Origin of the sequence: Curtobacterium citri (genome assembly GCF_030362955.1) — a bacterium.
GTDB lineage: Bacteria > Actinomycetota > Actinomycetes > Actinomycetales > Microbacteriaceae > Curtobacterium > Curtobacterium citri.
Genome location: NZ_JAUCML010000013.1, coordinates 1 through 86,242, shown reverse-complemented (window position 1 = coordinate 86,242; position 86,242 = coordinate 1). Strand labels below are relative to the sequence as shown.

Annotated in this window: 87 protein-coding genes; 39 read left to right on the top strand and 48 right to left on the bottom strand. The window is 66.4% G+C overall.

Annotated elements, in window-relative coordinates; translation table 11 throughout:
• The coding region (locus QUG92_RS15970; RefSeq protein WP_289459954.1) for an aldo/keto reductase at window positions 1-147 on the top strand (147 nt) is incomplete at its 5' end.
• 99 nt (window positions 148-246) lie between these two features.
• On the opposite strand, the gene QUG92_RS15965 is transcribed toward QUG92_RS15970, so the two are convergent.
• On the bottom strand, window positions 247-654 hold the full coding sequence (locus QUG92_RS15965) for a hypothetical protein (RefSeq protein ID WP_289459952.1): 408 nt from the start codon (window positions 652-654) through the stop codon (window positions 247-249).
• Window positions 655-790: 136 nt separating this feature from the next.
• Here QUG92_RS15965 and QUG92_RS15960 point away from each other — a divergent pair, with 136 nt between their 5' ends.
• From QUG92_RS15960 to QUG92_RS15950, 3 genes are all read left to right on the top strand, one after another.
• The gene (locus QUG92_RS15960; protein ID WP_289459951.1) at window positions 791-1,000 is read left to right on the top strand and encodes a hypothetical protein; all 210 of its coding nucleotides are present in this window, start codon (window positions 791-793) and stop codon (window positions 998-1,000) included.
• 37 nt (window positions 1,001-1,037) lie between these two features.
• Entirely contained in the window at window positions 1,038-1,463 is a 426-nt protein-coding gene (locus QUG92_RS15955; RefSeq protein ID WP_289459950.1) for a hypothetical protein, read from the top strand.
• A gap of 216 nt (window positions 1,464-1,679) precedes the next feature.
• Window positions 1,680-2,309, top strand: a complete 630-nt coding sequence (locus QUG92_RS15950; protein ID WP_289459949.1) for a hypothetical protein — start codon at window positions 1,680-1,682, stop codon at window positions 2,307-2,309.
• 26 nt (window positions 2,310-2,335) lie between these two features.
• Here QUG92_RS15950 and QUG92_RS15945 read toward each other — a convergent pair whose 3' ends face one another.
• From QUG92_RS15945 to QUG92_RS15935, 3 genes are all read right to left on the bottom strand, one after another.
• A complete protein-coding gene (locus QUG92_RS15945) occupies window positions 2,336-3,085 on the bottom strand; it encodes a COG4705 family protein (RefSeq protein WP_289459948.1) in 750 nt (249 codons plus the stop codon).
• 17 nt (window positions 3,086-3,102) lie between these two features.
• The gene (locus QUG92_RS15940) at window positions 3,103-3,777 is read right to left on the bottom strand and encodes a DedA family protein (RefSeq protein WP_289459947.1); all 675 of its coding nucleotides are present in this window, start codon (window positions 3,775-3,777) and stop codon (window positions 3,103-3,105) included.
• Between the two features lie 69 nt (window positions 3,778-3,846).
• On the bottom strand, window positions 3,847-4,647 hold the full coding sequence (locus QUG92_RS15935; protein ID WP_289459946.1) for a COG4705 family protein: 801 nt from the start codon (window positions 4,645-4,647) through the stop codon (window positions 3,847-3,849).
• Between the two features lie 357 nt (window positions 4,648-5,004).
• Between QUG92_RS15935 and QUG92_RS15930 the strand changes: the two genes are divergently transcribed.
• The 3 genes from QUG92_RS15930 to QUG92_RS15920 all read left to right on the top strand — a co-directional run bounded on the left by QUG92_RS15930 (window position 5,005) and on the right by QUG92_RS15920 (window position 7,676).
• Window positions 5,005-5,976, top strand: a complete 972-nt coding sequence (locus tag QUG92_RS15930; protein WP_289459945.1) for a sensor histidine kinase — start codon at window positions 5,005-5,007, stop codon at window positions 5,974-5,976.
• Complete coding sequence (locus QUG92_RS15925; RefSeq protein WP_289459944.1) at window positions 5,973-6,632, top strand: response regulator transcription factor; 660 nt, start codon at window positions 5,973-5,975, stop codon at window positions 6,630-6,632. Before QUG92_RS15930 ends, QUG92_RS15925 begins: the two co-directional genes overlap by 4 nt.
• A 423-nt stretch (window positions 6,633-7,055) precedes the next feature.
• On the top strand, window positions 7,056-7,676 hold the full coding sequence (locus QUG92_RS15920; protein ID WP_289459943.1) for a recombinase family protein: 621 nt from the start codon (window positions 7,056-7,058) through the stop codon (window positions 7,674-7,676).
• 25 nt (window positions 7,677-7,701) lie between these two features.
• Here the strand turns inward: QUG92_RS15920 and QUG92_RS17170 are convergent, their stop codons facing one another.
• The 8 genes from QUG92_RS17170 to QUG92_RS15885 all read right to left on the bottom strand — a co-directional run bounded on the left by QUG92_RS17170 (window position 7,702) and on the right by QUG92_RS15885 (window position 16,612).
• On the bottom strand, window positions 7,702-8,127 hold the full coding sequence (locus QUG92_RS17170; protein WP_491700636.1) for a ParB family protein: 426 nt from the start codon (window positions 8,125-8,127) through the stop codon (window positions 7,702-7,704).
• Window positions 8,124-8,993, bottom strand: coding sequence for a ParA family protein (locus QUG92_RS15915; protein ID WP_289459942.1), 870 nt, complete (start codon window positions 8,991-8,993; stop codon window positions 8,124-8,126). Before QUG92_RS15915 ends, QUG92_RS17170 begins: the two co-directional genes overlap by 4 nt.
• Before the next feature lie 589 nt (window positions 8,994-9,582).
• Window positions 9,583-11,487: a bifunctional DNA primase/polymerase gene (locus QUG92_RS15910; protein WP_289459941.1), complete on the bottom strand. Its 1,905-nt coding sequence runs from the start codon at window positions 11,485-11,487 to the stop codon at window positions 9,583-9,585.
• A 518-nt stretch (window positions 11,488-12,005) separates the two neighbouring features.
• The gene (locus QUG92_RS15905; RefSeq protein ID WP_289459940.1) at window positions 12,006-12,467 is read right to left on the bottom strand and encodes a helix-turn-helix domain-containing protein; all 462 of its coding nucleotides are present in this window, start codon (window positions 12,465-12,467) and stop codon (window positions 12,006-12,008) included.
• Window positions 12,468-12,622: 155 nt separating this feature from the next.
• Window positions 12,623-13,537 carry an FHA domain-containing protein gene (locus QUG92_RS15900; protein ID WP_289459939.1) on the bottom strand — a complete coding sequence of 305 codons (915 nt, stop codon included), beginning with the start codon at window positions 13,535-13,537 and terminating at the stop codon, window positions 12,623-12,625.
• Window positions 13,538-14,728, bottom strand: coding sequence for a M23 family metallopeptidase (locus tag QUG92_RS15895; protein WP_289459938.1), 1,191 nt, complete (start codon window positions 14,726-14,728; stop codon window positions 13,538-13,540).
• Window positions 14,729-14,741: 13 nt separating this feature from the next.
• A complete protein-coding gene (locus QUG92_RS15890) occupies window positions 14,742-15,263 on the bottom strand; it encodes a hypothetical protein (RefSeq protein WP_289459937.1) in 522 nt (173 codons plus the stop codon).
• Window positions 15,260-16,612: a MinD/ParA family ATP-binding protein gene (locus QUG92_RS15885; RefSeq protein WP_289459936.1), complete on the bottom strand. Its 1,353-nt coding sequence runs from the start codon at window positions 16,610-16,612 to the stop codon at window positions 15,260-15,262. Before QUG92_RS15885 ends, QUG92_RS15890 begins: the two co-directional genes overlap by 4 nt.
• A gap of 323 nt (window positions 16,613-16,935) precedes the next feature.
• Here QUG92_RS15885 and QUG92_RS15880 point away from each other — a divergent pair, with 323 nt between their 5' ends.
• The 11 genes from QUG92_RS15880 (at window position 16,936) to QUG92_RS15830 (ending at window position 34,842) form a co-directional block, all read left to right on the top strand.
• A complete protein-coding gene (locus tag QUG92_RS15880; protein ID WP_289459935.1) occupies window positions 16,936-17,481 on the top strand; it encodes a DUF6668 family protein in 546 nt (181 codons plus the stop codon).
• A gap of 23 nt (window positions 17,482-17,504) precedes the next feature.
• The gene (locus QUG92_RS15875) at window positions 17,505-17,819 is read left to right on the top strand and encodes a hypothetical protein (protein WP_289459934.1); all 315 of its coding nucleotides are present in this window, start codon (window positions 17,505-17,507) and stop codon (window positions 17,817-17,819) included.
• Between the two features lie 40 nt (window positions 17,820-17,859).
• A complete protein-coding gene (locus QUG92_RS15870) occupies window positions 17,860-18,597 on the top strand; it encodes a DUF8175 domain-containg protein (RefSeq protein ID WP_289459933.1) in 738 nt (245 codons plus the stop codon).
• A complete protein-coding gene (locus QUG92_RS15865; protein WP_289459932.1) occupies window positions 18,569-20,269 on the top strand; it encodes a TrbL/VirB6 family protein in 1,701 nt (566 codons plus the stop codon). The genes QUG92_RS15870 and QUG92_RS15865 overlap by 29 nt, the downstream gene beginning before the upstream one ends.
• Before the next feature lie 11 nt (window positions 20,270-20,280).
• Window positions 20,281-21,789 carry an SCO6880 family protein gene (locus tag QUG92_RS15860; RefSeq protein ID WP_289459931.1) on the top strand — a complete coding sequence of 503 codons (1,509 nt, stop codon included), beginning with the start codon at window positions 20,281-20,283 and terminating at the stop codon, window positions 21,787-21,789.
• Window positions 21,790-21,816: 27 nt separating this feature from the next.
• Window positions 21,817-23,484, top strand: coding sequence for a putative type IV secretion/conjugal transfer ATPase (locus tag QUG92_RS15855; RefSeq protein WP_289459930.1), 1,668 nt, complete (start codon window positions 21,817-21,819; stop codon window positions 23,482-23,484).
• Complete coding sequence (locus tag QUG92_RS15850) at window positions 23,481-25,322, top strand: type IV secretory system conjugative DNA transfer family protein (RefSeq protein WP_289459929.1); 1,842 nt, start codon at window positions 23,481-23,483, stop codon at window positions 25,320-25,322. Before QUG92_RS15855 ends, QUG92_RS15850 begins: the two co-directional genes overlap by 4 nt.
• Window positions 25,323-25,348: 26 nt before the next feature.
• Entirely contained in the window at window positions 25,349-25,759 is a 411-nt protein-coding gene (locus QUG92_RS15845) for a DUF4913 domain-containing protein (protein WP_289459928.1), read from the top strand.
• Between the two features lie 67 nt (window positions 25,760-25,826).
• Window positions 25,827-26,873 carry a hypothetical protein gene (locus tag QUG92_RS15840; protein ID WP_289459927.1) on the top strand — a complete coding sequence of 349 codons (1,047 nt, stop codon included), beginning with the start codon at window positions 25,827-25,829 and terminating at the stop codon, window positions 26,871-26,873.
• Window positions 26,874-27,244: 371 nt separating this feature from the next.
• Window positions 27,245-34,021, top strand: coding sequence for a PA14 domain-containing protein (locus tag QUG92_RS15835; RefSeq protein ID WP_289459926.1), 6,777 nt, complete (start codon window positions 27,245-27,247; stop codon window positions 34,019-34,021).
• A 422-nt stretch (window positions 34,022-34,443) separates the two neighbouring features.
• Entirely contained in the window at window positions 34,444-34,842 is a 399-nt protein-coding gene (locus tag QUG92_RS15830; RefSeq protein WP_289459925.1) for a hypothetical protein, read from the top strand.
• Window positions 34,843-35,579: 737 nt separating this feature from the next.
• Here QUG92_RS15830 and QUG92_RS15825 read toward each other — a convergent pair.
• The 7 genes from QUG92_RS15825 to QUG92_RS15795 form a co-directional block, all read right to left on the bottom strand.
• Window positions 35,580-35,810: a hypothetical protein gene (locus QUG92_RS15825; RefSeq protein WP_289459924.1), complete on the bottom strand. Its 231-nt coding sequence runs from the start codon at window positions 35,808-35,810 to the stop codon at window positions 35,580-35,582.
• A 9-nt stretch (window positions 35,811-35,819) separates the two neighbouring features.
• The gene (locus QUG92_RS15820; RefSeq protein WP_289459923.1) at window positions 35,820-39,251 is read right to left on the bottom strand and encodes an RHS repeat domain-containing protein; all 3,432 of its coding nucleotides are present in this window, start codon (window positions 39,249-39,251) and stop codon (window positions 35,820-35,822) included.
• Window positions 39,252-39,389: 138 nt separating this feature from the next.
• Window positions 39,390-39,755 carry a hypothetical protein gene (locus QUG92_RS15815; RefSeq protein ID WP_289459922.1) on the bottom strand — a complete coding sequence of 122 codons (366 nt, stop codon included), beginning with the start codon at window positions 39,753-39,755 and terminating at the stop codon, window positions 39,390-39,392.
• 76 nt (window positions 39,756-39,831) lie between these two features.
• The gene (locus QUG92_RS15810) at window positions 39,832-40,245 is read right to left on the bottom strand and encodes a hypothetical protein (protein WP_289459921.1); all 414 of its coding nucleotides are present in this window, start codon (window positions 40,243-40,245) and stop codon (window positions 39,832-39,834) included.
• A 66-nt stretch (window positions 40,246-40,311) separates the two neighbouring features.
• A complete protein-coding gene (locus QUG92_RS15805; RefSeq protein WP_289459920.1) occupies window positions 40,312-40,752 on the bottom strand; it encodes a hypothetical protein in 441 nt (146 codons plus the stop codon).
• Window positions 40,753-40,796: 44 nt separating this feature from the next.
• On the bottom strand, window positions 40,797-41,201 hold the full coding sequence (locus QUG92_RS15800) for a hypothetical protein (RefSeq protein ID WP_289459919.1): 405 nt from the start codon (window positions 41,199-41,201) through the stop codon (window positions 40,797-40,799).
• Window positions 41,198-41,434, bottom strand: a complete 237-nt coding sequence (locus QUG92_RS15795) for a hypothetical protein (protein ID WP_289459918.1) — start codon at window positions 41,432-41,434, stop codon at window positions 41,198-41,200. Before QUG92_RS15795 ends, QUG92_RS15800 begins: the two co-directional genes overlap by 4 nt.
• A 380-nt stretch (window positions 41,435-41,814) precedes the next feature.
• Here QUG92_RS15795 and QUG92_RS15790 point away from each other — a divergent pair, with 380 nt between their 5' ends.
• Window positions 41,815-42,087 (top strand): ribbon-helix-helix protein, CopG family, encoded by a 273-nt coding sequence (locus QUG92_RS15790; protein ID WP_289459917.1) that lies wholly within the window; start codon window positions 41,815-41,817, stop codon window positions 42,085-42,087.
• Window positions 42,088-42,203: 116 nt separating this feature from the next.
• Here QUG92_RS15790 and QUG92_RS15785 read toward each other — a convergent pair whose 3' ends face one another.
• From QUG92_RS15785 to QUG92_RS15765, 5 genes are all read right to left on the bottom strand, one after another.
• Window positions 42,204-42,956, bottom strand: a complete 753-nt coding sequence (locus tag QUG92_RS15785; protein ID WP_289459916.1) for a YfbU family protein — start codon at window positions 42,954-42,956, stop codon at window positions 42,204-42,206.
• Window positions 42,957-43,574: 618 nt separating this feature from the next.
• A complete protein-coding gene (locus QUG92_RS15780) occupies window positions 43,575-44,108 on the bottom strand; it encodes a hypothetical protein (protein ID WP_289459915.1) in 534 nt (177 codons plus the stop codon).
• The gene (locus QUG92_RS15775; RefSeq protein WP_289459914.1) at window positions 44,108-45,199 is read right to left on the bottom strand and encodes a hypothetical protein; all 1,092 of its coding nucleotides are present in this window, start codon (window positions 45,197-45,199) and stop codon (window positions 44,108-44,110) included. The genes QUG92_RS15780 and QUG92_RS15775 overlap by 1 nt, the downstream gene beginning before the upstream one ends.
• An 82-nt stretch (window positions 45,200-45,281) precedes the next feature.
• The gene (locus QUG92_RS15770) at window positions 45,282-46,901 is read right to left on the bottom strand and encodes a relaxase/mobilization nuclease domain-containing protein (protein ID WP_289459913.1); all 1,620 of its coding nucleotides are present in this window, start codon (window positions 46,899-46,901) and stop codon (window positions 45,282-45,284) included.
• 38 nt (window positions 46,902-46,939) lie between these two features.
• Window positions 46,940-47,335: a plasmid mobilization protein gene (locus QUG92_RS15765; RefSeq protein ID WP_289459912.1), complete on the bottom strand. Its 396-nt coding sequence runs from the start codon at window positions 47,333-47,335 to the stop codon at window positions 46,940-46,942.
• A gap of 237 nt (window positions 47,336-47,572) precedes the next feature.
• On the opposite strand from QUG92_RS15765, the gene QUG92_RS15760 reads away from it, so the two are divergent.
• The 4 genes from QUG92_RS15760 (at window position 47,573) to QUG92_RS15745 (ending at window position 49,017) form a co-directional block, all read left to right on the top strand.
• The gene (locus QUG92_RS15760) at window positions 47,573-47,884 is read left to right on the top strand and encodes a hypothetical protein (protein WP_289459911.1); all 312 of its coding nucleotides are present in this window, start codon (window positions 47,573-47,575) and stop codon (window positions 47,882-47,884) included.
• Window positions 47,885-48,284: 400 nt separating this feature from the next.
• Window positions 48,285-48,530, top strand: coding sequence for a glutaredoxin family protein (locus tag QUG92_RS15755; protein ID WP_289459910.1), 246 nt, complete (start codon window positions 48,285-48,287; stop codon window positions 48,528-48,530).
• A complete protein-coding gene (locus QUG92_RS15750) occupies window positions 48,527-48,757 on the top strand; it encodes a helix-turn-helix transcriptional regulator (protein WP_289459909.1) in 231 nt (76 codons plus the stop codon). Before QUG92_RS15755 ends, QUG92_RS15750 begins: the two co-directional genes overlap by 4 nt.
• Complete coding sequence (locus QUG92_RS15745; protein WP_289459908.1) at window positions 48,754-49,017, top strand: hypothetical protein; 264 nt, start codon at window positions 48,754-48,756, stop codon at window positions 49,015-49,017. The genes QUG92_RS15750 and QUG92_RS15745 overlap by 4 nt, the downstream gene beginning before the upstream one ends.
• Window positions 49,018-49,104: 87 nt before the next feature.
• On the opposite strand, the gene QUG92_RS15740 is transcribed toward QUG92_RS15745, so the two are convergent.
• From QUG92_RS15740 to QUG92_RS15705, 8 genes are all read right to left on the bottom strand, one after another.
• Window positions 49,105-49,710: a hypothetical protein gene (locus QUG92_RS15740; protein WP_289459907.1), complete on the bottom strand. Its 606-nt coding sequence runs from the start codon at window positions 49,708-49,710 to the stop codon at window positions 49,105-49,107.
• Window positions 49,707-50,279, bottom strand: coding sequence for a recombinase family protein (locus QUG92_RS15735; protein ID WP_289459906.1), 573 nt, complete (start codon window positions 50,277-50,279; stop codon window positions 49,707-49,709). Before QUG92_RS15735 ends, QUG92_RS15740 begins: the two co-directional genes overlap by 4 nt.
• Window positions 50,279-51,112, bottom strand: a complete 834-nt coding sequence (locus QUG92_RS15730) for a Fic/DOC family protein (RefSeq protein ID WP_289459905.1) — start codon at window positions 51,110-51,112, stop codon at window positions 50,279-50,281. Before QUG92_RS15730 ends, QUG92_RS15735 begins: the two co-directional genes overlap by 1 nt.
• Window positions 51,113-51,118: 6 nt before the next feature.
• Window positions 51,119-51,334, bottom strand: a complete 216-nt coding sequence (locus tag QUG92_RS15725) for an antitoxin VbhA family protein (RefSeq protein ID WP_289459904.1) — start codon at window positions 51,332-51,334, stop codon at window positions 51,119-51,121.
• A gap of 1,333 nt (window positions 51,335-52,667) precedes the next feature.
• Entirely contained in the window at window positions 52,668-53,093 is a 426-nt protein-coding gene (locus QUG92_RS15720) for a hypothetical protein (protein WP_289459903.1), read from the bottom strand.
• Between the two features lie 105 nt (window positions 53,094-53,198).
• Window positions 53,199-54,143 (bottom strand): ArdC-like ssDNA-binding domain-containing protein, encoded by a 945-nt coding sequence (locus tag QUG92_RS15715; protein WP_289459902.1) that lies wholly within the window; start codon window positions 54,141-54,143, stop codon window positions 53,199-53,201.
• A gap of 79 nt (window positions 54,144-54,222) precedes the next feature.
• Entirely contained in the window at window positions 54,223-54,426 is a 204-nt protein-coding gene (locus QUG92_RS15710; protein WP_289459901.1) for a hypothetical protein, read from the bottom strand.
• 829 nt (window positions 54,427-55,255) lie between these two features.
• Window positions 55,256-56,014, bottom strand: a complete 759-nt coding sequence (locus QUG92_RS15705) for a hypothetical protein (protein ID WP_289459900.1) — start codon at window positions 56,012-56,014, stop codon at window positions 55,256-55,258.
• 594 nt (window positions 56,015-56,608) lie between these two features.
• Between QUG92_RS15705 and QUG92_RS15700 the strand changes: the two genes are divergently transcribed.
• The 7 genes from QUG92_RS15700 to QUG92_RS15670 all read left to right on the top strand — a co-directional run bounded on the left by QUG92_RS15700 (window position 56,609) and on the right by QUG92_RS15670 (window position 65,078).
• Window positions 56,609-57,313, top strand: a complete 705-nt coding sequence (locus QUG92_RS15700) for a hypothetical protein (RefSeq protein WP_289459899.1) — start codon at window positions 56,609-56,611, stop codon at window positions 57,311-57,313.
• 117 nt (window positions 57,314-57,430) lie between these two features.
• Complete coding sequence (locus QUG92_RS15695) at window positions 57,431-59,089, top strand: HsdM family class I SAM-dependent methyltransferase (protein WP_289459898.1); 1,659 nt, start codon at window positions 57,431-57,433, stop codon at window positions 59,087-59,089.
• Window positions 59,079-60,110 carry a hypothetical protein gene (locus tag QUG92_RS15690; protein ID WP_289459897.1) on the top strand — a complete coding sequence of 344 codons (1,032 nt, stop codon included), beginning with the start codon at window positions 59,079-59,081 and terminating at the stop codon, window positions 60,108-60,110. The genes QUG92_RS15695 and QUG92_RS15690 overlap by 11 nt, the downstream gene beginning before the upstream one ends.
• 55 nt (window positions 60,111-60,165) lie before the next feature.
• On the top strand, window positions 60,166-60,351 hold the full coding sequence (locus tag QUG92_RS15685) for a hypothetical protein (RefSeq protein WP_289459896.1): 186 nt from the start codon (window positions 60,166-60,168) through the stop codon (window positions 60,349-60,351).
• A gap of 151 nt (window positions 60,352-60,502) precedes the next feature.
• Window positions 60,503-60,796, top strand: a complete 294-nt coding sequence (locus tag QUG92_RS15680) for a hypothetical protein (protein WP_289459895.1) — start codon at window positions 60,503-60,505, stop codon at window positions 60,794-60,796.
• Window positions 60,797-61,322: 526 nt separating this feature from the next.
• Window positions 61,323-63,869, top strand: coding sequence for a hypothetical protein (locus QUG92_RS15675; RefSeq protein WP_289459894.1), 2,547 nt, complete (start codon window positions 61,323-61,325; stop codon window positions 63,867-63,869).
• A 594-nt stretch (window positions 63,870-64,463) separates the two neighbouring features.
• Window positions 64,464-65,078: a recombinase family protein gene (locus QUG92_RS15670; protein WP_289459953.1), complete on the top strand. Its 615-nt coding sequence runs from the start codon at window positions 64,464-64,466 to the stop codon at window positions 65,076-65,078.
• A gap of 979 nt (window positions 65,079-66,057) precedes the next feature.
• Here QUG92_RS15670 and QUG92_RS15665 read toward each other — a convergent pair.
• The 8 genes from QUG92_RS15665 to QUG92_RS15630 form a co-directional block, all read right to left on the bottom strand.
• Entirely contained in the window at window positions 66,058-67,110 is a 1,053-nt protein-coding gene (locus QUG92_RS15665) for a BLUF domain-containing protein (RefSeq protein ID WP_289459893.1), read from the bottom strand.
• Between the two features lie 351 nt (window positions 67,111-67,461).
• Window positions 67,462-67,701, bottom strand: a complete 240-nt coding sequence (locus tag QUG92_RS15660) for a hypothetical protein (protein WP_289459892.1) — start codon at window positions 67,699-67,701, stop codon at window positions 67,462-67,464.
• Window positions 67,702-67,935: 234 nt separating this feature from the next.
• Window positions 67,936-68,403 (bottom strand): hypothetical protein, encoded by a 468-nt coding sequence (locus QUG92_RS15655; protein ID WP_289459891.1) that lies wholly within the window; start codon window positions 68,401-68,403, stop codon window positions 67,936-67,938.
• 52 nt (window positions 68,404-68,455) lie between these two features.
• A complete protein-coding gene (locus QUG92_RS15650; protein WP_289459890.1) occupies window positions 68,456-69,271 on the bottom strand; it encodes a hypothetical protein in 816 nt (271 codons plus the stop codon).
• Window positions 69,268-69,735, bottom strand: coding sequence for a sigma-70 family RNA polymerase sigma factor (locus QUG92_RS15645; protein ID WP_289459889.1), 468 nt, complete (start codon window positions 69,733-69,735; stop codon window positions 69,268-69,270). The genes QUG92_RS15650 and QUG92_RS15645 overlap by 4 nt, the downstream gene beginning before the upstream one ends.
• A 342-nt stretch (window positions 69,736-70,077) precedes the next feature.
• Window positions 70,078-70,674 carry a TetR/AcrR family transcriptional regulator gene (locus QUG92_RS15640; protein ID WP_289459888.1) on the bottom strand — a complete coding sequence of 199 codons (597 nt, stop codon included), beginning with the start codon at window positions 70,672-70,674 and terminating at the stop codon, window positions 70,078-70,080.
• Between the two features lie 73 nt (window positions 70,675-70,747).
• The gene (locus QUG92_RS15635) at window positions 70,748-70,927 is read right to left on the bottom strand and encodes a hypothetical protein (RefSeq protein WP_289459887.1); all 180 of its coding nucleotides are present in this window, start codon (window positions 70,925-70,927) and stop codon (window positions 70,748-70,750) included.
• An 81-nt stretch (window positions 70,928-71,008) separates the two neighbouring features.
• Window positions 71,009-71,224 carry a hypothetical protein gene (locus QUG92_RS15630; RefSeq protein ID WP_208745329.1) on the bottom strand — a complete coding sequence of 72 codons (216 nt, stop codon included), beginning with the start codon at window positions 71,222-71,224 and terminating at the stop codon, window positions 71,009-71,011.
• Window positions 71,225-71,501: 277 nt separating this feature from the next.
• Between QUG92_RS15630 and QUG92_RS15625 the strand changes: the two genes are divergently transcribed.
• The 6 genes from QUG92_RS15625 to QUG92_RS15600 all read left to right on the top strand — a co-directional run bounded on the left by QUG92_RS15625 (window position 71,502) and on the right by QUG92_RS15600 (window position 77,101).
• Window positions 71,502-72,455, top strand: coding sequence for an AraC family transcriptional regulator (locus QUG92_RS15625; RefSeq protein ID WP_289459886.1), 954 nt, complete (start codon window positions 71,502-71,504; stop codon window positions 72,453-72,455).
• Window positions 72,456-72,469: 14 nt separating this feature from the next.
• A complete protein-coding gene (locus QUG92_RS15620) occupies window positions 72,470-73,450 on the top strand; it encodes a helix-turn-helix transcriptional regulator (RefSeq protein WP_289459885.1) in 981 nt (326 codons plus the stop codon).
• A gap of 390 nt (window positions 73,451-73,840) precedes the next feature.
• The gene (locus tag QUG92_RS15615; protein WP_289459884.1) at window positions 73,841-75,154 is read left to right on the top strand and encodes a PP2C family protein-serine/threonine phosphatase; all 1,314 of its coding nucleotides are present in this window, start codon (window positions 73,841-73,843) and stop codon (window positions 75,152-75,154) included.
• 398 nt (window positions 75,155-75,552) lie between these two features.
• On the top strand, window positions 75,553-76,233 hold the full coding sequence (locus QUG92_RS15610) for a hypothetical protein (RefSeq protein ID WP_289459883.1): 681 nt from the start codon (window positions 75,553-75,555) through the stop codon (window positions 76,231-76,233).
• A 137-nt stretch (window positions 76,234-76,370) separates the two neighbouring features.
• Window positions 76,371-76,922: a sigma-70 family RNA polymerase sigma factor gene (locus QUG92_RS15605; protein ID WP_289459882.1), complete on the top strand. Its 552-nt coding sequence runs from the start codon at window positions 76,371-76,373 to the stop codon at window positions 76,920-76,922.
• Entirely contained in the window at window positions 76,919-77,101 is a 183-nt protein-coding gene (locus tag QUG92_RS15600; protein WP_289459881.1) for a helix-turn-helix domain-containing protein, read from the top strand. Before QUG92_RS15605 ends, QUG92_RS15600 begins: the two co-directional genes overlap by 4 nt.
• Before the next feature lie 115 nt (window positions 77,102-77,216).
• On the opposite strand, the gene QUG92_RS15595 is transcribed toward QUG92_RS15600, so the two are convergent.
• Both QUG92_RS15595 and QUG92_RS15590 read right to left on the bottom strand, forming a co-directional pair.
• Window positions 77,217-77,492, bottom strand: coding sequence for a hypothetical protein (locus tag QUG92_RS15595; RefSeq protein WP_289459880.1), 276 nt, complete (start codon window positions 77,490-77,492; stop codon window positions 77,217-77,219).
• A complete protein-coding gene (locus QUG92_RS15590; RefSeq protein WP_289459879.1) occupies window positions 77,476-78,510 on the bottom strand; it encodes a PDDEXK nuclease domain-containing protein in 1,035 nt (344 codons plus the stop codon). The genes QUG92_RS15595 and QUG92_RS15590 overlap by 17 nt, the downstream gene beginning before the upstream one ends.
• A gap of 108 nt (window positions 78,511-78,618) precedes the next feature.
• Between QUG92_RS15590 and QUG92_RS15585 the strand changes: the two genes are divergently transcribed.
• The 3 genes from QUG92_RS15585 to QUG92_RS17145 all read left to right on the top strand — a co-directional run bounded on the left by QUG92_RS15585 (window position 78,619) and on the right by QUG92_RS17145 (window position 80,688).
• Complete coding sequence (locus QUG92_RS15585; protein ID WP_289459878.1) at window positions 78,619-78,963, top strand: histone-like nucleoid-structuring protein Lsr2; 345 nt, start codon at window positions 78,619-78,621, stop codon at window positions 78,961-78,963.
• A 140-nt stretch (window positions 78,964-79,103) separates the two neighbouring features.
• Window positions 79,104-80,165, top strand: a complete 1,062-nt coding sequence (locus QUG92_RS15580) for a TIR domain-containing protein (RefSeq protein WP_289459877.1) — start codon at window positions 79,104-79,106, stop codon at window positions 80,163-80,165.
• A 70-nt stretch (window positions 80,166-80,235) separates the two neighbouring features.
• Complete coding sequence (locus QUG92_RS17145) at window positions 80,236-80,688, top strand: HIT family protein (RefSeq protein WP_353063337.1); 453 nt, start codon at window positions 80,236-80,238, stop codon at window positions 80,686-80,688.
• On the opposite strand, the gene QUG92_RS15575 is transcribed toward QUG92_RS17145, so the two are convergent.
• The 6 genes from QUG92_RS15575 to QUG92_RS15550 all read right to left on the bottom strand — a co-directional run bounded on the left by QUG92_RS15575 (window position 80,668) and on the right by QUG92_RS15550 (window position 85,920).
• Entirely contained in the window at window positions 80,668-81,135 is a 468-nt protein-coding gene (locus tag QUG92_RS15575) for a hypothetical protein (protein WP_289459876.1), read from the bottom strand. The two genes, QUG92_RS17145 and QUG92_RS15575, sit on opposite strands and share 21 nt — an antisense overlap.
• A 107-nt stretch (window positions 81,136-81,242) precedes the next feature.
• Window positions 81,243-81,674 (bottom strand): TIR domain-containing protein, encoded by a 432-nt coding sequence (locus tag QUG92_RS15570; protein WP_289459875.1) that lies wholly within the window; start codon window positions 81,672-81,674, stop codon window positions 81,243-81,245.
• A 218-nt stretch (window positions 81,675-81,892) separates the two neighbouring features.
• Window positions 81,893-82,633: a hypothetical protein gene (locus QUG92_RS15565; RefSeq protein ID WP_289459874.1), complete on the bottom strand. Its 741-nt coding sequence runs from the start codon at window positions 82,631-82,633 to the stop codon at window positions 81,893-81,895.
• Between the two features lie 233 nt (window positions 82,634-82,866).
• On the bottom strand, window positions 82,867-83,964 hold the full coding sequence (locus QUG92_RS15560) for a site-specific integrase (RefSeq protein WP_289459873.1): 1,098 nt from the start codon (window positions 83,962-83,964) through the stop codon (window positions 82,867-82,869).
• 359 nt (window positions 83,965-84,323) lie between these two features.
• Entirely contained in the window at window positions 84,324-85,382 is a 1,059-nt protein-coding gene (locus QUG92_RS15555; RefSeq protein ID WP_289459872.1) for a CU044_5270 family protein, read from the bottom strand.
• Window positions 85,375-85,920 (bottom strand): RNA polymerase sigma factor, encoded by a 546-nt coding sequence (locus QUG92_RS15550; protein WP_289459871.1) that lies wholly within the window; start codon window positions 85,918-85,920, stop codon window positions 85,375-85,377. The genes QUG92_RS15555 and QUG92_RS15550 overlap by 8 nt, the downstream gene beginning before the upstream one ends.
• Window positions 85,921-86,242: the final 322 nt, after the last annotated feature.

Below are 86,242 nucleotides of genomic sequence, written 5' to 3'. Positions count from 1 at the left end.
GCGCTCGCGTGGCTGCTGCAACGGTCACCCAACGTTCTCCTCATCCCCGGCACCTCGTCGACACAGCACCTCCACGACAACATCGCAGGTGCCGGAATTGAGCTATCCGAGGACGACCTGCGGGACCTCGACAGCGTCGCTAGCTGACTTTCAGTCGGATTCGTGCGGGGATCGGATCCCATAGTGGTGTCCCAAGAGACGATCGCCTATCGGAATGGGGTTGCTGTGACAGCGATGCAGAAGGGGTCAGCCCTCCACCCATACGTCTGCACGACCGCCAGTCCGGCACTGCAGGTCTGCTCCGAAACGAACATCAGTCCATTGCAGGTCAATGGGTTCTTCGTGCAGGCGGACTCCGGCTGCGTTGAACAGCGCGATCCGTCCGGGACCATCAGGTGTGCTGTCGAATGTCACCACCCACGCTTCGCCGTTCCGCGTGTTCGTCGATTCGTCGATCGTCGGAGTGCATCCAGAGCCCGCGCACAGTGCGACGGCGTGCACCTCGCCCGACGACTCCGGGACGTGGATCCAGACGGGATTTGGCTGGTCGTAGTCAGGGCAGATCGAATCCGGAGTGATCGAGCAGCCTGCGAGAGCTGATGCGCCGGTACCGAGCGCCAGGGTGATCAGGAAGTTCCTGCCGCTGCTGAGCATGTGTCAACCATAGTGAGGTAGTGGCACAGCGTCCGGGTGACGATGGGGTCCCGGACACTTCTGCGGCGTCGCGGTCGGCTGGCCAGTCAGCACAGATCCAGCCCGCCAACGGGCGGGTGATGTCTACAGTCGAGCCATGAACGGAGCTGACCTGTTCCTGCCGATCCTGATCGCGGGCGTGGCGATCGGAACGGCCCTTCTCGTGGTTGCCGTGGTCAAGACCGTGCGGCACCACGGGTGGGGGCAGCAGCGGTGGGCTCCCCCCGCCATCCCGTGGTTCGTGGCTGGGTTCATCGTCCTGGTGGCTGGGCTCGTGGCCGCGTTCACCGTCGCGAACGGTGCGTGAGGCGGTGCGACCACGGCGGGACGTTCCGGTGCCCGTCGTGACACGCGTCACACTCGGAGCAGGCGCAGCCGTGCTCACGGTGCTCGCGGTCGTCGTCCTGGTTGAGGACGTCCGTGATTGGCTCTTCGCTCTCCTGCTCGTGGGCGTCGCCGCTCTCATCGCGGTCCGCGGGGTCCCGGCCGGCATCGACCTCCACGAGGACGAGCTGGTGCTCCGCGACTACCTGCTCACCACTCGAATCCGACGAGTGCAGGTCGTTAGTGTCGAGCGATTCCCGGCGATCGACTGGCGCAGCGTCGGAGGAGTACCGCGAGAGACGCTGATGTGGGCGTTCGTCCGCCGCGCCGCCATGATCACCGCCCCCACAGACAGTGACCGAGCCCACGCCCGATCGATCATCGAGGACTGGCTCCACGACGGTGAAGAGCGCCAGCACCGATCGAGCGACGAAGCAACGTCGTAGAAGCACAGCTTCGGCAAGCCGTCGAAGAAGCGTCCGATAGCCGGTCCGTCAGCGGGCTCGGCGTCGGTCAATCAACTTCTGCAACCAGTTGCGCTCACCCTTCGGTCGCGTGATGCCGATGTAGTCGAGGAAGCCGCGCAGGGTCATGACCAGAGCGTACGGAGGCGTCTCGTTAGCCGATCGGCTATCGGGACGGTGTTCTCGTAGTGTGCGGGGATGCAGTGGCAGCGGGCGCTTCTCGATCAGATCGGTGTCGCGAGTCCGGCCGTGGATGCGGTGCGGCCGTACGGTTCCGTGCTCACACCCTCGGAACTCGATCGGTGGAGCGACCTTGACGCAGAGGTCGATCTCTCCGCAGACGTCGAGGGCGGAAAGCTCCTCGGAGCTGAACTCTGGGCATGGCAAAGCAGTCTCGACGACGATATACAGCGGGTTCGCGCGGTGCTGCGGGACGGTCGCCGCTGCGACTTGGCGCTGCGTGGTGCGATCCTCACGCTTCCGCAGCCGCCTGTCGACAACGCTGTGCGGTTCGACCTGGCCCTCGCTGCGACACGCTTCGGCCGGGGCGCGAACGCCATCGGACTGCACCTCACCCTCGGGGTGGTCCGTGAAGCACTCGTGCACAGCATGGTCCTTGCGGATCGGCAAAGCGGCAGCGCGCACCACCGGTCGGGAACGCCCACCGACGTCGTTGCCGCGGAGGCGCTGGCGCTGTTGTCCACTGCCCCAATGCCAGCTCTGACGCTGCGAGTAGCGGAGTTCTATGCCGAGAGTCGGGCACGGATCGAGGCGGACTACGAGCCCGATTGGAGTGGGCTCACAGCGATCGTCACGCCATCGAGCTAGGGGCCCGCCGCCCGATAGCCCATGGGTCAGCGGACGCTCGAGGCTGCTTCTGTGGAAGGGATTCGCCGTACCTTCTCCTGCACGGCCACGGCGAAAGCGATGGCGATGACGAGGACCGCGCTGACGAGGCCGGTGCCGACGTCGAGGCCGCCTCGGGCGTGCGGGACCGCGACGAAGTCGGCGAAGGATGCGCCGACCGGGCGGGTGAGGACGTAGGCGGTCCAGAACGCCGTGACCGGTCCGAGCAGCGCCGTCAGGCGTGCGAGGACGACGATGATCATCGCGGCGACGAAGACGAGGCCGCCACCGAGGTAGCCGAGGTGGAACGTGCTGGCGGCGAGGTCGCCGGCCGCGGTGCCCATCGCGAACGTGGCGATCACGGCGGCCCAGTAGAACAGCTGCCGCCGGGTGCTGGTGATCGTGTGCACGTCGACGGTGCCCTCGACCCGTCGCCACAGGACGAAGACGGCGACCAGGGCGGCGAGGAAGACCGGGGTGGACACCGCGTACGGAACGCCGAGTGCGACGTGGGTGACGTCGGCGACCATCGTGCCGAACACCCCGACCATCGACACAGCACCCCAGTACAGCCAGGGACGGTACCGGTCGGCGCGGAGCTGCGCCACGAGCACGACGGCGAACACGGCCGCAGTGACCAGGACCGTGGGGACGGGGTCGAGGCGGGTGACCAGGAAGTCGGAGAGCGCCTCACCCATCCCGGTCGTGAGCACCTTGATCAGCCAGAACGACGCGGTCGGTCCCGGGACACGGTTCACCGTTCCGGTCCCACCCGTCACCGGTCCCCCACCGTCCGCTCCGCGGGTCGTGCCGCCGGTGACGTGCGCTTCCGGGCGACGTGACGGCGGCGCAGGGCGCCGATGACGATCGGCAGGACCGACACGACGACGATCACGATCATGAGTGCGTCGATGTTGTGGGCGACGAGCGGGATACCTCCGAGCAGGACCCCCACTGCTGTCAGGCCGCAGGCCCAGGAGATGGCGCCGATGAGGTTGAACAGCAGGAACCGCCGGTAGTGCATCTGCGCGGTCCCGGCCGCGAGCGGCACGTAGGTCCGGACGATCGGGACGAACCTTCCGAGGATCAGGCTCAGTCCGCCCCACTTCGTGAAGAACGCCTCTGCTTCGTCGAGTCTGGCGGTGGTGAGGATGCGGGCGTCGTCCTTGAACAGGCGACGTCCGTAGCGTTTCCCGATCCAGTACCCGACCTGGTCGCCGGCGACGGCGGCGATGAATGCGACGAGGGCGACCTGCCACGGCGTCACGCCCAGGGTGCTGCTGATGATCGCGGCGGTGACCAGGAGGGAGTCGCCGGGCAGGAACGGGAAAAGGACCCCGGACTCGATGAAGATCAGCAGCGCGATTCCGGCGAGGACGTACGGGCCGAATGCGTGCAGCACGGATGCTGCGTCGAACAGGCTCACGGCGAGCGGAACGGTGTGGAGCACGAGGGCCTTTCACGAGCGGAGGGCCTGGTGCCACCGGCGTTCAAGTCGGCGGTGGGACCAGTGGACGGGTCAGACGGTGAGTCGGCTGCGCTGCGCGGGTTCGTCACGGCGGATGCGGATCACGAGGTAGCTGATGATCGCGGCGATGATGACGAAGAACACGATGCTCGTCGTGATCGTCCCGACACCCAGGCCGCCGTCCTTCGTTGACGCGGACAGCAGGTCGCCGGTGGACGCGCCGAGGGGGCGGGTGAGGATGTACGCGATCCAGAAGCAGAGCACCGGGCCGCGTCGGCCGATGAACCAGACGGCGGCGGTCACCGCGATTGCACCGGCGAAGAGGAGCAGTGACGGGAAGTACCCCAGGCCGGTCTGTTCCGCGATGAGGTCGCCGGCGGCGGTGCCGAGGGCGAAGGTGAACAGGATCGCCAGCCAGTAGAACCCTTCCCGGCGGAGCGTGTCGATGCTGTGGATCGAGAGGGTCCCCTCGGTCCGGTACCAGATCGCGAACACCGCCAGGAGCGCGACGCCGAACACGGTGGTGCTGACGGCGAGGGGGACGCCCAGTCCGTCGGTGAGGTTGTCGGTGACGCAGGTCCCGACGATGCTGATCAGGACCACGGTGATCCAGTACACCGGCGGCCGGTAGCTGCGGGACCGGAACTGCAGGACCAGGAACACCGCCAACGCGACCGCCATGATCAGCGTCGTCAGCGGCAGTCCGAGTCCGACGGTGTCACTGAGGAGGTCAGCGGCGGTCTCACCGACCGTGGTCGCGAGGACCTTGATGATCCAGAACGACGCGGTCGGGTCGGGCACCTTGTTCGAGCGGCTCCGGGTCGGCACAGGCGCTGCGGGCGAGTGGGACATGGCGTTCTCCTCGTCAGGATGGGCCGTACCGCGATGTGCGGGGTCGGCGATGCTCCGACGGTAGAAAACGGCGCGCAAGACTCCACCAAGAATTGGACCGGCCGCCCGTGCGACGTTTCTTGGCTGTTCCTTGGCTGGTGTCGCTGAGGCTTGGGGGCCGGTGCTGCTCTGAGTGAGGCAGGATCGAGCCGACGCGGTGACGCCGGAACGCTTCCCCCCTTCGCGTTCCGGCGTCACCAGCACGGAAGGGGCCACATGTCTGCTGGATGGCGGTCAGCGATCGCGGACGGACTGGCACGCTGGTCGTTCCGGTCTGGTGTGGAGACCGATCCGGACCGGTTGGCGTACCGCCGGTCCGTGATCGGGATCGCACTGCGTGTTGCGGTCGTCTCGGCGGCGCTGGTGATCGCGATCATTGTCCTCGTCGTCGCCTACGTGCTGTGGCAGCTGACCCCGAACCAGCTCCACGAACAACCCGGCCCGACCGACATCCACATCTACCTCGACACCATCGACCTCAGCGTCGCGGTCATCGGCGTCGGTGGTCTTGCGATCATCCTCGCCGGCATCGCCGCGTGGCTCATCGCCCGCCGCGCAGTCCGGCCGATCGCCGAAGCAGCACGCATGCAACGCACCTTCGTCGCCGACGCCAGCCACGAACTCCGCACCCCGCTGACGGTGCTCAACGCCCGCGTGCAACGGCTGCAACGGATGACCCCGGACGACGACCGACGGCGTCCCGTCGTCGACGATCTGCGCGAAGACACCCAGATCCTGATCAACATCGTCAACGACCTCCTCGAAGCCGCCGCCGGCACCGCCGACCCCGACGGGAGCGCCGACCTCCGGGCCGCGATGGACTCGGTGCACCGCGACATGAACGTCCTCGCCGCGGAGCGAGGTGTGACGCTCGACGTTGAACCGATCGACGCCCGTGCGGGGGTGTCGGAGACGCAGCTGCGCCGATGCCTGGTCGCGCTGACCGACAACGCGATCGGTCACACCCCACAGGGTGGGCACGTCCGGATCACCGCGACGACCACCGCGACCCGGGTGACGATCCGCGTTGCGGACGACGGTCCCGGTGTTGTCGGCATCGAACCAACTCGAGTCTTCGACCGCTTCGCCCACGGCGCGCCCGCCGACGCGATAGCAACGAGCACCCGCACCGGGTACGGCATCGGCCTGGCTCTGGTCCGCGACATCGCCGTCCGAGCTGGCGGCGACGCAGTCATCGAACAAACGAACAGTAGCGGAACGATCTTCGCGCTCTACCTACCGACCGCTCCGGACAGCAGTTCAGAACACGACCGGAAGGACCGCGCATGATGCCCCGACTCCTCCTCGTCGAGGACGACCCCAGGCTCGGTCCACTCGTCGCCGACGAGCTCGGCGAGCAGTGGACCGTCACGCTCTGCGTGGACGGAGAATCCGCGCTCGAAACGGCTGCGAAGGAGTACTTCGACGTCATGGTGATCGATCGCCGGCTGCCCGGGATCGATGGCACCGCGGTGGTTGCGACCCTCCGGCAGCGGCGCGTCAGCACCCCTGTGCTCATGCTCACCGCGCTCGGTGAAGTCCACGACCGCGTCTCCGGGCTCGACGCCGGCGCGAACGACTACCTGGTCAAACCCTTCGACTTCGACGAGCTCACCGCACGGCTCCGCGCCCTCACCCGGGACTACACCGGCACTGGCGCCACTATCGAGATCGGCGGGTGGGCATTCCACCCCGACGATCACAGCATCACCTCCCCCTACACCGGCCGGGTCATGCTGACCGAGAAGGAGACCGCCCTGCTCCGGCTCCTCGCGGGCGAACCATCCCGCGCCTTCACCCGACAACACCTGCTCTCCGCAGTGTTCGACAACGGCGAGCAGCTCGGCACCGTCGACACCTACGTCCACTACATCCGCCGGAAAACCGACCGCGACCTCATCAGCACCATCCGCGGCATCGGCTACCGCCTCGGCACACCCGCGTGAACGCGGATCACGAACCCTCAAGCAAGGGAGAAGGACCTAGTCGTCCAAGAGACCTTCCTTCTCGGCTTCGGACGCGACCGCCAGCAGCGCAGCCCCGGCGGCCCCGACGACCACCAGGAGCAGCACGACGGCCACAGCAACCACGATCAGCACCACAGGATCACCTCCACGCACACCATGGCGGCAACCCACCAAGGAATCCCCCAGCCGCGTCGCTTCGCCAGCAGGCTGGTCGCCTCATGCGTCCCAGCACGACCCCGGATCGAGAGACTGCACGAGCGCTGCTGTCCGTGTCGGATAGCCGGTCGTCAACCGGACGCTCGAGCCCTCGGTCGCGAGGCGCGGCGTTCTGCGTCGGCGGACTGTCCGGATAGGTAGTCCGAAATAGGTTCCGGTGAGGGTTCCCTATGTGAGACTGTCAGAATGGAAACCGGATGGGTGCTCGGCTACGCCCGCGTCTCTACGGCAGGGCAGGATCTCACCGCACAGACCGACGCGCTTATGGCGCTCGGGGTGCCGGCGGATCGTGTGTTCACCGACAAGGGGATGACGGGCACTCGACGGGACCGGCCGGGGCTGACCTCGGTCCTAGCGGCGTGCCGTCCGGGCGACACGTTGGTGGTGACCAAGCTGGATCGGCTCGCCCGATCCTTGCGGGATGCAACGGACATCGCGGAAGAGCTGACGCGCCGCCAGGTGCGGTTGAACATCGGCGGCGCCATCTACGATCCGACCGACCCCGTCGGCCGGCTGCTGTTCAACGTGCTGGGTATGGTCGCCGAGTTCGAGGCCGATCTCATTCGGGCACGCACGCGTGAGGGCATGGCGGTGGCGAAGGCACGGGGCAAGCTCAAGGGCCGGAAGCCAAAGCTCTCCCCCGCGCAGGAGCGGCACCTCGTGGCACTCCACCGTGCAGGGGATCACTCGATCGCGGAGCTCGTCGAACTGTTCGGGATCGGCCGCGCGACGGTGTATCGCGCGCTGGATCGGCATCCGGCCGCGGTAGCTGGAGAGCTGGCGCTACCCCGCGTGGACGGGCAGTAAGGCGTGGCTCGGGCCGGACGCGAATCTATCCGCCGAACGGCCTACCTGTGCGGAATGGCCCAGGGTTCTGCTCGAAGGGCGCTCCGCCGTTGTACTCGTTGGCCAGCCGGTCGAGTTCTCGCTCGATGGCTCCGTTCACAAGCGCAGCGAATGAGCGGTAGCCCGTCGGCTCTTGCTGCGTCCGCAGCACCGCAGTTTGGGCCTGCAGCTTCAACGATCGTCGCAACAGTGTCGTGGTAGCGACGGTGCTGTCATCCGTAGGGGACAGTGGGGTTGAGCCTGAGCGCTCGGGCGTAGTGCGACGCTCTTGATCCTGTTCGTGAACAGACACAGGAGCGGGCTGCTCGTTCCCCTCCCGAGCGGGAGGCGCTCCCGTGTTCACGGGTTCCACTTTCGGGGTCAGGGAAATCGGGCTGTTCGCGCCCGGACGCCGTCGCTGCGGCGCGCTCATGCCGCAGCCTCCGATGTCAGGAGAGCAGCGGTGAACCGGCTTGCCAGTGCGTCGTACAGGGCGAGGGTTTTTCGGCTGTTGCGGTCGCTCCACGCGCTCAACGAAGTCGCAGCTGCGTCGGCTTCGGCGAATCGGGACCATTCGGGGATGTAGTTCGGGTTCAACAGGTCTGTCCCGTCAGGTAGCTTCACCACTCCCCCGAGCTTCCAGACGAGATCTCCGAATTCTCCTACGAGCCCTTCGAGCTGGAAGTCGTGTTCTGCGGTCAACCGACGTCGCGTAACGACCACGCCCGCGATCGAGAGGTTGGGGTTTGCGAGGTCTGCGGAGTGGCGGGTAACGAAGTCGCGGACACGGATGGCCGCCTCGATGGAGTCGTAGTTGGGGTCGCACGGTATGAGGACCGAATGAGAGGCGGCGAAGGCCATCTGGACGAGGTGCCCCAGGTCGGGTCGCGTGTCGATGAGGACCACGTCGTACCGGTGAGTCCATCCGTCCAACGCCTTCGTCAGCCGTCGTACTGCTCCGACGACGCCGGCCTCGGACTCTCGGTTGATGAGATCGAATCGTGAGGGGAGAACGTCGATCAGTTCGCCCTCAGGAGCTACGTTGGTGTCCCAGCCGCAAGCGAGGACTGCTGCTTCCCCGGCGCCTTCTCGGCCCGCGGCGATCACCTCTGACATGGTCGGGATCGGCGAAGCCGGGTCCCACTCAATCCCTAGTCGTCGAGTGGCGTTTGCTTGGGGATCCATGTCTACAACGAGTACGCGTTGCCCCTTGCGCGCGAGGGCCGCCGCAAGCTGACAGGTGACCTCGGTTTTGGCCACGCCACCCTTGTTGTTGGCGATGGACGTGATGTGCGGCATCGGCTGCCCTCCTAACGCAATAGTTCCAAGTCTTGCAAGTGTTGCCGCCAAGCGAAGCGCACCACGCCACAAGTAGCCGCGACCAGATTAACACAAGCCTTGCAACACTTGCTTGCCATGCTTGGGTTGTAAGACATGCATGCACAACAAGTCATGCAAGCCATACTTTTGTTCCTTACGACGAGCTCCGAAACGGTCGGACCCGGTGAGGCGCTGAGCTTGGCGCCTCTGGCACCAATGCCCCAGAAGTCTTCGCCGCGTGATCGCGTCGTACGCGGTCGACGATCGCCGCGTCGCAGTACCGCTAACGGAACAACCGGTCGAACTGGGGGACGAGATCGCGTCAGCGGGCGCCGAGCTCGTCGACGGCGCCATAGTGCATGCCAGTGGCTGTAGCTGGGGCGGCTGGGGGAGGGCTCCCGGGCCCCCGCGCGGACCTGTGGGCTCCGAGGGGATCGGGTCACGTCTGCGGATCGGTAGTTAGTGGCGGGGTGGCCGGGAACTGGCCTGGCGACCAGGATTCGTCGATGTTGTGCCGTTCGCGCAGCGACGGGCGTGGCGCTGGCGTCGCTTCGTCGTCGCCATACGACTAGGCAGCGAGCTCGACGTCGCGGAGGGCCTGCAGGACACCTCGGCGCACGTAGTGCATGGCTTCCTGGTGGTTGCCGCGGCCGTCGCTGTCGCGTGGGTATGCGGGCCACGAGTCGGCGCCGCCGCGGTCGTCCTCGATGCGGAACATGACGGGCTGCGGGGTCGCGGGTCGTCGGGGTCTGCTGCCCTTGCCGGCGCGGTGGGCGGTGTCAGCGTTCCACCACGCCCACTGTTCGCGCTCGCGGTCGTACTGCAGCTCGCGGCGGCGGAGGGTCCCTGCGACGTCTAGGCGGTGGGCGACGTAGTTGCGGAAGTCGTGCATGCGGCGTCGCCAGCCGGTGCGGGTGGCGATCGCGAGCTTGTACCGGCGGAGTCGTGCGAGGGCTGCGCGTGCGCGGCCGAGGGGAAGGCCGGCGCGGTCGCTGACAGCGTCGGGATCTGCGGTGACGGTGGTGAGAGCTTCGTACGCGCGTCGAGCGGTGGGTCCGAGTCCCTTACGGGTGAAGACGTCGTGGCGGCCGGCGTCGAGTCGGTCGTCGAGTTCGGCGAGGAGGGCGGCCCTGACGTCGAAGACCTCGGCCGGGGGGCGGGCGTTCACATCTTGAAGTGGCCCGATGTGTTCGGCTGCTGTGGAGAACCGTTCCGACACCCGCCAGACGGCCGCGTTGGGGCCGTCTGCGGAGCGGCGTCGGATGATCCACCCGGCGTCGCGGAGGCGGCGGAGGGACCGGTCGACGGTGCTCGAGGGGATGCCGGTGATGACGGCGACAGAGCGCAGCGGTGCGGCGACGTCGCGCTGGCCCGAGCGGAGCGAGAGCCAGGCGATCGCGGCGAGCACGGTGCTGTCGTGTAGGTCGGCCTCGGCGTGCGCCCAGCGGCCGGGGGAGACGCGGAACGCGGTGAGCATCGCTTCGGTGGATGCGATGATGCTGCGCAGCTCCGTCAGGTCGCGCTGTGCGCGTTCCTGCGGGGCGTACCGGTACCGGGTGGCGCGGTCCTGCGCCTTGGCGAACTGGCGTGCCAGGCGGGCGGCGGTGTCCGCGGGCGTGCGGGGTTCGCGGCCACCGGCGGGGGAGTTGCGGGTGCGGTAGTGCTCCATGCCGGGCGCGGTGCGCGCGGCATGGGCGACGTCGGCGAGGGTCCAGCCGGACGCTGCTGCGGCGAGGAGGCAGAGGTAGCCGGTGCGCGACGGGTCGCGACCGCCGGCGACGGTCGCCATGTGCGCGGCTCCCCAGGCGGGGAGCGTGCGGTGCGCCTGGTGGCCGGCGTCGACGGGCCCGGAGGGCTGCTCGTCGGCGGGGTCGATGGCGGGCCGGAGCTCGCGGAGCGCCGCGGTGACGCGGAGCAAGTCGCCGGCGGTGACGGAGCCGGTGCGGAGCACGGCGACGTCGCCTTCCATGACGCTCGACGCGCCGCCTCGGGCGTGCGGGGTGAGCGGGGGGCGTGCGGCGCCGGTGCGGTCGTTGCAGAGCAGACCGTGGTCCAGGGACGGCAGCACGGCGCGTGCGGCGGCGGCGAGCTGGACGAGGACGGCCTTCTCGACGCCGGCGAGGGGCACCCACACGTGGTAGCCGCCGGTCGGGCTCGACCGGCACACCACGTGGTCCACGTTCGTGTTGCGGAGGATCCGGACGAGGACCCCCAGGTCTTCGGCGGCTTGGTCGTGGTCCTCGGGGCGCTTGGCGTCGAGGTCGAACGCGGCGAACCGGAACCGTCCGAGTTCGTCGGTGAGGTCGACCGTCCACGGCGTCGACGGCGGCATGTGCCCGATGATTGGGAACTTCCGCGGGTACCGGTTCGACCGGATCGCGCCGTCCGCCTCGGCGATCATCGTGTTCACGTACCGGCGGGGCGCGATCGCGCGGGTCAGCGCCCACGCGGCGGTGATGCCGTCGGCGGACACGCTAGACGGCAAACGGGTGCTATTTGCAGTAACTCGGGTTACGATGGCGACACCTCCTAGGGCAACCTCGTTGGTACGACGAAGGCTCCCGGCTCCAACCGGGCTTCTTCATCGGGACCCTCACGACCTGGAACGTTTGGCGACAGAGCAGGTAGTGAGTCACATGACTTGGGGCTTCGGCCCCGGACCCCCGCTACGGCGGGGGTTCTGTCGTTTAGGCGGCCGGGATAGGCAGCTCCTCGGTTTGCGGGACAGGGCGATCGACGAGGGGAAGGGCCCCGTTCTCGTCGACGAGCTGAGCGATGAGTGTGTCCAGGTAGTAGGCGATCGACACGCCGCTTCGGCGAGCCGCGTCCTGGACCTCAGCGCGAGCATCAGGAGAGACCCGTCCTTGGAGGAGGACGGTTGGCGCGTTAGCCGCGCGTCGCGATCGTGCCTTGATTGCACTCATGCCGCCATCTTGGCGGCTTGAATGCATTCCATCGCCGACACCAGCGGCGTGTCGGCCAGCTCCCTCCTCAGAGCTCATCTGAGTCCTCTGCTGCGCGCCGTTTCCGGGCGACGAAACCGGGTCGTTGGTTGCTCGTCTCATCGAAGAGTCGGCGCAGCGCCCCTTTCTCAACACGCCATCTCCCGCCAGGGCGGACGGCGGGGATGGTGCCGTCGTTCAGCCAGCCGAAGATCGCGGGACGGCTCTTGCCGAGTAGCGCCATGAGGTCGCGGTAGTTCAGAAACTCGTCGTACGCGTCGAGCGGGTGTGGGTAGGGCTCGTGCTCGGGGACCGGGATGGTCGACGTGGATTCGAGCCACTGCCGGACCTCGTTGCGGAACACGATCCAAGAGTGGGCGATCTGGTGGCCGGGGATGGTGCCCCGGTTGAGCCAGAGGCTCACCGTGGTTTGCCCGATCTGCAGGAGCCGCTCGAGGTCCTTGGACTTGAGCGTGACGGGCAGGGTGTCCCAGTAGTCGTCTTCTGCCATGCGAGGGGATGCTGCTCCGGTTGAGGGCGGGCTGTCGGGCGTGGTCTGTTTGGGTAGACGGCCGTCGGGTAGCTCACCTTGGGTGGGATGGTCGTTTGCGCTTCCCCCGGGTTCGAGTATTCCGTGTTGCTTCCAGTAGACCGGCTGGTCGTGCCTCATTTGGGGGCCTCCGGTCGTTCAACGGACAACGTCACATCGGCGCTCAGGTCGCCGAATCGGAGGCGGTCGCCGTCCTGCAGGGGCAGTGCGACCCCGGGCGTGGCGACGAGCTCGACGTCGCCTCGCTCGATCACGGTGCCGTTGCCGGAGTGCTGGTCGACGATCGCCGGGACGTCGTCGGCCCACGCGATGGCGAAGTGGGTGCGCGAGAGGTTGCGGCTGGGATCCTCGACGCGGACAACGTCGAGGTCGACGCCGGTGTTGTTCACGGGTCGGCGGCCGACGAGGGCAGTGCCGGTGATGCGGACGACGTCACCGCCGGCGAAGGACACGGTCAGCACCGGCACGCTTGGAGCGGGCTGGTGGCGCTCGATGAACACGGTGACCTCGGCCTCCGTGGGGAAGTCGGCGGGTACCCACACGGGCGCGTCCGCGGCCGGGGTGAACGCCCCGGGCATTGGCGGGACCGGTACGGACTCCGCGGGTTCGGTGACCGACGAGACGCTGGTCGGCGTCGGGTCGGGGCGCACTGGCTCAGTGCGGGCTGCTGACGGTGCGGGAGCGGTCGGCTGTGCCGGAGCCGTAGGGGCCGGCTGTGGGGCTGCGGGAGCCGGACGGCGTCGCCGGGACCGCTTGGCGGGGCGGGCGGCGGGTGCGAGGTCGGTGACCCGGCCGTCGGGGTGCGCGGCGAGGGTCCACGTGCCGTCGGGGTCGACGGTGGTAAGCCGGACGGGGCGGTGCAGCACGTCGCGGGCAACCGCAACGGCGTACGACGTGATCTGCGCGCGGGCCTCGTTGAGGTTCGCGGGTGTCAGGGGAACGTCGTGCCCGGCGAAGTTGATGTGCGCGGACCCGTCCGGGTAGATGTTGCCGTGGACGACGGGGAAGTGGGGGATCGGTGCGTCGGTCATTCAGAAGTTCTCCCGTCGACAGTCGTCGCCGCAGAGGGTGACGCCGAAGACGTTGAAGAACGCCTCGGGGTCGACGTAGCCCTGCGGGCCACCGATGGTCTGCGACTGGGGCAGGGCGCTGACCTGGTCGTTCGTGGAGCCGTCGGTGTTCACGCGAATGTCCAGGTGGCAGCCGGTGGAGGGTCCGTTGGAGCCGACCTCCCCGATTTCCTGCCCGGACGAGACGGCGTCGCCGACGCCGACCTCCATGTCCTGCGGGTACAGGTGCAGGTAGCTGATCGTGTAGCCCTCGGCGGACTTCACCGACAGGGTGTAGCCGCTGGCGACGGTGACGGTGCCGGCCTGGGAGGCGACGATCGGGGACCCGCACGAGTAGCCGGACTTCCCGGCGGCGTTGCCGCTGATGCGGGTCTGGTAGTCGTTCGCGGGGTGCCAGGACGACGCTCCGGCGGTCGGGGACTCGCGGGGGCCGTACCCGGAGGTCTGGTCGAACGGGGCGGTCAGCGGCAGGACGGTGCCGCCGGCGGAGCAGCCGTTCGTCGGCGCGGCAGCGCCGGGCGTTGCGGAGCCCGACGGTGCCGGGGCCCTGCTCGAGGTGGAGGCGGCGGAGGTGGTGGAACCGCCGGAGCCGCCGGAGAGCTGCGTGACGACGTTCTGCGCGGGGGACTGCCACTTGCGGTAGTGGAACGGGTCTTGGTTGATCTGCACGCGGTGGATCGCGATGGTGGGCTCCAACGTCTCCCACCCGTTGACCTTCTGCAGCGCCTTGAAGAAGTTCGTGGCGCTGATGGTCGGGTCCATGCGGTCTTCGTAGGAGCCCCAGGCGCCGTTGCCGCGCTGCTGGAACAGACCGCGGCTGTCCGGGCCCGCGGTGTCGCCGCGGTCGAGGACCTGCAGGCTGGACTCACCAATCGCCGTCATCACGCCGATGACCTGCGCCTGCTGGGTCAGGCCGAGGGATTCGGCGGCGTTCATGATGTACGCGGCGTTCTTCAACTGCTCGCCGGAGTACCCGTCAATTGGGGCGTGCTGCGCGGCCTGGTCGACGTCGACGCTGCCGCCGGTCATCGAGTTGCAAGCGGCGGCAGCGCTCCCGCCGCCGAACGAGAACACGACGAGAAAGACCACCATCGCGATGATCGCGGCTGGTGTGCCGATGAGGATCAACAGACCCTTGCCGCCGCCGTTCATTCGCCGCCGCTGCTCACTGGTTTCCAGTGGGCCGGATCTCGTTCGCGAGCCACGAAGCGCTGTCACCACTGCGCGACAGGGCGACGTTGTAGTCGCCGGCGTCGGTGGGGACGAGCACGTTCAGGGCGACGTCGGTTGCTCCGGGAAGGACCTTCCCGGAGCCGGTGACCTTCGTCGCGGGGATGGTCGTGGGGTCCTGGCCCTCGTAGGCGATCGCGCCGGACTGCGACAGCAGCGGCGTCATCTGCTGCGCCCACTCGTCCGGGGAGAGCGTCGGCTGCGCGTAGGTGCGGACGACCTTCTCGGCGGCGTCGACGGCGGACTGCTGCGCGCCCTCGGAGGCGTCCGGGGCGGGCTGCGCGGTGGCGTCGTCGTACACCGACGGCGTGCTCGACGCGGACGGGTTCGGGGCGGTCGACATGTCCGGTGCCGCGGTCGGGGCGGTCACGTTTGGGTCCGCGCCCGTGGTGCAGGCGGTCAGCGTGAGCGCGGCGGCGAGGGCCAACGGCACGAGGGCCGCGGCGCGGCGGCTCACAGGCCACCCGCCACAGCTGCACCGGCAGCGAGCCAAGCACGCTGCGTGACCGGGCGCAGGGCGCCGTAGTTGAGCACGTCCGCGCCGAGGGCGGGGTCGTACGGGATCGTGACTACCTGGCGGGCCAGCCCCTCGAACCCGGAGGCCATCTTGTTCAGCTCGGCATCGGGCAGGTCGTGCTTGTGCTTGCTAACCACGACGACGGCCTTGTCCGCGAGCTGGGCGAAGTGGCCGCCACGGTCGTGCAGGCCCTCGAGGAGGAGCGCTGCGGATTCGGCGGCCTTGGCCTCGCCGATCGTCGGGACAACGATCTGGTCTGCGCGCTCGAGGGCGCGGACCCACATCGAGTCGGTTTCGTCGTTGCCGGAGTCGATGAACACGAGCCGGTAAAACTTCGACGCGACAGCGTGGATCGAGTCCACGGTGCCGGCGTCGAACCGCTGCTCGGTCGCGAGGACCTCGGGCTTGGAGCGGAGGACGTCGTACCGGTCGCGGGTCTGGTGGTGGACGTAGTGCGCCAGGTCCGCGGACTGCGCGCCCGTGCCGAGAAGCCGATCGACCTGGGGGAGCAGGTCGAGGATGCTCGAATCGTGGGCACCCTGCTCGGTGGACCAGCCGAGGGTGCCGCGGGTCTGGTTGTTGTCCCAGGCGAGCACGCCGGCACCGCCGTAGCGGGCGAACACGCTCGACAGCTCGATGGTGGTCATGGTCTTGCCGACGCCACCCTTGCCGTTGACGACGACGATGGTGCGGGGGCCGGGCCAGTGCTGGCTTACGGAGCGCACCCAGGACCGCTCCTGACGCTCGGCTTCGGACGGGGAGACGCGGATCCCGATACGGGCGAGCATGCCGCGGACACCCTGCGTCGCGGGCTCTTCGATTTCCTCGCGGGTGAGGAACGACTGCCGGGCTGCGCGACGGGTTGCCGGAGCCTCAGCTTCGGTGTCCGCGGGGGCCGCAGGTCCTGCTGCAGTCGGGGTAGGAGCGGACGCGTCGACGACCGGGGTCGCGACAACGTCGGGGGAGACGGGGACCGTCTCGACGGGCGCAGCCGGGACGGCGTCGCTCTGGTCGAGGTCGGTCAGCGGCTCGGTGACACCGTTGGGGTTCACGGCGAGCGTCTGCGTGCCGTAGCGGTCGTGTGTTGTGAGCCGCACGGCGCGATTCATCTGCTCGGCGGTCCCGCGGACGCTGCTGAGGATGCTGCTGCGAATTGAGTCCTCGGCGGCTTCCTCGAACGGCATCGGCACCCCGTTGACGACGAGCACGCCCGTGGCGCGGCCGTCGGTCGTGGGGGTGATGGTGGCTTCGATGCGGGGGAACGCGGGGATGGTCGGCGCGTCTGTCATCTGCACCTCTCCTGCTCAGGCTGGCGATTGGACGAGCGAGCTCCTCGCGAGGCAGGCCAAGCGTTCTCCCCCCGAAGTGGTCACTTATGGTGCATGATCGTAGTTGGAAATCGGAGCACTTGCTACCCAAATCAGCATGTAGTTATATTGCAAGCAGCAGGTGACGTCTGATCGCTACTGCGGTCCTCCGATGTGGGGACGCCGTGGGGGACGGGTCAGCGAAGGAGCCCGAGAGGGCGGATGGGGGTCGCATGGGCGACAACGTGAATCCGTGGGTGACAGGGGGACCGGCCTCAGAAGAGGTCCAAGAGGTCGCTCCGGTCGTGCAGCCCACGACGCGTCGCGAGGCGCTGCGAGGACCGTCGGCACCGCAGCCGACGGCCGTGCAGGTGCCAGAGAGCGCCGACCGTCTGCCGACCCGCCAGGTCTACGGCGGCGCGGCGATGTGGTGGATCGGGGCGCACGGTGGTGCCGGCGAGAACACCCTCGCCGCGCTGACCCTCGGCTCCCAGCCCGCCGCGCACGCTTGGCCGCTGCCGAGCGATCGCGGAGCGGTGAGCCGCGCCATGGTCGTGGCACGCACGAACTACGCCGGCCTCATGGCGGCGCAGCGCGTCGCCCGCGAGTGGGCGGCGGGTACGACGTCCGGCCTGGTCGAACTGACCGGGCTGGTCCTGATCGCGGATGCCCCCGGCCGTCGGCCAAAAGAACTCCGTCAGCTCGAGCAGCACGTCGCGGGTGGCTACCCGCGGCTGTGGACGCTCCCGTGGGTCGAGGCGTGGCGGATGGGTCCGCCCTCGGCGGCCACGATGCCGCGCGAGTACCGCGCACTCCTGGCAGACCTCAACCTCACCGCCGCAACCAACTAGCCCTGCTCGAAAGGATCACCTTCATGTCCAACACCCTCATGGTGCTCGACGCCCTGAACACCGCAGCCACCCACGTGCAGCACGTCGTCGCGCTCACCGTCCCGGACGGTGACCCGCAGGCTCCCGACGGCTGGACGGGCAAGTTCGGCCGGATCATTGGTATCGCCAAGTGGATCCTGCTGCCCCTCGCGGTGCTGGCGCTGATCGCAACCGGCGCGATGCTCTTCCGCAACAACCGCCACGAGGGCGGTGAGATCCAGGAGCGACTGATCAAGATCGGCTTCGGTCTGTTCCTCGGACTCGGCGCCGCATCCGTCGTCAGCTTCATCGTCTCCTAGCCCGGCCCCACCAGGGATCGCCTCAACAGAAAGCACCTACATGAGCAACGCAGAGCAGCCGTTCTACCGCCGCCCACTGTGGATCGTTGTGGCGATCTTCCTCGCCGTCGCCCTCGTGGGCGGCGGCATCGCCATTGCCACGAGCATCTTCAACGGACGTGCCGACAACACGGCCGCGGGACCAACCCCCGCCCCGTCCTCAACCGGGTCCTCGCGGCCTGCCAGCTCGGAGTCCATCTGTGGCCTCAAGGGCTACGAGACAACGAATGACCTCACCGCAGCGCCGCCGGCTACGTGGAAGATCATCGGCAGCACCGCTACGCCGCAGTCCGCAAGTGCCGGCCCTGGAAAGACTGAGGACGATGGCCGGTTCAACACGTGCTTCGCCCACACCCCGACCGGCGCTCTCTTCGCGAGTGTCAACTACCTTGCCGCGTCGACCGACTCTCGGAACTCGACCCGGCTGTATGAGCTTCTGGCTGACGGCGATCTGAAGGACCAGCTGAAGGCAACGCCGCAGCCTGGTTCGGATGGTTCGGCTGGGACACGCGCGCAGGTCGCTGGCTTCAAGATCGACTCGTACTCACTGCAGGAGACCACGGTCGACGTCGCGCTGTCGTACACAGGGGAAACCACGGATGGTCAGCTTGTAAGCCTTCCGATGGTCATGCGTTGGGAGCAGGGGGACTGGAAGGTAGTCGTCGACGGCAACGGTTCGCCTGTCGCGCCGGCTGCCCTATCGAGCCTTGGTGGGTACATCCCGTTCTCGGGGGTATGAAATGGCCGCTTCCGATTGCGAGAGCAAGCTCTACTACGTCTCGCACCTTCAGGAGTGCACTGCAAACTCGATCGGCGACGTCGTCTCGAAGGCAGCGAACGACACCGTTCAGCAGCTCATGAACAACGCGCTTGAGACGTTCGGCAAGATCGTCGGTTCGCTGGGCACGCTGTGGGTGAACGTGCCGAGCCCGCAGCTCACCAAGGGTGACGCGGACGCCTCCGGATACACCCCGACTGAGACAGTCACGTCGAACTTCGACACGATCCTCGGCTACGTGGCCTGGATCGGTCTGTTCGTCGCGGTGCTGTCGATCATCGGGTTCGCGATCATGTTCATGCGCGCCCGGTCGGAGGAGACGGGGCTGGACAGCCTGGGTCGCCTGGGCCTGGTGTTCGGTGGCGTGTTCCTCGTTACGAGCGCGTCGTCGCTGGTGGCGTGGCTGATCCCGACGACGGCCCCTGCGGGGTCGTCGACGACGGTCGGCTTCCTGCAGAGCTCGACCTGGTACATCGTCCTGACGATGGCGGTCGCGTCGGTGATCATCGCGGGCATCCGCATGGCGTGGACGCAGCGCGGCGAGCCGGTCCGGGACCTGCTCAAGTCGTTGCTGACGCTGGTGATGGTGTCGACGATCGGCCTGACGGTGATCCAGCTCGCCGTGTCTGCGGGCGACGCCTTCTCGGTCGGGGTCCTCAACGCGGCCACCGACTGCAACGTGGCCGCCGACACGGGCACGTCGTCCTGCTTCGGCACGAACGTCGCCAGCATGATCGCACTGACCGCGCAGTCGCCGATCGGCACGATCGGGATCCTGATCCTGGCGCTGATCGCGATCCTGATGACGTTCGTGCAGGTCGCGCTCATGGTGGTCCGCTCCGCGATGCTGGTGCTGCTGGCCGGGGTGCTGCCGCTGACGGCGAGCTTCACGAACACCCCGACCGGTAATCAGTGGTTCCGGAAGTCGCTGGGCTGGTTGATCGCGTTCATTCTCTACAAGCCCGCTGCGGCGCTGATCTACGCGGCCGCGTTCAAGCTCGTGGGAACGGACCTGTTCTCGAAGGATGACGGCGGGATCTGGTCGATCATGACCGGCATGGCGCTGATGATCATGGCGCTGATTGCCCTGCCGGCGCTCATGCGCTTCATCGCTCCGATGGTGTCGGCGGCGGGCGGCGGTGCCGCTGGCGCGGCGATCGTCGGCGGCATGGCCGCGATGGGCGGTCAGGCGGCGTCGGGTGCGATGCAGAAGATCAGCCAGAGCACGAGCCGTACCGCTACCGCTGGCGGCGGCGGCGGTAGCGGGTCGGACTCGCCCTCGGGCTCCTCGTCGGCTTCGACCGGTGCACGCAGCGCCGGCGGGTCTGGAACGTCGAAGGGTGCTTCGACAGGCGCGAAGTCCGGTCACTCGGGCGCGCAAAGCGGCGCGCAGGCGGCTGGTGCGGGCGGTCAGGCCGTTGGCGCTGGTGCTGGCGCTGCATCGGGCGCTGGCGGCAGTGCCGCAGCGGGCGGAGCGGGCGCAGCCGCGGGTGGTGCGGCTGCCGCTGCGGGTCCCGCCGCAGTCGCTGTGATCGGCGCACAGGCGATCGCGAAGGGCGCGAAAAAGGCGTCCGATGCCACGAAGTCCGCGGTCGAGGACTCGGCCGGAGAGGGCCCTTCGGGGTCCCAGTGAGGGGTTAGGTCATGAGCAACTTGGAGGGCCGCGCGAACGCGCGGACGTACGGCAACTGGCGCAAGCCCCGCACCCGTGGTGTGGGCGCGCTGGGCCTGTTCCCCACGATGTTCGGGTTCGTCGGTGCGGTGATGGTCATCGTCGTCGCGACGAACAAGGGCCTGATCGCGGGCCTCATCACCGCGGCGGTGTTCGCCGCGATCCTCGCCACGGTGGCGGTGAAGGACAAGCACGGAGAGTCGGGGATGATCCGCATGATGAACCGCTTCGGGTGGATGTTCGCGAAGAACCGCGGCTCGCACCTGTACCGCTCGGGCCCGCTCGGGTTCGCTGAGTGGGGCACGGCGCAGCTTCCCGGCCTCGCTGCCGGGTCGCGGCTCACCGAGCACCAGGACTCCTACGGACGTCCGTTCGCGCTGATCGAGGTGCCGTCGAAGAACGACTTCACGATCGTGCTCGGCGCGGAGCCGGACGGCTCGGCACTGGTCGACCAGGAGCAGGTCGATATCTGGGTGGCGGAGTGGGGTGCCTGGCTCGAGGCGCTGGCCGATGAGCCGGGCCTGGTCGCAGCGTCGGTGACGCTCGAGACGGCTCCGGACACGGGCACCCGGCTCGAGTCCGAGGTCCTCGGCCGCATCGACGAACGTGGGTCGGAGTTCTCCAAGAAAGTGCTGCGGAAGATCGTGGCGACGTACCCGGCGGGTGCGGCCACGATCAAGGCGTACGTCGCGGTCACGTTCAACGGCGCGACCCGCACGGGCGGCAACAAGCGCAGCTCGGAGGATATGGGCCGTGAGCTCGCGTACCGTCTCCCCGGCCTGACCCAGGGGCTGTCGTCGACCGGTGCCGGCTCGGCTCGCCCCCTGACGGCGCAGGAGCTGTGTGAGGTCGTCCGAGTCGCCTACGACCCGGCGGCCGCGATCCTGATCGACCAGGCCAACGCTGCCGGTCAGCCGCCCGAGCTGTACTGGCCGGAGGTCGGCCCGACCGCGCACCAGGCGTCGTGGGACTCGTACCGGCACGACTCGGCCCTGTCGGTGTCGTGGATGATGTCGCAGGCTCCCCGCGGCAACGTCGGCGAGTCGATCCTCGCTCGCCTCCTGGCACCGCACCGCGACATCGCTCGCAAGCGCGTGACGATGCTGTACCGCCCGATCGACCCGGCTCGCGCCGCGGCGATCGTTGAGGCGGACAAGCGGGATGCGGAGTTCATTGTCGGGTCCTCGAAGCGTCCAACGGGCCGGTCCCGGAAGGACGTCATTGCGGCGTTCTCGAACGAGACCGAGGAGTCCAGCGGTGCGGGACTTGTGAACTTCGGCATGGTCGTCACCGCGACCGTCGAGGACCCCGCCACGATCGACGACGCCCGCGCCGCGATCGACAGCCTCTCCGCGCAGGCGCGCATCCGCCTGCGCCCGGTGTACGGCTCGCAGGACTCCGCGTTCGCCGCGGGCCTGCCGCTCGGACTGGTGCTCCCGCGGCACCTGTCCATCCCGCACGACATTCGCGACCAGCTCTAACGAGCACGACGACGAGGGGACGCGCACATGCCCGCGCTTGATCAGGGGACCCGTCGGGTCACGAAGAAGCGAGCGAAGACGCTCGCAGCCGCTCCGGCGCAGACGCAGCCGGAACGGAAGAAGAAGCCCACCAAGGCGGAGCGCAAGGCAGCCAAGGCTGCCGGTCCCGCGTTCCGCCGGCCGACGCCCCGTGGCTGGCTCGGCCGCGGTCGTGGCGAGTCGGTCGTCGTGCAGCCCGCCCCGGAGTGGCGTGGCACGACGGTGCAGGTGTGCGGCCTCTGGCCGTACGCCGTCGGCTCCGGCAGCCCGATCAGCGGTGTCCCGCTCGGGCTGCACCTCGACACCGGCGCGACGGTGTGCGCGGACCCGATTTCGTGGTTCCAGGGCGGCATCATCAGCAACCCGTCGATCTTCGCCCTGGGCCTGCCGGGCCTCGGGAAGTCGACGCTGATCCGCCGGATGGGTGTTGGAGGCGACGGCATGGGCTACCTGCCGTTGGTGCTCGGTGACCTCAAGCCGGACTACGTCGACATGGTCCGTGCGCTCGGCGGGCAGGTCATCACCCTCGGCCGCGGCCGCGGGCACCTGAACATCCTGGACCCGGGCGGGGCGATCGAGGCTGCGGAGCAGCTTCGCGTCGCCGGGTTCGAACAGCAGCGGCAGCAGCTCATCGCGGACGCCCACGGGCGCCGCAACACGATGGTGTCTTCCCTGCTGACGATCCTCCGCAAGCAGGCCCCGAACGACGTGGAGGAGTCGATCATCGACGCCGCTCTCCGGGTCCTCGATGACGAGTTCCAGGGCATCCCCGTGCTCGCGGATCTGCTGCAGGTGATCCAGTCGGCGCACCCCGCGGTGCGCGACGTCGCCGTGGACCGCGGTGACATGAAGGCGTACCAGGAGATCACCCGGGGACTTGAGGCGTCGCTGATCAGCCTGACTCGCGGTGGCCGGCTGGGCGAGATTTTTGCGCAGCAGACCGACGTCGCGATGCAGCACGACAAGCCGGTGGTTTACGACGTGTCGAGCATCGACGAGTCCGACACCGACCTGCAGGCCGCCGTCCTCCTGGCGTGCTGGTCGCAGGGCTTCGGCACGGTGAACGTCGCGACCGCTCTCGCGGACGCGAAGCTGCAGCCGCGTCGGCACTACCTGATCGTCATGGACGAGCTGTGGCGCGCGCTGCGCGTCGGGAAGGGCATCGTCGATCGCATCGACTCCCTCACCCGACTGAACCGTCAGCGCGGTGTCGGCCTGGCGATGATCACCCACACCATGTCCGACCTTCTGGCGCTGCCGGACGAGCAGGACCGGATGAAGGCGCGCGGCTTCGTCGAGCGCGCCGGGATGGTCGTCGCCGGCGGTCTGCCTCGAGCAGAGATGGCGATGCTGACCTCCGCGGTGGCGCTGTCCCGGTCGGAACAGAACCTCGTCATGTCGTGGCAGAACCCTCCGGGCTGGTCCCCGGACCAGGAGCCGCCGGGACGCGGGAAGTTCCTCATCAAGGTCGGCGGGCACCCGGGGATCCCGGTGCACGTCGAGCTCACCGAGGAGGAGCGCTACATCAACGACACGAACAAGGCGTGGCACGCCACCGAGGTCTTCCCGGAGCCGGACGAGATGGTCGGGCTCGCCCCGGACCTCGCGGCCGTCACCGACGACGAAGCCGCCGAGTACGAGGAGGGTGCAGCGTGAGCCAGCAGCAGACGAACCGGCGCGCAGAGCCGGGCCGCTCGAACCCGATGACGACGCTGTACTCGTGGATGTTCGGGATCCTGATCGGCGCGATCGTGTCGGCGTGGATCGGCCTGGTGATGGCGTCAAAGCTCGGGAACGTGAACCCGGACCTGCCACGCGACCCGTTCAAGATCGCCACCGGCATCAAGAAGGGCACCGTCGAGTGGACGTCGCTTGCGACGGTGCTCTCGGTCATCGTCGCGGTGATCCTGATCGCCGTGGTGGTCATGGCGGTCAAGGTGTTCCACCCCTCGAGCAAGAACCGCACCCGAGTGGATACGTCCGCCCGGTACATGGCGTCGACCAAGGACCTCGTCGAGCTGCAGGAGAAGCGGTCCCTCGAGAAGTCCGAACGGCTTGGGGTGCCCGGCTGCCCGGGCGTCCCGCTCGGGAAGGACATGCGCTCCGGGAAGCTGCTCTACGCCTCGTGGGAGGACGTCACGATCGGTATCGCCGGTCCCCGTGTGGGGAAGACAACATCGCTGGTCGTCCCGGCGATCCTCGCCGCTCCGGGCGCGCTGCTGACGACGTCGAACAAGCCGGACACGGTCGAGACGACCAGGGGGCTCCGCGACGAGGTCGGCACGACGTGGGTGTTCGACCCGCAGGAAGTCGTCGACGAACAGCCGACGTGGTGGTGGAACCCGCTCTCGTATGTCACGGATGACACCACGGCCGCGAAGCTGGCCGGGCACTTCGCCGCCGGCTCCCGGGAGCCTGGCGACAAGGGCGATGCGTTCTTCGACCCGGCCGGTAAGGACCTGCTCGCTGGCATGCTGCTCGCAGCGTCGCTGGACAACCGTCCGATCACGGACGTGTTCACGTGGCTGACCGACCCCGACAACCGCGAGATGGTGTCCGTGCTGCGCCGCGGTGGGTACGACCTGATCGCGGACGACGTCGAGAGCCAGTCCCGCACGTCCCCGAAGCAGCGCGACGGCGTCTACGGGACCGCCCGGAAGATGGCGGCGTGCTTGAAGAACAGCCGCATCGGCCGGTGGGTGACCCCGGTCGGCGGCAACATGGCCGGTGATCGTCGCCCGCAGTTCAACCCGGACGAGTTCGTGCGTGGCACGGACACGCTGTACTCGCTGTCCAAGGAGGGTGAGGGCACCGCGGCGCCGCTGGTGACCGCGCTGACCGTCGCCGTCGTCGAGGCCGGGGAACGGCTCGCAAAGACGCAGCCGGGCGGCCGACTCAAGACGCCGCTGCTGTGCATCCTCGACGAGGCCGCGAACGTGTGCCGGTGGAAGGACCTCCCGGACCTGTACTCGCATTACGGGTCTCGGGGGATTCCGATCATGTCGATCTTCCAGTCCTGGTCGCAGGGCGTCGACGTGTTCAGTCTCGCCGGGATGCGGAAGCTCTTCTCCGCCGCCAACGAAGTCGTGTACCTGGGAGGCGTGAAGGAGACCGAGTGGCTGCGTGAACTGTCGGAGCTGATCGGTGACTACGACCACGAGACGGTGTCGTACTCGATGAACAAGGGCGTCCGGTCGACCAACGTGCAGAACAACCGCCGGAGGATCCTCGACACGTCAGAGCTCGCCGAGCTGCCCCGTGGCCGCGCGATCCTCCTGGCGTCGGGCCTCCGGTCGTCGATGATTCGCACGGCGCCCTGGTACGAGGGTGCGGACGCGGACAAGGTGAAGGCGTCGATCGCGGCGTACGACGCCGGCGAGCGGGTCGAACGGACCGCGTCGACGGCCCCAGCAATCGCCACGGTGCCTGCTGAGGGCAATCCGTGGCTGAACGCGTCAACGATGGGGCCGCTCGATGCGGAGGACAGACGGTGAGCATGGTTGCGGAGTGGGACGGGCACGTGGAGGACGTCGACGAGGACGACGCCGCTCTGCCGGAGCCGGAGCCGGAGCCGGAGCCGGAGACGTTCTACGGCTCGGCCGATGAGTTCGTACGCGAGTTTTTGGTCGTCACGTACCGGCGTGAGGTCAGCCCGAAGGGCGACTACCGGTGGGACGGCCGCTGGTGGATGCACCCAGAAGCGGTCGCGCGGATCGACGCGCTGTGGCGCACCTGGGAGCACTTCCGCAACGACGGAGCGACCGGGATGAGCGTGTGGTGGCGAGATCACGCCGATCACCACATGGGCGTCCTGATGAGCCCCGCGGGCCCGTTCGGGAAGTCGTCGGGCACGACAGACCCGGGTGAGCCGTTGCCATACATCGCACCACCGCCCGGATTGTTCGTCGATGTCCGCATGATTACAGGATGACCACGGCGACGGCACGCGGATGACAAATCACGACGAAAGCTCCCTCGTTCGTCCGTTGCGACAGGCAATGGTCGAAATCGGCGTATTTTCGGGGGTGCTTTGTCTACTAACAGTGGTCCTTGCGTCCCTGGACCCGCATGTTCAACGGCTGGGCTGGGCGGGTGTGCCGACATGGTTCAGCTCCGCCGGCACCGTCTTGGCGGCTCATATCGGCTGGTACTACGGCGCCCTCATTCCGCTGCTTCTTGGCTTCTACGCATTCATTGGAGGTGGCCAGCTGCTCGGAGTGCCACACGTGCAGCGAAGCCGTCGCAACCTGGGCTTGGTCGCCGAGCTCCTGACAGGTGCGACCTGGCCGCCGTTCTTGATCCTCTTATGTTCCGCCGCCGTTCATGCCGATCAGCGTGCCCTCATCATCGTCCTAGTTCCGGTGCAAGCTGTTGTCCTCTTCCTCGGCGCGCAGCTTGGCGGTTTCATCGTGTTCGACCGCGATGAGCGCCACCGAGCTGCAATTGCAAACGCCGAAGCAGCCCGAAAGACACTGACAGAACTTCGGAACCGGTCGCGGTATCCCGCTTGGCGAATCCTCCTGATGCACGCGCTTGTTGTTGGCGTCGTGTCGTGGCTGGCTGTAGTGGCGGTGTCTCCTGCGAAGCCGATCCTGTTGATGTGGCCGCTGCTGGTCGCGCTGATTTTGCTCGCCGTAGGGGTCGGCGCCGTGTTCATCGGTGCGATCTGGTTCTTCCTGGCGGCGACGGACCGAGTAACTCGGTTCCTCGCGTGGTGGGTGCCCTACGGGATCGTGTTGGTTCTGGTGCTCCTTGCGCTGTCGCAGCCCTTCTCCCGTGTCGCGATTGCGGTTGATGCTGCTTTGGCCGTGCAGCTGGTCTCAGCAGTGTTGGGCACGCATGTACGCAGCTCGCGTCGCTGGTGGAGGAACTGGAGTCTTAGCGGCGGCGGGAGGAGAAGCGCAGCTCGAGAGGTCGTCCGCAGATATGCCTCGGCGATGCGCGAAGCGCACTCGACGCGTCCGACCCTCGTCGCCACTCGCACGTTTGCTTCCGAGGTAAGGCGCTGGATCCGCGGAGGCTTCCGCTCATTTCGAGCCCGCTAGGGCGCTCTGCGCATGCCGGCAGCCTTCCCATCAACACGCGCACCGCCGCCGTGCGGGTAATGCAATGCATGAGATGTGCTCAAGTAGCCTCGCTGAGCGCATCTTCATAATGGACATATGTAACCCTTAACTGGTTCCAAGGGTGAACGATTTCGTCTACTTTTCTTGCTATCTAGCCCCACGGCTGTTTTGTCTCGTCCCCCAGTTCAACTGGACCCCTCGTTCGAGGGTCACGTCGAGAGTGTGTGGCTGTGTCTATGGTCAGGCTCGTGCTTCCTAGGGGGAGCGGGGATGCGCGCGGGAGCGTGCTGGGTTGAGTGGAGCCCCAGTTGTTGGGACGCCTTTCGCGAGCCGGTGGGTTCGCTGCGGTTGTGACGTCGATCGCATTGGTCGCTGAGGTACTCGTGGCTGCGCCAGCGCAGGCTGCGCCGGTGGAGGACCGGCCGGTGACTGCATTGCCGCCGGTGGTGTCCAACGCGATTTCAGTGCCGAAGCCGACCGTGCCGGACGGTCAGGTGGCAGCTCCTGCGATTTCGTACGAACAGGCGCCGAAGGCGACCTCCGCTGACCGGACGGCCGAGCTCGGCGATGACGAAGTGGTCATGTCAGCTCCTGCGTCTCCGTTCGACCCGGACACGTCCAAGCTTGTCGGTCAGTCGACGTTCAAGGACACCTACAAGAACGCTGACGGCACCAACACCGCGGTGATCTCGCAGACCCCGCAGAACGTCAAGAACGACGACGGCAATTGGGTCCCGGTGAACACCGACGTCGACGTGACCTCCTCGGGTGCTGGCGTTGTGGACAACCACCCGTTGGATCCGGTCTTCGGCGAGAACGCCGCTGACCCGAACGTCCTGTCGATGCAGCACGATGGCTTCACGCTGGCGTACACGCTCGAGGACGCAGCGGACAGCCCGTTGACGCACACGAACAAGGGCGGCGCGGGCGACGAAGTCACCTACAGAAACGTCTTCCCCGACACCGACCTGCACTACACGGTCACCAACGGGACCGTGAAGGAAGAACTCGTCCTCGCGACGCTGCCGACGAAGGCGCGTGATTCGTGGACATGGCACGTGACCGGGAAGGGTCTCGCTGCCACGACCGAGGCCGACGGGACGATGGTCTTCCGCTCGGACGCCGGCAAGGTCGAGTTCGCCATCCCGCAGCCGCAGATGTTCGATTCCTCCGGCGTGCAGAACGTACGGGAGCCTGCCGAGACCGCTGTGAACACGACGCTCGCGGCAGACGGTGACGGGTGGACAATCACGATGTCCCCCAACCGTTCCTGGCTTGCCGACCCGGCCCGGGTGTTCCCGGTGCACGTGGACCCGACGTCAGCGGTGTCGTGGTCGAACGACCAGCACGCCTACAAGTCGGACGGTGCGTCGATCACTGACGGTGTCATCCGTGTCGGCAATTCCCGTGACGGCGGCGACAAGTACTGGCGCACCGTGACGCACTTCAACTACGAGCAGGTGTTCGGTAAGCAGGTCATCAACGCCCGCGTCGACGGGTACCTGCACGACGCCGGAACCACGGACTCTTACACCGGCTCGGTGCACGTCGGGACGGCATTCAACTACGGCGGTGTCGGCACCAACCTCAGCGGATGGACGATCACGTCCTCCGGGTCCGCTCGAGGTTCCGGGGTCGCCGACCAGATCGCGTCCTGGGTGCGAAGCCGCTCCAGCGGCAACTACCTGGCACTCCGCGGGCAGGAGACCGCCGGCGCGTACACCTACAAGACTCTCGACGCGGCTCTCATCGTCGACTACAAGGACTTCCCGACCGCGGGTGCTGCGATCGCCCCGTCTCCCGCGAACGGCAAGCGGGGTCCGCTCGCGCCGAAGCTTGCGATCGGCGGGACAGACCCGGAAAAGACCGGACTCGACTACGCGTACCACGTCAGCACCAACAGCAACCCTGACGTAGGAACGGTATGGGACTCGGGTTGGGGTGCGCAGACGGTGCAGGTGCCGTGGGGAACGCTGAAGCCGGGCACGAAGTACTACTGGAAGGGCTTCGTCCGCGACGGCTACGACGGCGTGCACGGCACGTCGACGAAGGACGACTCCGCCGTCTACTCCTTCACCACGAACAATGCCGCCGTCTCGACGCAGAGCGGCGCGGCCCCGGCGGACGGCGTGACAGTCACCACGCTGACCCCGAAGCTGACGATCCCGTCGATCACGGACGCTGATGGTGACCCCGTGAAGGTGAACTTCACCATCGCGACCGGTACTGACGCCAGCTCCGGCACCGTGGTGTCCTCCGGGTGGTTCACCCCCACCAGCGGCGCACCGATCACGTGGGCCGTGCCGGCAAACAGCCTCCACGACGGTGGCTCGTACACGTGGACCGTCCGCACTGACGACACCTACGACAAGCCGCCGGTGGTGTGGAAGAACCAGCTGGTCGTGAACCAGCGGATCGGCGAAGCAGGCCCCGCACCGACCGACACGGCAGGTCCGGTGACGGTGAACCTCGCTAACGGCAACGTCGGCATGCGGTTCTCGTCCCCGACCGTGTCGACCCTCGGGGGCGACATGGGGATGGCGTTCAGCTACAACTCGCAGCAGGCTTCCTTCGGCGGGCTTACTGGCTCCTACTACGACGACACCCCCGCGTCAGGTGCTGCTCCCGACTACTCGTTCACCGGTAAGAGCCCGGTACTGGTGCGGACCGATCCGTCGCCGTCGTTCGACTGGAGCGCGGGTTCCCCGGGCCCGGCAGTGCCGAGCAACGACTTCCTCGTCCGGTGGAACGGATTCATCACGGTTCCCGCAGATGTCACCGGTCCGATGACGTTCAGCGTCGCCCACGATGACGGTGTCCGCCTCTGGGTGAACAACGCGAAGATCCTCGACAAGTGGGCGGTGTCGAACGCCACCGACACGTCCTCGTCGATCACGCCCAGCACGAAGGCGGTGCCGTTCCAGCTGGACTACTTCGACCACACCGGCGGCGCGAGCATCTCCCTGTCCTACACAGGTGCCGACGGAGTGACGAAACTGGTCCCGTCGGACTGGTTCTCCCGCCAGGTCGAATCGCTACCCGCTGGGTGGGGTGCCTCCACTGCTCTTGAGGGTGACAGCGGCGACTGGGCCAGCGCCCGCGTCGCCGAGAACACGGTCGTCCTGACCGACACCACCGGCACCGCCCACACCTACACCCGCACCGGAGGAACCGGATCGGCTACCGGGTACAAGGCGCCGGCAGGGGAGTACGGGCAGGTCGCGCTCGACCAGTCCGGTCAGGTCACCTTCACCGACGACGACGGAACCGTGACGGTGTTCAACGCCGCCGGTCGTGTCGCCACGGTCACCAGCGCCGGCGATGCGATCAAGCGCGCCGCCCCGTTCTCCACCTACCGTGGCGGCACCGGGATCATCGACCGCATCTCCGACCCGCTGTCGAAGCAACAGGACGGCTCCTACAACCGGCAGATCCGGTTCGCGTACGCCGGCGATAAGGCAACCGACATCGGCCTCAGCGCCGCGGACACGGACTCCACCGGCGCCGCGTGCCCGGTCCCGTCCGGCTTCGGTCAGGTCCCTGCGAACATGCTGTGCCGGATCGTCTACCCCAGCCACGTGGCCGGAAAGCAGGACACCACGCAGCTGTTCTACGACGGCAACGGCAACCTTTCTCGGATCCTCGACCCGGGCAACGAGCAGACCGACTTCGGCTACGACGCCGGCAAGCTCACCCTGCTCCGCGATGCGACCGCGAACGACTGGCTCGCCGCAGACACCACCCGCACAGTCGACACGAACTCTGCAACCACCATCGCCTACGCGGACGGCAAGGCCACCTCGGTGACCCTGCCCGCCCCGGACGGCGTCACAGCGGCGTCCCGCCCGGTGAAGACCTTCACCTACGGCGACAAGACCTCCTCCGTCGACGTTCCCGCACTCGGGCTGCCCTCCGGCACGCACGCGGAAACAGTCACGTACGACGACGCCTGGCGGCAGCTGACCACCACCAGCCCATCCGGCCTGACCTCGTCCCAAGTGTGGGGTGAGCGGGACAAGCTGCTGTCCTCCACCGACCCGCAGGGTCGGATGTCGACCACGATCTACAACGCGCAGGACCGCCCGACCGACACCTACGGGCCCGCACCGACGTCCTGCTTCCAAGCCAACCTCACCCCAACCGCCGCGTGCGCAGCAACCACCCCGCACACCTCCACCGGGTACGACCAGGACGCCGCCGGGAACCCGCTGCGCGGACTGAATGCGACCTGGTACGACAACGACCGCCTCGCCGGCGCACCAAAGTCGTATGGGCTTGGCGTCGGCAACAGCGACGGATCCATCAACCAAACATGGGCCAAGGGCAGCCCCGCTGCCGCTGGCGCTGGGTTCACCACGGACAACTTCTCCGTCCGTCTCACCGGCCTCGTCACCGCTCCACAGGACGGCACGTACACGTTCCTGACGAAGTCCGACGACGGGGCCCAGCTGTGGGTTGACGACCTCCCGCTGATCGATGACTGGGGGCCCCACTCCGCGACCGAGACCGCGGGCACACAGACGGTCACACTGAAGAAGGGGCAGTCAGTCAAGATCCGGCTGCAGTACCGGGAAGTCACCGTCGACGCATCCCTCGTCCTCGAGTGGAAAATCAACGGCGGCACCACCACCGTGATCCCGGGCTCCGCACTCACCCCGGACTACGGCCTCGAAACGACGTCGAAGACCGACGACCAGGCGCCAACCGGTATTACCGGCATCAGCGCATCGCAGATCAGCTCGTCGACGACCGCAACAGTGTTCGACAAGCCCTGGCTGGGCATGTCGAACGCCACCATCACCGACCCCGCCGGGCTGGCACTGAAGGAGACCGCAACCTACGAACCGCAGAACACCGGATACCTCCGACAGCTCACCCGCACCCTTCCCGCACAAGCAGCAGCTGCGTCGACGAACACGTACTTCGGCGACACGCAGACCGTCAAGGACGCTTATGGCACCACGGACGGGCAGATCTGCGGCGTCGACGTCGCAACCCAGCAATACGGGCAGCTGAAGACCACTACCGGCGCCGCCCCGGCGACCGGGAACGCGGTCACCACGTCGTACATCTACGACATCTGGGGCCGCACCGCCGGCACCAAGCAGTTCGGTGATGATGATTGGTCCTGCACCTTCTATGACGCCCGTGGCCGCGACGTGAAGGACACCATTTCCTCGTTCAACGGCCAGCCGGGATCCACCGAGACCACCTCGTTCTCCGACGACGGCCTCACCACGGTTGTCTCAGACGACAGCGTGGCAGGGTCCCCGAACGGGTCCAAGATCACCACCACCTCGAACCTGCTTGGCCAGGTCGTGAAGTACGTCGACGTGTGGGGAACGACCACCACGACCAGCTACGACGGCGCCGGTCGCGTCACCTCCGCGACCGCGGTCACTCCGGACGGCGTGCAGCACACAACCGGGCAGTCGTACGACATTGACTCGAAGGTGACCCAAGCCACCGCCGACGGAAAGGTCGTGACGGTTCCCACCTACCAGCAGGGCGAGGTCACCTCGGTGGCGTATCCGGCAGGGGACGGCAATGGCGGTAACGGCACCTCCGCGACTCTCATTCGAAACAATGCAGGAGAGCTGACCGGCCTCACGTGGTCGTTCCCGAACAATCAGCCCAAGATCAGTGATCAGGTGATCCGGTCACAGTCCGGCAGCATCCTGCAGGACACCATCGTCAATGGGCAGACCACCAACGTGTCGACATACTCCTACGACACCGTAGGACGCCTCGTCGCCGCGACCGTCCCACGGCACCAGCTGACCTACGGATTTGGACCGTCGTCCTGCACCCAGGCCGGGGCCGTCGGCACCGCGGGGAAGAACGGCAACCGCACGTCCTCGTCCGACCAGCTCCTCGACGCCGCCGGCAAATCGGTCGGCGCTGCAACGCAGGTCGAGTCCTGCTACGACGCCGCCGACAGGCTCATCGGCACTACGGTCACCAACCCGGTGACCGGTGCAACGCCGGTGAACCAGTCCCTGAGCCCCGACCAGCTAGCCTACGACGCCCACGGGAACACGACCCGTCTCGCGGATGAAATGCTTGGCTACGACGGCCAAGACCGGCACGTGCAGACCGCCCTCGATGACGGTTCCAAGGTGACCTACCTCCGCGACGCGAGCAATCGGATCGTGCAACGCACCGAACAAGCAGCCGACGGCACCAAGGCTGTCACCCGGTACGGGTTCACCGGCGACGGCGACACCCCCGACTTCGTCTATGACGGCTCATCGAAGCTCGCCGAATGGGATCTCCCACTGGCAGGCGGCGTCACCGTCGAGTACCGCCGCAGCGAGGCGGTCTGGTCCTACCCGAACATCCACGGCGACGTTATCGCCACCACCGATGCCACGGGCCAGCGCGCTGCGACGCCCCTGCCGGTGTACGACCCGTTCGGGCAGACGATGGACCAAACCACCGGGCTGTTCGGCACCACCACCGCGAACCAAACTGGCCTTGACACGCAGCAAGGCAACGCCGACTACGGCTGGCTCGGACAACACCAGAAGCTCACCGAACACCTCAGCTCCATCGCAACGATTGAGATGGGAGCACGACAGTACGTCGCAGCACTCGGGCGATTCCTTCAGGTCGATCCCGTCGAAGGGGGAACCGACAACGACTACGCGTACGTCAATGATCCGATCAATGGCTTCGACCTCGACGGAAACCGAGCGTGGTACCGGAAGGTCAACTGGTGGTTAGTTGCGGATGTTGCGTCCATTGCGCTCATGTTCATCCCGGGCGGAGCGGTAATCGGCGTCGGCATACGCGCAGTCTCCCTCGGCTTCAAGGTCGCTCGCGCAGGCAGAGCCGCGTACTCGCTCAGTCGAGACGTCGCAGGCGCAGGGCGCATTTTGTACCGCGCCCACCGATACGCGCGTAATGCCGCAGCCTTGGGTAGACAACGAGGGACTCTCCGTTCGGCCCGGATCGCTGGACGAGTCTGGGCCGGAAGGGGAGCCCGATGGGAGAGATCCGGGCATGGTCGCGGCTTCTTGCGAGGCAGGAAACGCTGGAGCCGCTACTCCTATGATCCGCGTAAGGGGCACAGTTACAACCTCGGCACCCAGCACATCAGAAGGAGCTACCATGTCTTTTACTGACTACCCGAATGGGCTCCCATCTTATGAAAATGGTTGGCCCACAGATGGACTTGTCGGCAAAATAATCTCGTCGAACGAATATGTCTGGCTGGAGACTTTCGGAGAACCGCCCGACGGCGGATTCGTACTTCACCTGCCGGGACATCGTGCTTTGCCGTCACTCGATGGTGAGGGATTTCCTGATCAGATGGCCGGGCTGCTCAGTGACCCCGTTCTCGTTCACGAGTTCCTGCGAGAGTACCCATGCGTTTGGGAAACCGACCCAGTCACGGTTGAGAAACTTGTCAATGAAAATTTCTCCGATCTTTACCCGGATATCAGAAAGCGCTCTCCGAAAACCTAACTGACTGCCGACGACGCATCCGCGACAGGGGTTACTAACCTCCCAGCTCGACGCGTTCCCTGCCGCCGGGACAACGTCAGTGAACGTCACCGCGAGCGTTCCGCTGTCGACCTGCGCCTACAAAGTCGACACGTACGCGTGCTGGCCGGCCGGCGCCACAGCCCCCGCTCTAAACACGACGATCCCGTTCAAGGCAACCGTTCGGATCTTCGCGGCGCAACGCACCAGCCCGACGGATGCGAGCTTCTGCGAGACCCGCCTCGTGCAGGACTACCCGCTTACGATCGACGAGCGCACTCACCACTACACCGCCACCGCGACGCATACGCTCTCACTTGATCCGGCCTGTACCGGGCGGGTGACGGTCAAGACCGAGCTCCACGACGTCAGCGGACGAGGCTATGTCGGGACACCATCGAGCGACGCCACGACGCCCGGCAAGGGGTACCAGAACGCCGTCGGCGCGACCTGGAACTGACCTGCGACGGCGCGGGTGTGGCGGACGCGGTCTGCCACGCCCGCGCCGTCATTATGGGTACTCCGGCAGCGCCGAGTAAGCGTCGGCAACATCGTTAGCGCCGCCGGCGCCTTCGCTGGGCGATAGTCGGCACCCTCGAGCCTTGGTTTGATCGTGCAGGACGGGACGATCAGATGTGCGGTGCCGGAACCCCTGTCCGTGTGCGGCCGCTATTGCCCGCCATACATGCCCCTCGGCTCCGCGAAGCTGGTGCCGCCGGCACTCGACATCTGACAAAGAAGCTAGCCGATAATGTATCTTATGTCAGCTTGGAGCTCCGGGTTGTACTTACCGCGCTGAAGGTTTGGTGATACACCTCCAGGATGGTGGCGCATGCTGGGCTCGTGTCATGGTGGACAGCAGCCCGTTCACTTCGTAACCGTCGAGCCCGAAACGCGTCACGGCGTGCAGCCTGGCCTGCAGCCGCAGCATCGGGATCGTGTCCACCTGATTTGGGCCTCGGGGGGCGCTCGATCGAGCTATCGGCAGATGCGGGCAAGCCGATTTCGAGAGAGGCTCTAGAGCTTGCCGTGAGCGAGCTGCTTGAGCGTTATGGCAATGGTTTGACACCCCCGCAAATAGCTCGTGATCAAGCAGCGTGGTTGGAATCTGTGTGGCCGGGAGAAGAAGCTGCAACCGCTCGCGAGCAGCTCGAAGCCTTCAAGCGAAGCCTGAGGTAATCCTCGCTTCGATTCTTCTCAGCTGAGTTCATCGTTGCGGCTGCGCTTTCGGCGGACTTGCCGAGCAACTTGTCTCCAAAATATCACGGCCACGAACCCGCATGCAACCATGATGAGAGCCAGGATCGCTAATCCGGCAGGAGCACCAGTGTGCTGTACGAAGTTCCTGGTAAGCGCGGCTGCCAGGAGCAGGAAGAACGCGCTGAATACGATAGCGACGATTAGTCGGATAACCAGGGCGGTCTTCATGCGTTGAGGTTAGCCCTTGATGACTGTTGGCCCGAAGTAGCGCCCTAAGCCTGCTGTCACTAGTCCACTGACCAAGCCAGTGCGGAAGCCGTCGAGAGTCGGCTTTCGAGTCGGCTTCCCTTCAAGGGCGGCAGTGGTCCCAGCACCGATGCCAGATCCCACAACCCCGCCGACGAAGCCGCCAGCTGCGCATCCCAAGGGGCCCAGAGTGCATCCCACTGCAGTCACTCCCAATGTCACAACAGCACCAGCCGCTGCCCCGACGAGTTCGGAGTCTCCGTCGTTGAGCAGGCGCTGTGTCTTCAACCCAGACGGATCGGCACTTCCGATAGGGTCGCCCGCGCCGTACACATAAGGGTTGGCTTCTTGTCCGGAGGGGTCGTACTGGGTGAAGCGACCGATTGTCGGGTCGTAGTAGCGCGCCCCGAACCGGTAGAGGTTGACGCTGGTGTCCCAGTAGCCGGCGGCGTAGCGGATGCTGTTTGCGGTGATCGTCGCGTTGTTCGTCGCAGAACGCAGCTCGCCGTACGGGGTGTAGGAGTAACCACCGGTGTAGGTGCCGGTGGCGCCGAACACGCCGACGACGGACCCGAGGGAGTCGAGCACGTAGTAGAGGCGCGTCGAGCCACTCCGGGCTGAGACGATGTCGCCGGACGGGCTGCGCGTGTAGGCGGTGGTGCCACTGCTGGTGGTTTCGGAGGAGAGCCCGAGCGAGGTGTTTGTGTAGGACGTGCCAGACGCGGATCGTGTCAGCGTTTGGTCGTTACCCTGCCCGAACGCGGTGTAGCTACTCGAGTCGATCGCGGTGATCGCACCGCGGCCTTGGTCGATCGTGTAGGTCTGTCCGGTTGCGCCGCTCTTGGTGGAGTTTCCGGCGGCGTCGTAGGTCCAGGTGGAGGTGTCGCCGGTTGCGGCGGTGAGCTCGTTGGCGTCGTTGTATGTGTAGGTCGACGACTTCGCGGTGATCGTCGATCCGGAGGTGGCCTGGGAGGTGCGGTTGCCGGCGGCGTCGTACCCGTAGGACCAGGTTGCAGTGTTCGTCGAACCGGACGTTTCCGCAGACTTCGTGAGGCGCTTCAGGCTGTCATACGTGTACGTGGTCTTCGCGCCAGCTGTGATGCCCTGTTCCTTGGTCGACGTCCGCGACTGGACGTTGAGCCGGTCGTCTGCCTTCGCCGTGGATCCGCCGACACCGTACGAGTACGCGATGTCCACTGATGCCGTGGAGGTGCCTGCTGCGGTGGCGAGGATGCGCGTGGCGCGGCCGGAGGTGTCGCGGGTGGTGGCGACCTTCGCGCCGCCGGGGAAGGTGCGGGACGTTTCCGCGCCGTTGTTGTCGTAGGCAAGCTTCACGCAACCGGACGATGCTGCGGGTGCGGTGGTTCCGGTGGTGCAGGAGCCGCCGGGTTCGGTGATGGTGGTGAGCTGGTTCGCCGCGTCGTAGCCGTAGGTGACCTTGCCGTTGGCGTCGGTGAAGCCGGTGATGTTGCCGACCTTGTCGTACGTGTACGCCTCTGACTGCCCCGAAGCCGGGCCGGTCTTGCTCAGGAGCCGGCCGAGCCCGTCGTAGGACGAGTTCGTCTGCCCGGTCGCGGAGTCGACCTGCTGGGAGGTGAGGCCGTTCTGGTAGTAGCTGGTGTTGAACGTCGCACCGCCGGCGAAGGTCTGCTGCTGCACCGCGTCGCGAGAGTTGTACGTGAACGTAGTGGTCTTGTTGTTGCCGTCCGTCACGCTGGTGACGCGGCCGAGGGAGTCGTACGCGTACGTCGTCGCGCCGAGCGGTGCCGGCGGAGTCACCGCGGTGAGGTTCCCGGACGTGTCGTAGCTGTACGTGGTCTTCTTCCCACGGCCATCCGTCGCGGAACACTTCTGACCAGCGAAGCCACCGCAGACGCTGCGGTCGCTCTTCTCGTACGTGAACGACTGCGAGACCGCCCCGTTGCCGCTCTTGTCGGTACTGGTCGTACCGGTCAGGTTCCCGGCGGTGTCGTAGGTGAACTGGTTCTTGTTGCCAGCGTCATCCGAGGAGCACTTCGGCAGGTTCGGATTCCCCGACCCGGCGGTCGGGCACGAGGTGCCCTGCGCGTAGGTCGCGGACGCTGCAGCACCGGTGGGGTAGGAAACTCCGGTGGCGTTGTTGAGCTGGTCGTACGAGTACGTGGTCACGTTGCCGGCGGTCTGGCCGGACCCGAGCGCGTCGGTGGTGGTCTGGATGTCGCTGTTCGCGGTCCACGTCTGCGACTTGCTGCGACCGAGCGCGTCCTTCGCCGCACTCACGCGGCCGGAGGAGTCGATCGTGTACGTCGCGGTGTTGCCGTTGCCGTCCTTCACCGTCGTCGTCCCGGATGCGTACGTGTAGGTGCTCGAGGACAGCGTCGTCGACGGCGCGGACGTCTGCGCGGAGGTGATCGTCGTGACACGGTTGGAGGTGTCGTAGCCGAACGTGAAGACGATGTCGCCGTTGCTGTTGCCCGACGGGAACTGCGCCGTCGCGACCCGGCCAGTGGAGTCGTACGTGTACTGCTCGGTGTTGCCGTCCGGCTTGGTCACCTTCACCAGCCGACCAGACGCGTCGGTGTCGTACTGCACGTTCCGGCCCGCCGAGTCAGCAACCGACGTGATCTGCGCCGGGGTGCCACCGGACCAGTTCACTGTGTACTGCCGGCCCGACGCGGTCGACACCGTCTTGACACGGTTGTTCGCGTCGTAGGAGTACGTGGACCCGACGCCGTTGCGGTCGGTGTCGGTGGTAATCCACCCCTGGTCGGAGAAGGTGAGCTTCTCACCCGAGGAGTTGTACTGCAGCGTGTACCGCTTGTCCGTCGACGACGAGTCCGACGTCAACGTCGCGTTGAACCCCTTCGGCGCCGTGTACGTGCTACCCGAGAGGGTGAACTTCGCGGAGAAGCCGTTCGGGCCGGTGAACGTCGCCGACGTTGAATCGGTCTTCAGGCCCACGTCCCCCTGGGACAGTGACGACGACCAACCACCGCCGAACGAGCCAGCGCTCGAGGACAGGCCGTTGTAGAACCGGTCGTTACGGAGCGCCAGGCCCGCACCGTTCAGGACACCGTCGTTCCCGGTGAGGAGCAGGTTCCCGTTGCCGAGGTTCACCTGCGCAACCTCATCGAGCGACAGCTCCGTCTTGTCGAACGAGAAGTACGGCAACGAGCCAAGCCCGGGCGCTCCGACCGTCGCGGTTGCGACCTGCGGGGACGCGACACGTGACTTCGCCGAGCCGGACGTACTGGAGCTCGTCGCACCCGGCTTCCACGGCACATCAGGCGCATCGATCGCCGGGATCGCGTTGTGATCCGCCGACGCCGGCGGGGTGAACACCGTGTTCCACGGCTCCCCCGCAGCGACGGCCGGCGTTGCGACCAGCGCACTCCCGACCACGGCCGACGAGACCAGAACAGACAACGCGATGCGACGACGCATGCCACTCCCCTAACCAGAAATCAGCCGCCCCGGCCGATCCGAGAGGAAGTAGAACACGCCATCGCACCGATGCATAGACCCGCGCTCAGCGGACAGCCACGATGCGCACTGATGAACGCAATACCCCCAATAAGGTGGCTAGAGCGAGGCGAGTGCGTCCGCCGTCCTTCTAGCGGCGTCCCAGTCGACGTGGGCATCCTCGGCAGCTGCATGGAAGGCCACCCGGCCGCGCACCGCTCGCTCCGTTGCCGCATACAAGGCGTTCCCTTGCGCAACGACGAGCGCGCCGACTGCATCAAGGAGGGCGCGGTAAGCAGCGAGATCGTGTGCCGCGAGTGCGTCAGCCGCGTCGCGTCCAAGCTTCGCCGCAGCCTTCCGCGCGGTTGCTGGCGCGGCGTCGGCGTTCGCGATTGCGGCGGAGTGGAGTGCGTCGAGGAGAGCTGCCGCCTCGTCATGCGCAGCCCCGGAGAGTCCCGCAACGCGGGTGTACCGGTTGGCGGCCATCTCGACGAGTCCTTCCGACTCGAGCCGCGCGATCGCTTCCCTTGTTGGCGCTCAGTCTGGGACCGCGGCGCCGGTACTACCGCTCGAAGCGGATCAAGAACTCCTCGGCGAGAATCTGCCATCCCGCCTGCGGTACGAGATCACTGACGACCCGTACGGCGTGGGAGACGTCGTCAGAGTCCTCTACTGACCAGGTGCAGTCACGGCTCACAATCGTCAGTTCCGGGCCGGATTGGTCCCAGTAGAACGCGGAGGTCTGCTTGCGCTCGTCGACTCGGGTCATGGCGTGCACGCCGTCAAGGCCGCGCAGATCTGTCTTGATCTGCGGGAAGGCGCCGGCGTGAGGCCAGTTCCGGAACGCTGCGGTGACCGCGAGATCGATGTCGATCTTGTTGTATGGCAGAGACCGGCGTCCGTTGAGGATTAGACCGAGCGCGAAGCCTTCGGAGAAGCTGTTGCGCTGTTGCGTAGGGGTCGGGGTCCGGGCCATGCCGTCAAGCGTACGAGCAGCTTGGACCATTGCGGCATGCCTGTGCTGCGATGGTGGCCCTCTGCTTCAGCGGCCGACGCCGAAACGGCCGAGCCAGGTGCGAGGCGGAGCCGCCTTGTCGAACGAGCGGGTCAGCGCGTCTTCATAAGCCCCTAGCCACGTCACGGCGGTCATCTTGCGCACGTGGGCCGCGACGGCGACACGGACGAACAGAGAGGCGACGACCATGATCCCGATTGCCTCGAGGATCGGGATGAGTTGCCACCATCCGCCTGGCTGCGCGGCGATACTCAACAGGTTGAACGTCACGCCAAGCACGGAGACCAACAGCGCGGTGACAGAGACGCCGACCTCGGCGCCGTTCGAACTGTGCGCCCTGAGCACACCGAGCACAGCCATACGAGTATTTGGCGCATCGGCGGTCGCACTGACGAAGCGATCAACATCTGCCGCGGTGAGCCTGGCCTCCGCGTCGTGCGGGAGGTGATCGCGCGCTTCGGGGAGCACGGCGTCCGTGATGTACGGTACGAATCGACTTACAGCTGCCACGTTCAGGCTTTGTTGTCGCGCCCGAAGTAGAAGCCAAGCACAGCGGCGGCGAGGGCTTGGATCGGTCCGAGCACGAGAGCGACTCGACCAAGTTCTTCTACATCAATCCAATGGCAGAGCATGCCGACGACCGCGGCGCCGTAGAGCACGGAAACAATGCCGAGCACCCAGAAGGCCAGCCATCGGCGGGTGATGGCGTCGTGCTCATCCTTGCGGTATGGCTTTGGCCGACGGAGCCGGAAGCCGTGGTCGTATCCCCACGGAAAATCGCGTAGGGCGTCAGGATCCAGATCCTCCGTCAGCACATCGGAGGGCGTGACGTCGTCAACGTTCGCATCGCTGAGCTCGGGCGCAACGCTCTGCTCAGGAGCGTTACCTGAACGAGATCCGTCGCGCGGGGTGCTCACGCGTCTGCCTGTGGGACGGTAGCAGTGATGAACGCACCGGAGTTCAAGGACGAGCTCTGCGGCAGCTCATTGTCGGACATGACGTGCCGAAAGGTCAGTGCGTCGTCTTCCGGTTCTTCCTCGAGCCCGGAGCGGCGCACGTCGACGCGGTCGACGTCTTGGTCGTCCATGAACCGCTTGATGGCTGCAAGCAGCGCCTCGGGCATCTGCTTGCGAGCAGTCTGTGTTGTCATGGAGTCCTCGTGGTCCGTTGCGAGCTGGTGGGTGGGCTATCGCATGGCTTCAGGGTACCTCAGGTACGTGACGCGCACAGCGAAAATGTGTGGACAGTGCGTACGATGTGTGTATAACTGGTTTGACACCTTCGGGTCCGGACCCTCCCCGAACTCGAGGAAGGATCGTCAGCACCGCTGACGGTCAGCACCTGCAGCCGGGCTGCTTCTCACGGCCGCAGGAAGCCCGTCGCAGCCGCGACGGCACCCGACCAACCGAGCAGGGTATGGACACCTGCTCAACCTGTCGGACTTGGGGCTGACCTAGGAGCCCCACCCGCCGGGCTACCCGAAGCCCATCACCACGACCGAGCCACCCACCCCTGGAGAGGGACTACGCGATGAGTTCCGAAACGTCCACCAAGACCACCGCCCGCCGAAAGCCTCGCGCCAAGGGCGCGAACGAGCAGCTTGTTCGGCTGAACGTGAACCTCAACGCTGAGACGGCTGAAGCGCTGAAGGAGATCGCTGACCAGCGTGGGATCTCCTTCACTGAGGCCGTCCGCCGGGCAATCTCCGTGTACAAGTTCATCGATGATGAGACGCAGGAGGGTCACCGGATCCAAACTGTGGACCCCGAGCGGAACGAAGTTCGCGAACTTGTACTGATGTAACAACCCCCTCGAGAGCCGGTGCTGATCCTGATCAGCACCGGCTCTTGCATGTCCGCGGCCCACAGCTCTGGCCGGAGAGCCAGGGTCCCTCCTGCGTCTCCGGCACGCACGACGAATCAGCGGTTGTCGGGGTGGATACGGGCGGCCCGGAGAGCGAGCAGATCCTCATCGCGGAGCCGACGGTGCACGCGACCCTTCGCTGGCCTCCTTGCCTGTTCCTCTCGGATGCGCCGGTACTCGGCAAGCATCCGCGAGTAGGTGTCGATCATCGGATGGTGCGAGTTGCCACGCTCAGGCCCGTTCAGGAAGTCCGCCCGCTCCTCCCAGCGCCCATCGCCGACCAGGAACTCGACGTAGTTCGCCATCTTCGACTCCAGCGGATCATTGTGGTCGAAGCCACGGAACCGGAGAGCGTTGACGAGCTCCTCGTCGAACTGGTCCGTCTTCTGCAGCTCCGCGACGCTGTAATCGATCATTCGGAACATGTCCAGGACGTCCATGACGAACTTGGCATCGCGCTTACTGAGCTCAGGGGCGATGCCGGCGTACTCGGTCCAGTACTCCTGAGTGAACCCCGCCTCCAACACCTTGGCCCGCTCGAGCTGGTACTCAGCGTCACCGTCGACATCGTTTGCATCAGCCGGAAGAACCCGCGCCAGGATCCGGTGAAGCAGCGACAGCACATGACGCTCCTTCGCCGTCATCGAGTCCGGTGTGTAACCGTCACGTTCGTCTTCCTCACGGATAGGAACCACCGCCGTTCGGATCAGATCGCGGACGAAGTCACTCACGGTCACCCCCTCCCCCTCCGCCTGTGATTGAAGGGCGTCTCGCGTCTCGTCGTCCAGACGCACGGTGATCGTCGGCATTGGGGCTCCTCACTACGGACCGCCCTGTAATACGTTGCGGCTTACGCGTCGTACAGTATCACCAGAAGCACCAGGGGTTCCACAAAGGGATCGGCTACCGAACGGCTCCGTAGAGCTTGGGGAGGGAACCCCAGACCCGCGGCCGATCTTTCGCAGAGAGAAGGCCTTGAAGCTGATGCACAACCCCGGCACCCCCACCCCCCGGGCGCAATCAGTGCCGCATCGTCGGTCTGCATGGCGGTGACGGTGGCGGAGCGCACGAGCAAGCGGGGCAACCCGCTGCCGCCGATGCCGGTTGCCCGTTGCCGGTTGCCCGTTGCCGGTTGCCGGTTGCCGGTTGCCGGTTGCCGGACAGAGCTACCAGCTCGTCGACCCGACCCGACCCAACGCGCAACGGCGCCGGTCGCGGGAAGAAGTAGCCCCCAGTAGAACGGCCCTCACTATTCGTGGGGAGGGCCGTTCTCGTTCCTGGTGTTGGTACCTCCAGCCCACTCCTCGGCGATCCCGGGAGAGCGGAGCAGCAGCACGCCGAAGGTGTGCCACGATCCGCTCTCCCGGCGTCGACGAGGCCCGAACGTGAAGAACGCCGCCCCGACCGGGGCGGCGTTCTTCGTTGGCTTAGGAGACAGCTCTGACCCATCCTCCAAAGAGGTTCCCCGAGCGCACTGCGTTCACGATGTCAGCCTCCCCGGAGCGCTGCCCGGGAGACAGCTCGATGTTGAGCCCCATCCCGTACAACAGGAACACTCGATGCTGCTGGGCGACCAGCGAGCGGAACCGCTGGTCATGTTGCATCAACGTGCCAATCTGATGGCTGCCGGCAGCCTCGATCTTCATGACGATGGTTCCTCCGTCTTCCTCCACGGGCATGCTCAAGTAGAGGGTCAACGACGTCGGTGAGCGGAGATCGATCCAAGCACCGTGCTGGCTGACGATCGGTGCTGACTGCAGGATGCTTGCTGGCGAAGGGTCAAGGACCAGTCCGAGTCCGGCTTCCTCCACGATGGAGTTCCAAGTCGTCTCAACTTCGCCGGTGGGAGTTGGCCAGGCCGGCGCCTGCCGGAGCTCGAACATGAAAACGGGCACCGCAACGCTTCGGTCCTCACTCTCCCAGATGTGCGTAGCGGTCCGGATGTTGAGTTGCTGAGGCATCAGCGGCCAAGCTCCCGACGCTCGCGGGTGGTTCCCATCGCCTTCGTCGCGGCCTTGCGGGCCCTGGCCGCGCTGCGAGTGGAGCTGACTGCAGCACGGGGGTGCTTGGCGTTGGAGACGTCGGCGCCGTACTGCGCTTGAACAGCGACGGGCTCGACGCCCTGCTCAGCCATCTTGCCGGCATGCGCATCGCGTCGGTCGGCATTGTCCCACGCTGAGAGGCCCGCTGCGCGGTCCTGGCTGCCGGCACCCTGCTCTCCTCGGTCGGCGGTGCTCTCCGCGGCTGCCGAGCGGGCCGTGGAGAGCCGTTCGCGCATGCCGACGGCGCTCTCGAGCATGGTCTTCCGGTCGCGATCGAGTTCGTCAAAAGAGCGCTCAGGATCGGCGTCACTCTCGTCGAGCCCCTGCCGTCCTTGCCACTCGGACGAAGCGAGGAACCGCTCGATGCGGTCAGCCTCGTACTCGTTGAGAGTGAGCGTGATGGTGCGTTCCGCGTTCGGGTCGAGCGGCGCCGGCTCGTCGTACTCGTCTTCGTAGCCGAGCCCGATCTGACCGGCCGGGCTCACACCGGGTGCGCGCTCAGTGTCGACGTCGGAGCGCGCGGCTTCGGCGTTGCGGTCGTGCTGGTCGGCCGCGTTTAGGAGCTGGTCGGCGTCGCGACGTTCCTGCTCCGTGGAGCCGGCCTGCTCGGCGGCGTTACCCTGCTCAGGGGCGTCCATGCCGGCGCGCTGGCGCAGGACCTCGGCGACGCGCTGCGGGTCGGCCTGCACGTCGTTGACGTCGATGCCGTACCGCTCGCGGAGCTCGTCGCCCATGTGCGCGTGCGCCCGGGCGAGGTTCGGGTCGGTGTCCTTCCACGCGGCGGACGTCTCGTAGGCGTGCGCGATGTCCTCGGGGCGGGCGCGGTCCCACCACGCGGGCTCGCGGGTCGGCTGCAGTTGAGCGCGCGCCATCGCCCGCTCCTGCTCGAACTGCACCTGCGTCTCGCGTGCACGCTGCACGCTCTGGGCTTCGGCACGGCGGGCGGCTTCCTCGCGCATGCGCGCGAAGTTCTCGCCCATGCGTCCGGCGGCCGCGATCAGCGTCCGCATGACACCGTCGAGCTCGGCTTCCACGTCGTTGCTGTGGACGTTCCCCACGTCACTCATCGAGTTCCCCTGTCTCTCAGTGTTCCTATCGGTCCCGGTCGTCGCGCTCTGGGCGGACGGCGGGTGTTGCTGGCCGGGCCGGTTCGATCCGGTTCGGCAGCGGGTTCGAAGCTCGCCCGGTGGTTCCACCGTTCTGCGCCTCGAGCACTCGACTGGCAGCCTCGGCGGCCGGGTCGAGCGTGGCGGTTGCCGCACGGTCGGTCGCCGGCTTCGTGGCGGCGGGGATCTGCGGGAGGCGTGCGCGGATCGCGTCGAGGTTCGCGCCCATCGCGTCGGCGATCTGCGCTGCCTGCCGGGCGTCCTGAATCGCGGTGTGCGACTCGTACAGCGCGCGGGTCGTGGCGACGAGCTGGCGGAACAGGATGGCCTCAGCCATCGTGCCCGTGCCGCCCTTCGCCGCCATGAGCAGCAGCATTGCCGCACCCGACGCGGACGCCATGCCGGCGGGCTTGGGCTTCACCTGGTGCTTCCGGAGCTGCGCGCTCCGGGCGAGCACCCGGGATGCGTCAGCGAGCGGGCCGGGCGTCTCCTCGACGCGCTCGGACCATGCCGCGAACGCGGCGCTGGTCTCCTTCGCGACGATCGCCCACGTGGCGCGGTCCTCACGTGGGACGTCGCTCAACTGCTTGCGGAGACGGCTGACGTCGGCGGTGTACTGCTGCCACAGCTCCGGGGTCGGCTCCCGCACCTCGGCGCCCGGGTTGACCGGCTTGTACCGGACGGGGTTCCGCCACGTGGCCTGCCACTCGGCGACACCCTCGGACGCTGACTGCGGGCTGTCGACCCAACCGTCACGGAGCCGCTGCAGGGTGAGGTCGCGGGCAAGCCGGCCACCACCGTGCCAGACAATCGGCTCGCCCTTCTGCGGTCGGATCGCGACCGAGTACCCGGCGACAACGTCGTCACGTCCGGCACCAAACCGAGGCTTCGCGACGATACCCATCTGGTGCAGACGGCGGACGAACTCGCCCTCGGTCTGCGCGGCGCCGGCTGCTGCGCGGACACCGCGCTCGAGGCGACGTGCCTTCGTCTCAGCGGCCCCGGCACGCTCGGCGATGTTCCGCTCCGACGGCCGCTCACCGCGCTCGGTCGACGCTGCGATCCGGGACGTGGTGAGCTGCAGCCGGTACTTGACCTCGAGGTCACGGGCGACCTCCTGGGACCGCTGGCGGTCGCGGTGGACGTTCACCTTCGTACCGTCCTCGCGGACGAGGGACACGGCGATGTGAATGTGATCGTTGCCGTTCTTCGACAGGCCGTGACGGACCGCAACCCACCGTGCGGGTGCACGTCCGGACTGCGCTTCGGTGAACTCCATGGCGTCGACGAAGTCGTTCGCGATCGCGGACCACTGCTCGTCGGAGAGCTGGCCTTCCTCGGCGCGCAGCGAGAGGGAGCAGTGCCACACGTGAGCGTCGACACGCTCCTTGTGCGTCTCGCCGGTCTCGGGATCCTGGATGGTCTTGAGCTGCGTGACGTCGACACCGAACACGCGGTGCGGTTCGTCGAGGTCACGGGCGATCGCCAGTGCGGTTGCACGGTCGAGCTCGTCGTCGCCGTACATCGTCATGATCGCGGGGTCACCGGCGACGAGGTGCTGGTCCTCGTGCTCGTTGGTGCGCCCCTCCCCGGCGAGGTAGGTCAACAGACCTTCCATCCGACCGCCGCGCGTGATGTTCGGCATCATGCGCCGGCCAACCGTTCGACGGCAGCACTGATCCGCGGAACGAGTGCGCGATACTCCTTGACGATCGCGTCAGCGTCAGCGGGGAACACACGCTCCTCGTTGGCGTACTTCGCCATCTGGTTGACGTTGTTCGCGATGTTCGCGAGCAGACGACGGATGGCGAAGAGTTCGGCGATCGCTTCCTTGCGGTCGGTGTCAGTCTCAATGTGCAGGTTCAGCGCGGACTCGACCATGAGCCGCGGAACCGTGACACCGCGAACGAGAGCACGCGCTTCCAGCTGCGCCTGCTCCTCATTATTCGCCTTCACGACGTAGCGCTTCTTGCGCGGGCCCTCGTCGTCGTTAGCGCGCCGCTGACGGCCGAACAACCGACGCTCGTTCGGTTCCGTCATGACGCACCCCCTCTAGCCCAGCGCAGCGACCCCGAAGAATACGGGGCCTCATACGACCAGTATGCCTCCGAGGTGCGCGCAGCGCCACCTCGGCACGCAATTTAGGACACCTAAACCTATAGCTTGCTCCGTCAGGGACTCCGCCGCAACGGAGCCGGAGGGGACGTGGGACTGCGCCGGGACGGTGCCCGTAAGGTACTTACGATGGCTGCGTAGCTGGCAGCTACGCTAGGGGGCATGAGCGATGCGAACCAGACCCCGGACAGTGCAGCCGACGCCGCGAGGCGTCTCCTCGAAGCGCAGCTCAACGAGCGCGTCGAAGCGGTCCGCGAACTCGTGAGCGCGGCGAACGACGCGGACGACGCGGAGCGGATGGCACAGGAGGCGCGTGAGCGTCACAGCGCAGCGTGGGACGCAGCCCTCCGTGCCGGGTGGAGCGAGAAGGACCTCAAGCAGACCGGCGCGAAGCAGCCGGGAACCGCGGCACCCAAGCGTCGTGCACGTCGCACGTCGACGTCGTCAGCGCCCGTCGCTGACCAGGGCGAGTAGCCCGCCAGAACGTACGTCACACCACACGGAAGGCCCCGTCGAGCATCGCTCGGCGGGGCCTTCGTCGTTGTGTCCACACGTGCGCACAGCGGCACGACCAGAGCACCGCTGCGCGGGAGCCGCACGCGGCGGGGAGGAGCCCGGCGGAGCCGGGCGGAGCCGGGCGGAGCCGGGCGGAAGTTCGTTGTTTTGCCGTGAAGCCTCCGGCAGCGTACGGACGCTCCGGCTCCGCGCAAGCGGCAAGCCACCGACGCCGGGAACAAGTTCGGGACGCGGTCGCAAGCTCCCTTATTTCGCCCCGAACTTCTTCCCGACCTCGCCACAGAGGGTTGCACTCCACCTCCACGTCCTAGCGGCGACAAGTCGCCTTCACGGCAAAACAACGAGAGGGAGTGGACCGATGAATAAGCACAAGGTGGTTCTGTACGGGCAGCCCGGCTGCGGCCCGTGCGTGGCGGTCAAGGCGTCGCTGGAACGTGCTGGGATCGCGTACGAGTACGTGGACGTGACGACCTCGCCGGAGGCGCTGGCGCACGTGCGTGAGCTCGGCTACCAGCACACACCGGTGATCGAGACCGCGGACGACCACTGGACGGACTTCCGTCCGGACAAGGTTGCCGCGCTGGCTGCGGGAGTGGCATCGTGAGCGCCGCAGTAAAGGCACTGCTGATGCTCGAACCGCTGCGCCGGCGACCATCGTTCCCGAGCTTGCTCACCCCGGAGCAGACGGCAGTGACGCTCGGCGTCAGCGTCGACGAGCTCGACGTGATGCGCGCGGAGGGCACCGGCCCGATCGCGTTCGCGGTAAGCCCTCGCGTGGTTCGCTACTCCCCCGCCGGCGTCGAAGCGTGGAAGTCTCACCGGAGCGCATGATGACCATCGCCCACACCGCTACGCCGGGCTCCGAGCCGACGCCGTACTCGATCGACCACGACCCGATCAACGACGTCCGGGTGTGGGAGCTCACCGACCATGAGCGTGCGATCTACGAACTCGGTTTCCTCGTCGGGTACGCCGCCCGTCAACCAGAGGTTGACCAGCTCGACCACGAGGCCGACCGCCTCTACGTCGCCGCGTTCGACCACGGACACTGCAACTGCTGGCGCCAGCGTCGACACAACGTGACGTGGTGACCGCTAGGCCTGTCGCGGGCGAACCCCGCTACGAGCCGTCGGCGGCTGGGCCAACGTCCGAGCTCGAGCGCTGAGCGCCCAGGTGCCCTAGCTCTCGAGGATGCCGAAAGCGTGCTCTACGGCCTGCTCAGCACCCTCCGCCTCGAGGCGAGCCGCCGTTAGGGCAGTCTCGTCCTCGCGGAGGTAGCTTCCGAGGATCTTGCGAATGAGAGTGAGCAATTTCCGCTCCCGCCAATAGGTGGCGTAGTGGGCGATTCGCACCTCGGGGTCGGGATCGACGTAGTCGGCTGCGCGCTCCACGACCGATGCACCGAGGAGGCCGGCTACTGCTGACCGCACGGCAGCTCGGGCGTCGTCGTTCTCGATGAGCTCGGCGAGGTCCTCGATTCGCTGAACCTCAGTGCGCTGGCGGGCGTCCATTGCTCGGTATGGCTCACCAGGGACGTGGGTCTCGGCGAAGAACTGGCTGCTGATCGCAAGCGCTTCCCTCGCAGCGTTGCGCCCTTGGTCTCGTAGGCGCGCGACGCGCTCATGCTCGCGCTCGGCCGCTCGATCCTTCCGGTCCTCCGTCCGGTCGTCCTCGCGCGCTTTCCGGTTACTTCGAGTGGTAATGACAGTGGTCCCTACGGCGCCGCCGGCACCGAGGACGGCGCCGACCAAGCCGGAGACGAAGGTGGTCCATTCGACGCTCACGCGATAGCCTCCAACGCATTAGCGAGGGCGCGTGACACGGTCGACGCGCTGACGCCGATGGTCCCGGCAATCTCGTCGTAGGTGTGCCCATCGGCGCGCATGCGGAGGGCCGTGGCGAGCTTGTTCGGGGTCATCGCCCGTGGGCGTCCGCCGCGGCGGCCACGCGCTCGAGCGGCCGCTAGGCCCTCGTGGGTGCGTTCGCTGATGATGCGTCCGGAGAACTGTCCGATCGCGGCGAAGATCACGAAGAACATCTCACCGCCGGCGGTGGTGGTGTCGATGCCCTCGTGCAGGGATCGGAACTCGATACCGCGTGCCTTGAGGTCGTCGACGACGCGGACCAGATGTTGCACCGATCGACCGAGCCGGTCGATGCGGGTGACCATGAGCACGTCGCCCTCGTGGTCGCGGAGGTAGTCGAGCGCGGCCGCCAGGCCGGGGCGGGTATCGAGCTTCCCGGATGCCTTGTCCTCGAAGATCCGAGACGCTCCGGCCGCCCGGAGCTCGTCGGTCTGCGAGTGCAAGGACTGATCAAGTGTGGACACTCTCGCGTACCCCACGATCGCCATCAGCGCTCGTACCCGTCACGTCGGGGCCCGGTGACGTTGGGGCTGGTCGATCGTCCGGAGGGGCCGTAGTAGGACCGCTCCCCCACGCCTGCGGACTTCCCGCCGGTGTAGCCGGGCGGGACGGAGCGGAGGCCGCGCATGGCTTCCGCGGCTTGCTTGGCGCGCTGCAGCGCCAGGGGGTCCATGCGGTCGGTGACCATGACGCCGAGGGCGGAGCGCAGCGGCTCGAGGTTCCCGCCGCGGGCGGCGTGCGAGACGGCGATGTTCTGCTCCTTGGTGAGGACGGACCAGTGGATCGTCTTCCCGCCAGCCTCGGCCACCTGGTCGAAGTAGAGCCGCTGCGTTCGGCCGTTGCCTTCGCGGAACGGGTGGGCGTCGTTGACGTCGTTTAAGCGGTCGGCGAGCTTGCTCGACCAGCGCTCGTTGTCCATGCCGGGGGTGAGCATGCCGTCCTCGCGCATCATGCGCGCGGCACCGTCGACGACGATGCCGGCGTGCTCGGGCGGCAGGAATCCCTGACCGTCCTTACGGATGCCGACGGTGCGGATCTCACCGGCCCACGGGTAGACGTCTTGGAACAGGTGGCGGTGGATCGCCTGCAGGTGCTCGATACCGAAGTCACCGCGGATGGGCTGCAGTCGCAGCTCCATCGCGCGGACCGTCGCCCGAGAGTCCTCGAACGCGCGGAGTTCGTCAACGGTACGGATCGGCTCGGCCGACCGGGTGCGGAGCAACCCGGTCTCCTGGTCCATGTAGCCGGCCCAGCGCTCATCATGGGTGGCGCCGGTCGCCCAGGGCCGCTCGGCTTCCCAGGAGCGGTCGTCGGAGGCCATGCCTCTTCAGCGGTCAGCGGTCGACGGGTGTGCCTGCCGAACCTCGGCAGCCATCTCGTCGAATGTGAGCTCACCGCGGACCCACCGGTCCTGCGCGGCGTGCGTGACGTCTGATGCTCGGCCGCCCTCGAGGGCCGTGGACGTGCGGGTCTCGTCGACGATCTGCTGACGGTGCGCGCGCTCTGCTTCGGTGAGCTGCGTGGTCTTGGTCTGCGTTGCCATCGGGTCCTCCCCCGGTCAGTCCCTCAATGCTACCCGTCAGACAGCAAAAACGGTACGGCGAGGTTTTGACGGCAGGAGGTTTTGACGGTGAGTTCTGACGGATCGGGCACCGCGGAACCACAGGGGTCGCCGACGACGTCGATCAGCAGGGCAGAAACGATCGTTTGTGAAGGAGGATCGCCGCGTGACGGCGCACTGACCGCCTGCGGATGGCGGTGGGAGACAGGGCGGGGGTCCTAGTGCTTGCCCTAGGACCCCCGCGCAGCTAGTCACCTAGCTGCTGCTCAGGGCTAGTTGCCTAGCCACTGCTCGAGCAGCCATCGGACGATACCGGCGATGCTCCCCTTCAGGAGCACCTCAGCGATCTTCCTCAGAACTGCTCTGATGCTTGGACGTTTCTTAAACATGCCATGCACCTGCCTTCCCGGTGGTACTGCGTACCGGAGGAGGCGGTCGTCCAGTTGGGCTAGCTACGTTGCACGAGCAACGCAACAGGCGTAACATCACCGAAGAACTACCTCGGGTGATGTCATTACAGCCACACCCACGGTCGTGCCTCACCGGTCGGCCGTCAGAGCAAGGCCCGGAGTGCAATCCGGGCCTTTCTCATTTCAACCGGACGAGCTGGACGGCCCGTCGGGCCACTCGCGAGCTGTGACCTGCTCACATTGTGACAGATGCCGACGACGCGGAGGGGGCCTCTGTTCCGGTCAGTGGCCGCTTTTCCACGCTCTCGGAGCACCGGCGGCTACCAGCCAGCAACCGAGGCTTGGCAGTAAGCAGGACTGCCGACGTCGGCTTGTGGGACGGTGTCCAGGATTCTAGACAGCGGGTGTCTAGCGGCTAGACGTTCACCTCATAACCGAACGATCCCCGAGTTCAGATCCCGCCCGGAGTAGCTGCCTCGAAGGACCAGACCGACCAGGCGGTCAACTTGCACGGCCGGGTCCGGGTCGCTCCGGCGGAGGACACCGCGATCGCGGCGGCGAGCAAGTCGACGTCAGACTCTGAAGCGTGCGTACTCGACCGTCGTCGATCGCAGCGCGAAGCGCCAGCAGTCGACGACCGGCCGTCAGCGAGGGCGGCATCGACGTCGGCGCTGAGCAGCAGGGCGCTAGTCGCTCCTGGCGAACCATTCGGCAGTCCACTGCCGATTGAGCGAACGCCGATCGCCCGTACGCTGCCCCGGGCTTCACGTCCAAGAAACGGCCCCGGCACGGGGGCTGGCAGTGCCGGCGTCGACGCCGGCTCCTCGTGCGGAGCTTGCTCCGCCTGGGGTGCGCGAGGGGCCAGCCCCTCGCCCGGCCGCTTGCGGGCGGCCGGGCGGCGATCGTCACGCGGCGGCGGTGGAGCTGGTGACGTCGACGCGCACATGGTCGTGGTCGCACTCCCAGAAGTTCGAGAGCACATCGGCCGCGATGCGTTCGGCGTCGACACCGGTTCCGGCCGCCTCGGGGAACGTGACGGTCACGATGACGGTGTGCACGGGTTCGGGAGAGGACGGACCGTAACCGGCCCCTCCGTGCTCGTACCGCCATGCGAACGCGACCGCGCCCGCGGGGCCGTCACCGTGGAGCTCGAACGCTGCGCGGTGTTCGTCGTCGGTGTGGCCGGGGCGGCGGGTGCAGCGCCAGGGCACTCCCCCGACGTCGTACGTCGACGCGTCGCACGTGGCTCCAGTGGGGTCGAGGTCGGCGGCGGGTGCCTCGGGGTCGACGTCGTGGCCGATGGTGTCGGGGCGGCTGTAGGTGATGATCACGGCGGTTCTCCTGCGGGTCTGTGTCCGTTGTGGGCCTGGGTCCTGGTGGCGGCTCTGCCGCCGGAGTGCGGGGCCGCGGCGCGTACCGCGGCCCCTGGTCGTCGCTTAGGCAGCGTCGACCTCGTCGGTGCTGGTGGTGTCACTGTCGTCGTCCTCGGGGTCGAGGACGGCGGCGATTTGGTGGGCGGTGGCGAGCACGCGGGCGGCGGTGCTGCGGATCAACTCGACGTCGGCGTCTGCCCATGCGGCGACGTAGCCGACGCTGTAGGCGCTGGTGTCGAAACCGACGAGTCCGGCGACGACGTAGGCGACGCTCTCGGCCTCGGTTTCCATGAGGCCGCGGTGCTCGGCGTACTCCGCGAGGTCGTCGACGTGGCCCATGAGCACGTGCGCGCTTTCGTGAATCATGGTCTTGGCGGCGTGCTCGGGGCTGAGGTGCGTCCCGATGACGATGCGGCGGCTCTCGGGGTCGCTGTAGCCGTTGCGGCCGCCGGTGAGGTCCTGGTGCTCGACGGTCCACCCCTCGGCTGCGAGGTGGGTGCTGAGGGCGTCCACGATGCCGTAGCCGTCGGCGCCGGTGAGGTCCCGGGCGATCGTGGGGTCGCTCGCGCCGTCCATGAGGTCGGTCTGTGCGATGTCGAACACGAAGAGGATGGGGAACCGCGCGACGCGCTTTTCGTGGCTCTCGCCGTTCTCGTCCTCCTCGGTCACCTTCTTGGTGCTGTAGCCGAAGATCCGGACGGCCTTCTCGCCCTTCCTGACCTGGCGGCCGAGGCCCTGCCACTTGCGGAACCCGGCGACGCGCGATGCGTCAGGGCGCTGGCTGAGGATCAACAACACGTTGTTGAGGCTGTAGGCGTGGAACGCGGACGCGAACGCGAGGAACGCCGTCCAGCGCTCCGAGTCGCGAAGTGCTTCAACCTGCGTCGCGATCGACTCGTGGAGTGCGGCGGCCTGCGCCTTCTTCTCCTCGATGGTGCGGCGGGGCGTTGCGGCCTTCTTGGCGGGGCGGCGGGCCGTGGTCTTGGTGGTGCGTGTCGTGGTGGTCATGGTTCCTGCTCCTGGGTCGATCGGGGATGATGGGCGGAGCGGGAGGGACCTAGTTTGGATAGGTCCCTCCCGTCCTGTGTCACTCGTCGTCGGTGCGGGTCAACGTGTCCACGAACGTCGTGAACTGCGGGCCGGTGATCGTCGCCGTGTGGGTGAGCGTGTAGCCCATCGCGGCGCGCTGGCGGAGGTCGTCCTCGCGCTCTCCGAGCTTCCGTAACTGGCGCTGCATCTGGTCCTCCTCCACCACCGGAACGAACGAGACGACGGTCTCGATGCGCTGCATGTGCTTTCCTCTCCCTCTCGTTTTTTGCCGTGAAGGCGACTTGTCGCCGCTAGGACGGGAGGGTGGAGTGCAACCCGAAGGGCGGCGGGGGAGAGAATTTCGGCGCGAGATAAGGGAGCTTGCGACCGCGTGCCGAAATTCTCGGAGGAGACGGCGGCTTGCCGCTTGCGCGGAGCCCGGACGTCCGTACGCTGCCGAAGGCTTCACGGCAAAAGAACGGGCCGAAGGCCCTACAGGGCCGGTGGAGCCGGCTCCACCCGGAGCGCAGCGACTCCCGGCCCCCTGCCGGAAGCCCTAGACGATCCCTGCGCGCACGACGGGGCTCGAGAACTGCCGGCAAGCACAGAGAAGCCCCCGGGCGGTTCGGGGGGTGAACCAGCGCCGGGGGCTGTCGTCGTCAACCGAGGAGGGGCCTCGATCGACGGCCTCTGCCGGATTGAGGGGAAGCCGACTCCTCCACGATACGCCGGGGGTCCGACGTCGCCGGCACGAGCTGGCTCAGGCCGCGTCTATCGCGGCCGACGTCGCCCTGTGGCGTACGGCCGCCCTCCACACCCATGCTTGGAAGGTGTGGCCCTCGTCGAGCCACCGGAGGCATACGGCGTCCGGTGTCGAGGACACCGCCACGGCGTCGACGCGAGACTGCGTGCCGTCGTTCGCCGGCACCCACGCACGCACCGGGCGGAGGCCACTCCCCTCGATCGGCGCTCCGATCGCCTCGGGCGAGAGCGAGTACCGCGCCTCCTCAGGCGCGGTGTACCGATCCCGTCGACGACCACCCACCCTCGGATCGTAGAAGCGAGCGCCGACACAGATCAGCTTGCTCAGCTCAGTGGAAGACGAAGCCGAACAGACTGGTCAGAACGATCGTGATCGGAACGGTCACCACGGTGGTGATCGCCGCAACCTTCACGTTTTTCTTTTCGTCCGCGCGTCGCGCGATTGTCTGTGCGCGTGACTCCATCCGGATGCGGTGACCAGGTCCGAGCACGGTGGTGCGCCGCCGAGCGTAGATCGGTTTCGCGACGGCGACGAAGAGGCCTGCCAGGAACACCCAACCGATCGCGTGTGCAGGTGCCGGCATTGCTTGCACGACTTCAAGCCAGATCCAGAGCCCGACGAGAGCAAGCGGCAACGCGAGCGGGACCAGTCGAGTGACGAGTGCCCATTTGATTCGTGGTCGGTTGTTGAGCAGCTTCTCGACGATCTTGTCCCGGACGGTCGCGGATGGGACGCTGACCATCGGGTTGCTGTGGAACGTGACGAGCCCGTCCATCGATGCCTCTTCCTGCCCGATGACCCGGACCATCAGTCGAGCGCGATCCTCGGCAGGAAGAGCATTTAGGTCAGATTCGGCGACGGTTCGGTCCCCGTACTCGCCGCCACTAACCAGGGTGAAGGTCGGATCGGTGCCACCGGACCATCGCTTGAGGATCGCGCCGATCTCGATAACCGTGTCCATGTCAAGTACGACCGAGCGCACCCGGACCGATCCGTCTGGACCCTGCCGCGGGAACCGTTCAACCTTCGGGCCATAGAGCCAGTTCCCAACCGAAAAGTCGTACTCGGTTGGCTCAGGCGCAAACATGAGGTCACTGTGGCGTATGAACAGGCCGATGAGCAACTACAGCAAGATCATCCGATAGCTGGCTGCACCGCAACAGGCGGCCCCAACGACGAAACGCCTGGGTACCGCGGTACCCAGGCGCCTCGTTGATCGCTTGGCTCGTCCGCTGCCGGCTTGCAGCAACTGGCACGAGAGCATGAACGGCTTTCCATGCCCACCTCGTTTGATCGGGAGTCTGGGAAGGTCCGTCACTCGCTTGGTGCGATGGCTAGAGTCTAGCCGATGCCCTGGCGACATGTCAAATCCTGTTGCTAGCGTACGCTAATTTGATCATATTGTCAAATAGATGTGGTCCGATGAGGGTCCACCTGTTGCCTGCGTGGTAGACGATAGCGGCTTGTGTGGGGTACTATGAGATGACTCGTATAGAGATCTCTGGGAGCCCGGGTGACGGAAGACAGATTAGCGCGAGCACGCGACACTGCACAGCAGTTGTCGGAGCGTGCTCAGCGAGGGTCCGTGCCGCTCCGGGCCGGTTTCGTTGAATCACCGTCACCGACCGATGTGCCCCCTCTCGCGTCACTTCTGCGCGGTGGCCGAGGCGGGGAGGTCAAGGTGAAAGTGCTGCTGTCCATCCTGTGGACGGCCACGGCCGCGCCCTACTCCGTTCGCAGAGGCGCGCGCGTCTGGGCAGCACTGATCGGCCTTCCGGACCCTGACGGCAAAGGGGCGGCGCGTGTCAACGATGCGTTGAGGACCCTGACCAAGGAGAAGTTTCTGCGTTCCGACCGTCAACGGGGGAAGACCGCAGAGCTCACATTGCTGTCGGAACTTGGGACTGGCGCTGATTACTCGCATCCTGGCGAAGCGTGGGCGGCTGCGAAGGAGGCGGACCCTCGGGAGCGTCGACGTGTGCAGCGCTACGTCAAGCTGCCCGTGACCCTGTGGACCAGCGGCTGGATCGCGGAGCTTGATGGAGCAGCGCTCGCGATGCTCCTGATTCTCATGAGCGCCGCACGAGGGCGTGATCCAGAAGACCTGTGGTTCACCCCACAGGTCGCCTCTGACCGCTACGCACTATCAGAGACGACCCGAGCCCGCGGCATCGCAGAGTTGAAGCGATACGGACTCGTGGCCGTATACAGAACACCCGTGGTGCGCGACCACATCTCTTCCCGCAGATTCAGAAACACCTACACGCTCAACACACACGTCTTCGAGCTGCATCCTGAAGCGGCTCTCGAAGCCGCGGCGGCAAAAAAACCGGAGACTCCGTTGAGTCCCATCGCCGCGGTGGAGAGACTTGGCCTGCAACGCTGACGGCCCCGCCCAGCTGGCGCTTCCTCATGTCTCGATAGCCAATCGGCTATCGAGACGGGATCCGCCTCGGCCAGCGGGTTGAGCGCGGTTGTCGTCCGGGTGGTCGAGAATGGACCGGTGAGCACTGCCGACCTGCCCCAGCCTGTCGACACGTCGGAGCTGCGGAAGGCCCGGGGCGCGTTCTTCACACCAGAACCACTGACCCGGTTCATCACCGACTGGGCTGTCCGCGATGCTGGGGATGCGGTCATGGAGCCGTCCGCCGGGGACGCGGCGTTCCTGGTGGAGGCGGTGCGGCGACTCACCGAGCTTGGTGCCGTCCAGCCAGGTGTGACCGGGGTGGAGATTCACGAGCACAGCGCCCGTGTAGCTGCGGAACGCGTCGCGGACGCCGGCGGTGTGCCGACGGTGATCCACAGTGACTTCTTCCTCGTCGACCCGACCCCTACGTACGACGCCGTTATCGGGAATCCGCCATACATCCGGTATCAGGACTTCACCGGTGAATCCCGTACTCGGTCTCGGGCTGCGGCGCTCAGCGCCGGCGTCGCGCTGACCGGTCTGGCGTCGAGTTGGGCCGCGTTCACCATCCAGTCCGCACTATTCCTCCGACCAGGAGGACGGATGGGGTTGGTGCTACCCGCCGAGCTACTGAGCGTGAACTACGCCGCCCCGGTCCGACAGTTCCTCTTCGACCGGTTCGCCAGCGTTGAGCTGGTGCTGTTCACCGAACGCGTGTTCCCCGAGGCGGAAGCAGACGTCGTGCTGTTGCTCGCCGATGGGTTCGACGAGGGCCCCACGGATCACGCGACCATTCGCGAAGCACAAGACGCCGACGCGCTCACCACGCTTGGAGACGCGCTGCGGTGGTCACCAAAGCGCCCCGCCGATAAGTGGACCGGGCTCCTCGTTGGCGCAGACGCGCTCCGGCCACTTCGTCGACTACGGGAGTCCGAGGCGTTCACGGACCTCGAGAACTGGGGCGACACCACTCTCGGCATGGTGACGGGCAACAACAGCTACTTCGCGCTCTCGCCGGCACGAGCCCGTGAACTTGGCCTCGGCCGTGCTGACCTGGTTCGCCTCTCGCCGCCCGGTAGCGCGCACCTCCGCGGGCTGTCCCTCACCCGACACAACCTCACGGACCTCGGCGCGGCCGGCAAAGCGACGTGGCTGTTCCGGCCCGGGTCTCGGTTGACTCCGGCCGCAACCGCTTACGTGCAAGCAGGCCACATGGCTGGTGTTGACCAGGCGTACAAGTGCCGGGTGCGACGGACCTGGTACCAAGTCCCGTTACTGCCACCCGCTGACCTGCTTCTCACCTGCATGAACGCGGACACGCCCCGGTTGACGACCAACGAGGCCGCCGCTCTGCACCTTAACTCCGTGCACGGCGTGTACCTCGTCGACGAGTACCGCGACCTTGGCCGGGAGCTTCTGCCGCTGGCGTCGCTGAACTCCGTGACGCTGCTGAACGCGGAGATGGTCGGCCGTGCCTACGGCGGCGGCATCTTGAAGATCGAACCTCGGGAAGCAGACGTATGGGCTATGCCCTCCCCTGCTCTCGTCAGTGAGCGCGCCGACGCACTCCGTGTCGTGAGGTCACACGTAGCCCGACTGCTCCGCCAAGGTGATCTGCTCGCAGCGGTACGGCTGGTCGACCAAGCGCTCCTCCTCGACCAGGGCTTGGTTACCGCAGACGAGCTGCAACTCGTGCGCACAGCGCACGCTGCCATGACGTCCCGACGAGTAGCGCGAGCCGACAGTGGCCGCTGAACCCTCCATCCGGTCCAAAGCATGGGCGATCTTCGACCGGATCTGCGCCGACGCCGCCCCAGAAGGCGTCCACACCAACCCCTGGATTCGCGACGGCGATGGCACTGTCCGCTACGAGCCGGACTTTCCCGTCCTGCAACGACTCCTCGGTGTGCCGCTGTACTTGGAGGCGCCCACAACAACCGGTGTGCCTGCGCTCGCGCTGGACGTGTGGGTGTCGTATGAACTCCGCCGCGCCGGCTTCGCGCCCGACGCAACATGGCCGCGCGCCGAGCACCCCCGCATCCTGCCGGCCGCGATCGCGAACCTCTTACGCGCTTTGAAGGGCAAGGAACGCGACCAGCTCGCCAAGCGGCTCGCGAACCCCACGCCGATGAAGGGCGTCGTATCGGCGTCCGCGAACGTCCTCGGGAAGAACTACCTCAAGCAGGTCGACGTCGTCATGTCCGACTGGGACACGGGCCCCGAACTGCTCATCAGCACCAAGCGCATGGACTCCAGCTTTGGAAAGAACGCTGCCAACCGTGTCGAAGAGAGCTACGGCGACGCCAAGAACCTTCGCCTCCGGCACCCGCTCGCAGCCCTCGGTTTCGTCTACGGACTCCGCTCGACGATCCTGACCGAGGAGCCCAAGAAAGCTCGTTGGCTCATCGACCTCTTGCAGAAGCTTGGTCGTGAGGACGACGCGTATCACGCTGTCGCGCTCATCATGATCGAGTACGGCGCGAACCTTGCAACCATTCCGCCGGGAGACGAAGCGGTAGACGACGGGGACGCAGACAATCCGCTCGTCGCCGCCGGCCTCGACGATGACACCCTCCCGGACGAAGGCGAAGAAGTCCCCGCCACAGCAATCGACGAGGCTCTAGCCGGCCTGCCTGCGGTCCAGATTCGCCATGACGCTGTACCCGATGGCTTGCAACCCGCACGGTTCCTGGAACTGATGATTCGCCGAGTCATCGACGCCACACCCGTCGACCGGCATGAGGACGCCCGCGAGCGGCTCGAAGCACCCCGGTAGGTACCGCTCGACGCACTGACCCGCGAATGTCGGGTGCCGCCGGTACCTTCCGGCCATGGAATTCGTGCAAACCGGTCTCGGTGCTCTCGTCGCTGCGGTGGCGGTTGCCTTCACAGCTCTCGTAGCGACCAAGGCAGCCGCTGCACTCTGGGTCGCCGTCACGTTCGTCGCGCGAGGCATCTACTGGCTCACCATCGGGTGGTGGGTCAACCGGATCAAGGCAGCCCTGATGGGCTACTGACCCGTCTCGATAGCCGATCGGCTACCGGACGACGGATTGCGTGCCTTGGCACTTAGAGCCGCCGCTTCCATGTCACCGCAGTTCTTGGCATGGGTGGCGCTCAACAGGCGCGTTCAAATACTCATCGCTCATGAGGCGCTAGGGTCACCACGTGAAGAACCTGTCGGGCGCTCAGCGGTGGGTGGCCGCTTCGCTGACGTTGACCGCTATCTGCCTCGTCGTCGGACTCATTGCAGTCATCGTCGGTGCTTCCAACCTCGACGGCTGGTGCCAGGTCGGTGCCACCGGGACCGATGGCGCGCAGACCTGGGAAGGCTGCACGAAGGACACATCAAGCCTGTGGTGGGGCGGCGCACTCACAGCGCTAGGCCTTGTACTGGCAGGCCTGACATGCCTGGCTGGAGCGATCGTCTGGGCCCTCGAGCGTCCACCGGCCGACCGGTAGACAATCGGTCAGCGAGGCAGCCGTCTTTCCGGCGCTACGCTCCAACAGTGATGAACGGTGAGCGCAGCCAACGTCGGCGTGCACGGCTGCTCACGCGTGCCGAACGCACCGCAAAACGGAGGCAGTACGAGCAGCCGATGTGGCTACCGCAGCCCTTCCGATGGTTATGGGCCTGGCTGATTCGACCGCTCCTACTAGCGGTCCTCAAAGTCCTCGACGTCGCAGTAGGCGTCTGGCACTGACTGTGCCCGGTGATGGATCGATTACCGGACGGTCGAGGAGCTGCACCACTCCCCCGGAACTTGTGGCTGTTCACGGTCTTTTGATCGATTGTGGTCACGGTAGTCGGCCATGGCTTCCACTGCAGACGACTGAGAACCCATTAATACCGGCCTCGTACGTTGCCATCTGATCTGGGGTTTTATTTGATGCCCCCGAAAGGGGGGGTGACGTCAAATTCTCAGCTTCCTCTTACGCTGCACAAACGGACAGCAGCTTGTGCTGTCGACATGACGTAGGGGGTTCTGTGCGCTCGTTGCTGCACGCTCCGCGCACGAGGAAGCGCAGCATCGCTGCCGCAACCCTGGGTGCGCTGGCACTGATTGGTTCTCTGCTGGTGGCGACACCGGCTCACGCGCTGAACGACACCGGTACCGGCGGTGTGTTCGTGCCGTCGACCGGGCGCATCCTCGACACCGCCAAGGGTACGGGTGGGTTCAGCACGGCGATGGAGGCAGGAAAGTACCGCACCATCAAGGTCGCCGGCCTCGCGGGCTTGCCCGACGATGGCTCAGTCGGGGCAGTTTCGTTGAACGCGACCGTGGGTGGCTCCTCTGGGTACGGCACCCTCTTCGGTCGCCCTGACGCTTACACGGGTCGCACGACGATGCTGATCTACAACGGCGTTTCGGGGGAGTACACCTCGAACACCGCCACCCTCGCGGTCGGTGCGGACGGCACGATCCAGGTGATGACCGAGACCGCGGCTCGGCTGATCCTGGACGTGCAGGGGTACTACACCGCGAACACGGACGGTACTGCCGCCGGCGGGTTCGTGCCGGTCACGAAGCGCATCGTCGTCACTCGCTCCGGGATTGGGGCGGCGAAGGCTGCGATCGGGCCGGGGAAGAGCATCGATGTGCAGGTCACCGGTGCCAACGGCATCCCGGCCGGAGCGTCCGGTGCGGTCGTGAACCTGATCGCGATCAACACCAACGCCTCGGACGGGTATCTCACCCCGTACGCCACGGGAGCGACGAAGCCCGTCAACTCGCTGCACTACGCCCCGTCGGAGAACACCTCGATCCAGGCGCAGGTGCCACTGTCCGCGGACGGCAAGATGACGATCGCGAACTCGGTGACCACCGTGGACCTGATCGTCGACGTGCAGGGTTACTTCACCGCCGCGGGAAAGGGCGGCGCTGTGTTCACGCCGGCCTACGGGCGTGCGTATGACTCGCGTGCGACGGGCAACACGGCGCTCGGAGAGCAGGAGACTCGCTCGATCCAAATCGCTGGCACCGCGGGTGTTCCGGTAATGGGGTCCGGGATCACCGCGGTCGTACTGACGTTGATCGTCGCGCACGGCGGTGGCGACGGGTACGCCGATGTCTACGCCGACGGGAAAACAAACCCCGGTATCACGGCAATCAACTTCAATACTGGCGAGATCCAGACCAATACGATCACAGTCCCGCTCGGTGCGAACGGGAAGATCGCCCTCCGCAACGCAGCCAAGGCGACGAACTACGTCATTGACGTGCAGGGCTGGTACACCAACCCTGCAGCACCGCGCATTTCTTGCGCTACTCCCTACCAAAGTGGGTCATGGGTTGCAAATATCCCCGAAAATGACATTTCCTGCTCCGTAACGACAACCGCGGCCACTTTCAGCGGCGAGCAAGTTCGTATCGTCGTGGACGACGACGAGTACCCGGTAACACCGTTGAGCGAAACCTCGACAACCTCGCAAACCGTTGCTGTGCCGGCGATCGGAGGCGCGCACACCATCGTCGCAAACCGTGTCGGCGTGAACGATACGGCCACTGATACGGTCTCGTCGGCGTATTCCTTCACTCTCGGCGACTGGGCGAATGAGACACTGAACCCGACACCGCCCTCGCCGCAAACGGCTGGAATGACACCCACGCTCGACGCTGTTCCCGAAAATGACACGTTTGGGTCCGACGTGCAGCGAAAGTACACCTTGAGCGCTAACCCGGACGGCGCAACTAATCCGATCATCGCCACGGGCTGGACTAGCGCCCCGTATGCAATCCCGGTGGGTGTTCTCACGGACGGGGCAACGTACTACTGGACCCTGGAACTCAAGGGAACCGCCGGCGGTCGATCGAATGTTTCCGACGTCCTCTCACCGGTATGGACGTTTACGGCGAGTTCAGCAGCAGACGCGGCGGCAGACGCCATGATCGCTGAGGATGACGCTAATGCACCGACTGGTGACAGCAGTACTCCTACCTCTAGTTCAGCAGGTACTCCGTCCTCAACTGATTCGACAAGTTCTGCCAGTGATTGGAGCATCGGCTTCGGGGACGGCGCGCGGGTGAGCTTCGCCGACGGTGCCGCTGGGACGGGTGCGCAGTCGAAGGCCGCAGCAGTTCGTGAGTACCACAGCGTTTACCCGGAGTGCCCGGACAGTGCGAAGGCTGGCCACGTCGTGGAGAACTTGTCACGAGCTGGTGCCTACGGCGCCCCGGGCCACAAGGCTCATCTGAGCTGTGGCAAGGGTTCCCCGTACTACGACAAGTCCGGCAAGCAGGGCGACTACGGCATGCGGCACATCGCTGGGAAGCACGGCCGTGACTTCGACAGGCCGATTCGGGAGTACCCCCAGGCGTTCAACGGAGCCAGCTGGAAAGACCTGATGTACGTCACGTTGGACCACACGCTGCGCGCACCCGGCAACGGGGTGAGCTACAACGCCAAGTCTGACAACTTTAACTACAACGGACCGCTCGACGTCTATTACAAAGACAAGAAGGTTCATTCATACAGAGCTCTAGTAGCTGTGAGCAACGGAAACTGGGCGGTAGTCACCGCGTACGCTCAGTAGTAACATCGCCAGAGGTCGACAGGTGGTTGATGAACCGCGTGTCGACCTCTGGCCTTTCAGCCATATGCAATTGAGGTGTGAACATGTCTGTTATTCCGACAATTCGTCTGGAAAGTGGGTATGGGCCTGAGGTGATTTGGGCACCAGGGCCCACTAAACATTCCGACGTGGGGTTGTCGACGGCGCTTGTCGCCGACCTCGACTGGTGGCACCGCAGAATCGAAGGCGAAACGGATCACGTAGATCGCAACGGTCCATTCCCTTTTCCCATAAATCCACTCGAAGCGGGGCGACGCTTGGCCAAGCGACTTTCAGACGAGGTGGGTGAGGGGTTCAAGATTGAACTTTGGTACGACGGCCTGCGCGACACTTTCGAAGCTGACCATCCAGCATGGGAGCCGAGTGCAGCGGCGTTCTTCACCGCACGGGTTGGGCAACTCTAAAGCGCGGCCGTCGTCAGAGTGAGGCACACCCCAACTGGACGTCAGGTGGTGGTCTCGGTTCGCGTCCGAATAGGGTCCGATTTAGCATTCCCTGACACCGACGTCCGCGGGTCCTAGACTTCAACCTGACAGAAGAGGGTCGGAGGCCGTGGTGTCGGGTCAGCGGGTCGGGTATGTGCGGGTGAGCACGTTGGATCAGAGCACGGTGCGACAACTTGACGGTGTCGTGCTGGATCGGGTGTTCGAGGACAAGGCGTCCGGCAAGGACGTCGACCGGCCGCAGCTCGAGGCGATGATCGGGTTCGTCCGTGACGGTGACACGGTGTTGGTGCACTCGATGGATCGGCTTGCCCGGAACCTTGAAGATCTCCGCCGGCTCGTGCGCCGGCTGACGGACAAGCAGGTCCGCGTCGAGTTCGTCAAGGAGCAGCTGACCTTCACCGGGGAGGACAGCGCCATGGCGAACCTGCTGCTGAACATGATGGGGGCGTTCGCGGAGTTCGAACGCGAACTGATCCGCGAACGCCAACGCGAGGGCATCGCGCTGGCGAAGCAGCGGGGTGTGTACCGGGGGCGGGCTCGATCGTTGACAGCTGCGCAGGTGGAGGAGCTGCGCGCACGGGTCGCTGCTGGGGTTCCGAAGAGCGTGCTCGCGCGTGAGTTCGGCGTCAGTCGAGAGACCGTGTACGCGTACCTTCGTGCCGAGCGCGCACTTGTCGAACCGGCGTCAGCGGCGTCGACGTCGCCGGACGCGATGCCTGGGTAGGAATCTGCCGATCACGCTCAGCAGGGCAGCAGCGGGAATGACCCATAAGATCGGCTCTTCGCGGGTCCACTCCGGCCAGCGATGCCACACCAGGAGCGCGGTTTGGCCGAAGGCGTCGAGAATCATCGACCCAAGATCTGGTGGCTGCACGAGTGGAGCCTAGAGCGAGCCGGGGACAGCGAACGGTGCGCCCCGCGCCGTCACATTCCCCAGATCAGGAAACCGACGGCGCCTGCAATGATGGCGGCTCCGATCGGCACCAGGTATACCCAATCGCGCCGGACCGGGCCCTGCAGCAGTCCCGTGTTACCGGGTCCTTGGTCCTGCAGCACCGCCGCGGCATCACGCAGTTGGTGACCCCTGGCCCAGGAGGATGCTCAAACCGGGTTGCCGGACACCGTCCGCCTACACCCACGCGTCCGGCTAGATTCCGCGACCAATAGTGACGGTCATTGGATGAACGGGGGGAACGCGGAGCGTTCGGGTCACCCCGCGTCCCCCACCACAGAGCGCTCCGCTTCAGACTTCACTCTGCCTGAGCGGTGATGCCTGCACCGGTGGCGGGTCTCAACCGAGACTCGCCACCGCCGAAATTCGACGGCGCTACCCCGAAACGCAACGGTACTCACGTTGCTTCGAATCGTCGAGTGCTCGGCACCAGGTCGACCGGATGCGCCCGTATGGCACGAGGAGCCACACATGCGAAACGCCGGCCCCACTGAGGCCGGCGTTCCGAAGTGTTGGAACAGACCCGAACTGCTCCAGCACCACATACCTTGCCGGAGCAGGTTTGCACGCACAAGCCCTCTCAAAAGGGGACACGGCCCGTCACGCGGTGTCCCCGCATACTGAGTGTGCTTCGGCTGGTTACCGAAGTAGAGCCGCGACGTGCCACCTGATCAGCGCGAAGCCGCTCGGGTGGTGTCCGCGGTCCGCCTTCCCGTGCCGCGGGCACCACTCTCACCAGCCCTTTGCTTCCCTACCGGGCGCTGGCGACGGGGATGTCCCAGTAGCGGGGCTGCTCGTACTGCTCCGACCAGCCGCGCCGCATCCGGGTCGCGGCCCGGTCGAACTCATTCACCACATCCGTGTCCGCAGTGAGCAGCGCCTGCAGGCGGAGGCCGTCGTAGAGGGCCAGGAGCTGCTTCGCGCCCCGGACCGGATCCATCGTCGCCGGTTCCCGCCCCTCCCGCACGTCGACGACGAGCCCCTCGTGGATTGCTTCCCGGAACCGCCGGTACATCGACCGGTAGTAGTCCGCCCCATCCAACGACGGGTCACTAGCCGAGGCGAGGCTGTACGCCAGCAGCTCCATCAGCGCCGGCTCCTCCGCGTGCGCGGCCATCAGCGCGTGCAGGTACGCGACCGTGCCCTTCTCCGCGATCAGCGGCGCTAGCGGTGCCGAGATCGCTTCCGTCCACCGCTCTACCGTTGCCGCCAGCAACGCACGATCAGTCGAGAAGAACTGCCGCACCGCCTCGGGCGTCATACCCGCATGCGCGGCCGCGACGTCGAGGGTGAACCGGGTCACACCGCCATCGTGCAGGGCCGTGATCGCACCATTGACCGCCCGCGTCCGGGGCGCTTCCTCATCGGCCGCGGTCTGACTCGTCAACGGCGCGAGGGGATGCTTCCGGAACCACTCCAATAGTCCCCGTGCACGGGTGAGCCCCGCAGCTTGGTCGAGCGGCCGACCATCAGTGAAGAGGTCGCTGAACCCAGGGACGTGCCGCATGAGCGGGTCGAGGGGTTGGAACGCCATCGACCAGTCCGGGAACGACCGCTGCGCCACGCTTTCGTCCGCCAGGACTCGGACATTGGTGTGGCGGGGGTCGATGCGGACCTGCTCGAACCGGGCCCGGACGGTCTCGTCGTCGCCCTCGAGGATCCCAAGGCAGTTGTCGCCCTTGTGCGCGAGGATCCCTGTCACGCCGAGCGCGGTGTTCTTCTCCCGCCCGACCGCGAGGATCTGCGCAAGCTCGGTGTCCGTGATTGGACGGGTCTGGGTGCTGGTGTACACGATCGAACGCATCAGTGCTGGTCTCCCTGCTCTTCCCGGAACGCTGCACGTTCGAGTGAAGACTCCGTCAGCATCTGACGCAACCCCACCTTCGGGCAGGCGACGGCGGCCGCTGCGCGTGCCTGACCAGCCCCGAGGAAGCATCAAGGTTGAGTGAGATGCGTGGGCGGTGGTCATTGGTTCGGGTCCGGGACCACCGCCCACGCGCTACAACGCCGTCGGGATCGACGCACAAGGTCATGACGAAGCCAGCCCGGTAACAGGGAGTCGGGCACCCGCAGCTAGGGACTACGGGGTAGCCGAAGAAACGCTACGCTGCCGTCCCCTCGGACGTACAGCACTTCCGCCGACTACGACGTCGACTCAGGACGTGAATCCCGCGCCGCCAAATACCGTATGCGCGGCCGCGACGGTCTGCTCGAGCCGGTAGAACGCACCCACCTCAGTGTCTCTCCCGACGTCGGTGAGGAAGTACGCACCGTTCTCCCGAATTACTCGGCCGACGAGCCGATCGGAGCGGCCCTCGATGATGTCCCACTCCGTCTCGGACCGGCCCCGCAACCGCAACGCGTCCACACCAACACCCCATCCCTGCCCGGCCACACCTTCATGGACCGGGACAGCAGGATGCTCACACACCGAAAGCGCCCCCCGGCCTCACCGCGTGCGGACGAAACGACACCACAACCGTCCCCGTCTCGCGGCAGTCGTACTAAGCACACGGGATCTCCCACTCCAAGCACGTCAACACCCGCCACGGATGGGACCGTAACGCCCACCTGCATACTTCAGCCGCGGTTGCGCTAACGGTTGCGGGCTCCTCGCCGACTTGTTGATCTAGATGCCCTTGGGCGTCTTCTTCAGCAGATCGACACCGTGCGACGACCCCCAGTACTGCCGCTGTCCATGATCAGCCCGGACTGCCACAACACCGTACTTCCCGAGGTTCTCTACGACGTAGGTCACGTTGTCGGGGAGCGGCCCGTTGCCTCCTGGTGGTCCCGTCACGGCACCAACTTCGCCAACTTCCGCAGTAATACCGTCGGGAAACACCACGACGTGATCCTTCATGTCACAAAATGTCCAACGGTCATCGGCAAGCTCGTCGACAGCGACTTGCGAGTAGGGGGCGCTGCAACTCGTCTTCGGTATAGCGCTCTCTGGGATGATGAACGAGTCGCTCGGTTCGGCGGAGCGTGTCAGTACGACGGCGAAGTACGCGACAAGCAGCGCGAAAACCACGAGCGCTGCGATCGAGATCGCTGGTATCCGGAGACGTCGACGGGTCGATGCGTTGCTGGGCATGGCGCGCTTCCTTAAGAGGGGAAGGCCGTGGCCTTCCCCTCCCATCGTATGGCTAGAGTGAGCGGTTGATCTGGAGCTGGCAGCGTCCCGAGATCGGGAACAGGCAGATCAAGCCCTTCTCTTCCTGCAGGTAGTCGCGGTGCCACTCCCCCGGGATGATGCCGGAGTACACCTCGTGGGTCGGCATCGCATCGTGCCAGCCGACCATGGTGGAGTTACCCGGCTGGAGACGGAACTTCATGTCAACATCAATCGCCGGCTCGGGCGGGCTCGGCAGGAACGGCAGTGCGCTGTGGATCCGCAGCGACGCGGTACCGACGGCGCCGGAGATCGACGTCGACGTCACCTTGCTGGTGCTCGCGTCCGCCTTCTGCGCACCGTGTTCGACGCAGGCGCTCCCCCACGGGGACCCGCAGTAGTACTGGTGGCTCGTGCCGATGTCAGCGGTGGGCACGGTGACCTTCTGCGGGCTGCTCTGGAAGTAGAAGTCAATGTCCTGCGACACACGGTGTGACGCGGTCGGGTTCCCGGGCTTGTGGTTGTCGCCACCGAACATCAGGAACGGGTGCCCTTGATCCGGCGTTGTCGTCGGGAGGGCTTTCTTGTCGCCTTGGATGAACGCGAACCAGCGGATCGCATAGTTCGGGCCCGCGGCGGCTGCCGCGGTCTTCTCCTGCAGCGCAGCAGCACTGCCGGCCTGCTTCTGCATCATCAGGGTGCTCTTCGGCGACGACTTCCCAAGCGCAAGCATCAGCTGCAAATCCGTCAGCGACGGCCAAGCAGCCTTCGACGTAGCCGACGCAGCGACCACCTTGGCGCTGGCAACCTTCGCAGTCGTCGGCGGATCCGCAGTCGCCGGCACGGTCACCGCCGCGTCCTGCACCTGATGCCAAGGTGCTGAGCGACTTGTAAGACGGTGCATTCGCCGAGGTAGCGCAGGAGCACCGCTTCGCGTTGCTTGTCGGTTAGTCCGGCGAGGGCGTCCCTGAGCCGAGCCCGGATGTAGAGCGTGTCTTGGTCGTACGCGTGATCGACGTTGTCGTGGTCGCGGATCCCGATGCGGAGGTCGCGGTGCCGGGCCGCTTCGAAGCTGCGGATTCGGTCGATCGCCCTGCGGTGCGCGATGGTCTGCAACCAGGACAGCAGGTCAGCACTGGTGGGGTCCCACTGATCGGGAAGGAGCCAAAGGTGGAGGAAGGTTTCGTGGATGACGTCCTCGGCGAGGTGCGGGTCGATGACGATCGTCGACACGAACCCGCGCAGTCCGACGGCGTGATCTTGATAGGCCGCGGTGCAGAAGCCTCGGTGCCCCTGCATTGAGTCAGTCGTCATCGCTTGAACGAGCCACGGCGAGGTCGCTTCGCGTCGTGAGATGGCTCGCGGAAGAGAGTCCGGAGGGTCCTGCCGGCGGCGTTGTCGTTCCACGTCGTGGTGGCTGCTGGTTCGATACAGCAGTGCAGTCCGTGATGACCGGCGGGAAGGGTGCAGCGCCACCGGTCGAAGGAGCTGGGGCACAGGATGGAAGGAACGGCTTCGGCCTGTTCTGTTGGTGGGACGGGCGCGGCGAAGTATCGGCGCCAGCCGGTGTGTGGTTTCCCGGGTCTCGCCGCTTCAGAGATGTCGCTGGGCTGTGGCGCTACCAGCTACTGGGCGGGCATCCGTGCGGCCGCGGAATCAGAAAGCGGGTCGGCTTTCGTAGACGGACATGAGCATCGCTGCGGTGAGGCGAGCTGCGCGGGCCGGCTGCGCGGAGCGCTGCACGGCGGACTCGACCCGGGCCCCCTCGATCAGCAGCGACAAGCCTTGCGCGACGTGGGCCGGCATGCCGCCGCGCTGGCAGACGAGCGTGAGGTGCCGTTCGATGTCGAGGAAGTGCTCGCGGGCCAGGGCTGCGATGTCGGGGTCTTGTCGGCCGAGTTCGGCGTGGCCGTTGATGAATGCGCAGCCGCGCCAGCCTTCGTCCTCGAAGCACTCCTCGAGGTACCCGAAGATGCCCAGGACCTCGTCGCGTGGGTCGTCCGACACGGTGGTGATGTGCTCGAGTGCACACCGCCACGATCCGTGCCACCGCTGCAGCACCGCGATCACCAGCGCCTGCTTCGTCGGGTACGCATCCAGCAGCTCGCCGTGGGTCAGCCCGGCGCGTTCGGCAACCTGCTCAAGCGTGACCGGGATGACACCGTGCTCGGTGAAGAGCGCGTCGGCGGCGCCGGACGCGGCGCGCTGCGCCGTCGTCTCGCGGGTACTGGGAGTGAGGGTGAGAAGCGTCATAGACCTGGTGGTGTCGGTGTGTTGAGGCTACCGGTCGGGGTCTGACCGGATTGCCGGTGGTCGCTGCCAGGGGTTAGGCGGCGACGAAGAAGTCCGCGTAGGACGGTTCTGCAGCGTTCAGGCTGTTGCTGATGTAGAGGTGGCCGAGGCGTTCGGTGACGAGCTGGTCGATCTCGGTCGGGGAGGTCATGCCGCGGCGGTGCCACTCGGTCGGGTTGCGGCGCAGCTGCTCGAGGACGGTGTGGTTACTCATGGGTGCGGTCCTGTTCTGCGAGGAGCGTGGTCATGTCAATTGGCTGGGTCATCACGTCGTCGTACGTGAGCACTGCGGTGCTCACGCGGCGAGGGTGAGGACGATCGCGGCGGACGCGGCGACGGTGACGGAGAGGATCCCGGTGCTGACCGCGGCGACCTGGAGGACGTGCTGCCGGCGGGCTTCGCGGACCTCGCTGAACGGGCTGCGGTGCGTCGACCGGGTACGGCGCAGCGACACGGCGTCGTGTGCTGTGCGGGGTGCGACCTGGAAGTCGGTGGCGGTGATCGTGGTCATGGTGTCGTCCTCGTCTGCTGGCGCCTGAGCTGCGCCGGGCGATGATTCGACCGTAGGAGGCTCATGCCCCGGGCTGCGAGCCGGTCTGGTAGTTGTGTCGATTCCCGGATGTGGAAGCGTCGGCTGCGTGTCATCGGGCGGATAAGCAGGCTCCGAGCGTCGCTGGAAACGGTGCGGAGCGGCGGCGGCGGAGAAGCGACGCCGCCCATCGGTCGTGACGTTCCGCGGATACTGGACTGAATACGGCGAGGTGGTCGGGCATGCTGCTGTCGATCCCATGACTGACTCGCAATCGACCCGTGTGCAGGAAGAGACGCAGAGCACCGACCTTGAGGTCGCTCGCGACTTCCTCGCTGAGGCGTACGCGGGTCAGCAGTGGAGCGCCGACCAGACCCGGCAGCCGTTCTCGTTCCGGTACACCGCCGTCGGCGACCAGGCGATGACACTCCGGACGATCCGGTTCGACGGGCACCTCGACGGTGTCATGACGCCGTCCAAGGACTTCGTGGTCCAGTGGACGAACAAGGGCCGCGGCACCATCACCACCGACAGCGCCACGATCGAGATGGAACACGGCCGGCCGCAGCTCTGGCCGCAGCAGGGTGCCGCGTTCTCCTACGACGACTACGACCAACGCATCGTGCAGATCAACCGGACCGCGCTCGAGACCGTCGCCGGTGAACGCGGCATCGCAGCCGCGAACCTGCAGCTGGACCACACGATCCGGCCCGACGACCGGGCGCTGCAGGTGTGGCGCAGCAGCGTGCAGCTGATCTCCCACACGGTCATGGACCGGCACGCCTCTCCGCTGCTGCAGGCCGAGATGGGCCGGCTCGGGGCCCTCGCACTGCTGGAGCTGTACCCGGTGGCGTCCGCAGCGCTGCCGGACGAGCTGCTGCTGCCCAAGAACAGCCATATCCGCCTCGCGGTCGAGTACATCCACGAACACGCGCACCTGCCGATCACGACCGACGATGTCGCCCAGGTCGCGAACCTCAGCCTCCGCGCGCTGCAGCACGCGTTCCGCCGGCTCTTCGCGGTCAGCCCGAACGCCTACATCCGCCGGGTGCGGCTCGACCGGGTCCGCGACGCTCTGCTCGCCGGCGACCCGACCTCGACGAGCATCGGCGATGTCGCGAAGCACTGGGGGTTCGCGCACGCCGGCCGGTTCTCCGCCGCCTACGCCGACCAGCACGGTGAGTACCCGCGCGACACCCTCCGCCGCGCCTGACAGAACGACGCACGATGAACGACCACACCCAAAACGCTGATACCAGCGTAGAAGCGGACACGATCGTCCGTTCCCGGCTCGTCACCCGCACCCGCGACACCGCGGTCGCGCGTAACGCGATCCTGCACACCTTCCACGTCCGCGGCCTCGACGTCACCGGCAGCTCCGGCTTCTCCTTCGAGGAAACCCTCACCGGCACCCCACTGCTGGCGCTGGAGTCCACCAGCTCCACCGGCACGATCCGCGGCGAAGTCGACGCGACATCAGCGGTGATCGTCGTGTGGCTGAAATCCGGCCACGCGGTCGTCGGCGGCCAGCAACTCCCCATCGGCCGGCCGGTGCTGTACGCGGGCCGGCAGCAGGTGCAGTGGGACCGGTTCCAGAAAGACGTCATGCGCATCGACCAGGCGATCGTTGAGCACGTCGCCGCCGAGCGAGGCGGATGGGAGCCCGGACCGCTCGAGTTCAAGCCGAACCATGTTCCCGAGGGTGCGCCCCTCGCCGCGTGGTGGCTGATGGTCCGCACGATCGCGTCCGAGATCCTCGCCACTACCGGGGAGGTCTCCCTCGATCGGGAACGGGAACTCGCTGCGATGGCCGCCGAGGGGCTCCTCACTGCGATCCCGCACTGGCCGGTCGGACGTCGATCCGAGCAGCCGCCCGAGTCGAACGTCGGCAAAGCGGAAGCGTTCATGCTCGACAACATCGCCACCCCGATCACGGTGGACGACGTCGCCGCCGCTGCGGGGATGAGTGTCCGCGGCTTGCAGAGCGCGTTCCAGCGTGTGCACCAGACGAGTCCGTTGGGTTACCTCCGCGCCGTGCGACTCCTGATGGCGCGGCAACAACTCGAATCCGGGCAGGCAGCCTCCGTCACCGCCGTCGCCCACGCCGTAGGCATCGTGCACCTCGGCCGGTTCTCCGGCGCCTACCGCGAAGCGTTCGGGGAATCACCCGGTGAAACACTGCGCGCCGCAAACAAGCAGAGCACCTGACCGGGATCCGGCTGCCAGAGCCACACCCAGCACCGTTTCGCGAGTTACGAGATGAGCGGTGTCTGGCTGCAACCCGAATGCAGCCAGACACATCAACGACTCGGCACAGCAGCCGAGCTTGCATCACCCAATCACCGCCAGGACCCGCGCACCCCACCCAAAATACGGGCGGAAGGATCACCTCGCTCCGGCGCAGTGGACACGCGGGGACGCTAATTGGTTGTGAGGGTCAGCGGTGCCGCCGACCCCCTGAGCCGGCAGCACCGCCGCGGAACCACACTGTCGGTGACCCCTGGCCCAGGAGCACGCTCGAACCGGGTTGCCGGAACGCCAACCCCACCACCCAGCGGTGGCGAAGGTTTCCTCACGCATCCGGTTCAATAGTCCCTGATGACGCAGACGCCGCTTCGGGACCGGGTTCGGGTGACCGACACAGGTCCGATCGTGCTGTCCGGACTGCGGAAAGGGTGGGAGCCGCTTGCGAAGCAGGCGCTGATCACGGTCCTGATGGCAGGGGCCGCGGCCGCGAGTGCAGCGTGGCCGTCGTGGTTGTTGGTCACAGACGCGGCGGTGATGTGGGCAGGCGTCGGATTGTCGGTACTGCTGCTCGGGGTGACCGCGCTGATGACGCGGTGGAGCACGCTGGCGCGGGCCGAGATCGTTGTGCCGCTGCTGGACTTCATCGCAGTCGGGTTGCTCCGCTTCGGCACCGGGGGCAGCCGATCCGTGTTCCTGGTCATCGTGATCCTGCCGCTGATCTGGATCGCAGCCGGCCGCGGACGGTGGCGTGCACTGATCCCGCTGGTCGCGACCTGCATCACACTGCTGCTGCCGCTGCTGCTGGCACCCGGACGCGAGCTGCCGGTCAGCGAGATCGTCCGGCTGATCGTCGTGCTGGCCGTGTTCGGTGCGGCTGCAGCAGTGGTCAACGAGCTCTCACGCCGCTCACTGCTGCAACTGCGCGCCTCGCAGCGATCCCGACGGCTCATCGAGGCGGAAGTGTCCCAAGCCGCCCTGGTCCAGCAGTCGCTGCAGCCCACGGACGGGTCAGGGCTGCCTCCTGCGGTGCATGTGGCAGGAATGTGCGTGCCAGCGCGCACCGTTGGTGGGGACTTCTACGACTGGTACCCAACCCCCGACGGCGGAACCGCGCTCACCCTCGGCGACGTGATGGGCAAAGGCGTCGGAGCCGGCATGATCGCGGCCGCGGTGCGCACCGTGATCCGCAGCAGCCTCACCGAACCCGACCCAGCCACAGCGTTCCACCGGGCATCCGTCGGGCTCAGCACCGGCACCACTGCGATGGTCAGCGCACAGTTCACCACCTGCTTCCACGGCCGTATCAGCGCCGACGGGACGTTCCGCTGGGTGGACGCCGGCCACGGCCTCACCCTCCTACGCCGCAGCGCCGGCGGCAGCGAGTTCCTCCGCGCACACCACCTCCCCCTGGGCGTCGGAACCGAATGGTCCAGCGTCACGACGGAACTGTTGCCCGGTGACAGCGTGATCAGCGTCAGCGACGGGGTCCTCGACCTCTTCGGCGGCGACCTCACCTCGATCGACCGCTACCAGGCATTCATCGACGCCCGCGACGACGTCGACCGGATCGTCGCCGACATTGCCGCGCTGGCGGCCGACGGGGACCGCCTCGACGACGTGACCGTCCTCGCGATGACCTGGAACGGGATCCGCGCCGCCGGGTGAGCGGACCCGCTCTCCACTGGCCCCGCCGCCGCAAGATCGCCCTGACAGTTTCGTTATCACCTCGGTGGTGGTGCATCAGGCACCTATTCAGCCCGACGCCATCAAGCGACGCAGCCGAGTGAACCTGGCAGAGCGCGGTGCACTGCCACACTTGCCAGACCCCCCATAACGGGGCCAGATCACGACAATATGGGCTGAATTCCCGGCGTGGAGCCCCTCCATAGCACTTTCGGGGTACACGGACCAGTCTCGGCACGGGTGTGCGCCGAATACTGTTCGAGGCTCACCGCAACTAGCGGTGATTCCCACAGCGAAAAGCTGTTCTGCACGCTCCATGCGGAGCCGATTTGTTGTGCCCACAGCAATGACACGGCAGATTGCAACTGGAAGGCACCATCATGCGCAAGATCACCAAGACCACGGTCTCGCTCGCCGCTGCCGGCACGATCATCTTCGGTGGTGCCGGGTTCGGCATCACGGCCGCGAACGCTGCGACGCCCACGGTCCGTACCGTCGCGTCGTCCTCGTCGAAGATCCCCGGCCCCGTCGCATCGGTTCCCGAGGTCCTCGGCGGCGACACCTCCGTCGCCCTCGACTCCGGCTTCACCGACGCCCTCACCGCGCTGAAGCTCACCCCCGGCGTGTCCGGCAACGCCAAGCTCGCCGACGGCGCCGTGTCGTTCCCGATCACCTCCGGCTCGGTCACCTACTGGAGCCCGGACGGCAACTACCGCCCCTACGTCCAGGGCCTGCTCAACCACGACGACTCGGGCCTGACCCTCAAGGCCGGCGACACCACCGTCACGCTGGAGAACTTCGTCGTGAACCCCGGCTCCTCGAAGCTCTACGGCGACGTCCTCGTCAACGGTGAGGTCGCAGCCCCGAACGCCTACCTGTTCTCCCTCCACGGTGGCACGCTCAAGCCCCTCCAGCTCGAGGGCGACAACGCCATCCTCACCGGCACCACCGTCCACGTCTCCGACGACGCCGCGAAGCTGCTCAACGACACCTTCAAGACCGACGCCGTCAAGGCCGGCCTCCTCGTCGGCACCGCCACCATCACCGCCCAGATCAAGTAACACCCCCAAGCGCCACTCGGAAGCGCTCGTCACCGTCCGGTGGCGGGCGCTTCTGCATGCATGCCCGAATGGGGGGTGCACTCCCGGGATGGACGGCGTCTACGGTGGGACGCTCCCAGATCAGAGAAGAGTTCGACATGCACGAGCTCATCAGCGACCCAGCCAACTTCACGCATGCGTACCGGACCCACGCGACGCAACTCCGTGGCTTCGTCGGCACGATCATCCGTGACCGTCACCTCGCCGAAGACGTCGTTCATGAAGCGTTCCTCGAGCTCTGGAAACACCCCGACCGGTTCGATCCCGCCCGTGCTGATCTGCAGTCCTGGCTCCGCACCATCGCCCACCGACGGGCGATCGACCGTATTCGGAGCCTGGAAGCGAGCCACGCCCGCGACCTGCGCGTCGGGAAACGCGAACATGCCGCCGTGAATCACGACACCGACCAATGGGATGCGCTGTTTCACCGTCAGGAGCTGCGCGCCGGTCTCGCCAGGCTCAGTGATGCGCAGCGCGACGCGGTCACACTCCGCTACCTCGCCGAACGCACCACCATTGAACTCGCGGACGACCTCCAAGTCAGCGTAAGCACGGCAAAGACCCGTGTCCGCGACGGCCTCCTCGCTCTCCACCGTCACCTGCACACAGCAACCACCAGCCAGCCACAGCATCGAACGAAATCATCATGAGCACGCTGCTCCGCAGCATCCGCCTGGACCGCGTCCGTGCAGAGTTGCAACATCGCACGCCCGAGGACGCGACCGTCGCGGCGGTCGCCCGCATGTGGGGGTGCGCTTACGCCGGCCGCTTCTCTGCTGCGTACGCGAGACGGTATGGCGAGATGCCGAGCGAGACCCTCCGCCGCTGACCACCCTTAACAGCGCCCGCAGCCGCGCATCACGGGTGTTGAGCGGCGCCAGGGGCTCCATCAACACCTCTGACTGCACGGTCGGGCCCGCTCGTCGAACGCACACCCCCGATGGCTAGCCACGCTCAAACCAAAGATCGGCGAAGTTCGGCCATCCTGCCTCCGCCTCTGCCTCTGCCTCTGCCTCTGCCTCTGCCTCTGCCTCTGCCTCTGCCTCTGCCTCTGAAGTGTCGGCGAACGCACCCGTGGGAAGCTCCCCATCGTCCGCAGTGAGGCGGCGCTGCAGCGCGGGCATGGACTCCACCACGAGCGGTGCGACAGCAGTGTCCCGTTCATATTGGGACTGCGTCCCAGCTGCAGCCGCCGGATGATCGTCAGTGCTCGTCGTCATCGCCTCCAGCGTCGTGCAGCGCGGCCGCCAAATCAGCCTCTGAGGGCAGTGCGGCCCGGACTGCAGGGGGCAGCAGTTCGTAGCTGGCCACACCGACCGGGTGTTGCTGACCTGCGAGGGAGTACCGGACGACCGCAGCGTTCTTGTCTGCGACGAGCAGCAAGCCGACGGTGTCCGCATGCTGGGTTCGGCGGAGAGTGTTATTGACGAGGGCGACGTAGAAGCTGAGCTGGCCGAGGTATTCGGGTTTGAACTTCCCGGTCTTGAGTTCGATGACGACGTATCGGAGCTGCTCGACGTGGAAGAACAGCAGGTCGACGTAGAAGTCATCCCCCTCGACGTCGAAGTGCACCTGCCGGCCCACGAACGCGAACCCCTCGCCGAGCTCGCGAAGCGTATCGATGATCCGATCCACGAGCGCCTGCTCAAGGTGGCGCTCCTTCGCGTCCCCATCGAGAGCGAGGAAGTCCAGCACGTACGGATCCTTCGTGATCTGCTGCGCCAGATCCGAGTCCCCCGGCGGAAGCACTTCGACGAAGTTCGTCGGCGCCGCCTGCAATCGTGTGTGCGCTGCGGAGCGGATCTGGTGGTCGAGCACGTTCCGTGACCACCCGTGCGCGGCCGCCTGGCCCGCGTACCAGTCCCGCAGCTCGCGGTCATCGAGCCGGTCGAGGAGGACGGTGATGTGCCCCCACGGCAGTTGTGCAACAGCCTGTTGCAGAATCTGCTCGTCCGGCCAGGCGGCAGCGAATGCACGCATGTAGGCGAGGTTCCGCGCGGAGAACCCCTTCATCTCCGGGAACTCAGCACGCAGATCCGTCGCAAGCCGACCGATGACGTTGCTCCCCCACCCCTCATCGCCCTGGCGCTGCAGAATGGTCGCACCGATCCCCCAGTACAGACGGATCAGTTCCGTGTTCACGCGGCGCTGCGCAGCGAATCGGGCAGAACGCACCTGCTGCTTCAGCTCGGCAAGAGCAGCGGCATACCCGGACACGGCTGGCGAAGAATCAGACATCACCGTTCAGTCTGCCCGACGATGCAGGGCGAAGAAGAACGAACGAAGCGTTCTCCGGGACCAGCTATGCCAGGGTGGAGGAGATCCCCGAGAGAAAGGCGACCTCCCATGGCGCAGAAAGTCACCACGCACCTCGTCGACGACCTCACCGGCGACACCATCGACGACGGCACGGGCCGCACCATCACCTTCAGTTTCGACGGCAACAACTACGAAATCGACCTCACCGACGACAACGCCGACGCGCTTCGCGAAGCGTTCTCCGACTACATCGCCGCCGCCCGCAAGGTGAGCGGGCGCTCGGGCCGCGCCGCTAGCGGCAGCAGCCCGAAGCGCGGCAACTCCGAAGAACTTGCGAAGATCCGCGAGTGGGCGAACGCGAACGGCCACGAGGTCTCCTCGCGGGGCCGCATCAGCCAGGCCGTCCGCGACGCGTACAACGCCGCACACTGACCAGACTCCCCCGAGCACAACGAACGCCGGCCGCCCGCATGGGCAGCCGGCCTTCGTCGCGTGAGCCGATAGCGGTCTCTTATGTCAACACGGCTCGCACCAGACGTCTAGCCTTACTGCAACACAACCATGGGAGCAGCGTGTCCGAGTACGATTTCGACGTCGCCGTGACGTTTGCAGCTGAGGACCGGGAGTTTGTCGACGAGGTCGTCAGGATAGTCAAGACAGCCGGCCTGACTGTGTTCTATGACGAGGACGCAAAAGCGGACATCTGGGGCGAGGAACTCACAGAGTTTTTTCCAGACGTATATGAACGCCGCGCTCGGTATGCAGTGATGTTCATTTCGACACATTATGCCGCGAAACCATGGACCCAGCTCGAACGCCGGAGTGTTCTACTAAGAGCGATGCAAAGCCCCGCCCCGTTTCTGCTTCCGGTGCGACTTGACTCGACACAACTACCAGGGGTGCGTACTTCGATTGCGCATCTGGACGCTCACGCAGAGGGTGCCTCAGGCGTCGCGAACGCTATAATCACCAAGCTCGGCTCCTCCCAAGCTGATGGCGGACGCCGCTTCAACGGCCGGGTTCCGCGGACACCTTCGGAAGTGGCAATCCTTCTCGGAGAGCGGCCAGCAGGCTGGGAATACCTCCTTTTCAGCTACTGGCTTACAACCGGACTTGAGGGGAGGTACGACGCATACAATGATCACCGCCTCCAATTTGCACTTGGAGGGGAATTTATACCGACCGCAGCTCTCCCTGAATACATCCCGACCGAATTTGCAAAACTTGCCTCTACGACGGAGACATTCGAGCAGCTACTGCTAGGTCCGGCACAGCACACAGCCATGGGGGCACGTGGCGAAGAGGGTGACCCAGTACTTATCGCACACCTGGCCAGTAGAATGCTTCTAGTCTTCGACGAGCTGCTTTCTTGGTCCCAACGACTAAGATCCGCTACGACCCCATTGGAGGAGGGTCGCCTTTCCCTCCGAGCCATGGCGGATTACGCATCCCAACCGATCGAGGCCGTTCGCAGTTTTGTCCTTGATTTTCGTGAGCGCATGGACGGCTTGAGCACAACGCTTCAGAGCGGACAATCCGTGGAACTGCAACTCTTCATTGCCTTTGATGTCCCCGAGCAAGTTGCGCAGCGGTATCAAAGCGCGTTTGGCCAATTGAACAAGGCCATCACCTGAATCCAACTTGGCGCGCATTTCAACACGCCTGATTTCAACACCAATCCGCAACGAGGATAGAAGGTGCATAATGAAAATCGAATTTGGCTGCCCGTTCTGCGACATTGCTCAGCAGCGAGATCCCGACGCACGCGAGGTATATCGGGATGAGAATTTTGTTGCATTCTTTCCGACCGAGCCCGCTGTGCTCGGCCACACCCTGATAATTCCACGATCCCACGTTGACACCGTTTGGAATCTCGACGAGAGTACGGCCGAGAGACTAGGAATCGCTACCGTTCGACTCTCAAGAGCGGTCCGCGATGCGACCATGGCACCGGGGCTAAATGTTATTCAATCAAACGGCGAAGTGGCTACGCAGACCGTTATGCACCTCCACGTTCACCTAGTGCCGCGTTGGCCGAATGACCCGCTGGGCCGAATTTGGCCCAAGGAAACGGATTACTCCGAGCGCCAGAAAGATGTAGCTTGGGAGGAAGTTCGGGACAACGTCATCCGGGTCCTAGGTAAGCTCAATCCCTAGGATGAACAAGGACCCGAGCGAGACTACGGGTACGTAAAATCCCGCGAGGGACCACGACCAGATGATCTTGCGCCACTCACAATTCGCTGCGCGAACATCCTGATTGTCGGCATTACTTCTGTTGTAGTAGCGCGCCACGTTCATGTCGTAAGCGGCAACCTTCCCCTGGCTCGCCGCTTGATAGAGTGCCCGAAAGGCGCGCTCTTGACGAAGGTACCCCGCGTCGAGCACTGCGAAAACGCTTGTCGCAGCCATGCCGAGCAACGCCAACTTGACTTCAGTCTCGACAAGCGCGTAACCATAGGCCGCCGTTACGATAGGAAGCATCCATGTCTTGGCCGCCGACGATGCGGCCGCCATTCGACTAATGATCGCTTGGATCTGCTCGAGATATTGGCGCTTGTCTTCGGAGCTGGGTTTTGCCGACCTACTGATATGCCTAATCATCCAACGGCGCATTGTGTCTTTCCCAGCGCTCGAAGGCCAGATGGCGCCATTCTACGTTCCTCGCCAAATCGGTTCGAACACACCGGGACCAGCTCAGTGGACGTGACCTACTTGGCAGCATCCTCGATCCAAGTACCAAGATTCTCTCGCCCATTGTCCTTATTCCAGAGGTAATATGGCGTTCCTGCTGGCAACGGATTCGCTCCGGTAACGTCTGTTTGCGAATCTTTGTCCTTGATCTTGCTGATATCGATTCCAATCAGGCCGTGGCCTTGACGGATTGTCTCTGCAATCTCATACTTGACCCATTTACGGCTGGCTGTCTGGCTACCGATCAGAACGGCAGTCACGGACGTGCCCTTGATCTGCCCATCTATCCACTGCTTGATTGCGGCGTCACTGCCCTTCTTAACAGTCTCCCACGCGGCGCGATCGTAGAATGGGTTCACAAAGCCGGAGCCGATCATGTTACTGTTTCGCACTTGGCCGACTCGCCAAGAATCCCGTTCGTAGTGAAAACTAAAGAATACCTTGCGCATGAAGCCCCCGTGGTCAAGTGGCGCCTTCATCGGCGCCGCGTTTGCTCAGGATAAGCCTATCTGGGCGGCGGCACATAGCTCTCGGTTCAGCATGTCGGCGGCGTTCTGTGGATCTGAAGTGCAGGAACAGGCTTCCGCGACAGACGTGCGCGCGGATCTAGAGCTAAGGTGCGGACCACCAGCCGCGGTCCGTGGCAGGTAGATCCCCCGGCAGCGTGCTACTCGTTGCTATCTGGTGCTAGCTCCAGCTTGGGTTCGCTGGCTGCTTGCTCGAGGTCGGTGTCGAGCGCCCGAGCATCGCCCCAAACCGCTGTGAGTCGAGCGAGGGCTGCGTCGACCGCCGCATCTGTAGCGCCGAGCTCGGCATAGGCCTCTTGGAGCGTCAGCGCATCGAACCGCGAGGGTCGCCGCGCGACAACGCCGACCTTCTCCGCGATTGAGACGTCCGCTGCTGCAGCGCGTCGCGCCGGGATGATGCTCGTCATAGACCGCCCCGACAGGCTCACGCCGGTGCGCGCCCATCCGTGGACGTCTAACGGCAACAACAGCTGCTCTGCCCGTCGCCACTCCCCCGGTACTGGCTGCTCGCAGTCGTGCCGGTCGAGGTTCCCTTTCATCGGGTCAAGCAGGCGGATGACGTCGCCGCGGAAGCCGGTCCAGACGGGTCCGACGATGCGAAGCCACCGGGTCACCGCGCAGGCTGCACAGGACACCGGGTCATCGGATGAGGGAACGACGTGGCCGCGGATCCGGATGATGCTCGTCACTGCGACGTCGGCAGGGGTGATGCTGCGGGCCTGTTCGCGAGTGAGGTGGAGGGTCCCGAGGAGGACGGTGAGGAATGCGTCGCGGCGGCCGCGGAGCCCGATCGGGTATCGGTACTTCGGGATCGTCGCCAACACCCTCACAACCGCCGCTTGGTCGGCGGCTGCTGGTCGCGGCCACACCCGTGCCTCCACCGTCGGGATCGGGTCCGCGAGACCTGCGTCAAAGTGGCGTGCGCGGATCGCGTGCCGGCGAAGCCGCTGCGTCGACGGGGCCCCGGGGAACTGAGTCAGGAACTGCTCGATCGTGGCTGCCGTCGCCGGGAGCGGTTCGTGACCTGTCGCCTCGCACCAGGCGACGAATCGGCCCCAGTGCGCCTCGAGCAGTGCCCTGCTGTCGGGCGCGGGTTTGGGGCATGTTTGGGGGGTCACAAGCGCATCCGGGTGACGGCGTTGCGGACCAGGGGTGCGTATTCGCGGTCGTAGATCTGCAGGGTGGCGGCGTTGGTGTGGTGGGTCTGGTTCATGATCTCCACGTCCGTAGCACCGGCATTGCGTGCTTCGGTAACGAACCCGGCGCGTAGGGAGTGCCCCGACCAGCCGTCCTCCCCGAGCCCGGCCGCGTGCGCGCGGCGGGCGACAGCCTTCCCGACGGCGGTGGGGCTGATGCCGGTGTTCCGGAACAGGCCCCACTTCGACACGGCCCGGAAGAACGGCATCGACGGCGGCAACCGTTCGGCGCCGAGCCCGTCCGCACAGACGTGCACAGCGAGACTCGCACCAGTGAGTGCGGCGAAGAGGCCCGCTTCCCCGAGGGCGTCCTGTGCCGCCATCAGCCGTGAGAGCCGGACGTACGCGCAGGGGGCGCAGGTGACCGGGTTGGCGCCCTGCTGCAGTACCTTGATTCGGCCAACACCGTCCTGGTCGGTCTTGGACTTCCGGACGCGGGCGTAGACGCCTTCGCCGTCGACGAGGCGGAGGTCGGCGATGGTGAGGGCGGTGAGTTCGGACTCGCGAAACGCGCCAACGAACCCGAACAGCAGCAACGCCTGATCCCGTGTTCCGAGGGCGCCGGTCTGCAGGTCGGCGACGTCGATCTTGAGCAGCGTCGTCTGCAGCGCCTTCAACGTCATCGGCTTCGCCCGTCGCACCGGCACGGACCGGGTCCGGCGAATCCCCTTCAACACATCGCGGACGATCGGGGTGGATCCCGGTGGAGTGTGACCGCGGCGAGCGTGCTCCCAATCGATCGCGGCGACGTAGCGACTGATCGTGCCGGGTGCGTACCGCTGCCCGCCATCGGGGAGGACGGCATTGGCCTTGTCCGCGAGAAACGCCGCGACCTCGGTCGGGTCGACCGGCGCCGTACTGATCCGCTCGAGCTCGTGCGGTTCGGAGATCTCGTGGTCGAGGAACCCGGCACGCCACCGGGCGAACTGTCGCAGGTCCGACCGGTACGCGCGGATCGTGTTCGGCGACAAGGACGCTTCGGCGAACACCCGCGGCGACGCGTCCGCCGGCACCACCACGGCACCCGAGCCAGGCGGGCGCCCCTCCCCCGCTACGGCGCGGAGCCGGGCGAATGCCGTCCGGGACCGCTCCGCAGCGGCACGCTCCGCAGCAGCCGCCCCGCGACCAACAGCGCGAACGCCCTGCGAGCTCGTGGCGACGCTCGCCCCGTCCGTCTCGCTAACGTCGTCCACACGCCCTCGTTCCTACCGGCGGCGGCACTCTGTGCGCCTACCGGTTCAGTTCCGATAATAGTTCTTCTCGGAATGATTCGGCGGGGGCGGAAGCGAGAAGGCAGTGACGGCGCTGATCGCTCATCGAGCGCTGAACCATCTCTCCCCTTCGACCCCGCGGCACCGGTCCCTCAGGCTTAGTCTCACGGCTGGTCATCTACCGGCGTCACCCGCACGGTGACTGAGTCGATCACGGTGCCGGCGGGGATGCTGCCGATCCGCCGGGTCTGGATGCTTCGTTCGCCGACATACGTTCCGTCGGCCGCATCGATGATGACGTCGTGTTGCTCGGTCCTGCTCCAGTGCGGGAGGCCGATCGCGGTGCCGCGCCGGCCGTCGAGCGAGACCTGTTCCTCGGTGACGACGACGTCGGGCAGGGTCGCCAAGGCCTCGTACATCGTCGCGCGGAGGTCGGCGGGCACGAGCCCCGTCCGGAGCAGACCGCTGATCGTGTCGAAGACGTGCAGCTCGTCGGTCGTGTCCACAGCGCGAGGAGCGGCCTCGATGCGGCGGACGAGGGCGTGCGGGTCACGAGGCAGGTCGGCGATGTCGGACGCGCCGAGCCTGCCTGCCCGCTCACCGCCGAGCTCACCGACCGCGAAGTCGCCGCTGACGCCGCGTTCCCGTACCGGAGCGGACGGCTCTGTGGCACCGTCGTCGGACGCGGCCTTGCGCGCCGCAGCACCCCCGAAGAACTTCGTCGGCTCGCCGGACCGCGTCTCCCGGATCCAGGTCGCGGAGACATCGGCCGGCACCCAGGTGATGGTCGTCGTCGGCTCGAGGTAGCCCTCGTCGTAGTGCTCCCCGTCGGACGTCGCGGAGACCATCGACAGCTCCGACTCCACCACCTTCGTGTAGGCGCCGGCCGGCGTCCGGTCGGCGGCCGCTGCAGCGGCCGCCTCGTGCAGCGTCGCCGCTGCGGCCGACTCGGGCGATCCCCAGTGCGTCACCCCGACGCCCGTGGCGACCAACCCACTGGCCACGACCAGTGCTGCTCCGGTCAGCAGGGCGGGTCGGGAACGACGCAGCCACCGGACGGGAGGGGCGGTGCGGGCCGGTGCCGTGCCTCCCGTCCGAACGGTGGTCGCCCTGGCGGCCGTCTCGAATCGGAGCCAAGCACGCTCGAGCGACGCGTCGACCGTTTCGGGCGGCAGGTCGTGGTCGCGGCGCAGCGAGCGGAGCGCGGTGAAGTTGTCAGACATGGAGTGGTCCGTTCAGGGAGTCGGTGGTGCCCGGCATGGCGCGGAGGGCCGATCGGGCACGGTTCAGTCGGGAGCGGACGGTGCCGACGGGGACGCCGGTCGCCTCCGCGATCTGCTCGTAGGTGAGCTCCGCCCAGGCGTGCAGCAGCACCGTCTCGCGCACCACCGGACGCATCCGGTAGAGCTCGCGGACGACGGTCCGCACGGCGCGCTCGTTGTCGAGACGCTCGCCGGCGTCGTCGTCGAGCCGCTCGGGAACTGCGACGCGGGACATGGCACGGTCAGCTCGTCGTTGTGAGCGCCAGTGCCGACGGAGCAGGTTCGACGCGATGCCGAACAACCACGGCAGCGGGTCCTGCCGGTCTGGATCGAACGAATCCCATCGGACCAGGGCGGTCACGAACGTCTCGCCGAGGATGTCTTCGGCGCTCTGCAGGTCAGTCCGGCGCGCGAGGTACAGCAGGATGCGGCGGCCGTGCTCGTCGAACTGGCGACCGAGCTCGGCTGCGGCTCCTGGAGGGGGATGACTACTGGGCACGACTGGTATTGCCCGATCCTCCCGGTTCAGTTCCATCCTCGTCGAAACTTGCCGCGCCGCCGTGGCATGCGAACCGCTTTGGGTCCCAGCCCGTCTCAGGAGCCGGTCGTCTATCGAGACGGGGGTTCTGGTGTGTTGAGAAGCAATCCCCAGCCGGAGCCCGTTTCACTGCCCGCCACCGGTCCGCGGAGGTCGTACGTAGCGCGATCCTGGCTGACTCAGTACGTCCAATCCGTCAGCGGGTCGCGTCGAAGTCCTCCTGGTGCGCCGTGACCTCGTCACGGTGCTGCTCCGACCACGTCTTCAACTGCCGCACCGTCTG

Bases quoted from the DNA above. Each gene is read 5' to 3' on its own strand.
- QUG92_RS15965 (WP_289459952.1), bottom strand. From the start codon at position 654: ATGCTCAGCAGCGGCAGGAACTTCCTGATCACCCTGGCGCTCGGTACC.
- QUG92_RS15960 (WP_289459951.1), top strand. From the start codon at position 791: ATGAACGGAGCTGACCTGTTCCTGCCGATCCTGATCGCGGGCGTGGCG.
- QUG92_RS15950 (WP_289459949.1), top strand. From the start codon at position 1,680: ATGCAGTGGCAGCGGGCGCTTCTCGATCAGATCGGTGTCGCGAGTCCG.
- QUG92_RS15935 (WP_289459946.1), bottom strand. From the start codon at position 4,647: ATGTCCCACTCGCCCGCAGCGCCTGTGCCGACCCGGAGCCGCTCGAAC.
- QUG92_RS15925 (WP_289459944.1), top strand. From the start codon at position 5,973: ATGATGCCCCGACTCCTCCTCGTCGAGGACGACCCCAGGCTCGGTCCA.
- QUG92_RS15920 (WP_289459943.1), top strand. From the start codon at position 7,056: ATGGAAACCGGATGGGTGCTCGGCTACGCCCGCGTCTCTACGGCAGGG.
- QUG92_RS17170 (WP_491700636.1), bottom strand. From the start codon at position 8,127: ATGAGCGCGCCGCAGCGACGGCGTCCGGGCGCGAACAGCCCGATTTCC.
- QUG92_RS15915 (WP_289459942.1), bottom strand. From the start codon at position 8,993: ATGCCGCACATCACGTCCATCGCCAACAACAAGGGTGGCGTGGCCAAA.
- QUG92_RS15905 (WP_289459940.1), bottom strand. From the start codon at position 12,467: ATGGCAGAAGACGACTACTGGGACACCCTGCCCGTCACGCTCAAGTCC.
- QUG92_RS15900 (WP_289459939.1), bottom strand. From the start codon at position 13,537: ATGACCGACGCACCGATCCCCCACTTCCCCGTCGTCCACGGCAACATC.
- QUG92_RS15895 (WP_289459938.1), bottom strand. From the start codon at position 14,728: ATGAACGGCGGCGGCAAGGGTCTGTTGATCCTCATCGGCACACCAGCC.
- QUG92_RS15885 (WP_289459936.1), bottom strand. From the start codon at position 16,612: ATGACAGACGCGCCGACCATCCCCGCGTTCCCCCGCATCGAAGCCACC.
- QUG92_RS15875 (WP_289459934.1), top strand. From the start codon at position 17,505: ATGTCCAACACCCTCATGGTGCTCGACGCCCTGAACACCGCAGCCACC.
- QUG92_RS15870 (WP_289459933.1), top strand. From the start codon at position 17,860: ATGAGCAACGCAGAGCAGCCGTTCTACCGCCGCCCACTGTGGATCGTT.
- QUG92_RS15860 (WP_289459931.1), top strand. From the start codon at position 20,281: ATGAGCAACTTGGAGGGCCGCGCGAACGCGCGGACGTACGGCAACTGG.
- QUG92_RS15855 (WP_289459930.1), top strand. From the start codon at position 21,817: ATGCCCGCGCTTGATCAGGGGACCCGTCGGGTCACGAAGAAGCGAGCG.
- QUG92_RS15840 (WP_289459927.1), top strand. From the start codon at position 25,827: ATGGTCGAAATCGGCGTATTTTCGGGGGTGCTTTGTCTACTAACAGTG.
- QUG92_RS15825 (WP_289459924.1), bottom strand. From the start codon at position 35,810: ATGAAGACCGCCCTGGTTATCCGACTAATCGTCGCTATCGTATTCAGC.
- QUG92_RS15820 (WP_289459923.1), bottom strand. From the start codon at position 39,251: ATGCGTCGTCGCATCGCGTTGTCTGTTCTGGTCTCGTCGGCCGTGGTC.
- QUG92_RS15815 (WP_289459922.1), bottom strand. From the start codon at position 39,755: ATGGCCGCCAACCGGTACACCCGCGTTGCGGGACTCTCCGGGGCTGCG.
- QUG92_RS15810 (WP_289459921.1), bottom strand. From the start codon at position 40,245: ATGGCCCGGACCCCGACCCCTACGCAACAGCGCAACAGCTTCTCCGAA.
- QUG92_RS15795 (WP_289459918.1), bottom strand. From the start codon at position 41,434: ATGACAACACAGACTGCTCGCAAGCAGATGCCCGAGGCGCTGCTTGCA.
- QUG92_RS15790 (WP_289459917.1), top strand. From the start codon at position 41,815: ATGAGTTCCGAAACGTCCACCAAGACCACCGCCCGCCGAAAGCCTCGC.
- QUG92_RS15785 (WP_289459916.1), bottom strand. From the start codon at position 42,956: ATGCCGACGATCACCGTGCGTCTGGACGACGAGACGCGAGACGCCCTT.
- QUG92_RS15780 (WP_289459915.1), bottom strand. From the start codon at position 44,108: ATGCCTCAGCAACTCAACATCCGGACCGCTACGCACATCTGGGAGAGT.
- QUG92_RS15775 (WP_289459914.1), bottom strand. From the start codon at position 45,199: ATGCGGACGCTGATCGCGGCCGCCGGACGCATGGGCGAGAACTTCGCG.
- QUG92_RS15765 (WP_289459912.1), bottom strand. From the start codon at position 47,335: ATGACGGAACCGAACGAGCGTCGGTTGTTCGGCCGTCAGCGGCGCGCT.
- QUG92_RS15760 (WP_289459911.1), top strand. From the start codon at position 47,573: ATGAGCGATGCGAACCAGACCCCGGACAGTGCAGCCGACGCCGCGAGG.
- QUG92_RS15755 (WP_289459910.1), top strand. From the start codon at position 48,285: ATGAATAAGCACAAGGTGGTTCTGTACGGGCAGCCCGGCTGCGGCCCG.
- QUG92_RS15745 (WP_289459908.1), top strand. From the start codon at position 48,754: ATGATGACCATCGCCCACACCGCTACGCCGGGCTCCGAGCCGACGCCG.
- QUG92_RS15735 (WP_289459906.1), bottom strand. From the start codon at position 50,279: ATGGCGATCGTGGGGTACGCGAGAGTGTCCACACTTGATCAGTCCTTG.
- QUG92_RS15730 (WP_289459905.1), bottom strand. From the start codon at position 51,112: ATGGCCTCCGACGACCGCTCCTGGGAAGCCGAGCGGCCCTGGGCGACC.
- QUG92_RS15725 (WP_289459904.1), bottom strand. From the start codon at position 51,334: ATGGCAACGCAGACCAAGACCACGCAGCTCACCGAAGCAGAGCGCGCG.
- QUG92_RS15715 (WP_289459902.1), bottom strand. From the start codon at position 54,143: ATGACCACCACGACACGCACCACCAAGACCACGGCCCGCCGCCCCGCC.
- QUG92_RS15710 (WP_289459901.1), bottom strand. From the start codon at position 54,426: ATGCAGCGCATCGAGACCGTCGTCTCGTTCGTTCCGGTGGTGGAGGAG.
- QUG92_RS15705 (WP_289459900.1), bottom strand. From the start codon at position 56,014: ATGTTTGCGCCTGAGCCAACCGAGTACGACTTTTCGGTTGGGAACTGG.
- QUG92_RS15685 (WP_289459896.1), top strand. From the start codon at position 60,166: ATGGAATTCGTGCAAACCGGTCTCGGTGCTCTCGTCGCTGCGGTGGCG.
- QUG92_RS15665 (WP_289459893.1), bottom strand. From the start codon at position 67,110: ATGCGTTCGATCGTGTACACCAGCACCCAGACCCGTCCAATCACGGAC.
- QUG92_RS15655 (WP_289459891.1), bottom strand. From the start codon at position 68,403: ATGCCCAGCAACGCATCGACCCGTCGACGTCTCCGGATACCAGCGATC.
- QUG92_RS15645 (WP_289459889.1), bottom strand. From the start codon at position 69,735: ATGACGACTGACTCAATGCAGGGGCACCGAGGCTTCTGCACCGCGGCC.
- QUG92_RS15640 (WP_289459888.1), bottom strand. From the start codon at position 70,674: ATGACGCTTCTCACCCTCACTCCCAGTACCCGCGAGACGACGGCGCAG.
- QUG92_RS15635 (WP_289459887.1), bottom strand. From the start codon at position 70,927: ATGAGTAACCACACCGTCCTCGAGCAGCTGCGCCGCAACCCGACCGAG.
- QUG92_RS15630 (WP_208745329.1), bottom strand. From the start codon at position 71,224: ATGACCACGATCACCGCCACCGACTTCCAGGTCGCACCCCGCACAGCA.
- QUG92_RS15625 (WP_289459886.1), top strand. From the start codon at position 71,502: ATGACTGACTCGCAATCGACCCGTGTGCAGGAAGAGACGCAGAGCACC.
- QUG92_RS15620 (WP_289459885.1), top strand. From the start codon at position 72,470: ATGAACGACCACACCCAAAACGCTGATACCAGCGTAGAAGCGGACACG.
- QUG92_RS15615 (WP_289459884.1), top strand. From the start codon at position 73,841: ATGACGCAGACGCCGCTTCGGGACCGGGTTCGGGTGACCGACACAGGT.
- QUG92_RS15610 (WP_289459883.1), top strand. From the start codon at position 75,553: ATGCGCAAGATCACCAAGACCACGGTCTCGCTCGCCGCTGCCGGCACG.
- QUG92_RS15605 (WP_289459882.1), top strand. From the start codon at position 76,371: ATGCACGAGCTCATCAGCGACCCAGCCAACTTCACGCATGCGTACCGG.
- QUG92_RS15600 (WP_289459881.1), top strand. From the start codon at position 76,919: ATGAGCACGCTGCTCCGCAGCATCCGCCTGGACCGCGTCCGTGCAGAG.
- QUG92_RS15595 (WP_289459880.1), bottom strand. From the start codon at position 77,492: ATGACGACGAGCACTGACGATCATCCGGCGGCTGCAGCTGGGACGCAG.
- QUG92_RS15590 (WP_289459879.1), bottom strand. From the start codon at position 78,510: ATGTCTGATTCTTCGCCAGCCGTGTCCGGGTATGCCGCTGCTCTTGCC.
- QUG92_RS15585 (WP_289459878.1), top strand. From the start codon at position 78,619: ATGGCGCAGAAAGTCACCACGCACCTCGTCGACGACCTCACCGGCGAC.
- QUG92_RS17145 (WP_353063337.1), top strand. From the start codon at position 80,236: ATGAAAATCGAATTTGGCTGCCCGTTCTGCGACATTGCTCAGCAGCGA.
- QUG92_RS15575 (WP_289459876.1), bottom strand. From the start codon at position 81,135: ATGATTAGGCATATCAGTAGGTCGGCAAAACCCAGCTCCGAAGACAAG.
- QUG92_RS15570 (WP_289459875.1), bottom strand. From the start codon at position 81,674: ATGCGCAAGGTATTCTTTAGTTTTCACTACGAACGGGATTCTTGGCGA.
- QUG92_RS15555 (WP_289459872.1), bottom strand. From the start codon at position 85,382: ATGTCTGACAACTTCACCGCGCTCCGCTCGCTGCGCCGCGACCACGAC.